At 65.8% G+C, this 110,113-nt stretch carries 115 protein-coding genes and 1 tRNA gene (2 of these 116 cut by a window edge); 43 read left to right on the plus strand and 73 right to left on the minus strand.

Annotated elements, in window-relative coordinates:
• Positions 1 to 25 carry the 3' end of an adenosylmethionine--8-amino-7-oxononanoate transaminase gene (locus JI59_RS08715; RefSeq protein ID WP_007013127.1) on the plus strand. Its footprint begins 1,229 nt before the window's first position, so 25 of the gene's 1,254 nt are visible here — the last part of the coding sequence; the start codon falls outside the window, past its left edge; the stop codon is at positions 23 to 25.
• Between the two features lie 9 nt (positions 26 to 34).
• On the opposite strand, the gene JI59_RS08720 is transcribed toward JI59_RS08715, so the two are convergent.
• From JI59_RS08720 to JI59_RS08730, 3 genes are all read right to left on the minus strand, one after another.
• Positions 35 to 850 (minus strand): glycosyl hydrolase, encoded by an 816-nt coding sequence (locus tag JI59_RS08720; RefSeq protein WP_239000607.1) that lies wholly within the window; start codon positions 848 to 850, stop codon positions 35 to 37.
• A gap of 103 nt (positions 851 to 953) precedes the next feature.
• A complete protein-coding gene (gene map, locus JI59_RS08725; RefSeq protein ID WP_007013125.1) occupies positions 954 to 1,784 on the minus strand; it encodes a type I methionyl aminopeptidase in 831 nt (276 codons plus the stop codon).
• Positions 1,785 to 1,839: 55 nt separating this feature from the next.
• A complete protein-coding gene (locus JI59_RS08730) occupies positions 1,840 to 2,688 on the minus strand; it encodes a DUF4163 domain-containing protein (RefSeq protein WP_232512713.1) in 849 nt (282 codons plus the stop codon).
• A gap of 66 nt (positions 2,689 to 2,754) precedes the next feature.
• On the opposite strand from JI59_RS08730, the gene JI59_RS08735 reads away from it, so the two are divergent.
• The 8 genes from JI59_RS08735 to JI59_RS08770 all read left to right on the plus strand — a co-directional run bounded on the left by JI59_RS08735 (position 2,755) and on the right by JI59_RS08770 (position 10,495).
• Entirely contained in the window at positions 2,755 to 4,140 is a 1,386-nt protein-coding gene (locus JI59_RS08735) for a leucyl aminopeptidase family protein (RefSeq protein WP_007013123.1), read from the plus strand.
• 64 nt (positions 4,141 to 4,204) lie between these two features.
• A complete protein-coding gene (locus JI59_RS08740) occupies positions 4,205 to 4,570 on the plus strand; it encodes an SH3 domain-containing protein (RefSeq protein WP_007013122.1) in 366 nt (121 codons plus the stop codon).
• Positions 4,567 to 5,490 (plus strand): N-acetyl-gamma-glutamyl-phosphate reductase, encoded by a 924-nt coding sequence (gene argC, locus JI59_RS08745; protein WP_007013121.1) that lies wholly within the window; start codon positions 4,567 to 4,569, stop codon positions 5,488 to 5,490. The genes JI59_RS08740 and argC overlap by 4 nt, the downstream gene beginning before the upstream one ends.
• Before the next feature lie 415 nt (positions 5,491 to 5,905).
• Positions 5,906 to 6,244, plus strand: a complete 339-nt coding sequence (locus JI59_RS08750; RefSeq protein ID WP_007013120.1) for a P-II family nitrogen regulator — start codon at positions 5,906 to 5,908, stop codon at positions 6,242 to 6,244.
• A gap of 138 nt (positions 6,245 to 6,382) precedes the next feature.
• Positions 6,383 to 7,792 carry a type I glutamate--ammonia ligase gene (gene glnA / locus JI59_RS08755; protein WP_007013119.1) on the plus strand — a complete coding sequence of 470 codons (1,410 nt, stop codon included), beginning with the start codon at positions 6,383 to 6,385 and terminating at the stop codon, positions 7,790 to 7,792.
• Between the two features lie 238 nt (positions 7,793 to 8,030).
• Positions 8,031 to 9,182, plus strand: a complete 1,152-nt coding sequence (locus JI59_RS08760) for a hypothetical protein (protein WP_238532519.1) — start codon at positions 8,031 to 8,033, stop codon at positions 9,180 to 9,182.
• 17 nt (positions 9,183 to 9,199) lie between these two features.
• Positions 9,200 to 9,766, plus strand: a complete 567-nt coding sequence (locus tag JI59_RS08765; RefSeq protein WP_007013117.1) for a fasciclin domain-containing protein — start codon at positions 9,200 to 9,202, stop codon at positions 9,764 to 9,766.
• 144 nt (positions 9,767 to 9,910) lie between these two features.
• Entirely contained in the window at positions 9,911 to 10,495 is a 585-nt protein-coding gene (locus tag JI59_RS08770) for a lysozyme (RefSeq protein ID WP_007013116.1), read from the plus strand.
• A gap of 24 nt (positions 10,496 to 10,519) precedes the next feature.
• Here the strand turns inward: JI59_RS08770 and JI59_RS08775 are convergent, their stop codons facing one another.
• The 3 genes from JI59_RS08775 to JI59_RS08785 all read right to left on the minus strand — a co-directional run bounded on the left by JI59_RS08775 (position 10,520) and on the right by JI59_RS08785 (position 13,710).
• Positions 10,520 to 11,359, minus strand: a complete 840-nt coding sequence (locus tag JI59_RS08775) for an arginyltransferase (RefSeq protein WP_013831955.1) — start codon at positions 11,357 to 11,359, stop codon at positions 10,520 to 10,522.
• Between the two features lie 215 nt (positions 11,360 to 11,574).
• Positions 11,575 to 12,360: an SDR family NAD(P)-dependent oxidoreductase gene (locus tag JI59_RS08780; protein WP_007013114.1), complete on the minus strand. Its 786-nt coding sequence runs from the start codon at positions 12,358 to 12,360 to the stop codon at positions 11,575 to 11,577.
• 96 nt (positions 12,361 to 12,456) lie between these two features.
• Positions 12,457 to 13,710, minus strand: coding sequence for a threonine ammonia-lyase (locus JI59_RS08785; protein WP_007013113.1), 1,254 nt, complete (start codon positions 13,708 to 13,710; stop codon positions 12,457 to 12,459).
• 99 nt (positions 13,711 to 13,809) lie between these two features.
• Between JI59_RS08785 and JI59_RS08790 the strand changes: the two genes are divergently transcribed.
• Both JI59_RS08790 and JI59_RS08795 read left to right on the plus strand, forming a co-directional pair.
• Positions 13,810 to 14,706, plus strand: coding sequence for an NAD(P)-dependent oxidoreductase (locus JI59_RS08790; RefSeq protein ID WP_007013112.1), 897 nt, complete (start codon positions 13,810 to 13,812; stop codon positions 14,704 to 14,706).
• The gene (locus JI59_RS08795; protein WP_007013111.1) at positions 14,703 to 16,409 is read left to right on the plus strand and encodes an amidohydrolase; all 1,707 of its coding nucleotides are present in this window, start codon (positions 14,703 to 14,705) and stop codon (positions 16,407 to 16,409) included. Before JI59_RS08790 ends, JI59_RS08795 begins: the two co-directional genes overlap by 4 nt.
• A 93-nt stretch (positions 16,410 to 16,502) precedes the next feature.
• Here JI59_RS08795 and tatC read toward each other — a convergent pair whose 3' ends face one another.
• The 9 genes from tatC to JI59_RS08840 form a co-directional block, all read right to left on the minus strand.
• Positions 16,503 to 17,324: a twin-arginine translocase subunit TatC gene (gene tatC, locus JI59_RS08800; RefSeq protein ID WP_007013110.1), complete on the minus strand. Its 822-nt coding sequence runs from the start codon at positions 17,322 to 17,324 to the stop codon at positions 16,503 to 16,505.
• 11 nt (positions 17,325 to 17,335) lie between these two features.
• Positions 17,336 to 17,785, minus strand: a complete 450-nt coding sequence (tatB, locus tag JI59_RS08805; RefSeq protein WP_007013109.1) for a Sec-independent protein translocase protein TatB — start codon at positions 17,783 to 17,785, stop codon at positions 17,336 to 17,338.
• Positions 17,786 to 17,810: 25 nt separating this feature from the next.
• Positions 17,811 to 18,050, minus strand: coding sequence for a twin-arginine translocase TatA/TatE family subunit (locus JI59_RS08810; RefSeq protein WP_007013108.1), 240 nt, complete (start codon positions 18,048 to 18,050; stop codon positions 17,811 to 17,813).
• Between the two features lie 97 nt (positions 18,051 to 18,147).
• Positions 18,148 to 18,825 (minus strand): SMC-Scp complex subunit ScpB, encoded by a 678-nt coding sequence (gene scpB, locus JI59_RS08815; RefSeq protein ID WP_052117961.1) that lies wholly within the window; start codon positions 18,823 to 18,825, stop codon positions 18,148 to 18,150.
• An 11-nt stretch (positions 18,826 to 18,836) separates the two neighbouring features.
• The gene (locus tag JI59_RS08820) at positions 18,837 to 19,652 is read right to left on the minus strand and encodes a segregation and condensation protein A (protein ID WP_007013106.1); all 816 of its coding nucleotides are present in this window, start codon (positions 19,650 to 19,652) and stop codon (positions 18,837 to 18,839) included.
• Between the two features lie 3 nt (positions 19,653 to 19,655).
• The gene (nagZ, locus tag JI59_RS08825) at positions 19,656 to 20,669 is read right to left on the minus strand and encodes a beta-N-acetylhexosaminidase (protein ID WP_007013105.1); all 1,014 of its coding nucleotides are present in this window, start codon (positions 20,667 to 20,669) and stop codon (positions 19,656 to 19,658) included.
• Positions 20,670 to 20,765: 96 nt separating this feature from the next.
• Positions 20,766 to 21,572 carry an SPOR domain-containing protein gene (locus JI59_RS08830; RefSeq protein WP_007013104.1) on the minus strand — a complete coding sequence of 269 codons (807 nt, stop codon included), beginning with the start codon at positions 21,570 to 21,572 and terminating at the stop codon, positions 20,766 to 20,768.
• 2 nt (positions 21,573 to 21,574) lie between these two features.
• A complete protein-coding gene (gene argS, locus JI59_RS08835; protein WP_038575862.1) occupies positions 21,575 to 23,332 on the minus strand; it encodes an arginine--tRNA ligase in 1,758 nt (585 codons plus the stop codon).
• 271 nt (positions 23,333 to 23,603) lie between these two features.
• Positions 23,604 to 24,482: an OmpA family protein gene (locus JI59_RS08840; RefSeq protein WP_007013102.1), complete on the minus strand. Its 879-nt coding sequence runs from the start codon at positions 24,480 to 24,482 to the stop codon at positions 23,604 to 23,606.
• Positions 24,483 to 24,932: 450 nt separating this feature from the next.
• Between JI59_RS08840 and miaB the strand changes: the two genes are divergently transcribed.
• Positions 24,933 to 26,267: a tRNA (N6-isopentenyl adenosine(37)-C2)-methylthiotransferase MiaB gene (gene miaB, locus JI59_RS08845; protein WP_038575864.1), complete on the plus strand. Its 1,335-nt coding sequence runs from the start codon at positions 24,933 to 24,935 to the stop codon at positions 26,265 to 26,267.
• Positions 26,264 to 26,977 carry an alpha/beta fold hydrolase gene (locus JI59_RS08850; RefSeq protein WP_007013099.1) on the plus strand — a complete coding sequence of 238 codons (714 nt, stop codon included), beginning with the start codon at positions 26,264 to 26,266 and terminating at the stop codon, positions 26,975 to 26,977. The genes miaB and JI59_RS08850 overlap by 4 nt, the downstream gene beginning before the upstream one ends.
• A gap of 36 nt (positions 26,978 to 27,013) precedes the next feature.
• Here the strand turns inward: JI59_RS08850 and JI59_RS08855 are convergent, their stop codons facing one another.
• Positions 27,014 to 27,595 (minus strand): hypothetical protein, encoded by a 582-nt coding sequence (locus tag JI59_RS08855; protein ID WP_013831930.1) that lies wholly within the window; start codon positions 27,593 to 27,595, stop codon positions 27,014 to 27,016.
• A 206-nt stretch (positions 27,596 to 27,801) separates the two neighbouring features.
• On the opposite strand from JI59_RS08855, the gene JI59_RS08860 reads away from it, so the two are divergent.
• From JI59_RS08860 to JI59_RS08875, 4 genes are all read left to right on the plus strand, one after another.
• Positions 27,802 to 28,839, plus strand: coding sequence for a PhoH family protein (locus JI59_RS08860; RefSeq protein ID WP_007013097.1), 1,038 nt, complete (start codon positions 27,802 to 27,804; stop codon positions 28,837 to 28,839).
• A gap of 223 nt (positions 28,840 to 29,062) precedes the next feature.
• Positions 29,063 to 29,548 carry an rRNA maturation RNase YbeY gene (gene ybeY, locus JI59_RS08865; RefSeq protein ID WP_007013096.1) on the plus strand — a complete coding sequence of 162 codons (486 nt, stop codon included), beginning with the start codon at positions 29,063 to 29,065 and terminating at the stop codon, positions 29,546 to 29,548.
• A gap of 28 nt (positions 29,549 to 29,576) precedes the next feature.
• Positions 29,577 to 30,500, plus strand: coding sequence for a hemolysin family protein (locus JI59_RS08870; RefSeq protein ID WP_007013095.1), 924 nt, complete (start codon positions 29,577 to 29,579; stop codon positions 30,498 to 30,500).
• 51 nt (positions 30,501 to 30,551) lie between these two features.
• Positions 30,552 to 31,436, plus strand: coding sequence for a LysR substrate-binding domain-containing protein (locus tag JI59_RS08875; protein WP_013831928.1), 885 nt, complete (start codon positions 30,552 to 30,554; stop codon positions 31,434 to 31,436).
• Between the two features lie 129 nt (positions 31,437 to 31,565).
• Here JI59_RS08875 and JI59_RS08880 read toward each other — a convergent pair whose 3' ends face one another.
• On the minus strand, positions 31,566 to 32,033 hold the full coding sequence (locus JI59_RS08880; protein WP_007013093.1) for a peptidylprolyl isomerase: 468 nt from the start codon (positions 32,031 to 32,033) through the stop codon (positions 31,566 to 31,568).
• Between the two features lie 169 nt (positions 32,034 to 32,202).
• On the opposite strand from JI59_RS08880, the gene mgtE reads away from it, so the two are divergent.
• Together mgtE and JI59_RS08890 are read left to right on the plus strand one after the other, a co-directional pair.
• A complete protein-coding gene (gene mgtE, locus JI59_RS08885; RefSeq protein WP_007013092.1) occupies positions 32,203 to 33,648 on the plus strand; it encodes a magnesium transporter in 1,446 nt (481 codons plus the stop codon).
• Between the two features lie 28 nt (positions 33,649 to 33,676).
• The gene (locus JI59_RS08890; protein WP_007013091.1) at positions 33,677 to 34,078 is read left to right on the plus strand and encodes a DUF1489 family protein; all 402 of its coding nucleotides are present in this window, start codon (positions 33,677 to 33,679) and stop codon (positions 34,076 to 34,078) included.
• 51 nt (positions 34,079 to 34,129) lie between these two features.
• Here the strand turns inward: JI59_RS08890 and nudC are convergent, their stop codons facing one another.
• Genes nudC through JI59_RS08905 form a run of 3 tightly spaced genes read right to left on the minus strand, consistent with a single transcriptional unit; the run spans position 34,130 to position 37,402 of the window.
• Positions 34,130 to 35,065, minus strand: coding sequence for an NAD(+) diphosphatase (gene nudC / locus JI59_RS08895; RefSeq protein WP_052117868.1), 936 nt, complete (start codon positions 35,063 to 35,065; stop codon positions 34,130 to 34,132).
• Complete coding sequence (locus JI59_RS08900) at positions 35,037 to 36,347, minus strand: serine hydrolase domain-containing protein (protein WP_007013089.1); 1,311 nt, start codon at positions 36,345 to 36,347, stop codon at positions 35,037 to 35,039. Before JI59_RS08900 ends, nudC begins: the two co-directional genes overlap by 29 nt.
• On the minus strand, positions 36,344 to 37,402 hold the full coding sequence (locus JI59_RS08905) for an A/G-specific adenine glycosylase (RefSeq protein ID WP_007013088.1): 1,059 nt from the start codon (positions 37,400 to 37,402) through the stop codon (positions 36,344 to 36,346). The genes JI59_RS08900 and JI59_RS08905 overlap by 4 nt, the downstream gene beginning before the upstream one ends.
• A gap of 29 nt (positions 37,403 to 37,431) precedes the next feature.
• On the opposite strand from JI59_RS08905, the gene JI59_RS08910 reads away from it, so the two are divergent.
• The 4 genes from JI59_RS08910 (at position 37,432) to smc (ending at position 43,124) form a co-directional block, all read left to right on the plus strand.
• A complete protein-coding gene (locus tag JI59_RS08910) occupies positions 37,432 to 37,986 on the plus strand; it encodes a DUF721 domain-containing protein (RefSeq protein WP_007013087.1) in 555 nt (184 codons plus the stop codon).
• Entirely contained in the window at positions 37,986 to 38,768 is a 783-nt protein-coding gene (locus JI59_RS08915) for a DsbA family protein (protein ID WP_038575866.1), read from the plus strand. The genes JI59_RS08910 and JI59_RS08915 overlap by 1 nt, the downstream gene beginning before the upstream one ends.
• Before the next feature lie 129 nt (positions 38,769 to 38,897).
• Positions 38,898 to 39,656, plus strand: a complete 759-nt coding sequence (locus JI59_RS08920; protein WP_038575868.1) for a DsbA family protein — start codon at positions 38,898 to 38,900, stop codon at positions 39,654 to 39,656.
• 33 nt (positions 39,657 to 39,689) lie between these two features.
• Entirely contained in the window at positions 39,690 to 43,124 is a 3,435-nt protein-coding gene (gene smc, locus JI59_RS08925) for a chromosome segregation protein SMC (RefSeq protein WP_038575871.1), read from the plus strand.
• On the opposite strand, the gene soxR is transcribed toward smc, so the two are convergent.
• Positions 43,125 to 43,577 (minus strand): redox-sensitive transcriptional activator SoxR, encoded by a 453-nt coding sequence (gene soxR, locus JI59_RS08930; RefSeq protein WP_007013083.1) that lies wholly within the window; start codon positions 43,575 to 43,577, stop codon positions 43,125 to 43,127.
• 110 nt (positions 43,578 to 43,687) lie between these two features.
• Here soxR and JI59_RS08935 point away from each other — a divergent pair, with 110 nt between their 5' ends.
• Positions 43,688 to 44,059, plus strand: coding sequence for a VOC family protein (locus tag JI59_RS08935; RefSeq protein WP_038577376.1), 372 nt, complete (start codon positions 43,688 to 43,690; stop codon positions 44,057 to 44,059).
• 8 nt (positions 44,060 to 44,067) lie between these two features.
• Here the strand turns inward: JI59_RS08935 and JI59_RS08940 are convergent, their stop codons facing one another.
• Both JI59_RS08940 and ubiA read right to left on the minus strand, forming a co-directional pair.
• On the minus strand, positions 44,068 to 44,712 hold the full coding sequence (locus JI59_RS08940; protein WP_007013081.1) for an SOS response-associated peptidase: 645 nt from the start codon (positions 44,710 to 44,712) through the stop codon (positions 44,068 to 44,070).
• A gap of 11 nt (positions 44,713 to 44,723) precedes the next feature.
• The gene (ubiA, locus tag JI59_RS08945) at positions 44,724 to 45,674 is read right to left on the minus strand and encodes a 4-hydroxybenzoate octaprenyltransferase (protein WP_052117869.1); all 951 of its coding nucleotides are present in this window, start codon (positions 45,672 to 45,674) and stop codon (positions 44,724 to 44,726) included.
• 109 nt (positions 45,675 to 45,783) lie between these two features.
• Here ubiA and JI59_RS08950 point away from each other — a divergent pair, with 109 nt between their 5' ends.
• The gene (locus JI59_RS08950; RefSeq protein ID WP_007013079.1) at positions 45,784 to 46,542 is read left to right on the plus strand and encodes a 16S rRNA (uracil(1498)-N(3))-methyltransferase; all 759 of its coding nucleotides are present in this window, start codon (positions 45,784 to 45,786) and stop codon (positions 46,540 to 46,542) included.
• 58 nt (positions 46,543 to 46,600) lie between these two features.
• Positions 46,601 to 47,989, plus strand: a complete 1,389-nt coding sequence (locus tag JI59_RS08955; RefSeq protein ID WP_007013078.1) for a glutamate--cysteine ligase — start codon at positions 46,601 to 46,603, stop codon at positions 47,987 to 47,989.
• A gap of 117 nt (positions 47,990 to 48,106) precedes the next feature.
• Here JI59_RS08955 and JI59_RS08960 read toward each other — a convergent pair whose 3' ends face one another.
• From JI59_RS08960 to JI59_RS08980, 5 genes are all read right to left on the minus strand, one after another.
• Positions 48,107 to 49,459 (minus strand): methyltransferase family protein, encoded by a 1,353-nt coding sequence (locus JI59_RS08960; RefSeq protein ID WP_007013077.1) that lies wholly within the window; start codon positions 49,457 to 49,459, stop codon positions 48,107 to 48,109.
• An 82-nt stretch (positions 49,460 to 49,541) separates the two neighbouring features.
• Positions 49,542 to 50,903 carry an outer membrane protein assembly factor BamB family protein gene (locus JI59_RS08965; RefSeq protein ID WP_013831912.1) on the minus strand — a complete coding sequence of 454 codons (1,362 nt, stop codon included), beginning with the start codon at positions 50,901 to 50,903 and terminating at the stop codon, positions 49,542 to 49,544.
• A gap of 23 nt (positions 50,904 to 50,926) precedes the next feature.
• A complete protein-coding gene (locus JI59_RS08970; RefSeq protein WP_007013075.1) occupies positions 50,927 to 51,751 on the minus strand; it encodes a tetratricopeptide repeat protein in 825 nt (274 codons plus the stop codon).
• A gap of 122 nt (positions 51,752 to 51,873) precedes the next feature.
• Entirely contained in the window at positions 51,874 to 53,019 is a 1,146-nt protein-coding gene (locus JI59_RS08975) for a glycosyltransferase family 4 protein (RefSeq protein WP_007013074.1), read from the minus strand.
• Positions 53,020 to 53,034: 15 nt separating this feature from the next.
• Entirely contained in the window at positions 53,035 to 53,907 is an 873-nt protein-coding gene (locus JI59_RS08980; protein ID WP_007013073.1) for an alpha/beta fold hydrolase, read from the minus strand.
• Between the two features lie 66 nt (positions 53,908 to 53,973).
• Here JI59_RS08980 and JI59_RS08985 point away from each other — a divergent pair, with 66 nt between their 5' ends.
• Both JI59_RS08985 and JI59_RS08990 read left to right on the plus strand, forming a co-directional pair.
• Positions 53,974 to 55,380, plus strand: a complete 1,407-nt coding sequence (locus tag JI59_RS08985) for a protein adenylyltransferase SelO family protein (RefSeq protein ID WP_007013072.1) — start codon at positions 53,974 to 53,976, stop codon at positions 55,378 to 55,380.
• Positions 55,381 to 55,467: 87 nt separating this feature from the next.
• Positions 55,468 to 56,937: a succinylglutamate-semialdehyde dehydrogenase gene (locus JI59_RS08990; protein WP_007013071.1), complete on the plus strand. Its 1,470-nt coding sequence runs from the start codon at positions 55,468 to 55,470 to the stop codon at positions 56,935 to 56,937.
• Positions 56,938 to 56,961: 24 nt separating this feature from the next.
• Here JI59_RS08990 and JI59_RS08995 read toward each other — a convergent pair whose 3' ends face one another.
• Together JI59_RS08995 and JI59_RS09000 are read right to left on the minus strand one after the other, a co-directional pair.
• Complete coding sequence (locus JI59_RS08995; protein WP_038575875.1) at positions 56,962 to 57,675, minus strand: hypothetical protein; 714 nt, start codon at positions 57,673 to 57,675, stop codon at positions 56,962 to 56,964.
• Between the two features lie 306 nt (positions 57,676 to 57,981).
• Positions 57,982 to 58,419, minus strand: coding sequence for a glycine zipper 2TM domain-containing protein (locus JI59_RS09000; protein WP_007013069.1), 438 nt, complete (start codon positions 58,417 to 58,419; stop codon positions 57,982 to 57,984).
• Between the two features lie 209 nt (positions 58,420 to 58,628).
• Between JI59_RS09000 and rarD the strand changes: the two genes are divergently transcribed.
• A complete protein-coding gene (gene rarD, locus JI59_RS09005) occupies positions 58,629 to 59,528 on the plus strand; it encodes an EamA family transporter RarD (protein ID WP_007013068.1) in 900 nt (299 codons plus the stop codon).
• 27 nt (positions 59,529 to 59,555) lie between these two features.
• Here rarD and JI59_RS09010 read toward each other — a convergent pair whose 3' ends face one another.
• From JI59_RS09010 to JI59_RS09025, 4 genes are all read right to left on the minus strand, one after another.
• On the minus strand, positions 59,556 to 60,881 hold the full coding sequence (locus JI59_RS09010) for a dihydroorotase (RefSeq protein WP_007013067.1): 1,326 nt from the start codon (positions 60,879 to 60,881) through the stop codon (positions 59,556 to 59,558).
• 124 nt (positions 60,882 to 61,005) lie between these two features.
• Positions 61,006 to 61,686 (minus strand): HPP family protein, encoded by a 681-nt coding sequence (locus tag JI59_RS09015; RefSeq protein ID WP_007013066.1) that lies wholly within the window; start codon positions 61,684 to 61,686, stop codon positions 61,006 to 61,008.
• 218 nt (positions 61,687 to 61,904) lie between these two features.
• A complete protein-coding gene (locus tag JI59_RS09020) occupies positions 61,905 to 62,483 on the minus strand; it encodes a nitroreductase family protein (protein WP_007013065.1) in 579 nt (192 codons plus the stop codon).
• Positions 62,484 to 62,526: 43 nt separating this feature from the next.
• Positions 62,527 to 63,225 carry a pirin family protein gene (locus tag JI59_RS09025; RefSeq protein ID WP_007013064.1) on the minus strand — a complete coding sequence of 233 codons (699 nt, stop codon included), beginning with the start codon at positions 63,223 to 63,225 and terminating at the stop codon, positions 62,527 to 62,529.
• Between the two features lie 149 nt (positions 63,226 to 63,374).
• Between JI59_RS09025 and JI59_RS09030 the strand changes: the two genes are divergently transcribed.
• The gene (locus JI59_RS09030; protein ID WP_007013063.1) at positions 63,375 to 64,280 is read left to right on the plus strand and encodes a LysR family transcriptional regulator; all 906 of its coding nucleotides are present in this window, start codon (positions 63,375 to 63,377) and stop codon (positions 64,278 to 64,280) included.
• Positions 64,281 to 64,331: 51 nt separating this feature from the next.
• A complete protein-coding gene (gene ygfZ / locus JI59_RS09035) occupies positions 64,332 to 65,078 on the plus strand; it encodes a CAF17-like 4Fe-4S cluster assembly/insertion protein YgfZ (protein WP_007013062.1) in 747 nt (248 codons plus the stop codon).
• Positions 65,079 to 65,119: 41 nt separating this feature from the next.
• Here ygfZ and JI59_RS09040 read toward each other — a convergent pair whose 3' ends face one another.
• The 4 genes from JI59_RS09040 to rplU form a co-directional block, all read right to left on the minus strand.
• A complete protein-coding gene (locus JI59_RS09040; RefSeq protein ID WP_038575879.1) occupies positions 65,120 to 65,671 on the minus strand; it encodes a GNAT family N-acetyltransferase in 552 nt (183 codons plus the stop codon).
• Positions 65,672 to 65,908: 237 nt separating this feature from the next.
• Positions 65,909 to 66,484, minus strand: coding sequence for a GNAT family N-acetyltransferase (locus tag JI59_RS09045; RefSeq protein ID WP_038577379.1), 576 nt, complete (start codon positions 66,482 to 66,484; stop codon positions 65,909 to 65,911).
• Between the two features lie 259 nt (positions 66,485 to 66,743).
• Positions 66,744 to 67,013: a 50S ribosomal protein L27 gene (gene rpmA, locus JI59_RS09050; RefSeq protein WP_038575881.1), complete on the minus strand. Its 270-nt coding sequence runs from the start codon at positions 67,011 to 67,013 to the stop codon at positions 66,744 to 66,746.
• Positions 67,014 to 67,039: 26 nt separating this feature from the next.
• Complete coding sequence (gene rplU, locus JI59_RS09055) at positions 67,040 to 67,336, minus strand: 50S ribosomal protein L21 (RefSeq protein ID WP_007013058.1); 297 nt, start codon at positions 67,334 to 67,336, stop codon at positions 67,040 to 67,042.
• A gap of 139 nt (positions 67,337 to 67,475) precedes the next feature.
• Between rplU and JI59_RS09060 the strand changes: the two genes are divergently transcribed.
• Positions 67,476 to 68,135: a hypothetical protein gene (locus JI59_RS09060; protein WP_238532518.1), complete on the plus strand. Its 660-nt coding sequence runs from the start codon at positions 67,476 to 67,478 to the stop codon at positions 68,133 to 68,135.
• A 92-nt stretch (positions 68,136 to 68,227) separates the two neighbouring features.
• On the opposite strand, the gene JI59_RS09065 is transcribed toward JI59_RS09060, so the two are convergent.
• The 16 genes from JI59_RS09065 to coxB all read right to left on the minus strand — a co-directional run bounded on the left by JI59_RS09065 (position 68,228) and on the right by coxB (position 80,052).
• Positions 68,228 to 68,647 carry a hypothetical protein gene (locus JI59_RS09065; protein WP_038577383.1) on the minus strand — a complete coding sequence of 140 codons (420 nt, stop codon included), beginning with the start codon at positions 68,645 to 68,647 and terminating at the stop codon, positions 68,228 to 68,230.
• Between the two features lie 126 nt (positions 68,648 to 68,773).
• Positions 68,774 to 69,232 carry a molybdenum cofactor biosynthesis protein MoaE gene (locus tag JI59_RS09070; RefSeq protein ID WP_007013055.1) on the minus strand — a complete coding sequence of 153 codons (459 nt, stop codon included), beginning with the start codon at positions 69,230 to 69,232 and terminating at the stop codon, positions 68,774 to 68,776.
• Between the two features lie 4 nt (positions 69,233 to 69,236).
• Complete coding sequence (locus JI59_RS09075; protein ID WP_007013054.1) at positions 69,237 to 69,479, minus strand: MoaD/ThiS family protein; 243 nt, start codon at positions 69,477 to 69,479, stop codon at positions 69,237 to 69,239.
• 5 nt (positions 69,480 to 69,484) lie between these two features.
• Positions 69,485 to 70,489 carry a GTP 3',8-cyclase MoaA gene (moaA, locus tag JI59_RS09080; RefSeq protein WP_007013053.1) on the minus strand — a complete coding sequence of 335 codons (1,005 nt, stop codon included), beginning with the start codon at positions 70,487 to 70,489 and terminating at the stop codon, positions 69,485 to 69,487.
• Positions 70,490 to 70,498: 9 nt separating this feature from the next.
• Positions 70,499 to 70,825, minus strand: coding sequence for a Rossmann fold domain-containing protein (locus JI59_RS09085; RefSeq protein ID WP_239000608.1), 327 nt, complete (start codon positions 70,823 to 70,825; stop codon positions 70,499 to 70,501).
• A gap of 10 nt (positions 70,826 to 70,835) precedes the next feature.
• Complete coding sequence (locus tag JI59_RS09090; protein ID WP_007013051.1) at positions 70,836 to 71,207, minus strand: dihydroneopterin aldolase; 372 nt, start codon at positions 71,205 to 71,207, stop codon at positions 70,836 to 70,838.
• An 8-nt stretch (positions 71,208 to 71,215) separates the two neighbouring features.
• Positions 71,216 to 72,106, minus strand: a complete 891-nt coding sequence (locus tag JI59_RS09095) for a class I SAM-dependent methyltransferase (RefSeq protein ID WP_007013050.1) — start codon at positions 72,104 to 72,106, stop codon at positions 71,216 to 71,218.
• Complete coding sequence (gene thrC / locus JI59_RS09100) at positions 72,106 to 73,509, minus strand: threonine synthase (RefSeq protein WP_007013049.1); 1,404 nt, start codon at positions 73,507 to 73,509, stop codon at positions 72,106 to 72,108. Before thrC ends, JI59_RS09095 begins: the two co-directional genes overlap by 1 nt.
• A 111-nt stretch (positions 73,510 to 73,620) precedes the next feature.
• Entirely contained in the window at positions 73,621 to 74,187 is a 567-nt protein-coding gene (locus tag JI59_RS09105; protein ID WP_007013048.1) for an SURF1 family protein, read from the minus strand.
• An 11-nt stretch (positions 74,188 to 74,198) separates the two neighbouring features.
• On the minus strand, positions 74,199 to 74,588 hold the full coding sequence (locus JI59_RS09110; RefSeq protein ID WP_007013047.1) for a DUF983 domain-containing protein: 390 nt from the start codon (positions 74,586 to 74,588) through the stop codon (positions 74,199 to 74,201).
• A gap of 2 nt (positions 74,589 to 74,590) precedes the next feature.
• Complete coding sequence (locus tag JI59_RS09115) at positions 74,591 to 75,412, minus strand: cytochrome c oxidase subunit 3 (RefSeq protein WP_038575883.1); 822 nt, start codon at positions 75,410 to 75,412, stop codon at positions 74,591 to 74,593.
• A 79-nt stretch (positions 75,413 to 75,491) separates the two neighbouring features.
• Positions 75,492 to 76,082, minus strand: coding sequence for a cytochrome c oxidase assembly protein (locus JI59_RS09120; protein ID WP_007013045.1), 591 nt, complete (start codon positions 76,080 to 76,082; stop codon positions 75,492 to 75,494).
• 5 nt (positions 76,083 to 76,087) lie between these two features.
• Entirely contained in the window at positions 76,088 to 76,216 is a 129-nt protein-coding gene (locus tag JI59_RS27985) for a hypothetical protein (protein ID WP_007013044.1), read from the minus strand.
• A gap of 11 nt (positions 76,217 to 76,227) precedes the next feature.
• On the minus strand, positions 76,228 to 77,142 hold the full coding sequence (locus JI59_RS09125; protein ID WP_038575886.1) for a heme o synthase: 915 nt from the start codon (positions 77,140 to 77,142) through the stop codon (positions 76,228 to 76,230).
• A gap of 129 nt (positions 77,143 to 77,271) precedes the next feature.
• Entirely contained in the window at positions 77,272 to 78,957 is a 1,686-nt protein-coding gene (ctaD, locus tag JI59_RS09130; RefSeq protein WP_007013041.1) for a cytochrome c oxidase subunit I, read from the minus strand.
• Between the two features lie 30 nt (positions 78,958 to 78,987).
• Positions 78,988 to 80,052: a cytochrome c oxidase subunit II gene (gene coxB, locus JI59_RS09135; protein WP_007013040.1), complete on the minus strand. Its 1,065-nt coding sequence runs from the start codon at positions 80,050 to 80,052 to the stop codon at positions 78,988 to 78,990.
• Positions 80,053 to 80,258: 206 nt separating this feature from the next.
• Between coxB and pyrE the strand changes: the two genes are divergently transcribed.
• The 6 genes from pyrE to ruvX all read left to right on the plus strand — a co-directional run bounded on the left by pyrE (position 80,259) and on the right by ruvX (position 84,731).
• A complete protein-coding gene (pyrE, locus tag JI59_RS09140) occupies positions 80,259 to 80,843 on the plus strand; it encodes an orotate phosphoribosyltransferase (protein ID WP_007013039.1) in 585 nt (194 codons plus the stop codon).
• A 35-nt stretch (positions 80,844 to 80,878) separates the two neighbouring features.
• Positions 80,879 to 81,619 (plus strand): pyridoxine 5'-phosphate synthase, encoded by a 741-nt coding sequence (locus tag JI59_RS09145; RefSeq protein WP_007013038.1) that lies wholly within the window; start codon positions 80,879 to 80,881, stop codon positions 81,617 to 81,619.
• Between the two features lie 72 nt (positions 81,620 to 81,691).
• Complete coding sequence (gene acpS / locus JI59_RS09150) at positions 81,692 to 82,120, plus strand: holo-ACP synthase (protein WP_007013037.1); 429 nt, start codon at positions 81,692 to 81,694, stop codon at positions 82,118 to 82,120.
• Between the two features lie 24 nt (positions 82,121 to 82,144).
• Positions 82,145 to 83,113, plus strand: coding sequence for a signal peptidase I (lepB, locus tag JI59_RS09155; RefSeq protein WP_007013036.1), 969 nt, complete (start codon positions 82,145 to 82,147; stop codon positions 83,111 to 83,113).
• Positions 83,113 to 84,270, plus strand: a complete 1,158-nt coding sequence (locus JI59_RS09160) for a DUF3089 domain-containing protein (protein WP_007013035.1) — start codon at positions 83,113 to 83,115, stop codon at positions 84,268 to 84,270. The genes lepB and JI59_RS09160 overlap by 1 nt, the downstream gene beginning before the upstream one ends.
• Entirely contained in the window at positions 84,249 to 84,731 is a 483-nt protein-coding gene (gene ruvX, locus JI59_RS09165) for a Holliday junction resolvase RuvX (RefSeq protein ID WP_007013034.1), read from the plus strand. Before JI59_RS09160 ends, ruvX begins: the two co-directional genes overlap by 22 nt.
• A 50-nt stretch (positions 84,732 to 84,781) precedes the next feature.
• Here the strand turns inward: ruvX and JI59_RS09170 are convergent, their stop codons facing one another.
• The 7 genes from JI59_RS09170 to argH all read right to left on the minus strand — a co-directional run bounded on the left by JI59_RS09170 (position 84,782) and on the right by argH (position 90,785).
• Complete coding sequence (locus tag JI59_RS09170) at positions 84,782 to 85,693, minus strand: hypothetical protein (RefSeq protein WP_007013033.1); 912 nt, start codon at positions 85,691 to 85,693, stop codon at positions 84,782 to 84,784.
• Positions 85,681 to 86,670, minus strand: a complete 990-nt coding sequence (locus tag JI59_RS09175; protein WP_007013032.1) for a hypothetical protein — start codon at positions 86,668 to 86,670, stop codon at positions 85,681 to 85,683. Before JI59_RS09175 ends, JI59_RS09170 begins: the two co-directional genes overlap by 13 nt.
• Before the next feature lie 11 nt (positions 86,671 to 86,681).
• Positions 86,682 to 86,855, minus strand: a complete 174-nt coding sequence (locus JI59_RS27080; protein WP_007013031.1) for a hypothetical protein — start codon at positions 86,853 to 86,855, stop codon at positions 86,682 to 86,684.
• Between the two features lie 207 nt (positions 86,856 to 87,062).
• On the minus strand, positions 87,063 to 87,860 hold the full coding sequence (locus tag JI59_RS09180; RefSeq protein ID WP_007013030.1) for a precorrin-2 dehydrogenase/sirohydrochlorin ferrochelatase family protein: 798 nt from the start codon (positions 87,858 to 87,860) through the stop codon (positions 87,063 to 87,065).
• Positions 87,861 to 87,880: 20 nt separating this feature from the next.
• Positions 87,881 to 89,146 (minus strand): diaminopimelate decarboxylase, encoded by a 1,266-nt coding sequence (lysA, locus tag JI59_RS09185; protein WP_007013029.1) that lies wholly within the window; start codon positions 89,144 to 89,146, stop codon positions 87,881 to 87,883.
• Positions 89,147 to 89,164: 18 nt separating this feature from the next.
• On the minus strand, positions 89,165 to 89,404 hold the full coding sequence (locus JI59_RS09190; RefSeq protein WP_007013028.1) for a hypothetical protein: 240 nt from the start codon (positions 89,402 to 89,404) through the stop codon (positions 89,165 to 89,167).
• 7 nt (positions 89,405 to 89,411) lie between these two features.
• Entirely contained in the window at positions 89,412 to 90,785 is a 1,374-nt protein-coding gene (gene argH / locus JI59_RS09195) for an argininosuccinate lyase (protein WP_007013027.1), read from the minus strand.
• Positions 90,786 to 90,804: 19 nt separating this feature from the next.
• Here argH and JI59_RS09200 point away from each other — a divergent pair, with 19 nt between their 5' ends.
• Complete coding sequence (locus JI59_RS09200) at positions 90,805 to 91,389, plus strand: TlpA family protein disulfide reductase (protein ID WP_007013026.1); 585 nt, start codon at positions 90,805 to 90,807, stop codon at positions 91,387 to 91,389.
• 133 nt (positions 91,390 to 91,522) lie between these two features.
• Here JI59_RS09200 and JI59_RS09205 read toward each other — a convergent pair.
• A tRNA-Val gene (locus JI59_RS09205) sits at positions 91,523 to 91,598 on the minus strand.
• A gap of 206 nt (positions 91,599 to 91,804) precedes the next feature.
• Between JI59_RS09205 and JI59_RS09210 the strand changes: the two genes are divergently transcribed.
• Positions 91,805 to 93,103 carry a sensor histidine kinase gene (locus tag JI59_RS09210; RefSeq protein WP_038575890.1) on the plus strand — a complete coding sequence of 433 codons (1,299 nt, stop codon included), beginning with the start codon at positions 91,805 to 91,807 and terminating at the stop codon, positions 93,101 to 93,103.
• 13 nt (positions 93,104 to 93,116) lie between these two features.
• On the opposite strand, the gene JI59_RS09215 is transcribed toward JI59_RS09210, so the two are convergent.
• From JI59_RS09215 to dcd, 6 genes are all read right to left on the minus strand, one after another.
• A complete protein-coding gene (locus tag JI59_RS09215) occupies positions 93,117 to 94,559 on the minus strand; it encodes an aspartate kinase (RefSeq protein WP_007013024.1) in 1,443 nt (480 codons plus the stop codon).
• Positions 94,556 to 95,470: an ectoine hydroxylase gene (thpD, locus tag JI59_RS09220; protein ID WP_007013023.1), complete on the minus strand. Its 915-nt coding sequence runs from the start codon at positions 95,468 to 95,470 to the stop codon at positions 94,556 to 94,558. Before thpD ends, JI59_RS09215 begins: the two co-directional genes overlap by 4 nt.
• A gap of 18 nt (positions 95,471 to 95,488) precedes the next feature.
• The gene (locus tag JI59_RS09225; protein WP_007013022.1) at positions 95,489 to 95,902 is read right to left on the minus strand and encodes an ectoine synthase; all 414 of its coding nucleotides are present in this window, start codon (positions 95,900 to 95,902) and stop codon (positions 95,489 to 95,491) included.
• A gap of 70 nt (positions 95,903 to 95,972) precedes the next feature.
• Positions 95,973 to 97,304: a diaminobutyrate--2-oxoglutarate transaminase gene (ectB, locus tag JI59_RS09230; protein WP_007013021.1), complete on the minus strand. Its 1,332-nt coding sequence runs from the start codon at positions 97,302 to 97,304 to the stop codon at positions 95,973 to 95,975.
• A gap of 17 nt (positions 97,305 to 97,321) precedes the next feature.
• A complete protein-coding gene (ectA, locus tag JI59_RS09235; RefSeq protein ID WP_007013020.1) occupies positions 97,322 to 97,810 on the minus strand; it encodes a diaminobutyrate acetyltransferase in 489 nt (162 codons plus the stop codon).
• A gap of 454 nt (positions 97,811 to 98,264) precedes the next feature.
• Positions 98,265 to 98,819 carry a dCTP deaminase gene (dcd, locus tag JI59_RS09240; RefSeq protein WP_007013018.1) on the minus strand — a complete coding sequence of 185 codons (555 nt, stop codon included), beginning with the start codon at positions 98,817 to 98,819 and terminating at the stop codon, positions 98,265 to 98,267.
• A 685-nt stretch (positions 98,820 to 99,504) separates the two neighbouring features.
• Here dcd and wecB point away from each other — a divergent pair.
• Both wecB and wecC read left to right on the plus strand, forming a co-directional pair.
• A complete protein-coding gene (gene wecB, locus JI59_RS09245) occupies positions 99,505 to 100,644 on the plus strand; it encodes a non-hydrolyzing UDP-N-acetylglucosamine 2-epimerase (protein ID WP_007013017.1) in 1,140 nt (379 codons plus the stop codon).
• Positions 100,622 to 101,923, plus strand: coding sequence for a UDP-N-acetyl-D-mannosamine dehydrogenase (gene wecC, locus JI59_RS09250; RefSeq protein WP_007013016.1), 1,302 nt, complete (start codon positions 100,622 to 100,624; stop codon positions 101,921 to 101,923). Before wecB ends, wecC begins: the two co-directional genes overlap by 23 nt.
• Positions 101,924 to 102,115: 192 nt before the next feature.
• Here wecC and JI59_RS09255 read toward each other — a convergent pair whose 3' ends face one another.
• The 5 genes from JI59_RS09255 to JI59_RS09275 all read right to left on the minus strand — a co-directional run bounded on the left by JI59_RS09255 (position 102,116) and on the right by JI59_RS09275 (position 107,337).
• Positions 102,116 to 103,624: an alanine/glycine:cation symporter family protein gene (locus tag JI59_RS09255; protein WP_007013015.1), complete on the minus strand. Its 1,509-nt coding sequence runs from the start codon at positions 103,622 to 103,624 to the stop codon at positions 102,116 to 102,118.
• Between the two features lie 158 nt (positions 103,625 to 103,782).
• Complete coding sequence (locus JI59_RS09260; protein ID WP_007013014.1) at positions 103,783 to 105,162, minus strand: L-serine ammonia-lyase; 1,380 nt, start codon at positions 105,160 to 105,162, stop codon at positions 103,783 to 103,785.
• 120 nt (positions 105,163 to 105,282) lie between these two features.
• Positions 105,283 to 106,050, minus strand: a complete 768-nt coding sequence (locus JI59_RS09265) for a molybdopterin-dependent oxidoreductase (protein WP_007013013.1) — start codon at positions 106,048 to 106,050, stop codon at positions 105,283 to 105,285.
• Positions 106,047 to 106,901 (minus strand): cytochrome b/b6 domain-containing protein, encoded by an 855-nt coding sequence (locus JI59_RS09270; protein WP_007013012.1) that lies wholly within the window; start codon positions 106,899 to 106,901, stop codon positions 106,047 to 106,049. Before JI59_RS09270 ends, JI59_RS09265 begins: the two co-directional genes overlap by 4 nt.
• A gap of 19 nt (positions 106,902 to 106,920) precedes the next feature.
• A complete protein-coding gene (locus JI59_RS09275) occupies positions 106,921 to 107,337 on the minus strand; it encodes a secondary thiamine-phosphate synthase enzyme YjbQ (RefSeq protein ID WP_007013011.1) in 417 nt (138 codons plus the stop codon).
• 322 nt (positions 107,338 to 107,659) lie between these two features.
• On the opposite strand from JI59_RS09275, the gene JI59_RS09280 reads away from it, so the two are divergent.
• Positions 107,660 to 110,113, plus strand: the 5' portion of a protein-coding gene (locus JI59_RS09280) for a TonB-dependent receptor (RefSeq protein ID WP_007013010.1). Its footprint extends 156 nt past the window's final position; 2,454 of the gene's 2,610 nt are visible here — the first part of the coding sequence; it begins with the start codon at positions 107,660 to 107,662; the stop codon falls past the right edge of the window.

The following is a 110,113-nucleotide window of genomic DNA, read 5'->3' on the forward strand; positions in this document are numbered from 1 at the left end:
CGGCGAAGCCGTGATCAGCTTCTGAGCGGCAGGGCTATTCCGGCTCGACCGGCGCCTGGTCACATGCGGCAAGATCGACGAAGGCCTTGCCCACTTCGGTAAGCCTGCCCCCTGCGACCAGCCCGGAATGCAGCTTCCAGCCGTCGAGCCCTTCGTAGAGACCGAACCATGCGTGCCGCTCGACATAGGGCAAGTCATCGAGCATCGCCGAGGCGCGGCGGAAGAACGCTGCCTGCTCGGCAAAGGAAAAGCGGCCCGGCCGCGACCAGTCCGCCAGCGCCCATTCGGTGACCCAGACGGGACGGCCGTAAGCCTCGTGGACCCGCTCGAGGTAGCCGCGGAAAGCGTCGATGTCCGGCGACTGCGTGTAATAATGGACGGCGATGAAATCGACGCGGTAGCCGCGCTCCGCTGCCCCTGCCATGAAGCGGCCAAGCCAGCTGCTTGGGCCCACTTCGTTGCCCGTACGCGTCGCCGGTGAACCGAGGCGCTTTCCGGTCGCCATCAGCGTCGGCCAGTAGGCCAGCGCCAGTTCGACGCTCATGTTCGCCTGCTTCGCTTCGTCCGGTTCATTGAAAGTCAGCAGGACCGGCGAAGGCGCGGCGAAGACTTGCGGCAGATCGCGGCCAGACCGGATCATCGGCACGAAGCCGGGATCGCGAAGATCCGTCCGGGCCTGCCAGGTATGGAACCACCCCCCGTGGAGCCGCTCCAGATCTGCTTCCAGTGAGCTATCGCCCTCAAGGGGCCAAGCGCCGATCCCGAGTTTCCCGGCATGGTCGACCGGGCATCGCCCCGCATGGGCCCCGCCCGGCACAGACAGGCTGAGGGCCACCGCGAGTAAGGGCAACAGGCGAATTGCGGGGATAGCGGCGCGGGCCATGGCAAGGGCTTCAACGCGCGGGGGAGGTGCGCGGTTGCGGCGGGGCCTTGCGTCCCCGCCATCGCTGCGATCAGGCGTAAGGCGGCTTGTGCTGGCCTGCCGGGCTGAGCGTGAAGATCTCGCAGCCGTCCTCGGTAATGCCGATCGAGTGTTCGAACTGGGCCGAAAGCGACTTGTCGCGCGTGACCGCGGTCCAGCCGTCGTTGAGAAGCTTCACCGGCGGCTTGCCGAGGTTGATCATCGGCTCGATGGTCATGAACATGCCCGGCTTCAGCATCGGCCCCGTGCCGGCGCGACCGGCGTGGACCACTTCGGGCGCATCGTGGAACAGGCGGCCGAGGCCATGGCCGCAGAATTCGCGCACGACGCCGTAGCGATGCGCTTCGGCATGGGCCTGGATGGCCGCGCCGATGTCACCCACGCGGTTGCCCGGCTTGGCCTGCTCGATGCCGATCATCAGGCACTCGTAAGTCACCTCCACCAGCTTGCGCGCCTTCAGCGAGGGCTCGCCCGCGAAATACATGCGGCTGGAATCGCCGTGCCAGCCGTCGAGCAGCGGGGTCACGTCGATGTTGAGGATATCGCCTTCCTTCAGCGTCTTTTCCGAAGGAATGCCGTGGCACACGACATGGTTGATCGAGATGCAGCACGAATGCGCATAGCCGCGATAGCCCAGCGTTGCCGGAACGGCGCCGCCATCGAGCGTCAGTTCGCGAACCTTGTCGTCGATTTCAGCCGTAGTGACGCCCGGCTCCACCATCGAGGCCACTTCATCGAGGATCGCTGCGGCAAGGCGTCCGGCCTTGCGCATGCCCTCGAAAGCCTCGGGTCCGTGCAGCTTGATGGTGCCGTCGCGCAGGACGGTTTCACTTCCGGGTTCGACAATCTGGTATTCGCTCATGGCCCCCACATAGCGATCTTGCTCGCCAAATGCGAGATGCTCGCAAGCGCGAAGATCAGCCGCCGCTCGAGAAGCTGTCCTTGTAGGCGGGCTTCACCGTGTCGAGCACGGCCGGAGTGACCGGCAGGGTGATCTCGTATGTGCCTTCGGCATAGGGCCCGGCCGCGTAGGGACCGACGAGGATTCCGAGGCGATCGAAAGTCTTGCCGTTCGACGAGCCGAGAATGACCGTACTTTCGAGCGGATCGATACAATCGCTGAACATGTCGTCACTGCCGCGGCGTACCGGCACCCCGCGCCGCTTCTCACGCTCCTTGTCGAGCGCATTGCAGAAAGGCCTGCGGATTGCCGAGCGCAGCGCCGATTCGCTGGTGAACAGGGCCTCGGGCTTGCGGGCCGCGTCGGCCTGCTTGTCCCAAAGCAGCGAATCGAAACCGCTCATGCCATGGGCACCGCCGGAAAAGACGTAGAACTCGGAGGACAGCGACAGCCAGCCCGGCAAGTCGGTCACCACCTTCCACGAGGTCTGGCTGCTATGCGCGTGATAGGGAAAGTCGTTCTTCTTCGCCTCGCGCCGGTCATCGCGCGATTCGGAGATGAGCGCCTTGCGGGTTTCGTCCAACTTGGCATCGAGCCTTGCGCGCAGCCCGGGGATTGCGCCGGCCTGGTCCGGGTACTCGTAGGCGAATTCGTAAAGATCGTTCGAGGCTTCTTCCTTGCGGCCCATGGGCGCGGCAGCTTGCGCAACCTGCGAAGCCCCGTCGCTGGCCGCCCCTTGCGAGGCCATGCCCGCTCCCGCAGGACCGGCACTGGCCTCGCTCGAGGCTGAAAGCGAAGGCTGATCCTCGGGGGCATCGGCCTGCTTGCCCGAACAGCCACCTGCCAGGAGAACGCTTGCCAACACCAATCCGCCAATTCGCATAATTTTCCTCTCGCACTCAGGCCTGAGCCAACGCTAGAGAAACTCTATATGAGCGACAAGAACCCATTGATTCAGCCGGACCGGGGCCAGAAGGCCGTGGCCATCCACCTCGTCGACAAGGACGGACTGGACGCCTTCCTCAAGGAACGCACCGCTGCCCAGCGCGCTGCGCTCGAAGCGCACAAGTTCTCCGCCGATGCAGGCGAACACGCGATCGTCCCCGATGGCGACGGCTGGATCGTGGTGGCAAGCGTTGCCCGGACCGGGGAACTGTCGAGCTGGTGCCTGGCCAAGCTCGCCGATGCCCTGCCCGCCGGCACCTATCGCTGCCATGGCGCCGAACCGGGCCGCGCCATGTTCGGCTGGATCACCGGGCAGTACAGCTTCGACCGTTATCGCTCCGATCCTTCCGAAGAAGGCCCCCGCGTACTGCTGACCGCCGAGGCGGGCAAGATCGACGCGATCACCGCCGAGGCCGAGGCCGTCGAACTGGTCCGCGACCTCGTCAATACCCCGGCCGAGGACATGGGCCCCGGCCAGCTCGAGGCAGAGGCCGAGAGCCTTGCCAAGGCCTATCGCGCCGAGATCCACGTGACCCGCACCGACATGCTCGAGCGCGAGTTCCCGATGGTCCATGCCGTGGGCCGCGCCGCCGGGCGCAGCCACGCCCCGCGCATGATCGAGCTGGAATGGGGCGATCCCAGGCATCCCAGGATCGCCATCGTCGGCAAGGGCGTCTGCTTCGATTCGGGCGGGCTCGACATCAAGCCGTCCTCGGGCATGCTGCTGATGAAGAAGGACATGGGCGGCGCGGCACATGCCCTGGCACTGGCGCGGCTGATCATGGACGCGAAGCTGCCGGTGCGCCTGCACCTGCTGGTCCCCGCCGTCGAAAACGCGGTTTCAGCCAACTCCTTCCGCCCGGGCGACGTCCTGCGCAGCCGCGCAGGCATCTCGGTGGAGATCGGCAATACCGATGCCGAAGGCCGCCTGATCCTCGGCGATGCCCTTGCCCGGGCCGGCGAGAAGGAGCCGGAGCTGATCATCGACTTCGCGACTCTCACCGGCGCGGCCCGGGTCGCGCTCGGCCCCGACCTGCCCGCACTGTTTGCGCGCGAGGATGCAACCGCGCAGGCCCTGCTCGACGGCGGCCTCGCCAGCGACGATCCGTGCTGGCGCCTGCCGCTGCACGAAGGCTACCGCGAAATGCTCAAGTCCGACGTGGCCGACATCAACAATGCAGGCACGGGCGGCTTTGCCGGCGCCTGCACCGCGGCGCTGTTCCTCGACCGTTTCGTGCCCAAGGGCGTCGACTGGGCCCACTTGGACACTTTCGCCTGGCGCCCCTCGGCCAAGCCGGGTCGTCCGAAAGGGGGAGACGCTTTGGGTCTGCGGGCGAGCTGGAATATGCTAAGACAGCGCTACGGCAAATGACTCGCCGAAACCTTGCTTCTTGGCCATGCCCCAGCTAAGCGCGCCCATCTTTGACTTTGGAGACATGACCGCGTTGGCCATCCAGGATTCCCATACCCGTCCCCCCCGGATCGACGGCATTCTTGCCATGACCGGGCCGAGCGTGACCGCGGATCCCGGCTGCCTTCCGGTTCGCGGAGACCTGGCGCACATCAAGCTCGCCGGTCTCTACTTCGTGCCGCACTACTCGGTGCCGATGCCGCACAAGGTGCTTCCGGGCGCCGTCCTGCGCAGCGCCGGGCGCGAGGATGCGGACGCGATCCGCGAACTGCCCGCGGGCGAAACCTTCAACGTGCTGGATATCGCCGGCAACTGGGCCTGGGGCCAGCTCGGCGAGGAAGGCCAGGTCGGCTACGTCGCGCTTTCCGGGATTGAGGTGATCGGGCAGTGAGCGCGACGGTCTTCATCGACGGCGCCGCCGGCACCACCGGGCTTGAAATTGCAGAGCGGCTCGGCAGCCGCAGCGAGTTCGACCTCATCGTTCTCGACGACGAACGCCGCAAGGACGCCTCAGCGCGCGCCGAAGCGCTGAACGACGCGGATTTCGTCGTGCTGTGCCTGCCCGACGACGCCGCCCGCGAAGCCGTGGGGATGATCCGCAACGACCGGACCCGGGTGATCGACGCATCGACCGCCTACCGCACCGCCGATGGCTGGACTTACGGCTTTCCCGAGCTGGTCGGCCGCGATGCGATTGCATCGGCCATGCGCGTCAGCAATCCGGGCTGCTATCCCACCGGCTTCCTCGCCCTCGTCGCGCCGCTCGTGGCCGCGGGGCTGCTGCCGGCCGACTGGCCCTATGTGTGCCACGCCGTTTCCGGTTACTCGGGCGGCGGCAAGGCGCTGATCGGCCGATTCGAGGAAGACCGCGACATCGCATTTCGCGCCTATGGCCTGACCATGGGCCACAAGCACGTGCCCGAAATGACGGTTCATGCTGGCCTTTCGATCCCGCCGATCTTCGCGCCCGCCGTCATCGCTGCGCATCGCGGCATGGTCGTCGAAGTGCCGCTGCACCTCGGCGCCATGAAGAACGCCGGCTCGCCCGAGGCCCTGCGCGGAAAGTTAAGCGAGACTTATACAGGCAGCCCAATCGTCTCGGTCGTCGACGACGAACCAGGTGAACTGCTGCTGCGCGCCTCGATGCAGCCGGTCGACACGTTGACCCTGCGCGTCTTCGGCTCTGCCGACGGCAGCCAGGCCCGCCTCGTCGCCATGCTCGACAATCTGGGTAAGGGCGCCAGCGGCGCCGCGGTCCAGAACCTCAACATCATGGCCGGCCTGCCGGAAACAGCAGGACTGCGTCTCTGACGAGCCGGGCTTGCGCACCGGTGCCGTTGCAGCGCCGATTGCCCCGCCAAACAGTGCTCCCGGGGTGGGAACGACCGGCAAGCCCTACCGGCTGCCCGTTGCCTTACCCGGTTTCCGAATCCAACCCACCGCGCCTCGTGTCGACGCCTTCTTGGGCGCACTGCACAATTTTGAGGCACGGCTTGCCTGAATATTGAACAGATGTTGTGCACTGCGTCTGTCGAACATTGCCGAAACACCCTATTCGATAGGGTAAATCGAGCGATTCCGGTCTTTTCGCGACTGCACACATGCCCTACCTAGTGGGCAACCGTATTGGCACGATTCTTGATGGGAGTCGCGCGCGAGGCATCTGGTTCCCGGACCGGAAAACCTCTTCGGAAATCCGGGATCAAGTGCAGGGGTCTAGACAGGCGTGAAAAAGATCGAAGCCATCATCAAGCCGTTCAAGCTCGATGAAGTGAAGGAAGCGCTTCACGAAGTGGGCGTTTCGGGCATCACCGTCACCGAAGCCAAGGGCTTCGGGCGTCAGAAGGGGCATACCGAGCTTTATCGTGGTGCCGAGTATGTCGTGGACTTTCTGCCCAAGGTGAAACTCGAGGTCGTTGTTGCCGACGCCCTGGCGGACCGCGTGGTCGAGGCGATTGCCGAAGCCGCACAGACCGGGCGCATCGGCGACGGCAAGATCTTCGTCATCCCGGTCGAGACTGCGGTGCGCATCCGTACCGGCGAGCGGGACGACGACGCCCTCTGATCCGAGGGCCATCTCAAATTCCGGCTTGAGCCGGACTGGGGAACAATCCGGCACGGGGGGCCGGTAAAATTCCTGGAGTGCCAATAACCCCTGATCCCCTGCCGCGCGGCGGCAGGGCAAGACTGGAGAACAACGCAAATGGCAAGTGCAAAGGACGTCCTCAAGCAAATCAAGGACGAGGAAATCGAGTGGGTTGACCTCCGCTTCACCGACCCCAAGGGCAAGTGGCAGCACCTGACGATGGTGTCCTCGGTTCTTGGTGAGGACGAACTGGAAGACGGCCTCATGTTCGACGGTTCGTCGATCGAGGGCTGGAAGGCCATCAACGAGTCGGACATGATCCTCAAGCCCGACCTCGACGCCGTCTATGTCGATCCGTTCTCGGCCACCCCGATGCTGATCCTGTTCTGCGACATCGTCGAGCCTTCGACCGGCGACCTCTACGGACGTGACCCGCGCTCGACCGCCAAGCGCGCCGAAGCCTTCGTCAAGGCTGCCGGTTTCGGCGACACCGTCTATGTCGGCCCCGAAGCCGAATTCTTCATGTTCGACGACGTGAAGTTCTATGACGGCTACGACGGCAACGGCTTCAAGCTCGACGACATCGAACTGCCCGGCAACTCGGACAAGTCGTACGACACCGGCAACCTTGCCCACCGTCCGCGCGCCAAGGGTGGCTACTTCCCGGTCGCTCCGGTCGACTCGGCTGTCGACATCCGCGCCGAGATGGTCTCGACCATGATCGAAATGGGCCTGCCCTGCGACAAGCACCACCACGAAGTGGCCGCCGCGCAGCACGAACTCGGCCTGACCTTCGGCACGCTGGTCACCACCGCCGACCGCATGCAGATCTACAAGTACGTCGTGCACATGGTCGCTCAGGCCTATGGCAAGACCGCCACGTTCATGCCCAAGCCGATCATGAAGGACAACGGATCGGGCATGCACACGCACATCTCGGTCTGGAACGAAGGCAAGAACACCTTCGCCGGCAACGGCTATGCCGGCCTGTCGGATACCTGCCTGTACTTCATCGGCGGCGTCATCAAGCACGCCAAGGCCCTCAACGCCTTCACCAACCCGACCACCAACAGCTACAAGCGCCTGGTGCCGGGCTACGAAGCCCCGGTCCTGCTCGCCTACTCGGCGCGCAACCGCTCGGCCTCGTGCCGCATCCCCTACGGTGCGGGCGACAAGGCGAAGCGCGTGGAATTCCGTTTCCCCGACGCGATGGCCAACCCCTACCTGTGCTACGCCGCGCTGCTCATGGCCGGCCTCGATGGCATCAAGAACAAGATCCATCCGGGCGACGCCATGGACAAGAACCTCTACGATCTGCCGCCGGCCGAACTCGCCGAAGTGCCGACCGTCTGCGGTTCGCTGCGTGAAGCTCTCGAGGCCCTGGCCGCTGACCACGAGTTCCTCATCGAGGGCGGCGTGTTCACTGCCGACCAGATCGAAGCTTACCTCGAACTGAAGTGGCCGGAAGTTCTGCGCTGGGAAACCACGCCGTCGGCCGTCGAGTTCGACATGTACTACAGCGCCTGATTTCGCTCCCTTTTCCGGAAGGGACAATCGGTTCGCCGAGTGGGGCGCCTGGAGCAATCCAGGCGCCCTTTTCCGTTTGCGCGCTCCTGCTGCCCCCTTGTGGTGGCAAATGCACACCGCAGTCAGCGCCGATTAATCGCAGCCGGTCCACCCCGTCGCTCGCCCGAGGCGGCGAAGAGTCCCCAAGGAACGAACTGTCGCCGATCCGCGTTGCAACTGCCAACCCAAGGAGATGCAAATGATGCAAAGGATCTTCATCGGCAGCGTGGCAAGCCTGGCCCTGATCGCCGGGGCCGCTTCCGCCGCGCCCGGCGGCAACGACCACGGCAGCGATCACGGTAGCGGCCACGGCAAGGCCCAGGGCGGCGGCAGGGAAACCGTGCAGGGCAATGCCAAGGGGCCGCAGAATGACCACAAGGGGCCGCCCGCATCAAGGCCCGACAACAAGCCCGACAAGCCGCAATCTGGCGGTAATGCCCATGTCCAGGCAAAGCAGGACAGAGCGGCAATGCAGGCTTCGCATCCGACCATGCGCTCGCCGGTCCACGACGCCCCGGCCAAGGCGGAAAAGCACCAGCAGGCCGGGAACGGGGCCCAGCACATGGCCGAGCGCAAAGTCGACAGGAAGGCCGACGACAACCATCCCGGCAACAAGGGCGCCAAGGCCGTTGCTGCCGGCCCGCGTCCGCCACAGCGCAAGGACGTCAAACGCGTCAGCTACAAGGGTCATGGCGGCAAGAAATTCATCGTTCCCACCAACGACCGGGTCCACGTGATCACCGATCGCCGCATTTTCGACTGGGCCTCGCTCGAGCGTCGCCATGCCTACGACGGTTGCCCGCCGGGCCTCGCCAAGAAATACAACGGTTGCACCCCTCCCGGCCTCGCCAGACCGCGCGACGTCAGCTGGGTCGATCCGGCCTGGTACTTCAGCGACTACGACCGGTCCTATCGCTACCGCTATGCCGACGGCTACATGCTGCGCCTGGGCGCTGGCGACAGCATCCTGAGCTACATTCCGCTGCTCGGCGGCGCGCTGGGTATCGGCCAGACCTGGCCCTCCGCCTATCAGCCGGTGACGCTGCCGTCATACTACGACAGCTACTACGATCTCGGCCCCGCCAGCGGCTATCGCTACTACGACGACACGATCTACCGCGTCGATCCGGATACGTCCTCGATCCGCTCGGTTGCAGCGCTGCTGACCGGCAACGACATCCGGATCGGCCAGCCGATGCCGATGGGCTACGATGTCTACAACGTGCCTTACGACTATCGCGACCAGTACTACGACGGGCCGGAGGCAATGTATCGCTATAGCGACGGCTACGTCTATCAGATCGATCCCACCACGCGGCTCGTGCAGGCCGCCATCGAACTGCTTGTCTGATCGGGAGGGAAACCAGGATGCGGATCAAACACCTCGCCATTGCGCTGCTTGGCGGCGCCAGCCTTGCCACCGCCGCCTGCTCGGGCGGAACGCCGGAGGACACCGGCACCGGAGCCGCCGAGCTTGCCACGCCCGAAACCGAATCGCTGCCTGCCCTGCTCGACGATGCGGATGGCCTGCAGACTGTGGCGGAAGCCATCAAGGAAACCGGCATCAGCGGCATTTTTGAAGGAAAGGGCAGCTATACGCTGCTTGCGCCCGAGGATGCCGCCTTTGCGGCCCTGGGCGATTCGGCCAAGGAGCTGACGGGCAGCGCAGACCATGCAGCGCTTGCGGCCTTGCTCAAGGATCACCTGATCCCCGGCTACCTGACCCCGCAGGACATTTCCGCGGCGATCGACGCCAGCAAGGATGGCGAAGTCTCGATGCCCACGGTGAGCGGGGAAGAGCTGATCTTCACCCGCAAGGGCGATGCGATCTCGGTCTCCGCGCCGGACGGATCGGAAGCGACGTTCGACGGCGAAGCGCTTGCCGGCGGCTCCAGCATCGCCATACCGCTGACCGGGATCCTCAAGAAGATCTGATCCCCTGCACCTGTCACGAAGGCCCGCTTCACTTCGCTGCGGCGGGCCTTTGCCTGCCGGGGTTCCAAAAACCATTTTCCTACAGACCCGCTTGCGGTTTACTTGGATCGCCTTTCCGCACCGAACCGGGGAGGTCCCTTCCAGATGAATCGCAAACCGATTTTCGATGTCGTGCGCCAATTGCTCGGCCGCGGCTTCCGGCCATCCGACATTGCGCTGCTCGACGCAGCCATCGACCGCGCCGACAACGACAGCCCCGTCCCTGCCGATCTTGCCCTCGGCGAGGCAGGTCGCGCCCTGATCCGCAAGTGGGAAGGCTGTGCCAGGCGCCGGTCGGACGGCCGCTTCGAAGCCTATCCCGATCCCGGCAGTGCCACGGGTGAGCCCTGGACGATCGGTTGGGGTTCAACCGGAGCGGACATAGGCAAGGGTCTGATCTGGACGCAGGCGCAATGCGACGCCCGCTTCGACAGGGACATCGCGCGCTACGTCAACGAGGTCCGCGATGCGGTAGGCGATGTGGCGACGACGCAGGGGCAGTTCGATGCCCTCGTCTCGTTCCACTACAACACGGGCGCCATCCGCAAGGCCACGCTCACCCGCCTGCACCGCGAGAGGCGCTTTGCCGAGGCGGCTCTGGAATTTGCGAAGTGGATCTACAACGACGGCAAGCCGCTATCCGGCCTCAAGAATCGACGCGCGGAAGAAGCAGCGCTCTACCGCGCCTGACCGAATGCGTGTCGCGCCGGATCGTCAGTTGGCGATGGAGGGTACGCCGTCCTTGCGCCCACCGGCACCGGCCTTGCCGTGTCCGTCCGGGTTCTTGACGACGGCAGCGATCAGCTTGTCCTGCTCTTCGGGCGAAAAGCGCTCCCAGCCGGAACGGCCAAGGCGTTCCATCGGCCGGTAACGCACCTTGTACTGCATGCGCGGCGAGCCTTCGACCCAGTAGCCGAGGTAGACGTAGGGCAGGCCCATTTCCTGCGCCTTATGGATATGGTCGAGGATGATATAGTTGCCCAGCCCTGCCCGCGATTCATGCTCCGGATCGTAGAAGCTGTAGATCATCGACAAGCCGTCGCACTGACGATCTGTAAGGCATGCGCCGACAAGGCGGCCCGGAGTCACGCCATCGGCCGAGGGTTCGCGATATTCGATGACGAAGCTGGTGACTGGCGTGTGCTCGACCATGTCGGCGAAGTCCACCTCGTCCATCGAGGTCATCCCGCCTTCGGGATGGCGCGCGCTAAGGTACTTCTGCAGGAGCTGGAATTGCTCACCGGTCGACCAGGGACGACATACGGTGGCGATCAGGTCTCCGTTGCGCTTCATCATGCGCTTCTGGGTTCCCGATGGCGTGAACTCGCTGGCGACGACACGCACCGAGACGCAGGCATTGCAGTCAAGGCAGGACGGGCGATAGGCGACGGTCTGGCTGCGGCGGAAACCGATCCGGCTGAGCGCATCGTTCAGGGAGTCCGCGTGTGGCCCCTTGAGTTCCGTGAACACCTTGCGTTCGCTCCGCCCAGGCAGATAGGGGCACGGCGCAGGGCTCGTTACAAAGAACCTCGGAAATCGAACGGGAGCCGTCACGGAGGCGCCTCTTCCTTTACTTGTTTGCGACCATAGGCCTTTCAGTTGCAGAGCGAATATGCATGCGCGGGCAGTTAGTTGAAAGTCTTTTAACTACAAAACTGCCCTCGAACCGGAGGTTTCGCCCCGGAGTACCCCTTGCGATATCAACTTGTCCCGGTTCGGGGCGTAAGTGAATCAGAACCTTAGCACTTCCATGACTGGTCCATTCCCGATCAGGCATCTTGCGCCACCTTGAGCGAAAGTCCCCCGTCAATCCTGACCGTAGCCCCGGTAATATAATCGGCTCGGTCGGAAAGCAGGTAGCCGACAAGCTCGGCGACTTCCTCCGGACGACCCGCCCGGCCCCAGGGAATCGCGTCGGCCTTGCGCGCCCGCACCTGCGGATCGTCCAGCGCGGCCTGGTTCATCGGCGTCAGGATCATGCCCGGCGCCACGCCGTTGACCGCGATTGCGCGCGGCGCCAGCTCCAGCGCGAGCGTCGCGGTCAACTGGGCCAGCCCGCCCTTGGCGCTGTCGTAGTCGACGGCTCCGGCCCGCGGCGCCGATTCGTGAATGGATGAGACATTGACGATCCGGCCCCCGCCCTGCCCCTCGAGGCCGCGGACGAAACGGCGACAGCTCAGGAACGGACCATAGAGGTCGGCACGCATGACGGCATCGAAATGCTCCAGCGTCATGTCCTGCACCGCCGTCCCGCTCATGTTGCGGCCTGCACTGTTCACCAGCAGGCGGACCGGACCGAAGGCGGATTCGGCAGCTGCGAAAAGTACCTCGACGTCTTGCTCGTCACCGACATCGGTATCGCAGGCGATAGCCCTCCCGCCGTTGGCGTGGATCCGGCCGATGACTTCGTCAGCCTCCTCCGGTGCATGAAAGTGCGTGATCGCGACCGCCAGCCCGCGTCCGGCCAGCGCCATCGCGCAGGACTTGCCGATCCCCGAGCTGCCGCCGGTCACGACCACGCAATCGCCGGTGAAGTCGAGATAATCGAGTGCCATGCCCCAGCAACGCGCGGCAACGCGTCCGGGTTTCAAGGGCCGGCCAGTTTCAGCCTCGTGCAGCCTATCCGGACGAAGCCGGACCAGGGCAGTTCGTCAGTCGGTCTCGACCTGGCGCACTTCATACCCCGCCGAACGCAGGGCGGAGACGAGCGTCTCGAGCTGCTCGCGGTCGCGCGCCTCGCACTCGATCTCGGTCAGCAGTCCCTTGGCAGGCAGGTTGGTGAAAATGCGGTGATGCAGCACCTCGACGATGTTCACATTGTGCTCGTGGAACACCTTGGCGACCTTGTAGAGCGCACCGGCACGGTCCTGCAGGCCGATCTTCAGGCGCGCGAGCCGGCCCGAGCGGGCAAGGTCGCGCAGCAGCACGTTGGCAAGCAGGCGCGTGTCGATATTGCCGCCCGACAGCACGATGCCGACCTTCTTGCCGGCAAACAGCTCGCGGTTGGCCATGACTGCGCCCAGGCCGGTCGCTCCCGCGCCCTCCACCAGGGTCTTTTCGATCTGCAGCAGGAGCGCCAGCGAGCTTTCGATGCGCGATTCGCTGACCAGCAGGAACTCGTCGAGCAGGCCGCGCAGCACCTTGGAAGTGAACTTGCCCGGCTCGAACACCGCGATGCCCTCGGCCAGCGTATCGCCGCCGACAGGCAGGTTGGTGCCCTTGAGCAGGTTGTACATCGAGGGGTAGAGCTGCGCCTCGACGCCGATCAGGCCGATGCCCGGCTTGATGGCGCGCGCCACCGTGCCCATGCCCGATGCCAGGCCGCCGCCGCCGATCGGCAGCACCAGCGTATCGATTTCGGGCACGTCCTCGAGCATTTCGAGCGCGACAGTCCCCTGCCCGGCCGCGACGTGCGGATCGTCGAAGGGATGGATGAAGGTAAGGCCGAGTTCGGCCTCCATCTTGCGCGCATGGGCATAGGCTTCGTCGAAACTTTCGCCTTCGAGCACGACCTTGCCGCCCACGCTTTCGGTCTGCATCACCTTCACCAGCGGAGTGGTGTTGGGCATGACGATGGTTACCGGCACGCCCAGCCGGGTGCCATGGTAGGAAAGCCCCTGCGCGTGATTGCCCGCCGAAGCGGCGATGACACCGCGCTGTTTCTGTTCTTCCGAAAGCAGCAGCAGGGCATTGAGCGCTCCGCGCTCCTTGTAGGCGGCGGTGAACTGCAGGTTTTCGAACTTGAGCCAGACGTCGGCACCGGTGATCGCACTCAGCGTATTGGAGTGCTGCGTCGGCGTGCGCACGACCTTGCCCGAAATTCGCGCCGCCGCCGCACGAACGTCGTCGGCAGTCAGCAGGGCACCATCGGTCCCCGGGGCGGTCTTGAGCGTTTGCTGGTCCATAGGGTGGCGCGGGTAAAGGAAACCGGGGCAAATTGAAAGCGTGGGCTTAGGCCCGGCTTAGATTGATAGCGTCACAGACCCTCGCTAGAAGACATCCCCATGACCGAACGACGCAAGGTTTCCTTCCTCGGCCTCGGCGTGATGGGCGGCGCTATCGCGCGGCACATCGCCAAGGCGGGCCATGAGCTCACCATCTACAACCGTTCGCCCGAACGCGCGCAGAAATGGGTGGAGGACAATCCCGGACTCGCCCATCGCATCGCCGCGAACCCGGCGCACGCGGCGCAGGACGCCGACGTGGTGATCACATGCGTGGGCAACGACGACGACCTCGCCGAAGTCGTGCTCGGCCCCAACGGCGTCTTCAAGATGCTCAAGAAGGGCGGCGTCTTCATCGACCACACGACCGTATCGGCGCGCATCGCCCGCCAGATCTCGGTGGAGGCGCGCGACCTGCAGGTCCATTGCATCGACGCGCCGATGACCGGTTCGCAGATCGGCGCGGAAAAAGGCACGCTCACATTGATGTGCGGCGGACGCAACGAAGCGGTGGAAGCCGCGCGTCCGGTGATGGAAGCCTATTCGCAGCGCATCGTCCACGTCGGCAAGGCCGGCTCGGGCCAGATCGCCAAGATGGCCAACCAGATCTGCATCGCAGGCAATGTCGCCGCGCTGGCCGAGGCGGTGCGCTTCGCGCAGGCCTCGCACCTCGACATGGACAAGGTCTACGAGGCGATTTCCGGCGGCGCCGCGCAGTCGTGGCAGATGGACAACCGCTGGCAGTCGATGGACGAGGACCGCTTCGACTTCGGCTTCGCGATCGACTGGATGCGCAAGGATCTCGGCCTCAGCCTCGACGAAGGGCGTGGCCTTGGCGTCTCGCTGCCGGTGGCCGCCCTCATCGACCAGTTCTTCGCCGAGATCCAGGCCATGGGCGGCGGCCGCCTCGACACCAGCGCGATCATCAAGCGACTGCCGAGGAAAGGCCGCAAGTGAAGCATTTCGCCGCGGCAGCGCTCGCGCTGCTGATCGTCACGCCCGCCCATGCGGACGTGCTTGTCGACAATGTCGAGGGCCTGACGCCGGACGGCAAGGGCGGGATAGAGCGCTTCGAGGGCTTCCTGATCGGCGAAGACGGCCGCGTGATCGAGGTCTACCGCCACGGCGACAAGCGCCCCAGGAAAGTCCAGTACCAGGTCGACGGCAAGCACCGCGTGGTCGTGCCCGGCATGATCGATGCACATGGCCATGTCATGCAGACCGGCTTTGCGAAGATGACGCTCGACCTCTCCGCGACGAAATCGCTGGACGAGGCGCTGTCCCGGATCGCGGCATGGGCCGCCGCCCATCCCGAAACGCCCTGGATCCTCGGCAGTGGCTGGAACCAGGTCAACTGGGGCATCGACCGGATGCCGACCGCGGCCGAGCTCGACAGCGTGACCGGCGGCAAGCCCGCGTGGCTTACCCGCGTCGACGGTCATGCCGGCTGGGCCAACAGCGCCGCGCTGGCTTCTGCCGGTATCACCGCCGCCACCACCGATCCGGCTGGCGGCCAGATCCTGCGCAAGGTGGGCAGCAAGGCCCCGGCCGGCGTGCTGGTCGATGCCGCCACCGCACTGGTTGAGGCCAGGGTACCGCGTCCCCGCCCCGAAGACCGCGATACCGCGCTGGGCGAAGCGCAACTGGCGCTGCTCGCCTCGGGCGTGACCGCAATTGCCGACATGGGCACGACGATCGAGGACTGGCAGGCCTATCGCCGCGCCGCCGACCTCGGCCATTTGCGCATCCGCATCGTCGCCTATGCCGCAGGCATCGACAACATGACGCTGATCGGCGGCCCCCGCCCGACACCGTGGCTCTATGGCGACCGGCTGAAGATGAACGGGGTGAAGCTCTACCTCGACGGCGCGCTCGGCTCGCGCGGGGCATGGCTAAAGGCGCCTTATGCCGACGCGCCCGAAACGAAGGGCCTGCCCCAGATCAGCGAAACCCAGTTGGGCAACCTGATGAGCCGGGCGGCGATAGACAACTTCCAGGTGGCCGTCCACGCCATCGGCGATGCCGCCAATGCCGCGGTGCTCAATTCCATCGACGAACTATCGCAGACCTACAAGGGCGACCGCCGCTGGCGCATCGAACATGCCCAGATCGTCGACCCCGCGGATATCGCGCGCTTCGGCGAACACGGCATCGTCGCCTCGATGCAGCCGCAGCACGAAGCCTCGGACCGGACGATGGCCGAAGCGCGGCTGGGACCCAGACGGCTGTCCGGCGCCTATGCGTGGAAGTCGATCGCCGCCACGGGCGCGCCGCTGGCCTTCGGATCGGACACCCCTGTCGAACCGGCCCACCCCTTCGAAGGGATCGCCGTCGCCGTTACGCGCCAGGGCGCGGACGGTCAGCCGACAGGTGGCTGGCAGCCGCAGGAGATCCTCTCGCGCGAGGCGGCCATCAACGCCTACACGACCGGCGCGGCCTACGCGATGTTCGCCGAGGACCGCCTTGGCCGCATCGCCAAAGGCTATGACGCGGACTTCCTCTTCGTCGATATCGATCCGATGGAAGCGACGCCCGAGCAGCTGCGCCAGATCAGGGTTCTCGAGACGTGGATCGGTGGCAAGCTCGCCTGGTCCAATGCCAAGGATCGGGTGTTGCCGACCAAGGGCGAAGGCGAAGTCTCTCCGATCGAGGGCCGCTGAACCGAGGATCGGGCGGCACTCACGCGGCGCTTTCGTGCGCCCGCCTCGCGACAGGCCCGGGGTAAGCGGACATAGCCAAGGCCCGCGTGAAGCTCAGTTGCTGGCAGGAGCCTCGGGCTCACCCGCGGGTTCCGCTGTGTCGGTCTTGGCCTTTTCGCGCGCATCGCGCTTTTCGGTGAACCACATCACGATCAGCGTGCCTTCGAACAGAAGCAGCAGCGGTATGGCCAGCAGGAGCTGCGAGATAACGTCGGGCGGCGTGGCCACGGCGGCGACGATGAAGATGCCGACGATGGCGTAACGACGCGCGCCTGCGGTCTGGGCGCGGGTGATGATGCCGGCGCGGTTCAGCAGCATCAGCAGTACCGGCATCAGGAAGCTGATCCCGAAAGCGAGGATGAACTGCATGACGAGCGCGAGGTAATCCCCTGTGCCCGGCAGCGCCTCCAGCTTAAGGCCGCCCTTGTCCCCCTGGAAACCCAGGAAAAAGTGGAAGGCGGTGGGCATGACGACGTAGTACGCCATCGCCGCGCCCATCGTGAACAGCACCGGGGTCGCGATCAGGAACGGCAGGAAGGCCTTCTTTTCCTTGGCGTAGAGGCCCGGCGCAACGAAGGCCCATATCTGGTTGGCAATCACCGGGAAGCTCACGAAGAAGGCCGCGAAGATCGCGATCTTCACTTCGACAAAGAAGGCCTCGTAGAGCTTGGTGTAGATCAGCCTGCCCTGCCCTGCCGGGAAGGCCTCGGTCAGCGGGCGAACGAGGAAGCTGAAGATGTCGTTCGAGAAATAGAAGCACACGCCGAAGGCGACCGCGAAGGCGGCGAAGGCGCGCATCAGGCGGCGGCGCAGTTCGATCAGGTGATCGAGCAGCGGCGCCTGCGTGTCGTCGATATCGGAAATCTTGAAAGCCATGGAGCGTTCGATCAGGGCGGCGGCGGCGGGAGATTCAGTTCGGCCTGCCGGCTTTGCTGTTCTTTCGCATCTCGCGGGGCTTCATCTTGAGCAGCGGACTGTTCGCCGCTCAGCGGCGCAGGGGTATCGGTTGCAGCAGCTTCAGGCGACTTCGCTTCGCCAACGGAACCCGCATCACCCTGACGCGAGGCGATCGGGGCCTGCATCTCTTCGGCACTGGGCAGCTGCGGCGTCGACTTCATGATCGCCTCGTTCTGCGCGCGCCACTGCTTTTCCATTTCCTCCAGCTCGGCCTCGCGCACCATCGCATCGACGCCGGCGCGGAAGTGGCCGGAGATCTTCCGCATCTTGCCGATCCATCGGCCAGCCGTGCGCATCGCCATCGGCATGTCCTTGGGGCCGATGACGACGACCGCCACGATGATTACCATCAGCAGTTCTGATGCGCCGATGTCGAACATCGTTTAAGTCGCTTTCTGCGCTGGCTTACGACTGCTCGGTCTTCTTCTCGCTGGCGCTCGGCGTGGCCGAGGGATCAGCGGGCTTCGACGAAATCTGAGCCGGCGGGGTGGAGGAATCTTCCGACTTCTCGTCGTTCATGCCTTCCTTGAAGCTCTTGATGCCCTTGCCGAAGTCTCCCATGATTTCAGAGACGCGACCGCGGCCAAACAGAACCAGTACGATCACGAGCACGACAAGCCAGTGCCAGATCGAAAAGCTACCCATAACTTCAACTCCAAACCGTGCGACCGATTCCGGTCGCCACGAGGCTCATCTAGGGATTTTCGGGGGAACTTGCCACCCTGTCATGAATTTGACCCGGTCAGGTCACGTCGTCGTCATCATCGCCATGTCCGTCCCGGTCGCCCGCCTCTTCCGGCGCATCGCGCTCCTGAGGAACGGGACCGGAAAGCGCCGCCTCGATCATGTCGTCATCCACAGGATCGAGCAGCCCTGCGGCCCGCAGCTCGTCGATCCCCGGCAGCTCCTTGAGCGAACGCAACCCGAAATGCGCGAGGAATTCGGGCGTGGTGGCGTAGATCACCGGCCGGCCCGGCACTTCGCGGCGCCCGGCCACGCGTACCCAGCCCGCTTCCATCAGCACGTCCAATGTGCCCTTGGCCGTCTGCACCCCGCGAATCGATTCGATTTCGGCGCGGCTGACCGGCTCGTGGTATGCGACGATCGCCAGCACCTCGGTCGCCGCGCGCGACAAGCGCCGCAGTTCTTCCTTTTCGCGGCGCAGGAGATGGGCAAGGTCCGGCGCGGTTTCGAAATGCCAACGCTTGCCGCGCTCCACCAGATGGATGCCGCGTCCCGCGTAGTGGCGCTGCAGCTCGGCCAGCGCCGGACGGATGTCGGCCTGCCCCAGGTGCGCGGAAAGCGCTTCGACGGTCATCGGCTCTTGGGAAGCGAACAGCGCCGCCTCGACCGCCCGGACGAGATCGTCGGGTGCCGTCTCGTTGGCCGCCGCAGCCTCTTCCAGTGCGTCTTCGGTCATCGCGTCTTCATTCATGGCTTCACCGCTTTCAGCCTTAGCGGCCCGAATGTTTCGTCCTGCGCGATCTCCGCCTTGCCGGTGCGCGCCAGTTCCAGTGCAGCGACGAAGCTGGATGCCAGCGCCGACTTGCGCAGCTGCGGATTGGCCCACGAATCGTGCGCAGGCGGCAGGAATTCACGCAGTTCCATCCAGTCGAGCGAAACGCCCAGCATCGAGGAGACGCGGGTAATCGCACTTTCGAGCGTCATCACCATGCGCTCGCGCACCATGTGGACCACCGGTTCGCTGCGGATCTTGATGTCGCCATAGGCGCGCACGAGGTCGAACCAGGTGCATTGCCAGGCATTGCGACGGGCCACCCGCAAGCCTTCGGGTGCGCCGCGCGGGAAGACGTCGCGGCCCAGCCTGTCGCGGCCCATGAGGCGCGCTGCCGCCTCGCGCATCGCGCCCAGCCGCTGCAGGCGCAGCTGCAGGCGCAGTGCCAGTTCCTCCGGGCTGGGATCGGCCTGTTCGTCCTTGGGCAGCAGCAGCGCCGACTTGAGGTAGGCGAGCCAGGCCGCCATCACCAGATAGTCCGCCGCCAGTTCCAGCCGCAGCGCTTCGGCCTGCTCGATATAGGTCAGATACTGGTCGACCAGTTCGAGGATCGAGATGCGCCGCAGGTCGACCTTCTGCCGACGGGCAAGGTCAAGCAGGAGGTCGAGCGGGCCTTCCCAGCCTTCGATCTCGAGGTAGAGCGCTTCCTTGTGCGCCTCGGCCGCCGCCACGCCGTCCCATTCCTGGTCCGCAGCTTCGAAGGAAAGACCGGATTCCGGCGGCAGGTCCATGGCTCAGGCCGCCACCTGCGCCAGCAGCGCATCGCGCCGGGCGATCAGTTCCGCTTGGTCTCCCGCGGTTCCGCTGTCGCCGACGGCGGTCAGCGCCCGCTTCAGGCGGAGCGCGGTCTCCTCGCTCATGCTTGGCAGGCGCTCGGCGATGCCGACCATGTCGTCCATCTTCGCCCAGCAATTGAGGGCGATATCGCAGCCCGCGGCGATGGCGCGCTCGGCGCGTTCCGGCACCGTGCCGGAAAGCGCCTCCATGTCGAGGTCGTCGGTCAGCAGCAGGCCGGCAAAGCCGACGCTCTTGCGGATCACCTCCCGCACCACGACGGGCGAAAGCGTGCCCGGGTTCTCCTTGTCCCACGCGGTATAGAGGACATGGGCGGTCATCCCGATCGGCGAATCGGACAGCGCGCGAAAAGGCTGCAGGTCCGTTTCGAGGTCTTCTGCGCTCGCATCGACCCGCGGCAGCTCCTTGTGGCTGTCGGCCATAGCCCGGCCGTGCCCGGGAATGTGCTTGATGCACCCGGCGACACCGGCCCGTGCCAGCCCGGCAAGGATCGCTCGGCCCAGTGCGGCAACGCGCATCGGATCGGTGCCGAGTGCGCGATCGCCGATAACGTCGTGCGCGCCGGTCTGGCGCACGTCGAGCGAGGGATGGCAATCGACCGTGATGCCGACTTCGGCAAGGTCCAGCCCGAGCGCCTCGGCGTTGGCCCGCGCCGCCTCGATCGCGGTGGCCGGGGCGATGTCGTAGAGCCGGTCGAAGGCTTCCCCGGGCGGATAGGCCGGCCAGACCGGCGGCTTCATCCGGGCAACGCGGCCGCCTTCCTGGTCAATGCAGATGAACAGGTTGTCGCGGCCATGGATCGCGCGCAGTTCGTCGGTAAGGGCGCGCATCTGCTCGCGGCTTTCGACGTTGCGCCCGAACAGGATGTACCCGGCGGGATCGGCATCCTTGAAGAACGCGCGCTCGTCCTGACCGAGAGTGAGTCCGGAAAGGCCGAAAATTGCAGGAACCATGGCGGATTCGTCGCAGAAATCCGCGCTCTTCGCAAGGAAGCGGCGTCCTTGAGGTGTGGAAATGCGCCAAGGCGGGCCGAGCCCGCCCGGCCGCGTTCAGTTCTTGACCTGGCAGCTCAGCCCGGCGTCCTTCATGCCATTGCACAGCGCCTTTGCGGCAGCGAGATCGCCCGGCACCGCCTGGAGGCGATAGACCGTACCGATGTCCGCCTGCCCTTCGAGCACGCGATGGTTCACGCCCGAAAGGTCGGGATACTGGGTCTTGAGCGTATTCCAGCCGGTTTCGGCCGCCTGCTTCGAAGTATAGGCGCCAACCTGCACGCCGACGCCGGAAACCGGTGCAGGCGCCTTTGCCGGAACCGAAGCCTTCTCGGCGGACTTGTCGGCAGGCTTGTCGACCGATTCGAAACCGGGCCCGGGCACTTCCTCCTGCTCGCCGATCCGCGGCTGGCGGGACTGGCCCTCGGCTACCGCGAAGCTGGTGTCGCCGGTCCCGGCCACGACTTCGCCGCCCGGGTTTTCGGGCTTGGTCTTGTAGGGCTCCTTGGGCGCGGCGATGACCCCGCCATCGGCGACGAGCGGCTTGTCGGAAGATCCCTTCATCGCCCAGAAGACGATCCCGACGATTACCGCGATGGCAAGCAGGCCGAAGATACCCAGCAGCAGGCCCTGGCTCATGCCCGAGCCGCGCTCGTCCTCGAATTCGTCGTCATCGCCCTCGAGCCAGGGCAGGCGCACGTCCTCGTCGCCCAGCTCGAGCTGCGGCGGCTCCTCGAACGAAGGCTGGCCTTCCGGCGCGACGCCTGCGAAACCGGCGCCTTCGAATTCGCCGTCGTCACCGTCGACCTTCGGACCCTGCGGATCTCCGCTCCGGTCCCCCTGACCCGTGTCCGAGAATGCCATCCTTACATTTCCTCTACAGCCTCTACGCCGAGCAATGCCAGGCCGTTACGGACAAGTTGCCCGATCTGCACAGCCAGGAAAAGCCTCGCAGCAGTAAGGTTAACATCGAGTAAGTTAATAAACCGCTTCTCGACGCGATCATTGCCGAGATTCCAGTATCCGTGGAACGCGGCGGCAAGGTCGCCAAGGAAGAAGGCGATACGGTGCGGCTCGCGCGCGGCTGCCGCCGCCTCGACGATGCGCGGGAACTGCGCGGCCAGCTTGACCAGCTCCAGCTCCTCCTCACCCAGCAGCTCGAGGTGATCGGCCGCAGGCGTCAGCCCTTCGGCCGCGGCCTTGCGCAACGTCGAATGGACGCGGGCATGGGCGTACTGGACATAGAATACCGGGTTGTCCTTCGAGGCTTCGACGACCTTGGCGAAGTCGAAGTCCATCTGCGCTTCGGGCTTGCGGGTCAGCATGGTGAAACGCACCACGTCCTTGCCCACTTCGCGCACGACGTCGGCCAGCGTGACGAACGTGCCTGCGCGCTTGGACATCTTCACCGGCTCGCCGTCGCGCAGCAGCTGGACCATCTGCACCAGCTTGATCTCGAACGGGGTCGGCTCCCCGTCCGCGCCGGTCATCGCGGCAACCGCGGCCTTGATCCGCTTGACCGTGCCGGCATGGTCGGCGCCCCAGATATCGACGAGCGCGTCGGCTTCCTGGGCCTTCTGGTAGTGATAGGCGAGGTCGGCGCCGAAATAGGTCCAGGTGCCGTCCGACTTCCTGATCGGGCGATCCTGATCGTCGCCGAACCGGGTCGACCTGAACAGCGGCAGCTCGACCGGTTCCCAGTCCTCGGGCGTCTTGCCCTTGGGCGCTTCGAGCACGCCGTCATAGACGAGCCCCTTGGAACGCAGCCAAGCTTCCGCCTCGTCGGGCTTGCCCGAGGCCTGCAGCTCTGCTTCGGACGAGAACACCTCGTGCTCGATGCCGAGCAGTGCGAGGTCGTCCTTGATCATCACCAGCATCGCGGCGACCGCCTTTTCGCGGAACAGTGCGAGCCATTCCGATTCGGGCGCATGAGCGTATTTGTCGCCGAATTCCTCGGCGAGCGCCTTGCCGACCGGGACGAGGTAGTCGCCCGGGTAGAGGCCTTCGGGGATGGCGCCCACGTCCTCGCCCAGCGCTTCGCGGTAGCGGATGTGGACCGAGCGGGCGAGCACCTGCACCTGCGCGCCGGCATCGTTGACGTAGTATTCCTTGACCACCTTGTGCCCGGCGAATTCGAGCAGGGTCGCCAGCGCATCGCCGACGACCGCGCCGCGGCAGTGGCCCATGTGCATCGGCCCGGTGGGGTTGGCCGAAACGTACTCGACGTTGACGGTCGACCCGCCGCCCATGGCCGAACGGCCGTAATCCGCGCCCAGATCGGCAATCGCGCGCAGCTCCGCGATCCAGGTCGCAGGCGCGAGGCGCAGGTTGATGAAGCCCGGCCCGGCGATTTCCGCCGAAGTCACGGCATCGAGCTTCGCCAGCTCGGAGACCAGCGCCTCGGCCAGGTCGCGCGGCTTCATGCCAGCGGGCTTGGCCAGCACCATCGCCGCATTGGTCGCAAGATCGCCGTGCGAGGGATCGCGCGGCGGCTCGACCGTGATCGCACCTCGCTTCAGCCCGCCCGGCAGCGTCCCCGCCGCTTCCAGCGCATCGAGCGCAGCGTTGAGGTGGCCCGTGAAGGCGGCGTACAGGGTCTGGTTGTCACGAGTTGCAGTGTTCATGGGCGCGCGGATAGCCGATGTGCGCGCAAAGGGGAACAGGCTGGCTCGCGCCAATCGTGAGTGACGGCTTCAGGCGCAGGCCGCTCCATGACGGACCGATGACGCGCCACGCCGGAGATGGATGTTCGATTCCTGCAAGACGGACTCCGAGTGCTGCCGAGGCAGTTCCTGCGGCTCCGCTCGCGCCCTGCGCGGCGATGGCGACTGTTTCACGCCATTGCCGCGCAGGGGCTGTGCGATTGCCGGCGGGCAAAGCCTGCCGGCTTGCAACTTAGAGGCCGTCGAGCCCCTTGCTGACCAGAATGTTCACCTCCACGCGGCGGTTCTGGGCCTTGCCCTCCGCGGTGTCGTTGCTCGCCAGCGGATCGGCTTCCGACATGCCGGTGGGCGTGAGCATGCGATAGGGCTTCCAGTGGCAGGCCTGCTGCAGGTAGTTCACGACACGTCCGGCACGCTTTTCACTGAGAACCTGGTTGTAATCCTCGTTACCGGTCGAATCCGTGTAACCGACGACCAGCAGCAGCGCATTGTCCATGCCCTCGGCCTGGGCGGCCGTGGCGCACAGGGCGTCCTTGGCCTGCGGCGAAAGCACCCACTTGCCCGTGTCGAAGTTCACGTTGGTCGTGCCCTTGATGTTGTACTTGTCGATATCGCCCATGCGGCTGCGCAGAGCGTCGGTGGCGGCAGTCTGCTCGGCAAAGCGCTGGTCGGTGCCGTTGTGGATCATCGCCGCGGTCTTGAGATCCTTGCTCTTCAGGTCGATCTTGCTGGCCACGAGACCGTAGCCCGACTGCAGGGTCTCCACGCTGACCGGCAGGCCGTTGACGAGCGAAGTCGCTGCCAGCTTGTCCTTGTCCAGACCCAGGAACCCGCCGCTGGCCTTGATGACGGTGGCATCGTTGATGACGACGACCGTCTTCGTACCGTCAGCCGAAGTGACCTGCATCTTGTCGCCGCTGCGCGCGGAGATGAAGCCCTCGACCTCCGGGCCCGCAGTCATCTGGGACGCATCTGCCGCACCCGTGTCATACGTGGTGGTCAGAACATCACCCTGTGAGGGATCCTGCGACTGGGCAAGGCTGCCGGTCGCGGGAAGGCTGATCATGGCCAGCATCAACAGGGCCTTCGGACTTTTCGAAACGACACTCATTACGTTACTCCTCGATTTTGCATCAGCCGGCCCTGCATTCGCGCGGCCCGATATGGTACCGCCCCCCGTGATGGCGTGACCGGCTGTCGGAACTGATCATTCACCTCGATTTGATGAGATGTGCGGCAGGGAAGCCGCCTGTGAACGTCGATCGTGCGTGTTCAGGTCGTCCTTTCTGGCAGATGAACGCGCCGGACGAGTCCGCCGTTTGTGCGGGTAATCGGACGCAATTGTGCGACGAGCCGATGCAGGCCGAACCGCGGACGCGTGCCTTCGTGCCTCGAAAAATTTACCATGTTCGGGCCTGAATGTCAGCGCCCTTGCTGCCAGCCCTTTGCCTGAACGGCGCCTTCGCATCGCCGATTCTCTGCTGACAGCCGTCCGGCCCCGCGCCCATGACCCTGCGCGGCGCCCCTTCAAAAGCCGTGCAAACGCGTGTATCGGGCCGCCATGCATCCTACCCAGACTCCCAAGACCTACCGGGTCAAGAGCTTCGGCTGCCAGATGAACGTCTATGACGGCGACCGCATGGCCGAACTGCTGGCCGAACAGGGCATCGCCCCCGCGCCCGAAGGCGAGGATGCCGACCTGGTCGTGCTCAACACCTGCCACATCCGCGAAAAGGCGGCCGAGAAGGTCTATTCCGACATCGGCCGCCTGAAGCGCGAGGACGGCTCTTCGCCGTTGATCGCCGTGGCGGGCTGCGTCGCGCAGGCCGAGGGCGAGGAGATCATGGCACGCGCGCCCAGCGTGAAGATGGTCGTGGGCCCGCAGGCCTACCACCGCCTGCCCGACATGATCCGCGAGGCCAGCGAGGGCCGCCGCGTCACCGATACCGACATGCCCGCAGAGACGAAGTTCGACGCGCTGCCGCGCCGTCGCCGCTCCGGGCCCACCGCCTTCCTCACCGTGCAGGAAGGCTGCGACAAGTTCTGCACCTACTGCGTGGTGCCCTATACCCGCGGCGCCGAAGTCTCGCGCCCGCATGGCGACCTGATCGAGGAGGCCAGGCGCCTCGTCGAAGCCGGCGCGCGCGAGATCACGCTGCTCGGCCAGAACGTCAATGCCTGGACCGGCGAGAACGCGAAGGGCCAGACGGTCGGCCTCGACGGCCTGATCCGGGAACTGGCGCAGATCGCGGACCTCGCCCGCATCCGCTATACCACCAGCCATCCCAACGACATGACGCCCGGCCTGATCGCGGCCCATGGTGAGATCGACAAGCTGATGCCCTTCCTTCACCTGCCGGTGCAGGCGGGCAACGACCGCGTGCTCAAGGCGATGAACCGCAGCCACTCGGCGGAAAGCTACCTGAAGATTCTCGAGCAGGTGCGCGCGGCGCGGCCCGACATTGCGCTTTCGGGCGATTTCATCGTCGGCTTCCCCGGCGAGACCGATGCCGAATTCGAGGACACGCTCAAGCTGGTCGACGCGGTCGGCTATGCCCAGTGCTTCAGCTTCAAGTACTCGCCACGCCCGGGCACGCCCGCCGCGACGATGGACGGGCAGGTCCCGCTGGCGGTTATGGATGAGCGCCTGCAGCGCCTTCAGGCCGCGCTCAACCGCGACCAGTACGCCTTCAATACCGCGACCGTGGGCAAGACCTGCTCCGTGCTGGTCGAGCGCAAGGGCAAGCACCCCGGCCAGTGGCTGGGCAAGTCGCCCTGGCTGCAGTCGGTCCACTTCGAGGCAGACGTACAGGTGGGCGACCTCGTCGAAGTCGAGATCACCAGCGCCGGGCCCAACAGCCTGGGCGCCGCCGCGCGGATGGTCGCCGCGGCGTGAGCGACGGCGTGGAGGGCCGCCAACCGCTCGTCCTGATCCCCGGCCTCGCCTGCGACGCCGCCTTGTGGGAAGCGCAGGTCTCCGGCTTGTGGGACATTGCCGAGTTCACCATCGGCGACACCTTGCGCGACGATTCGATCTCGGTCATGGCCAGCCGCATCCTCGCGAACGCGCCGGAGCGGTTTGCCGTCGCCGGCCTGTCGATGGGCGGCTACGTCGCGCTGGAGATCTGGCGGCAGGCCCCGGGCCGCGTCACTCGCCTTGCCCTGCTCGACACCAATGCCCGCGCCGACAATCGCCACACCTCCGCCATGCGCCGGGGCACGATCGCGGCGGCCGAGCAGCGCGGCTACGAAGCCGTGGCCCGCGAGGGGCTGGCGCGGCTGGTGCATCCCGAGGCGCCGGAAGACCTGCGCGAACAGGTCGTCGCCATGGCGCTGCGGACCGGCTTCGAGGTCTATGCCCGCCAGCAGAACGCGATCATCACCCGCCCCGATTCGCGCGACGACCTGCCGGCGATCAAGGTCCCCACCCTGGTCCTCGTCGGCGAGCAGGATGCGCTGACGCCGCCCGCGCTTTCGGAAGAGATCGCCGCCGCCATTCCCGGCGCCGTGCTGGAGCGAATAGCCGACAGCGGCCACCTTTCCGCCATGGAGCAGCCCGCAGCCGTGACCGCGGCGATGCGCCGCTGGCTCGCACGTCCCGCCTGAGAACGCACGTCCCGCCTGAGAACGTACGTGCGGTGCTTACGCGCCGGGCTTGAGCGGTTTGAGCGGTTTGTCCGCAATCAGTTCCTTGCCGATCGAATCGACCGGCTCCGCCGGGCTGACCGTCGGGTTGCGGGCATAGGCCTTGCCATCGAAGGGGACGCGCATGATGCCGCCCGGCCTGCCGCCGCCCGAAACCGAGACGGCGAGGTCCTTCCAGCCGTTCGTCTTGCTGGACAGCACGCCTACCGGAAGCTGGACCACCGAGAGGTCGCCGACCTGCCTGTAGCCTTCTCCATCGCGCTTGAGCACGACGAGATTGCAGCCGCCCGTCCCGCACATCATCGGGCCGCCGACATAGGCGAGCACTTCATCGACGCCGTCGCCGTCCAGATCGGCCTCGGCGCGGGCGTACTGCAGCGAATCGGTCTGACCGCCCAGATCCTTCGCGGCGCTTTCTTCAAGCCAGCTTTCGACCGTAACCGGCGTGACCGCGGCTTCGGAAGCCTCGCCGGTCGCGGTTGCGCTGGTCTCGGGAGCGGGTTCCTCGCCCTTGCACGAGGCGAGCAGCAGGGCCGGGACTGCCAAGAGGGCGAGCGGAAAAATGTGCTGGCGGTTCATGGGACATGGATAGCCTTGGTCCTTCGCCCCGGCAATGCGCCTTGCCTCGATCCGGCTTGCGGCGGGCCCATCCCGCAGGATCCGGGGAGGTTTATGGGTTATCCACCAGGAATCGATCTGCGCCATGTGCGCGAGAGCTTGCAAGCTGCCCGGAGCGGGACCATCTTCGCTTACAGAACAGCACACGTTTTGCCCGAAAGGAGCGCATGGCCCGCAAAGCAGCCCGTGCCGATGACCCGGCGCAGTTCAGGCCCGAAACCCACCGCCGGGCCCGTGTCGAAATACAGTTCGACGAACCCACGCTGCTAGGCGCCCTGTTCGGCCAGTTCGACGCCAATCTCGTACAGGTTGAGAACCGGCTCGGCGTTTACATCGCGGCGCGCGGCAATCGCATCCAGATCGAAGGTCCGGAAGATGCCGTGGCCAGGGCCCGCGAGACTCTCACCGGCATGTACCACCGCCTCGAACAAGGACAGGATCTCGATGCAGGCGCAGTCGAATCATTGATCACGATGTCGGCCGAACCCACGCTCGAAGGCATCATCTCCGGCGACCAGGGCGCGCCGCCGATCATGATCCGCACCCGCAGGAAAACGATCGTGCCGCGCTCGGCGACGCAAATCGACTACATGCGCGCGCTGGCCCGTTCGGACGTCATCTTCGCGCTCGGCCCGGCCGGCACCGGCAAGACCTACCTTGCCGTCGCACAGGCGGTCAGCCAGCTCATGACCGGTTCGGTGCAACGCCTGATCCTCTCGCGCCCGGCGGTCGAAGCCGGTGAGAAGCTGGGCTTCCTGCCCGGCGACATGAAGGACAAGGTCGATCCCTACCTGCGGCCCCTGTACGACGCGCTCTACGACTGCATGCCGCCCGAACAGGTGGAACGCCGCCTCGCCTCGGGAGAGATCGAGATCGCGCCGATCGCCTTCATGCGCGGCCGCACACTGGCCGATGCCTTCGTCATCCTCGACGAAGCGCAGAACACCACGCGCGAGCAGATGAAGATGTTCCTCACCCGCTTCGGCCAGAACAGCCGCATGGTCGTCTGCGGCGACCCCAGGCAGGTCGACATCCCAGGCGGCGACCGCATGAGCGGCCTGGCCGACGGCGTCCAGAAGCTGGAAGGGATCGACGGCATCAACGTCACCCGCTTCACCGCCGCCGACGTTGTGCGCCACCCGATCGTCGGGCGGATCGTCGAGGCTTACGAGGGACCTCTGTCGCAGTACGACGAGAGCAAGTAAGGCAGTCTCGGTTCGGCCCTGTCTGTGTAGTCGCTGGATCCCGCCTTCGCGGGGATGGCGGCTGAAGGCTGACGTGCGCGTCCTGCCCCAGCCAGTTGACCTCTCGTCATCCCCGCGTACTCCAGTCTTCCCCCCGCGCCCGTCATCCCCGCGCGCCCGTCATCCCCGCAAAGCCGGGGATCCAGCTTCCTTGCACCGCCGCAAACCGCTAGAGGCAGTAGCGATGAATCTCGAAATCGATATCGAAGAGCCCTGGCCGGAAAGCACCGATTGGGCAGAGCTGACCGAGAGCGCCTGCGCGGCTCTGGCACAGGTGGCGCCCGAACTCGCGAATCCGCGGCTCGTGACGAGCGTGCTGTTCACCTGCGACGCCGAAGTCCACGTCCTGAACCGCGAATGGCGCGAAAAGGACAAGCCGACCAATGTCCTTTCCTTTCCGATGCTTGAGCGCGATCAGGTACTCGAACTGGAAGCCGATGGCCCGCCCGAGATGCTCGGCGACATCGCTCTCGCCTTCGAGACCTGCGCCAGCGAAGCCGCGGAAAAGGGCATATCGGTCGAGGATCACGCCAGTCACCTCGTCGTTCACGGACTGCTCCACCTGGCCGGCCACGACCACGAGATTTCCGATGCCGATGCCGAAGCAATGGAAGCACTGGAGACGAAAGCACTTGCCCAATTGGGGATCGCCGACCCATATGACGACTGAATCAGGTTTGAAGGGGTAACCAGTCACGATGGCCGACAATGGCCGCCACACCGAGCCCGGCTCGGGAGATCCGGACAGTAGCGGCACGCTTTGGCGTGTCTTCCGGAGACTTTTTCACGCAGACGCAGATCAGTCGCTCAGGGCGCAGATCGAAGACGTCATCAACGAACACGAGGGCGACGCCGAACATGGGGCGCAGCCCAACGGCGACCTGTCGCAGCTCGAGCGGCAGATGCTGCGCAACCTCCTGCACTTCAGCGAGCACGATGCCGACGACGTCGCGGTGCCGCGCGGCGACATCATTGCCATCCCGGCCTCGGCATCGTGGGAAGAAGTGGTCGAGGCCTTTGCGGAACACGGTCACAGCCGCATGCCGGTTTACGGGGAATCGCTCGACGAGATCCGCGGGATGATCCACATCAAGGATATCTTCCCGATCCTCGCGCGTGGACTGCCGGCGCCGGCCGACTGGACCAGCCTGATGCGCCAGCCGCTCTACGTGCCGCAGGCGCGCGGGGCGCTGGACGTACTGGCCGACATGCGCGCACGCCGCACGCACCTGGCCGTCGTGATCGACGAGTACTCGGGGACCGACGGCATCATCACCATCGAGGATCTCGTCGAAGAAATCGTCGGCAGTATCGAAGACGAACACGACGATGCGCCCGAAGAACTTCTGCTGCCGCTGGAAGACGGCATGTGGGATGCCGACGCCCGCGTGGAACTCGATGAAGTTGCGGAACGAATCGATCCACGACTTGCCGAAGTTGAAGAAGCAGTAGATACACTGGGCGGCCTCGCATTCGTACTGGCTGAGCAGGTTCCACAGGTCGGAGCGATCCTGGAACACGACAGCGGCTGGCGAATCGAGGTAACCGAAGGAAATGAGCGACACGTCACCCGATTACGGTTGCATCCGCCGGTAGAGGAGCTCGAGAGCGCAACAGATTGAAGCCGTCATCTGCCCAGCAGTTGACTCGTGACCGGATGAAAAGACGAAACATTGCCCGTACGCCGCCTCCCCCCTCTGCGCGCACTTGAAGCCTTCGTGCGCGTCGTCCGCCTTGGTTCGGCCAAGGCGGCAGCCAGTGAACTTGCCCTGTCGCCCTCCGCCCTCTCCCGCCGCGTCGCCGCGCTGGAAGATTTCACAGGCAAGCGCCTGTTCACCCGCCAGCACCAGGCGATGAAGCTGACCGACGAAGGCCAGGCTTTCTACAACGTCGTCGGCCCCAAGCTGGAAGAACTGGCCGAAGCCGTCGAATCGCAGATCGACCGCGGACAGGTCCTGCGCCTGCACCTTGGCGTGCCGACCCTGTTCGGCGGCCAGCGCCTGTTCCCGCGCCTGCCCGAACTGCGCAAGCTGCATCCGCGCCTGCATATCGACATCGATACCGGCGCCCACCTCGAGGATCGCGTCGGCGACACCCTCGACGCGGCGATCATCCTGGCCAAGGAGCCCGATCCCAATTTCTACCGGATCCAGCTCGACCACAACAAGGTCTATGGAATCGTGTCCAGAGGACTTGCCGAGGAAATCGGTTCAGCACCCGATGTCGAGACGCTCTCGAAGCAGACCATCCTGATCCACAACGACCTGTTCGACAGCTTCGAGGCCTGGAAGACCGCAATCGGCATGCCGCAGCTCGAACCGGCATCGATCGACCGCTTCGACTCCGGCCAGCTCGTCCTCGAGGCAGCGGCGCAAGGGCTGGGCATCGCGATCATGCACGACGACCACTTCCGCCGCTCGCACGACAATCGCCTCGCCCGCCTGTTCGACATCGATGTCGAGAGCCCGTACCGCTACTGGTTCGTCTGCCGTCCCAAGGCGCTGGAAACCCGCCCGGTGCGCATCTTCCACGAGTGGCTGCTGCAGGCGGGGCTCTGAGCCGAGTAGCGCCGCAGGCCTTGACAGGCTCAGCTTGAACCTGCCGAAGGACGGGATTGCTGGCACCGAGCCAACGAAAAAGGGGCGCCCCGGCCGGGGCGCCCCTTCTTGCATTCGAACCGGTAGGGCTCAGCCTTCCGAGACCGTCGCCTTGACGATCTTGCCCGGCTCGCGCGGCGGCTCGCCCTTGGGCAGCGCGTCCACGTGTTCCATGCCTTCGACCACCTGACCCCAGACGGTGTACTGCTTGTCGAGGAAGGTTGCGTCGTCGAAGCAGATGAAGAACTGGCTGTTGGCCGAGTGCGGATAGCTGGTGCGGGCCATCGAGCAGACGCCGCGCACATGGGGCTCTGCATTGAATTCGGCCTGCAGGTCCGGCTTGTCCGAACCGCCCATGCCGGTGCCCTGGGGACAGCCGCCCTGCGCCATGAAACCGGGGATCACGCGGTGGAACTTCACGCCGTCGTAGAAGCCCTCGCCGGTCAGCTCCTTGATGCGCTCGACGTGGCCGGGGGCCAGGTCGGGGCGAAGCTTGATCTTGACGTCGCCACCGCCGCTGCCGGTGTCGAGAGTGAGCGTCAGGTATTCGTCGGCCATCTGTAATCTCCTGTTGTCCGCGTCGATGCGGATCCGGGCACCGGCCCGATATAGGCTGCGTCTCGCCAATGTCACGCGCGCCTGTCCGGAACAAGTATCCGAACAGCTATCTGCCGCGGCCCTTCCTTCGCCTGTTGCAATTGCGAAATTGGCGCTTAGACCGGCCCTTATGAGCGGCGCGGACCTCGACGACGAACTGAAGCAGGACGATGCCGTCGCTGCAGAGGCGGAAGCGGAATCGCCTGCGCCCGAGAGTGAGAGCCTCGACGAGGAGAACCGCCTCAAGCCCGAATTCGTGCGCAACGTCATGGATGCGCTCGACGAGGAAGACTCCGACCGCGTCTACGAGCTGGTCGAACCGCTCCACCCGGCCGACATCGCCGACCTTTTCGAGCTGGTCAACGAGGATGAGCGCCTCCAGCTCGCCCGCTCGATTCGCGACCTCATGGGCGTCGAGGTCATCGCCGAACTCAACGACTGGGTCCGCGAACTCCTGATCGAGGCGCTGCCGGCCGACGTCGTCGCCGAAATTGCCGAACAGCTCGACACCGACGACGCCGTCGCGATGATCGAGGACCTCGACCGCGAGGACCAGCAGGCGGTCCTTGCCGAACTCGATCCCGAAGACCGCGCCGCGATCGAGGCCGCGCTTTCCTATCCCGAGGAATCCGCCGGCCGTTTGATGAGCCGCGAGTTCGTCGCGGTGCCCGAGACGATGACGGTGGGCGATCTCATCGATTTCCTGCGCGAACACCGCGAACTGCCGACCGAGTTCTGGGAAGTCTTCATTGTCGACGCGATGCACCGCCCGGTCGGCACTTGCGCGCTGTCCTGGATTCTACGCTGCCCGCGCAACATTCCGCTCTACGACGTGATGTCGCGCGACCAGACGCTGATCCCGGTCGACATGGACCAGGAAGAAGTGGCTCTGCGCTTCCAGAAGTACGCGCTGATCTCCGCTGCGGTGACCGATTCCGCCGGGCGCCTGATCGGCCAGATCACCGTCGACGACATCGTCCACATTATCCAGGAAGAGGCGAGCGAGGACATCCTGCGCCTGTCCGGTGCCGGTGATGGCGACATCAACGAGCCGATCCTGATCACCGTGCGCGCGCGCCTGACCTGGCTGTGCGTCAACCTTGCCACTGCGATTCTGGCATCGTCCGTGGTCGGACTGTTCCAGGGCGCGATCACCCGTTTCGCGCTGCTTGCGGTGCTCATGCCGATCGTATCGGGGATGGGCGGCAATGCCGGGACGCAGACGCTGGCCGTGGTGGTGCGCGCCATCGCCACCAACCAGCTGACCGATTCCAATACCGTGCGCATGATCCTGCGCGAACTGCGCATCGCCACGGCCAACGGCGCTGCGCTCGGCCTGCTGATCGGCGGGGGCACCACGCTGTTGTTCTCCAACCCGCTGCTGGGTGCCGTCATCGGGGCGGCCATGGTGATCAACAACCTCGTCGCCGGTCTTGCCGGCATCCTCGTGCCGGTCACGCTCGACCGCTTCCGCATCGACCCGGCCGTATCGTCCGCGGTTTTCGTCACGACGGCCACCGACACCATGGGATTTTTCTCGTTCCTCGGCCTTGCCGTGCTGACCGGACTCGCCTGACCCACCGCGAATACCTATCTTCGTTCCCATGCCGCTGCACATGACCAAGATCGCCTATTCCGCCGAGAGCCCGGCGGACCTGCGCGCATGGCTGGAAAGCCACGCAGACATCGGCGAAGCGCGCCTGACGACGCGCTACCTGCCCAAGCGGCACGAGGAAATGGCGGGCGGTTCGCTTTACTGGATCTACGAACACGCCCTCATCGGCCGCTCCCCGATCCTCGGCTTCGAACAGCGCGAGGACGGCCGCTGGTGGATCCGCCTCGCCCCCAAGCTGATCCCGGTCGTGACCAAGCCCAAGCGCGCCCACCAGGGCTGGCGCTATCTCAAGGAAGAGGACGCCCCGCGCGACCTTGGCGACGGCGAAAGCTCGGGCGATATCATGCCGCCCAAGCTGGCCCGGGAACTGGCAAGGCTCGGCCTCGTCTGAAGGTTCGGCGCCAAGGGCCGGCTTCCTCCTTGCCGCGCCCTGAGCGGAGCCTCAGCCCCGATCGATCCACCAGCGCATGAGGACATGGGCAATCGCCGTCTTCGGCGGCGCACCGAAGGCCCGGCCCAGTTCGCCGCGGCCGATCGCCTCGAGGGCATCGACCACGTCCTCGCGGCTGAACCAGCGGGCATCGTCCAGTTCGGTTTCGTCGATGGTTATCTCGGTCGTCTCGGCATAGGCGTGGCAGCCGATCATCAGCGAGGACGGGAACGGCCAGGGCTGGCTGGCGATGTAGGTCACGTCGCGGACCCGGATCCCGGCTTCCTCCAGCACTTCGCGGGCAACCGCCTCCTCTATCGTCTCGCCCGGCTCGACGAAACCGGCCAGCGTCGAATAGCGCCGCTCGGGAAACCGCGGCTGGCGCCCCAGAAGCACCTTGCCCTCATGCTCGACCAGCATGATCGTGACCGGATCGACGCGCGGAAAGTGCTCCGCACCGCATGATTCGGAGGTGCAGGTGCGCTGCCAGCCGCCCTTGGCGAGCCGCGTGGGCTGCCCGCATACGGCGCAGAAGCGGTGACGCGCATGCCAGCCGACCAGCGAGCGGGCGCCGCCATAGGTCGCCAGTTCGCCCGCGCCCAGAACCGACATTGCATTCCAGCTAGCCGGTCCGGCATGGGGACTGCCCGAGGGATAGGACGATCGCACTTCGGCAAAGCAGCCGCGCTCGCCATCGAGGCCGAGGAACACCAGGTCGCTGTCGGGCGCGGCATCGGCAAGGCTGCCCCATTCCAGCGCGCCATCGGGCGTCAGCACCGGGTCGAGCCCATCCATGCGCAGCAGCCGCGCCTTCCACGTCATCAGGGCATCGAGCGCGGCAGGATCGCTGCGGACATGATCGGCGCGGTCGAGCTGCGATCCGGAGAAGGCAATCGGGGTAGAATCGAGGGCAATCACGTCAGCGTTTCTCCAGCAGGGCCATGACATCGGCTTTGAGTGCGGCCTGGAACTCGGGAAGCAGTCCCACCGCGTTGGGCGGCATGAACTGCACGAATATCTGCGAGCGCAGGGCATGGACCATATCGACCATGCCGACCGTGCCCGCCGCGCCCGACCAACCGTAGATCCCGGCCTCGCCGCCGCGCCCGACGCGCCCCCCGGCGCCGAAACCTGCCGCCCCCCCGAACGCGGCCGGGATCGTCACGCCTGCGGGCAGGAGATCGCTGGTGCCGGTGCGCACGGCCTGTGCAGCGAGCACGCGCTGACCGTCGATCGTGCCCGACTGGGCAAGCATGCGCAGGAACCGGTCGTAGTCGCGCGGCGAACTGACGAGGCCCGCCCCGCCGAAGGGGAACGGCGGCTTATCGAGAAAGATCGAATCCATCCCGCTATCGATTGGCACCAGCAACTTGCCGAGCGCGCCATAGTTGGTGGTCAGGCGGGCGGCATCGGACTGCGGCACCTGGAAGAAGGTGCTCGTCATCCCGGCGGGTTCGAAGATCGTTTCGCGCAGGTAATCGGCAAAGCTGCGCCCGCTGGCCACTTCGATCACCCGGCCCATCAGGTCGAGCCCCATGGAATAGCTCCAACGCGTGCCGGGGTCGGCCACCAGCGGCACTTCGGCAAGCCGGTCGGCAAAGCGATCGAGGCCATGGACCGGCTCGCCTTCGAACACGCCGGGAATCTTCATCCGGCTGATCTGGCCCGCGACCAGGCCCTTGCGCTCCATCAGGTCCTTGATCGGCCCTTTCTGGATGATCGTGTAGCCGATGCCCGAGGTGTGGGTGAGCAGGTGCCGGATCGTGATCGGCGAGCGGGCCGGGTGCAGCGCGGCAACCGATCCATCGTATGTGTCCTGCACCTGCATGTGCCGATACTGCGGCAGGATGTCGTAAAGCGGCTGGTCGAGACCGAGCCTGCCTTCGCTGACAAGCTGCATGGCGGCCATGCCGGTAATCGGCTTGGTCATCGAATAGATGCGGAACAGGCTGTCCGCCGTCACCGCATCGCCATCGGTGAAGCCTTCCGAACCGCGCGCGACATATTGCGCTTCACGCCCCGGGATACCGAGCGATGCGACCATGCCGGGAAACTTGCCCGGCCCCACCCAGCGCTCCACCACAGCGCGCACTTGCGGCAGCAGGTCCGGATCGGCAGCGGCGAGCGCAAGGCGCGGCATCAGCGCAGCGCCAATCCCGGCGCAGGCGCCCATGCGCAGCAGCGCGCGCCGGTCCATCGCGGCTTCGAGCTGGGCGAGAGTGCGAATCATACCCTTTCTCCCGTTCCGGCGAGCGCCAGATGCGCCGCCTTGGCGAAAAGCGTGGGCAGGCCGGCTTCCCCGATCCGGTCCAGCGGCCACCACTCGCCCTCTTCGGCGGGAAGACTATCGCATTGATTGCCGAGATAAACCGCAAGGCTCAGCTCTAGCGAGAAGTGCGTGAAGACGTGGCCGACCTTGCCGGCGCTTTCCCACGGTCCGTCCAGCGGCCCTTCACCGGTGCCGTCGCCGCGCGAATGCCAACCGTCGTCGGGCAGCGCCCGCATTCCGCCAAGCATCCCCTTGCCGGGACGGCGCACCAGCCAGACGCGTTCGTCGCGCTCGATCCAGAAGGCCCGGCAGCGGCGCGCCGGCTTGGCCTTTTTGGGCGCCTTGACCGGGAAGCGCTCCGGCTCGCCAAGTGCCCGCCCCTCGCACTCGGCCGAAAGCGGGCAGAGCAGGCAGCGCGGCGCCCGGCTGGTGCACACGGTCGCGCCCAGATCCATCATCGCCTGTGCGAAGTCTCCGCTGCGCCGCTCCGGCGTGATCGCATCGGCCTTCTCGCGGATTGCGGTCCGTCCACCCGGCAGCGGCGTATCGAGGGCGAAGAGCCGGGCGACGACGCGCTCGACATTGGCGTCGACCACCACCGCGCGGCGGCCGAAGGCGATGGCGGCAACCGCGGCGGCAGTATAGGCGCCCAGCCCCGGCAGCGCGCGCAGTTCCTCCTCGCTATCGGGAAAGCGCCCGCCGCGCGCCGCGACCTCGCGCGCGCAGGCCAGCAGGTTGCGGGCACGGGCGTAGTAGCCAAGCCCCGCCCAGGCGGCCATGACCTCCTCGTCCGGCGCGGCGGCCAGCGCGCTCACATCGGGCCAGCGCCTCGTGAATTCGGCGAAATAGTCCTTCACCGCGGCGACGGTAGTCTGCTGGAGCATGACTTCCGAGAGCCAGACGCGGTAGGGTTCCGGGGCCGGCGCACCGGGACGCGCACGCCACGGCAGGTCCCGCGCATGGGCGTCATACCAGTTGAGAAGCTTGCGCGAGATCGTATCGGAACTGGCTTCCATGGGCCCGCTATGGCATTGCAGCGCCGGTAATGGAACGGGATCGCGGCAAACAATCGAGCAAACCGGGCAAGACCTCGCCCGCCCTCAAGCGCTACGAGCGTCCGCGCGGCGGGCAGGCGCGCGCGATATCGGACCTGATGCCCGAAGTCGGGCGCACCGCCTTTCGCCGTTTCGGCTTTGTCCAGTCCAGTGTGGTGACCCGCTGGCCCGAGATCGTCGGTGCCCGCCATGCCCGGGTCTGCTCTCCCGAATCGATCCGCTTTCCGCCCGGCGAAAAAAGCGACGGCATTCTCCAGCTCGTCGTGCTGCCCGCCCATGCCCCGATTATCCAGCACGTCATTCCCGAGATCATCGACCGGGTGAACCGCTTCTTCGGCTACAATGCGGTGGCCAGGGCCAAGATCCGGCAAGGCGAGGTTAAGGCGCCGCCTGCTTCAGACCGCAGGTCTGCTCCGCCTTCGCTCAAACCGGTGCCGATGGAACTGGGAGAATCGCTGCGCGACATCGGCGACCCGGAACTTCGGGCCGTGCTGGAATCGCTGGCGCGGAGCATGGCTGCCAAGGAAGACCAGAAGGACAAGTGATGAAGCCGTCATTCGTGAAGTCCATTGCCCGTAACGCCGCCCGTACTATCGCCCTTGCCTCCTGCGCCGCGCTGAGCCTCGCCGCCAGCCCGCCCCAACCCGCACCTAAGCCCACGCCCACCGCAAAAGCGAGGCAGCAGCTTGCCGCCAAGGGCAACTGGAACGGCACGATGAGCGTGACGGCGGACGGCAGCCATACGCTGGGCAATCCCGACGCACCGATCAAGATGACCGAGTTCGTCAGCTACACCTGCCCGCACTGCGCCGTGTTCCACCGCGAAGCGGACCCGGTGCTGCGCACGACGCTGATCCCCAAGGGTCAGATCCAGGTCACCGTCACCAACCTGCTGCGCAACCCGATCGACCTGACGATCGCGATGCTGACCTCTTGCGGCGATCCGAACCGCTTCTGGGTGCGCCACAATGCGTTCTTCGCCTCGCAGGACCAGTGGCTCGCCGCCGCGCAGAAGTTGACGCCGGAACAGCTTGCGCGCTGGGGACAGGGTGAAATCCCGGCCCGCATGCGCGCCATCGCCGGCGACCTTGGCTTCTACGCCAAGATGCAGCAATGGGGCATCGACCGCGCCCGGGCGGACCGCTGCCTCAACGACGCCGCGATGCTCGACAAACTGCGCGCGCAGCAGTCGGCCGCCGGATCGCTGGGGCTGACCGGCACGCCCAGCTTCGTCATCAATGGCGAAGTGCAGCAGGTTCACGATTGGGAGCATCTCTCGAAACTGCTCAGCGACCGCGCCGCGGCGCTGCAGGCCGGCAGGATCTAGACCGCGAAATCGGCGCTTTCGCCGAATTGCGGGGGTTAGCTGTGGAGATGTCCCCTCCCGGCCCCCGCACGCCCTTGATCTGTCCGGACCATGGGTTAGCCATTTTCAATTCGCAAAGGATTCGCTTCGATGACCCGTTTTCGCTTCCGTAACGTCGCGCTGGGCCTGATTGCCGCTCCGCTCGCCCTCGGCCTGGCCGCCTGCGGCGACAAGAAGGACGAGGCCGCGCCGGTTTCGAACGAGCCGATCGCCCCGATCGCCGCTCCCGCCGGCAAGAGCTGGTCGGACATGGTCGCCAAGACGGACGAGGGCGGCTATCGCCTCGGCAATCCCGAGGCACCGATCAAGCTCGTCGAATATGGCGCGCTGAGCTGCTCGCACTGCGCCGAATTCGCCAAGGAAAGCTTCGCCAAGCTGCGCGACGACTATGTCGCCAGCGGCCGCGTCAGCTACGAACTGCGCTACTTCATGCTCAACCCCTACGACGTGCCGGCCTCGCTGCTGGCCACTTGCGGGTCGACCGAGGCGGTGATCCCGCTCAGCGAACAGTTCTGGGCCTGGCAACCCAACATGTTCCAGAACGTGCAGGCGCTGGGCGAGGACAAGCTCAAGGCCATCGGCGCAATGTCGCCGCCGCAGCAGATCCCGGCCATCGCGCAGGCATCGGGCATGACCGAATTCTTCGCCTCGCGCGGGATCGCACTCGACCAGGCCAAGTCCTGCCTTGCCGACACCGCCAAGGCCAAGACCCTTGCCGACCAGACCGAGAAGGCGACGAAGGAATTCAACGTCACCGGTACGCCCACGTTCATCATCAACGGCTCTTCGGTCGGTTCGATGGGCTGGGACGAGCTGGAAACCAAGCTGCAACAGGCCGGCGCGCGCTGATGCGCCGGTTCTGGCTTCGATAAGGGCGACGCGATGCGCATAAGGCGGCTCAAGCTCAGTGGATTCAAGAGCTTCGTAGAGCCTTCCGAACTGCGCATCGAGCCGGGGCTGACCGGCGTCGTCGGCCCCAACGGCTGCGGCAAGTCCAACCTTCTCGAAGCGATCCGCTGGGTCATGGGCGAAAGCTCGCCCAAGTCGATGCGCGGCGGCGGCATGGAAGACGTGATCTTCGCCGGCACCTCCAGCCGCCCCCCGCGCAGCTTCGCCGAAGTCGTCCTGACCGGCGAGACCACCCCCATCGACGGCAAGCGCGAAGAGCTTGAAGTCGTGCGCCGGATCGAGCGCGGGGCGGGCAGCGCCTATCGCGTCAACGGCCGCGACGTGCGCGCCAAGGACGTGGCGCTGATCTTCGCCGACGCCGCGACCGGCGCGCATTCGCCCGCGCTGGTCAGTCAGGGCAAGATCGCCGCAGTCATCGCCGCCAAACCGACCGAACGCCGCGCGATGCTGGAAGAAGCAGCTGGCATCGCCGGCCTCCACGTGCGCCGCAAGGACGCCGAGCAGAAGCTGCGCGCGACCGAAACCAACCTTGCCCGCCTCGAAGACATCATGGCCGGGCTCGACAAGCAGGTCGCCACGCTGCGCCGCCAGGCCCGGGCGGCCGAGAAGTACAAGGCCCTCACCGACGAAATCCGGCTGGCCGAGGCGCGCCTCGTCTATGCCCGCTGGCGCGATGCCGCCGCTGCCGCAGAGGCCGCGCGCAAGGAAGCCCAGGCCGCGGAGGCCCGCGTCAATGAGGCGCAGGAGGCCGCGAAGCTGGCGCAGAACGCCCAGGCCGCCGCTGCCGAAGCGCTGGTCGAAGCGCGTGACGAACTGGCCGACCGCCGCGACGATGCCAATGCGCAAGGCCACCGCATGGCAACGCTCACCAGCCAGCTCGAAGCGGCAGAACAGCGTCTGGCCGATCTCGAGAGGCAGAAGGCCCGGCTCGAGGAAGACCGCGGCGATGCCGACCGCGTGACCCGCGATGCGGCGCAGGCGCTTTCCCGCCTCGAACGCGAACTGGCCGAGAGCGAAAAGCAGCTTGCAGCCGACGAGGCGCACCGCCCCCGTCTGGCCAATGCCCTGGAAGGCGCCGAACGCGCCGCCCGCACCGCCGAACTCGAACTGGCGCAGGCGACCGCCCAGCAGGCCGGCGTCGAGGCCGAATGGCGCATTGCCGAGGCCGAACTGGCGCAGGCAAGGAACCGGCTTGCCCGCCTCGATTCCGAGGCAGAGCGCCTGCAGTCGCAGATCGGCGCGCTCGAGGCGGCGGGTGACCTCGACGCCGTCGTCGCCGCTGCACGAGCGAAAGCCGAAGCTGCCGGAAAGGCCCTTGCCGAGGCCCGCGAGGGACTTGAGGCACAGCAGGCCCGCAAGGCAGAGCTGCAGGCCCAGCGCGATGCCGCGGCCTCGGAACTCGCCGGCGCGCGTGCCGACCTCACCGGCATCGAACGCGAACACGGCGCCCTCGTTCGCGACCGCGAGGCCCGGGCCAAGGGCGCCAAGGCCGCACATGGCCTGCCCGTCGCAATCGACGCGGTGCGTGCCGCGCCGGGCTACGAACGCGCGCTGGCCGCCGTGCTGGGCCGCGACGCCAAGGCGCCGCTGGGCAAGGTCGAGGGCGCCGATGGCCGCTTCTGGACCGGCGCCGAGGCGCCCGCGCCAGTGGCCCAGAGCCTTGCCGCGCACGTCACGCAGTGCCCGCCCGAACTCGCGGCGCGCCTCGCGCTCGTCCATGTCGTGGACGAGGATGACGGCCGCGCCCTCAAGGCCGGCGAGTGGCTGGTCACGCGTTCGGGCGTGCTGCGCCGCTGGGACGGTTTCGTTGCGCGCGGCGAAGGCGCCGCCGAAGCCGCCCGGCTCGAGGCCGAAAACCGCTTTGCCGAACTCGACGCCCAGCTGCCGCCGCTGCGCGAAGCCGTGGCGGTTGCCGAAGCGCGCCAGACCGGGGTGCAGCAGGAACTCTCCGCGCTGCAGGCCGCGGTCATTGCCGCCGAACGCGCCATCGCGCAGGCCACCGATGCCGAACGCAGCGCCCTGCGCGCCGCCGACCAGGCCGAAGACCAGCGCCAGCGCCAGCGGGCCCGCCGCGCCGAACTCGATACGCAGGTCGGCGAACTGGCCGAGCAGCGCAAGACCGCCGCGCAGGACCTGTCCGCCGCCGAAGACAAGCGCAAGACACTGCCCGATCCTGAAACCGGTCGCGCCGCGCTGCAGGCCGCAAGGGAGAGGAACGAGACCGCCAAGAGCGGGCTGCAATCGGCGACGGCCGCACTTGCCGCGCACGATCAGGCGCTGGCGGTGGGGCGCGAACGCACCGCGTCGCAGCGCAGCGACATCCGCAACTGGCAGGGCCGTGCCGGCGACGCCACAAATCGCCTTGCACAGATGGCCGGCCGGCTCGAGGAAATCGAGGCCGAGCGCGCCGTGTTCGCCGCCAAACCTGCCTCGATCATGGCCGAGATCGAAGCCGGGGAAGTCGTGCGCAATCGCCTCTCCGATGAACTGGGCAAGGCCGAAGTGGCCGTCACTGCCGCGACCGAGGCCGCGCGCAAGGCCGATGCCGAACTGGCCAATGCGCAGGAAAAGCTCGCCAGCACGCGCGAGAACCGCGCCGGTGCCGTCGCCCGCGCCGAAAACGAGGACGAGCGCCGGGTCGAGATGACGCGGCTTTCGGGCGAGCGCTTCCAGTGCCCGCCTCCCGTCCTGCCGGAACGCTTCGCTTTCGATTCCTCGCAAGTCTCCGGCGCGCAGGCGGAAACCGCGACGATGGACAGGCTCGTCGCCGACCGCGAGCGCATTGGCCCGGTCAACCTCGTCGCTGCCGACGAGCTGGCCAAGGCGGAAGAAGAACTGGGCGTCAGCGTAACCGAGAAGGCCGAGCTGGCCGAAGCGGTCAACCGGCTGCGCGGTTCGATCGGCAACCTCAACCGCGAAGGGCGCGAACGCCTGCGCGCGGCTTTCGAGGCAGTCGATGCGCATTTCCGCCGCCTCTTCCAGCAGCTTTTCCAGGGCGGGCAGGCGCACCTGGCGCTGGTCGATTCCGACGATCCGCTCGAAGCCGGACTGGAAATCTTCGCCCAGCCGCCGGGCAAGCGCCTGCAATCGCTGACGCTGCTGTCGGGCGGCGAACAGGCGCTGACAGCCGTTGCCCTGATCTTCGCCCTGTTCCTCACCAACCCGGCCCCGATCTGCGTGCTGGACGAGGTCGACGCGCCGCTCGACGATGCCAATATCGAGCGGTTCTGCGACCTGCTCGAGGCGATGACCCGCGAGACCGACACGCGCTACCTGATCGTCACCCACAATGCCGTGACGATGAGCCGGATGCACCGCCTGTTCGGCGTGACCATGGTCGAAAAGGGCGTCTCGCGCCTCGTCAGCGTGGACCTCGGCGCGGCCGAGGAACTGCTGGCTGCCGAATAGCTATTTCAGCACGAAGCGCGGCCCGGGGCCTTCCGCCCCGGCTGCATCCTCGGCATTGTAGAGGCGGCATTTCGTCAGGCTCAGGCAGCCGCAGCCGATGCACTCGTCCAGCTTGCGCCGGGTAAGTTCGAGCAGCGCGATCTTCGCGTCGATCGCCTCGCGCATGGACAGGCTGATGCGCTCCCAGTCCTCGATCGTCGGCGTGCGCCCCTGCGGCAGCTGCGCCAGCTCGCGCTCGATCTCCGCGAGGCCCAGCCCCAGTTTCTGCGCGATCAGGATGAAGCTGACGCGGCGAATGTCCGAGCGCAGGAAACGCCGCTGGTTGCCCGAAGTGCGCAGCGAGACGAGCAGCCCCTTCTCTTCGTAGAAGCGGATCGCCGACACCGCGACGCCGGTCCGGCGCGAAAGATCGCCGATCGAGATGAAGCGGTCGGTCACGCCCTTGGCGGCCATCTCAATACCTCCAGTTTCCGTTTGACCTCAAGTTAACTTGAGGTTGCACCTTGGGCAAGCCGAGTGATTCGCCGCCGGTGCGGATCGCTGAAATCCAAGGAGAAATGCACATGCCCAAGGGAAGACTGGAACACGCCAACATCACCGTGAGCGACATCGAGCGCTCGTCCAGGCTGCTGCAGGACCTGCTCGGCTGGGAAGAACGCTGGCGCGGTCCGGCCCTTAACGGCGGCGAGACGATCCATGTCGGCGAGGAGTTCGGCTACATCGCCGTCTATACCGACCGCAAGGAACATGACCGCTTCGCCAAGGGGGCGCCGCTCAATCACTTGGGGATCGTCGTCGACGACCTCGACGCTGCCGAGAAGATCGTGGCCGATGCCGGTCTCGTCCCCTTCAACCATGCCGACTACGAACCGGGCCGCCGGTTCTATTTCCTGGACTGGGACGGCATCGAATTCGAACTGGTGAGTTATGAATGAGCCGCTGATCACAAGAGCCGGGGCGTGGTATTGCCACCGCCCCGAGCCGGCTGCCCGCCGCCGCTCCACAATTCGTCCGTCCGGTCCACCGTCAGGGGAAGGTCGGGCGTGCGACACAGGCGAAACGCCTCCTCCGTTGTGCCGCTGATCCATTGCTCCCACGCATCGCGGGGCAGGAGGACCGGCATGCGATCGTGCACATCGACCATCTGCGGGCAGGAATCGACCATCACCATGGTATAGGCCTGCCCCCATTCGCCGGTCGGCCGCCAGAGCCCGGCGACGGCGAAAGTCTCTTCCCCTTCCACGCCATACCAGGTGCGGGTCATCCGTCCCTTGCTGCCCTCGGCCTCGGCCCAGGCGGTGACGGGCACGAGGCAGCGGCGCTTCTCGAAGCTGTCGCGCCAGAACGCGGTGGAGAGCTTGTCGTCGCGGGCATTGGTGACGGGCTTGGGCTTGAGCGGCTGCCCCTGCTTGCCCTTGAGCACGAGCGGAAAGCCCCATGTCATCGCCTGTGCCCTGCCCTCGGCAACGACGAGGCCGGGATAGCCGGGATAGACTTCCTCGGCGAAATTGGCGCCGCGTTCGGGCAGGACTTCGAAGAGCCTGGCGACTTCTTCTACACCCTTGGTCATCCGGTAGAGGTTGCACATGGCAACCCGTCCTAGATCACGCCGGCGTTGCCCACCACCCAGCAGGCCAGTGCCATGACGAGGCCGGCATCGCGGTTGGAGCGGAAGCGGGCAAGCGCATTGTCGCCGTCATCGGTATCGAGGGTCACGACCTGGAAGCCGAGATGCGCAGCCACCGGGGCCAATGCGACGAGCGCAACCCAGTCGCCGCGCAGGGTCCAGAAGGCCAGCGCCCAGAATGCCACCGCAAGCGCATAGAACGCGGCGACACCGGCGCGCACGTGACGGCCCAGGCGCAGCGCTGCGGAGCGGATACCGACAAGGACGTCGTCCTCGCGGTCCTGCAGGGCGTAGATCGTGTCATAGCCGATGCACCAGAAGATGCAGCCGCCGTAAAGCGCGACGAGGACGTCGATATGGTCGCTGCGGATCTCCATCCAGCCGACCAGCGAACCCCAGGTGAAAACGAGGCCGAGCCAGACCTGTGGCCACCAGGTGATGCGCTTCATGAAGGGATAGGCGGCAACCAGGGCCAGGCTGCTCAGGGCCATGACCTGCGCCTGCCAGCGCAGCTGGAACAGCACCACCAGACCTGCCGCGCAGAGCGTGAAGAGCCAGATCGTCGCGGCCTGCCGGCTGACCCGACCGCTCGCGACCGGGCGGCTGGCCGTGCGCGCAACCCTGCGGTCCAGATCGGCATCGACGATGTCGTTCCACACGCAGCCCGCGCCGCGCATCGCCATCGAGCCGACGAGCATCCACAGCACGAGACCCCAGCGCGATTCGCCGCCCGCCAGCATCACGCCCCAGGCGCAGGGCCAGAACAGCAGCCACCAGCCGATGGGCCGGTCGAAACGCGCCAGCATGGCATAGTCGCGCAAGGACGGCGGCAGCATCGACACGAGGCTGCGGCTTTGCGTATCGGGCACAAATGCGGGTTCGGTCACGCGAAGGTACGTAGTCGATTGTAGCCCGTCTGTCATGACCGATCGCAAGCCGGCACACATGTCGGCATGCCTGGCCAGGGCACGGAGCAGTGGTTTACGCTCCTGCGCACGATTGCGAAGTAAGCCCAGCACAGTAAGAGAAAGCATGGTTGCAACCCCTGCCTGGCCGCCGCGCTCCGCGCCGCGCCTGTTCGTCCCCGGTCCGATCGCGCTGGCCGCGCATGTCGCGATCGAGGGCGCGCAGGCGCATTACCTGTCCAAGGTCATGCGCGTCTCGGCAGGAGACGCGGTAATCCTGTGCGATGACGAGACGGGCGAATGGGCCTGCGCCGTCGTTTCGGCGGGCAAGCGTGACGTTGTCCTCGAGGCGCGCGAAAGGCTGCGCCCGCGCGAGCAGGTGCCCGACTTCACGCTGTGCGCCGCACTACTCAAGAAGCCAAACTTCGACCTCGTGCTGGAAAAGGCGACCGAACTGGGCGTGCGGCGCATCCAGCCGGTGGTGACGCGCCGCTGCGTGGCGGACAAGCTCAACCCCGAGCGGGCGCGCACCATGGTGACCGAGGCGGCCGAGCAATGCGCCCGCACCGCGCTGCCCGAACTGGCCGAACCGCTCAAGCTCGAGGCGCTGCTGCGCGACTGGCCCGAAGATCGCGCGCTGTTCTTCGCCGACGAGCTGGGCGGTGAACCCGCCGCCGCGCAATTCGACGCGTACCGGGGCCCAGCCGCCCTGCTGGTCGGGCCCGAAGGCGGCTTCGACGAAGGGGAACGCGCGCTCATCCGCGCCCTGCCGCAGGCGCGCCCGATCACACTGGGCCCGCGCATCCTGCGCGGCGAGACCGCCAGCATCGCCGCCACCGCGCTCTGGATGGCCGTGGCAGGCGATTGGTTGCCTGCCGGAAATTGACTATCACCGCAGCAAATAGTGCTGGCGTCCGTGCCTTGCCGCCACTACTTCCCGGCGCATGAGCACCCGCGAGATATCGGATCGCGCCGATCCGCTGATCGAGAGCCTGGACCAACTCGCCGAGCCGATGGCTGCGGGCGAAAAGCCGCGCGCCGCGTGGCGGATCGGGACCGAGCACGAGAAGTTCGTCTACGACAAGACCGACCTTCACGCGCCGTCTTATGACGAACCCGGCGGCATCCGTGACCTGCTCATGGCGCTGACCGAATTCGGCTGGGAGCCGATCGTCGAAGGCGGCAACGTCATTGCCATGAAGGGCAGCGACGGCACTGTCAGCCTTGAGCCGGCGGGGCAGCTCGAACTGTCCGGCGCGCCGCTGGAAAGCCTGCATGAAACCTGTGCCGAAACCGGTCGGCACCTGGCGCAGGTCAAGACCATCGGCGACCGCATCGGCAAGGGTTTCCTCGGGCTCGGCATGTGGCCGGACAAGACCCGCGAAGAACTGCCGATCATGCCCAAGGGCCGCTACGACATCATGCTGCGGCACATGCCGCGCGTGGGCTCGATGGGGCTCGACATGATGCTGCGCACCTGCACCATCCAGGTCAATCTCGACTATTCCAGCGAAGCGGACATGGTGCAGAAGTTCCGCACCTCGCTGGCGTTGCAGCCGCTGGCGACCGCGCTCTTCGCCAATTCACCTTTCACCGAAGGCAAGCCCAACGGCTATCTTTCCTACCGCAGCCACATCTGGTCGGACACCGACCCGGCGCGCACGGGCATGCTGCCCTTCGTGTTCGAGCAGGGCTTCGGCTACCAGCGCTACGTCGACTACATGCTCGACGTGCCGATGTATTTCGTGTTCCGCGACGGCAAGTACATCGACGCCGCGGGCCAGTCGTTCCGCGACTTCCTCAAGGGCGAGCTGCCCGCGCTTCCCGGCGAACTGCCGCGCATGAGCGACTGGCAGGATCACCTGTCCACCGCCTTCCCCGAAGTGCGCCTGAAGTCCTTCCTGGAGATGCGCGGCGCCGACGGCGGACCGTGGAACCGCATCTGCGCCCTGCCCGCCCTGTGGGTCGGCCTGCTCTACGACCAGACCGCGCTCGATGCGGCCTGGGACCTGGTGAAGGACTGGGACATGGAAGGGCGCGAAGTGCTGCGCAGCTCCGTCCCCAGGCTCGGCCTCGACGCTCCGCTTCCTCAATCGGCGAAAGGGAGTGGCGGCACCTTGCGCGACATTGCCGGCGAAGTGCTCGACATCGCCCGGTCCGGCCTTGCCGCGCGCGGCAAGCTCAATGCCGGGGGCGACAACGAGACCGGTTACCTTGAACCGCTTGCCGAGATCGTGTCTTCGGGCAAGGTTCCGGCCCAGCGCCTGCTCGAACGCTTCCACGGCGAATGGGGCGGCAACCTGTGCGAGGTCTACAAGCAGAAGAGCTTCTGAACGGAAGCTCGCCTCGTTTCTCTCCTCGGATAATTCCCGTAGTCATCTCCGCGCGGGCGGGGGTCCCGGATCAAGCCGGAATGACAAAAGCCGGCGAGCCGAACCTGGTCCGCCCGCTTACTCCGCTGCCTGCAGCACCGGCCGACGCGGGAGCAGCTTGCCGAGAAGCCAGCCAAGGCTGCGCGTGATCGGCGCGTTCCGGGCCATCCAGGCGTGGTATTCGCGGTACTTGGCATCCTCGGCCAGCAAGTGCGCTTCCTCGGTCCTGGCGCGCCAGAAGTAGATCGTGCTGACCACGCCGAGCAACACGGTGTTGCGCACCACATCGCTCATCGCGTGACTGGTGACGAGAAACGGCAGGGTCGAGCACCACCAGAACAGGTTCTTCGACAGGTAGGCAGGATGGCGCGTGAAGCGGTAAGGCCCGCCCGTCAGAACCCCGCGATAGGTCAGGTTGGAAAAGCGCAGGCCGAAGGCAAAAGTCGCCCAGGCATAGATTGCGGTGAGGCTCACCAGCAGCGCGGCCCAGCACCACAGCAGCAGATCGTGGCCCTGCAGCCAGTAGGCCCAGCCGCCGGTATTGACCTCATAGCCCAGCACGTCGGCCCGGCCCATCGTGCCCCACACGAAGGGCGGATAGCAGATCAGCGCGGCGACCCAGCCGGCCAGCAGCGGGTTGCCGCTGCGGATATGCGCATCGAGCGGGCGGAAGGTGAACAGATAGCCGACCGTGCCGATCTGCACGTCGACAAGGAACAGCCCTTCGATCAGCATGGTGCCGAGCGCCACCGGATCGTGGGCTATGGCGCCGAAATCAGCCTCGACGATGCGGGCGAAGCCGCCGGGCAGGATCGAGATCATGAAGGCCCCGAAGAAGGCCTTGATCGCCCACGCGCGGCCATGCTTCCTGACTTCCTCAGCCGACCATGCCTCGCGCCCGATCAGCATGGCGCCGAAGTGCCAGGAATGGTCGCGCGGTTCGATCATGTAGCGGTCGAGCCAGAGCACATAGGGAACCGATAGCGCGAAAAGCGGCACCGCCGCCGTGCCGATCACTTCCATCGCAAAAAGGTACTGCCCGTCCCAGTACCAGCGGCCGATGCAGTAGAACGTGCCGATCGCCGCCCAGGTCGCCCAAAGCCCGGCCAGCTTGGTAATCGAGACGTCGAGCGATAGCGCCAGCGGGCGGGGCCTGCGCCAGTCCATCCCGGTGCTGGGGCGCAGATGGACCTTGTCGACCAGCACCGACCACAAGGTCATCGTCAGGCCAGTGACGAACAGCGTCAGGACTGCCGCGTAAGGCCCGCTGAGCGGTTCGCGGGGGCCGCCCAGGTTGAAGGCATCGGCGATGCCCGCCCAGTTGCGGCAGACCAGCAGCCAGGCGATCAGCGCGGCCAATCCGGCGAGGCCGACACCTGCCGAAACATCGCTGACCGGCCGGCGGGCGGTGAACGTGGGGGCATTGCTCATGCCCGCTTGCCTAAAGGCAAATGGTTAAGGCGTCCGAAACGGCATTCGCAGCGAATGCCGGTCGGGGCGCCCGCGTGCCGCATCAGCGATAGGCGGTGATACGGCCGGAATCGTCGAGGATGTAGAGCGTCTGGTTGGCCACGACCGGAGCCAGCGAGACCGCGTCGCCCAGCTTGGTGAAGGGCGTCCACTCTCCGCTGGCGGGATCGACCGAGCCGACTTCACCTTCGGAATTGGCGACCCACAGCTTGTTGCCGGCCAGAACCGGGCCGACCCAGAAGATCGGTCCCTTCTTCTTCTTCGCCTTGCGGTAGCGCTTCAGGTCGGTGAGCCACTTCACCTTGCCGGTATTGCGCTGGATGGCGAGGATTTCCGCGTGATCGTCCAGCGTGAAGATCCAGTCGCCGGCCACGGCCGGGGTCGAGATACCCGCCAGGTTGAGTTCCCAGATGCGCTGGCCGGTCACCAGTTCGTAGGCGGCCATGCGTCCGCCCTCACCCAGCGCGTAGACGCTGCCGCGATCGATGATCGGATCGGCATCGACGTCGGTCAGGCTGCCCACTTCGGTCGAGATCGAGGTGCGTGCAAGCGCGTCCGACCAGAGCTGGCGGCCGTTCTCGTAGCGATAGGCGACCAGTTCGCCCGAGGAGTAACCAGCGATGACGGTACCCTGGCCTGCAGCAGGAGCAGCGACGCCGAAGACGCCGGCCTGCGAGAGCGAGCCGGATTCGTTCCACGCCAGTTCGCCATCGGCCGCATTGAGCGCGATGATCTGGTTGTCCTGGGTCATCACGTAGACCGAGTTGAAGCCGACGGTGGGCGAACCGCGCAGCGGGCCTGCGGGCTTCTTGGTCCACAGCTGCTCGCCGGTAGCCGCGGTGAGTGCGGCCACTTCGCCAAGGCCCGTGGTGATGTAGACCTTGCCGCTGTCATAGCTGACGCCGCCGCCGAAGATCGCCTTGGAGCCGTCGCCCGAGACGGCGAAGCTCTTGGTCCAGACTTGCGCGCCGCTCTGCGCGTCGAAGGCGTGGACGACGCCCCTGGTGTCCATCACATAGAGGCGTCCGTCGCCGATCACCGGCGAGGCCGCGAGACGCTGGCGCTGGGAAGACCCTTCGACATTGGCGGTCCACACGCGCGAAGGCGTCGCCGAAAGCGAAAGGTGGCCGTAAGCCTTGCTCGCTGTGCCGCCGGCCTGCGCCCATTCGGCATTCACCGTTTCGGGCGGCAGGATCACCGAGACCGCGCCAAGCGTCGGGTCGACCTTTGCGCCGCTCTCGATCCGCGAGAGGATCGGCACGCGTTCGCCGACGGTCGGGGTCTTCGGGCCTTCCTTGCTTCCGAACAACTTGCAGCCCGAAAGGCCCATGACCAGGGCCAGGGCCATCATCGGCACGACCTTGCGGGCGTTGGACCGTCGGATATTCGGGGCAGTTGCCTTCATGCGCAGATCCTCAAGAAAATGGGTCATTCGCCGGCCCCCTGGGCGGCATCCTCGTCATTCGCCCCGGCATCCGCGGCGGTCTTTGCGCCGTCCTTGCCGATGGGCTCTCCCTTGTCATCAACAACGTCGTCCAGCGCGTCGACGCCCAGCACCGCCGCCAGTTGGCGGGCGCGGCTGCGCAGTGCTGCGCTGACGCCCTCGTCCTTAGCGATCGCACCGAACAGCGGACCGGCCTGGTCCTTCTTGTCCATCTTCAGGTAGGCCATCCCGACAAGTTCGCCAGCCACGCCGAACCACGGGTTGCCCGGGGCGGCATAGGGCTTGAGGCGATCGACCACGTCCTGCGGCTTCATCGCATCGAAGTTCGCGCCGACTTCGCGGATCGTGGCGAGGTCGCGCATCGGCTGCGGCGCCTTTTCGTCCCTGGCGACTTCGGCGTAGAGCTTGAGCGCGTCGTCCTTCTTGCCCTGATCGAGGGCGATCCCCGCCAGCATCAGCTTGGCCGCGGAGGCGCTGCCGTCGGAACCTTCACCGGCAAGCGTCTTGAGCTTGGCATCGGCATCGTCGAGCTTGCCCGCCTTCAGGCTGTCCAGCGCCTGCACGAAGGCCTCGGCGTTCCCTTCACGCTGCTGGGTCTGCTTGTGATCCCAGTAGAGGTAACCACCGAAGGCCGCGAGAGCGATGACGATCAGCGCAATCAGCGGCTTGCCATAGCGGGCAAAGAAGCTTTCGAGCTGATCCTGGCGCACGGCATCGTCAACCTCGCGCAGGAATACATCCTGCTGCGCGGCGAGTCGCTGTTCGGCCTTGTCGTTGGACGGAGTGTTTTGAGAAGGAGGCAGAGCCAATTTTCGGGCGCTTTCTGCGGAAATCAGGATGGTTGCGGGCTGTTTAGCGAATGGCTGGGGCTTTTCAACGGGGATGATCGCTGCACGTCCCGTGGTGAAGCACCGCTGAATGAGCGCGGGACCTAGATCGCGGACATCCGGCCCACCGCCTGTCCATAGACCGTGCGATACAGGGAAATCATTGTATTTTCGTCATAATGTGCATTGGCATGGGCGCGGTTGGCAATGCCGATGCGGGTCCGCAACTGCGCGTCGCAGGCCAGTTCGACCAGCGCGCGGGCCAGTTCCGCCTCGTCGCCGGGCCTGGTGATATGTCCCCGGTTTTCCTCGGAAACCATGGATGCGACATCTCCCACCGCCGGCGAAGCTACCGCAAGGCCCGCCGCCATCGCCTCGACGACCGATATCGGGAACTGCTCGCTATCGGAGGAAAGCGCGAAGAGATCGAACAGCCCCACCGCGTGCGAGGGATCGGCGACGAAGCCGGGCAGATGCACCCGATTCCCCACGCCGCTCGCCTCGGCCTGCGCGGCGATGGCACCGCGCTCGGGCCCTTCGCCGAGGATGACCAGCCGCCAGTCCTGCGGCATCTGCGCAAAGGCGCGCACCAGACGGGGCAGGTTCTTGACCGGGCGCAGCCCGGCCAGCGTGCCGACCCATTTCTCGCCCGGCTGCTTGACGAGGCCCGGCAGGATGTCCGGGCGCGGCTTGTCGACATAGGCCGCGCAGTTGATGCCGTTGACGATCAGCCTGACCTTGCCGCGCGGCTGCTTCCACGCGTCCAGCGCGATCGCCTCCAGCCGCTGCGAAGGCACGATCACCGCCGAAGCCCCGGTCAGGGCCACCCGGCGGAACCAGTTGCGCGCGGGCTTGAGCCGATTCGCCTCGTCCTCGTTGAAGCCGTCCTCGTGATGGACCAGCGGCGGCAGGCCGAGAGATCGCCTGAACAGGGCATGGGCCAGCACCGCGTCCATCGCCCCCCAGTTGTAGGTCAGGACGAGGTCGTGATCCCTGAGCGCCCGGGCAATGCCGAGGAGCCGACGCGGCAGGGGCCTGCCCTGAAGACTGGGAAAGTCTTCCGGATAAGTCACCGAAAGCGAGGGATCGACGGCAATGGCCGCGCCATAGGCACCCGGCTGGGCCGAGACGACCGTGTGCAGGACCTTCGGCCCGAAGGCATTCATCAGGCGCGCCGCGCGCAGTTCCTTGCCACCGGCGGAAAAGCTCGAATGGAGATGAAGCACCCGCAAGGGCCGCGAATCCAGCATGTGCCCCCCGCGCCCTCAATCGGCCCTGTCGAGCAGGCGATCGATCGCAGCCACCGCTTCGGGTTCGTCCAGCGTCGGCGCATGGCCGACATCTGAAAGCGTGACCGCCTCCGCTTCGGGCACCCGCACCAGCATTTCCTTCAGCGTCTGCGCGCTGAACAGGTCCGACAGGGCGCCGCGCACGACCAGCAGCGGTCTTCCCGCCAGCGCTTCCCAGGCGGGCCACAGCTCCGGCTGGTTTTCGACGTCCATAGTCGCCAGCGGTTCGGCGATCTTCATGTCGTAGTCGAAGACGATGCGCCCGTTGCTGCCCAGCGTCATCAGCCGCTTCGCCCGGCCGATCCAGAAATCGAGCGGCTGGCCGGGATGGGCATCGCCCTGCGTACCCTCGATCGCGCGGGCGGCATGTACCCAGGTGGCGAAATTGCGCCCCTGCCCGACATAATCGAGAATGCGCCGCAGACCGTCCGGCTCCAGCACCGGGCCAACATCGTTGAGCACGGCCGCGGCGATTCGATCGGGGATGGAGAGCGCCAGGCCCATGGTCATCATGCCGCCCAGCGAAGTGCCCACGGCCACGAACCGGTCGATACCTTCCTGTTCCAGCAGCACGAGCAGGTCCTCGCCGTACTGGACCGGATTGTAGCTGGCCGAATCCTTTGCATATTCGCTATCGCCGCGCCCGCGCATCTCCGGGCACAGCACACGCCGGGAGCGCGCCATGTGCGGCGCCAGCAACTCGAAATCGCGCGCATTGCGGGTCAGGCCGGGCAGACACACGACCGGCAGCCGCGGTGGACCTTCCGGTGCATCCGGCCCCGCGTAATCCCGAAAATGCAATTTGACCCCGTCGCGGCTCGTCCAGAACCGATCCTCGTAATCCGACATGCCTTAGTGGGGTCCTCCAAGCCTGCGCGCCTTGAACGACGCGCGTCATGCGCCCACTATCGCCTGATGCAGACAGAACCGCAAGCAAGTGCCTATAAACCCGAGCCCCGGATCGGGAAGATATCCTCATGGCTGGGCGACGAAGTGGACGCCGCCTCCTTCCCGCGGCACGAGCTGCGCTTCCGCAACGACCGCTGGGCCGCCGCCATCGGCCTTGCCGATCTCGACAATGCACAGTGGATCGAACATTTCGGACGCTTCGCGCCGCTGGCCAACAACCTCCCCCGGCCGCTGGCGCTGCGCTATCACGGCCACCAGTTTCGCCATTACAACCCCGACATCGGTGACGGACGCGGATTCCTATTCGCCCAGATGCGCGACGGCGAGGGGCGACTGCTCGACCTCGGCACCAAGGGCTCGGGCCAGACCCCGTACAGCCGCGACGGCGACGGCCGCCTGACGCTGAAAGGCGCGATGCGCGAGATCCTCGCCACCGAAATGCTCGAGGCGCTGGGCGTCTATACCTCCAAGACCTTCTCGGTGATCGAGACCGGCGAATCGCTGTGGCGCGGCGACGAGCCTTCGCCCACCCGCTCGGCCGTGCTGCTGCGCCTCAGCCACGGCCATATCCGCATCGGCACCTTCCAGCGCCTGCTCGCCTTCGAGGAGCGCGAGCACATGGAAGCGCTGGTCGCCTATTGCCTCGAGACATACCCCGGCAGCAATCCGCCCGAAGATGCGCCCGGGCGCGACGAGCCCGCGGTTATCCTGATGCACCAGGTGGTCGAACGGCTGGCCGACACCGCCGCTGCATGGATGGTCGCAGGCTTCGTCCACGGCGTGCTCAACACCGACAACATGAACATTTCGGGCGAGAGCTTCGACTACGGCCCGTGGCGCTGGCTGCCGCAGTGGAACCCGCGCTTTACCGCCGCCTACTTCGACCAGGGCGGGCTCTACGCCTTCGGCCGCCAGCCCGAGGCGGTGCTGTGGAACTGCGGCCAGCTGGCCGTGGCGCTGCGGATGCTGGCGGAAACCGAACCGCTGGTTGCCGCGCTCAATCGCTTCGCGCCGCTCTACCAGGAAGCGATGGCCCGCCGTTTCGCCTGGCGCCTGGGCGTCGAACCGCAAGGGCTGGAAGCGGATACCCGACTAATCCAGGCCGCCGAGAACCGCATGGTCGAAACCGGCCTGCCGCCCGAACAGCTGTTCTACGACCATCGCGGCGGCCGCGCCGCGGACGACAGCGACTTCGGCCGGATCCTCTCGGGATATACGCCGGCTGCGGGCACCGACGATCCGTTCTGGGCCCGCGGGACGCCGCCCAGCACACTGATCGACGAAGTCGAGCGCATCTGGTCGCACATCGACAGGGACGACGACTGGGGCCCGCTTCACGCCAGAATAGAAGAAATCCGGGAGTTGGGCCGCCAGCTCGGCACGCCTCCGATTCCCGCCGGACACGATGATTAACAACCCCTCGTTAGCACCCCGGTAGGAAAGCGAGTGTAAGGTGCAGCGGAACTTCGATTTATCTTGGATAACGGATCTATTGTCGTAATGACCGCGCAAGCGACACAAGAAGCTGCACTTTCAAGTGAGCGGAGACCGGGTACCGACGTGAGCAAGGCGGACATCATCTCCTTCGAGCCGGCTACCGGGGCCGAGATCTGGCGCGGCAAGCCCTGCGAGATCGACGAAGTCGTCACCCGCGCCCGGCAGGCATGGCCCGGCTGGGCCGCGCAGCCGCTGGCCAACCGCATGGAACTGGTCCGCCGCTTCGCCAACGAGGTGCGCAAGGAAGCCGATACGCTGGCGCGCACCATCGCCCGCGAAGTCGGCAAGCCCCTGTGGGAAGCCAACGCCGAAGTCGAGAGCGTGATCAACAAGGTCGAAGTCTCGATCCGCTCCTATGCCGAACGCACTTCGCAGCGCAAACTGGACAGTGCGTTGCAGGGGACGATGGCGGTACGCCACAAGCCGCATGGCGTGCTTGTCGTGCTCGGCCCCTACAACTACCCGGCCCACCTGCCGGGCGCCCACATCGTCCCGGCGCTGATCGCGGGCAACGTCGTTATCTTCAAGCCGAGCGAGAAGGCCCCGGCCTCGGGCGAGATCCTGATCCGCTGCTTCCACCGCGCCGGCATGTCCTCTTCGGTCGTGCAGCTTGCCGTGGGCGGCCCGGAAGAAGGCCAGGCCTTCGTTGCGCATGAAGGGGTCGACGGCATCCTGTTCACCGGCTCGGCCAACACCGGCCTTGCCATCAACCGCAGGCTCGCCACCCGGCCCGACAAGGTCGTGGCGCTGGAAATGGGCGGCAACAACCCGATCGTGGTCTGGGATACGCCCAAGCTGACCGACGCCGCCGCGATCGTCGTGCAATCCGCCTTCGCCACCGCCGGACAGCGCTGCACCGCGGCGCGGCGCCTGATCGTGCGCGATACGATCTATGATGCGCTGATGGCCGAAGTGAAGGCCCTCGCCGACCGCCTGATCGTCGGTGCACCGTTCGACGATCCGGCCCCCTTCATGGGCCCGGTGATCGACAATGCCGCGGCCGACGGCCTGACCGAGAGTTTCCTCTACCTGCTGAGCAACGGCGGACGGGCGATCAAGCACCTCGTGCGCCCGGACGAAACCCTGCCCTTCCTGAGCCCGGCGATCATCGACACGACGGCGATGGCCGACCGCCCCGACGTCGAACTGTTCGGCCCGATCCTCCAGGTCATCAAGGTGAGCGATTTCGACGGCGCGATTGCCGAGGCGAACAGGACCCGCTTCGGCCTTGCCGCATCGCTGGTGGGCGGCACGCCGCAGGAATACAACCGCTTCTGGGCCAACGTGCGCGCTGGTATCGTCAACTGGAACCGCCCGACCACGGGCCCGTCCCACGCCGCGCCGATGGGCGGCATCGGCCTGTCCGGCAACCATCGCCCGAGCGGCTACTACGCGGCCGACTACTGCGCCTATCCGGTCGCCTCGGGCGAAATGGAACAACCGCGCGCGATGATCGGCGTCGGACTGAAGTAAAGGCGGAGCCCTCGCCCCTGGCGCTTACTTCCCGCTGGTAACGAGATCGACCTCGGTCACGCCCGAGCCCAACTTGCGGGCATAGACGACATAGGCCTTGCCGCCCTTGCGCCCGCCGACGACGTGATCGTCGCCGTCGAGACGGTATTGCGCGCCGTAGCCGGCCTTGTTGGCCATCGTGTAGTAGAAGCTCACCACATCCTCGGGCGATACCGGCGTCGCGTAGTTGACCACGCGCAAGGCGCAGCCGTCGCTGTCGGTGCCGGCCGCTTCCTGCACCGCGCCGCGCGGATAGACCGGGATCTCGGCAGGGAGGCGGGCCGCCCAGGTGTTCGAGTACTGCACCTTGGCCGCGCAATCGGTGTGCGCGGTCCTGGCAGCGGCGGCCACTTGAGCCGCGGTTGCCGCGGTTTCGGTGAGCGCTGCGGCGCTGCCCTTGGTCGGCTGCGGAATGTCGGTCAGCTTGCCGCCGGCGACGTCCGCCGCATCGGCCTTGGCTGCCGCGATCGCTTCGGGCGAGCGTTCTGCAGGCGGAAGCGTGATCTGGCCGCCGTTCGCGCCCAGCGCCGCGCCATCCTGCCCGGTCATCTCCGGATCGACCATGATCTGGTCGCCCAGCGCGCCGCTCATGGCCGGATCGGTTTCGGCGCCCTCGGGCTGCTTCTTGTCCGAATTGCAACCGGCAAGCAGCAGCGAACCTGCAAGGCCCAACACCATGAAACGGGCGGAGTTCTTCATCTTCTTGTTCCTTCCTTGCCGCAAGCGGACAGGATGCCAGCGCCCGGGCATCGCGCCAAGTCGCCGTCTTTGGCCGTTCAATACGGTGAAAAGGAAGGAAAAACGAGGCTTGGGCCCCGCCAATCGCGGCGGCGTCCCATTCCGGGAAGGGTCGCTGGCCAAGTGTTTAGGACGCAAACTTCGAGGGCGCCCGCGGACAAGCCGCAGGCGCCCTCCCGCCCGGCAGAACGTGAAGCACAAGACCGGACGGTTCCCCCGCGCGTCGCCGTCCGCGCGGGGTGTCTCAATCGGCAGGGGGCGGCGCTATCAGCGGCAGCGGTTGCCGCCACGGTCGACTTCCCGGCCGATCAGGGCGCCCACGACGCCGCCGATCAGGGTGCCGGCGGTGCGGTCGTAACCGCCGTCGACTTCCCGGCCGAGCAGCGCGCCTGCCGCGCCGCCGATCAGCAGGCCGGTGGTGCCGTTCTGCTTGCGGCAGTAGTAGCGGCCATTGTCGCCGCGCCACACGCGGGTGTTGCGATAGACCGGCTCGCCGTAGTTGCGATAGCTGCGGTAGTCGCCGCGGTAGCCGCGACGATAATCCTCGCGCGAGTAGCGGCGGCTGTGCTCGTAAGTCTGCTCACCGGGCGCGCGGAAGTCCGAGGCCGAACTCGGCGCATAGCTGGGCGCGGCCATGGCCGGGACAGCGGTGGCGAGGCTGGCGGTCGCGGCAGCGAGGGCGGTTGCCTTGATGAATGCGTTCATGTCGTTTCTCCTGCGATGGCGGAGGGGCCGTGTTGGGAGGCGCGATCCGCGGTACGCATTCATCTTTAGAGTATTGAACCTGAACGGGCTGCAACACGGCTGTCAGATTTGGTAATATCGACGAGCCGAGGTCCTGGCCGCGACGAACCGCTTGCTGCGCGCATTTCCGGCATTTATGCAGCGCTGCCCCCCAACCGAGTTCCCCCGCGATGACCGTTTCCACTGTTCCGCCCGCGCCCCGTACCGGCGGCTTGCCCCAGGCGTTCGCCGCTTATGGCATCTGGTGCCTCTTCCCGCTGTACTTCGCGCTGCTCAAGGCGGTGTCCCCCTTCGAGGTGGTCGCCTGGCGCCTGCTGTTCACCCTGCCCTTCTGCGTGGTGGTGACGGTGCTGCTGCGCCAGGGCAAGCAGCTTCACGATGCACTGAGGCAACCCCGGATCCTCGGCGCGCTGACCGTGAGCGGGCTGCTGATCGGGACCAACTGGCTGGTTTACGTCATATCCGTACTCCACGGCCATGTGCTCGCCGCCAGCCTTGGATACTATATCAACCCGCTGCTCAACGTGCTGGCCGGAACGCTGTTCCTGCGCGAGAAGCTGTCACGCCTGCAGTGGGTGGCGGTGATCCTGGCTACCTGCGGCGTCGCCATCCTCTCGCTGGGGGCGCTGGATACCTTGTGGATCAGCCTCGTGCTGGCCATGAGCTTCTGCGGCTATGGCCTGACCCGCAAGCTGGCCCCGGTGGACGCCCTGCCCGGCCTGACCATCGAGACGCTGGTGCTGCTGCCGCCCGCGCTCGGCCTGTTGGCATGGCAGGCGTTGACGCCCGAGGGGCTGGCCATGGGCACGTCGCTCAAGCTCAACCTGCTGCTGCCACTGGCGGGAATCCTGACCGGCACACCGCTGCTGCTGTTCGCCTCGGCGGCGCGGCGGCTGGATTTCTCGACGCTCGGCTTCATCCAGTTCGTGACGCCGACCGGCCTGTTCCTGATCGGCCTGTTCGTTTTCCACGAACCGCTCAAGCCCGTGCAGATGGCCTGCTTCGTGCTGATCTGGGCCGCCATCGCGGCGTTCTGCTGGGACCTGCTGTCGAAGCGCGCGCCGGCCTGACCGCCGCCGCGCGCTTTCACCGATCGATCAGAGCGCGCCGGCGAAGCGCAGCGCTTCGCCGCGGGCGGCATTGGCAAGCTGGCCTTCCCACATTGCCGAATGGCCGCGGATGATCGTGCCGACGACTCGGCCCTGCAGTTCCATCCCGGTGAAGGGCGACCAGCCGCAGCGGCTTTCCACCCAGTCCTCGCTGATCGTGAAAGTGCCCTTGCGGTCGACCACGGTGAAGTCGGCGTCATAGCCGGTGGCGATACGGCCCTTGCCGACGAGCCCGAAGACCCGCTGCACCCCGCTGGAAGTCATGTCGATCAGGCGCTCCAGCGTCATGTTGCCCTTGGCGACATGATCCAGCATCAGCGGCAGCAGGGTCTGCACGCCGGGCATCCCCGAGGGGCTGTTCGGATAAGTCTTCGCCTTTTCTTCCTTGGTGTGCGGCGCGTGATCCGAACCGATGACGTCGGGCACGCCCTGGCGCAACCAGTGCCACAGGCCCGCGACATGTTCGGAAGAGCGGATCGGCGGGTTCATCTGGGCATAGGAGCCCAGGCGCGGGTAGGCGTCCTCGGCCGCCAGCGTGAGGTGCTGCGGCGTCACTTCGCAAGTCGCCACATCGCGGTGCTGGGCGATCAGCTCCAGTTCGGCCGGGGTGGTGACGTGCAGGATGTGAATCGGACGCTTCGCTTCGCGCGCCAAGCGCAGGATGCGCTTCGTCGCCAGCATCGCGCTCTCGTCGTCGCGCCACACCGGGTGGCTGGAGGGATCGCCCTCGACGCGCAAGTGCTTGCGCGCGTTCATGCGCTCCTCGTCCTCGGCATGGATGGCTACGCGGCGGCGGCCGTGGGCCAGCACGCGGGCAAGCTGCTCATCCTCGGCGACGAGCAGGCTGCCGGTCGAGGCGCCCATGAAGATCTTGACGCCGGCCGTGCCCGGTATGCGCTCCAGCTCGCCCAATTCCTCGGCATTTTCCGCCGTTGCGCCGACGTAGAAGGCGTGGTCGCAGTACATGCGGTGACGGGCGCGATCGAGCTTGTCGTGCACGCGCATCACGCTGTCGGTGTTGGGCGAGGTGTTGGGCATCTCGAAGACGGCGGTAATGCCGCCCATCACAGCGGCGCGGCTGCCGCTCTCGAGGTCTTCCTTGTGCTCGAGGCCCGGCTCGCGGAAGTGGACCTGGCTGTCGATCACGCCGGGCAGCACATCGAGCCCGGTGCAGTCGATCCGCCGCTCGGCATCGGGATAGCTGCCCACGCCGACGATCTTGCCGTCGCGCACCGCGACGTCGGCGACGCCGGAGCCGTTGGGCGTGTGGACCGTGCCGCCTGAAAGGACGAGTTCGGGTGCGCTGGCGGTCATGGGGGCCTCTTTACTGGTGACATGGACGGGCTCGGGTCGATTCCGGCGCAAGCACCGGTTCGGCCCACAGCCGGGAACTAGGCGTCCCGGGCCGCGTGCGCAAGGATGAGCAGGCGATTGACGCCTAGCCGCCCCGCCCCTTGCGCAGGAGCGCCTGGCAGAACGCATCGAGATCGTCGATGTCGACGTCGAGCACCTCGTTCCAGTCGGCCAGGACCGTTTCGATGTCGTCGCGGGTATAGGCGGGCGCAAGCGGCGGCGGGACGCGCACCGGAACGTGCGGCCAGGGATGCCCGGTCATATTGTTGTAGAGCCATCCGGTCGCCGCCAGCGCCGCGACATTGGCGGCGATGGAGCCGATCCAGGCCCATTGCCAATGCTCTGCGCCTGCCGCGCCCAGCGCATAAAGAAGCGCGCAGGCACCGCCCGGCGGATGCAGGCAGCGCAGCAGCGACATCAGCGCGATCGCGATGCCCAGTGCGATGCTCGCGGCCAGCCATGGTACGCCGACCGCATGGCCAACGGCCAGTCCTACCGCAGCGGAAACCAGGTCGCCGCCGATCACCGGCCACGGCTGTGCCAGCGGGCTGGCCGGAACGCAGAAGACAAGCACCGCCGAAGCCCCGAGCGGCGCGACGAGCAGCGGCAGCGGCAGGGGAAGTGCGCTGACACCCAGCAGCATGGCCGTCAGCCCGGCGGCCAGCGCAATCGCCAGCGCCGCCCCCAGCGCGCCGCGCAGCCAGCCAAGGTGACCGACCGCCGCCTGCGGTACCGGCGCGGCAAGGTTTCGGAGCCATCCAAGCATGGTGCGCCCTGTGCCCGCTGCGCCCCAAGGCGGCCAGCGAGATCTTCTTTGGTATGCCCAGCTGAGACTTTGACCCTTCGTCAAGACGCCGCCGTCCGTCGCCATCCCACGAAAAAGACCCGGCCTGCCGCGAGGCAGACCGGGTCGGTCGAAGCGTTCCGATGTGGGGGAGGGGAAGGGTCGGAACGCCTCTGAGGGGTAGGGTCAGCGCCTGAGGATCAGGCGAACTTGCCGGCGCGAACGATCTCGGAAACCGGCTTGCGGCCGACCGCGACTTCGCGCTCCTGCAGGAACTCGGGCAGTGCTTCCTTCGGGCCCTTGCGGCCGATGACGAATGCGGCTTCGAGGCGGTGATCCTCGGGGATGCCCAGCGCGGCTTCAGCCTCGCCGAACTTGATGCCGGTCATGCCGTGGGTGTGATAGCCCATGGCCTGTGCCTGGATGGCGGCCAGGGCCCAGGCAGCGCCTGCGTCGAAGCTGTGGCTGTGGTTGTCGGAGTTGCCCTTGTCCGAGCGCATGTACTTGTCGGAAACGACGAAGACGAGCGCCGAGGCTTCCTTCGCCCAGCCCTGGTTGAATTCGACGAGCTGCGAGAGCAGCAGGTCCCAGTTGGCGTCGCCCTTGCGGGCATAGAGGAAGGTCCAGGGCTGCACGTTGTAGGCCGAGGGAGCCCAGCCGGCAGCTTCGAGGATTACATCGAGGTCTTCCTGCGGAATCTCGCTGCCGTCGAACGCGCGGGGGGACCAGCGCTCGACAATCAGCTTTTCGATCTTCGGATGGGCAATGCGTCCGGTCATGTCTTGATCCTTCAAATGGAATTTGTTGGGAGAGTGGGAGGCTTCAGGCTGCATCGACGAGAACCAGTTCGGCATCCTCGAGTGCAGTTACGGTAATGGTATCGATTCCGGTCACGGCAACCCCGTCGCGGGCATTCGCCTCGACATCGCCGACGCGGATGCGGCCGGTAGCGGGCACGAGATAGGCATGGCGGCCCGCGGCCGTCGCGTAAGTCACGCTGTCGCCTGCCTTCACCGTCGCGCCCAGCACGCGGGCATCGGCGCGGATCGGCAGCGCGTCCTCGTCGCCGGCCTTGCCGCTGGCGAGCGTGACGAAGCGGCCGGCGCGGTCGTCCTTGGGGAAGGGACGTGCGCCCCAGTCCGGATCTCCGCCACGCTCGTCGGGCAGGATCCAGATCTGGAACACGGTCGTATCCTCGTCCTCGAGATTGAACTCGGAATGGACGATGCCCGAACCCGCGCTCATCACCTGGACGTCGCCGGCGCCGGTGCGGCCCTTGTTGCCGAGGCTGTCCTGGTGGGTGATCGCTCCGGTGCGGACATAAGTGACGATTTCCATGTCGCGATGCGGATGCGGCGGAAACCCGGACCGGGGAGCGATGGTATCGTCGTTCCAGACCCTGAGACGGCCCCAGTTGGTCCGCGCCGGATCGTGATAGTCGGCAAAGGAGAAGTGATGATGCGCATCGAGCCAGCCATGGTTGGCGGCCCCGATCGTGTCGAAGGGGCGGAGTTCAATCATCGCTTGCACTCCTTTCTCTGAAGGCGTTGACGGCCGCTGCACTTGCAGGTCCGGCCAGTGTTCGCGCCTCAGATAGGCCTTGCAGGCATCTCGGATAATTGTGATAAAATCGACTGAAATGTTCGAAAAAGTCGAACGAAAGAGGTTCCATGCCCGATATCGCCCCGCCCAGCCTCGATCACTTGCGCTGCTTCCTTGCCGTGGTCGACGAAGGCAGCTTCAACCGCGCCGCAAAGAAGCTCGGCCGGGCCATCTCGGTGGTCAGCTACGCCATCTCGCAACTCGAAAGCCAACTCGACGTGACGCTGTTCGACCGCGAGGGATCGCGCAAGCCGCAGTTGACAGAAGCCGGCAAGGCGCTGTTGACCGAGGCCATCGCCATTTCCGACGACGTCGATGCCCTCCTCGCCAAAGTGCGAAGCCTGCGCCAGGGGCTGGAACCGGAACTTTCGCTGGCAGTCGATGTCATGGTTCCCGGCCCCGTCCTCGCCTCGTTGCTTGGCGCCTTCCAGGTAATGTTCCCGAGTGTGCCCCTGCGCCTGCATGTCGAGGCGCTGGGCGCGGTCGCAAGCCTCATTCTCGATGGCAAGGCAACCCTCGCCATCGCCGGACCGGACATCCAGGACCTGCCGGAACTGCAACGCGAAACCGTGGGCTCGGTGGAAATGGTCCCGGTTGCCGCGCCTTCCCATCCCCTCGCCCGTGCAGAGGCGATCGCACCGGGCGAATCGCGCAAACACCTGCAACTCGTCCTCACCGACCGCTCACCGCTGACCGCGGGGCGCGATTTTTCCGTGTTCAGCCCCCGCACCTGGCGGCTTGCCGATCTCGGAGCCAAGCACGTGCTGCTCAAGGAAGGGATCGGCTGGGGCTCGATGCCCCGCCATGCCGTGACGGCCGACCTCGAAAGCGGCGCGCTTGTCGAACTGCACCTGCCGGAGCGCCCCCCGCTCGACTATTCGCTGGTCGCCTTGTGGCGCAAGGACTGCCCGCCCGGCCCCGCTGCGCTCTGGGTCCTCGACGAGGTCCGCGAGAGGCTTTCCCCGGGCGTGTAAAAATGCCTGCAAGCCCTTGCCGACTTCGCAGAAATACTCATCTTGGGGGGCATGTCAGCGACACGTCTATTCGAGCGCGCCGTGCTGCGGCTCTCCCCCCGCGAAAATTCAGGCGAAGATGTCGCCGATTTCCTTCAGGGCCTCGTCACTTCCGATATCAAGGGCAAGCTCCCGGTGTGGGCGGGCCTGCTCTCTCCGCAGGGCAAGGTCCTGTTCGATTTCATCGTCTGGCCCTCGGGCAAGGACCTGCTGATCGATTGCGAGGCGGAATTCGCCGATGCCCTGGCCAGGCGCCTCTCGATGTATCGGCTGCGCCGCGCCATCGACATTGCCCGCGACGAGAAGCTGGCCGTACACTGGCGCCCCCATGTGGGCGACGGCGCCGCCCCCGACCCGCGCCTGGCGGCGCTGGGCGAGCGCTGGATTTCCTCCATCGACACGACCGACGAGCATGAGCTGGAAAGCGCCGACGAAGCGTGGCGCGCGCACCGCCTGCGTTTCGGGGTGACGGAAGGCCGGGCGGAACTGGGCGATGGCACGACGCTCTGGCTGGAATGCAACGCCGCCGAGCTGCACGGCGTGAGTTTCGCGAAGGGCTGTTACGTCGGTCAGGAAAACACCGCGCGCATGAACTGGCGCCAGAAGGTCAATCGCCGCCTGATCGTGCTGCCTCTGGCCGAATCGGACGAGAAGCGGCAGCGGATCGCCTATCCCGACCTCGGCCTTGCCGTGGACCATGCAAGGACGGACAGCATCGCGGCCGCCCGCTGGCCGGGCTGGCTCAAGCTCGAGGCATGACCCTGCGCGCGGCAACTGTCAGTCGCCGCAGGCCCCTCGCTTCAGAGTGACACCAGGGTCGGTTGGACGCACGGGCTCGTGCGGCGTTCGAGTTCTGCCACGTAGATCCGCGCGGTGGTTTCCATGCCCAACCCGGCGCGGTAGAGCGAATGGACCCGTCCGGTATCGTGGAATCCGGCAGATTCGAGTGCCTTGGCCGGCGCGCTGTTGTCCACGAAGTGATTCGCGTAAACCTTGCGATAGCCAAGCGTGCGGGCCTGGTTCAGGACTGCACGCACTGCTTCTGCCGCATAGCCGCGGCCGCGGAAGCGCGGGACGATCCAATAGCCCATCTCGATGCGGTCGCCTTCGCGGGCAAAGCCGATTCCGCCTACCAGTTCCGCACCCCTGGCGGATCGCAGGTACATGACGAAATGGGGCAAGCGCGGATCGCGAGGGCGCTCGAGAAACTCGCGCACTTCTCCGGCCGTGCGCGGCAAAGGCGCGAAGTAGGCGTCCGGCTGGACATCGTCATCCTCGAACACCTCGAGCAGATCCTCAAGGTCTTCAGGCCAACCGGGTCTTAAAAACAGTCTCTCCGTGCGGACGAACATTTCACGGTTCTCCGTAATTATATGTCCCGTGATTTCAGCTTTTCCTGATTGGCACGCAGCGGTACGCCCAATCGGGTTCAGGCCGAACTCTCTCCCTTTTTAACCCTGACCGCGCCACATTAAGAAATTATGGCAATCTGCCTCAGGGCATCCCCTTATCCAACATTCCAGCCGGAATTTCAGCAAAAATCTTGCGGGAACCGCGCCCCGGAGCGGGACGCGGCCGCGCAAGACCCGTCAGGCGGCACACTTTTGGTCTTCGTTTGCCGCCAAGCCATTCATTTCATCGTCAAAGCCGCCCGAGCCTGCCGGGGCCAGGACATATTCCCGGGCCGGGAAAACCCGCTTGTGCACAGCGCTGTAACGCTCGGCAACGCGTCCGGTTCGCCGGAAACCCGCACCGTGCAGGACACGGCCCGAAGCCGGACTGTCGACGAAATGGTTGGCGACGATTCGCGCATGGCCAAGCGACCATGCCAGTTCCACAACCGCCTTCACGGCTTCGCGGGCATAGCCCCGGCCACGCTGCTCGCGTGCAATCCAGTAATACAGCTCCACATCGTCGTCGCGGCGGGCGAGGCCGACGCAGCCAACAATCAGGGCACCGTCGGCACCGGGAACGGTGATGACGAACTGCGGCAGGGCGTGAGCCTGCTCATGCGTGACGAAGCGCAGGGCATCGTCGTGGGCGCACGGCCAGCACGTGCTGGCAAGATTGCATGCAGCGCTGTCGTGCGCGATCAATGTTTCCAGCTCCTGCAGGTCTTCCGGCCAGGCCGGGCGCAGGAACAGCCTATCGCTGCGAATGAACACTTCGGTCTCCACTCATCAGTCCCGGGCCCGCATAGCGCAGGCACGTGACATTGACGTTACGCCCGAGTCCTCAAGCACAAGGATGCCGCCGCGGATTGGACAATTGCGGAAAATGCATCCGCATCGGCTCGATACGGGCAACGGGAGAGGGAGATACGAAAAGAGGGAGACGGGCAGGGGCCCTCTCCCTCATTCTGCCGGACTTGTGCAGTCCGGCGGGGGCCATCCCGTCAGGATGGCCCTTTGCAAGACCATCCGATTATTCGGCGGCTTCAGCCATTACGTCTACGGAGACGTATTTGCGGCCCTGCTTGCCGTCGTGGAAGCGCACGCGACCTTCGGCGGTGGCGAACAGGGTGTGATCCTTGCCCATGCCTACGTTCACGCCCGGGTACACGCGGGTGCCGCGCTGACGCACGATGATGTTGCCGCCGATCACTTCCTGACCGCCGAACTTCTTCACGCCGAGGCGGCGACCTGCTGAGTCGCGACCGTTACGCGACGAGCCGCCTGCTTTCTTATGTGCCATTGCTCAGTTCCTTCCGAAGTCTGGGCTCAGCCGACCGACACGATGCGCAGCAGGGTCATCTGCTGGCGGTGGCCGTTCTTGCGACGGTAGTTGTGACGACGGCGCTTCTTGAACACCATGACCTTCTCGCTCTTGGCCTGAGCGATGATCTCGGCCGAAACCTTGATCTTCGAGGCGTCAGCAACTTCGCCGTCCTTGCCTGCGAGCAGAACGTCGCCCAGGGTAATGGTCTCACCGGCTTCACCAGCCAGCTTTTCGACCGCGATCTTGTCTCCGGCGGCAACCCGGTATTGCTTGCCGCCCGTGCGCACAACTGCGAACATGGTGCCCTTACCTAATCTCAAATTGCCCGAAAACGAGCCGAAACAACCTTGCCCCGGCCGCTCTGGTCCAGGAAGAACCGTGGAGCCTTGCGGGCGACGCGCCGGACACCCCACCTGATGCGGGGGCCGGAAAGAGTGCGTGCCGTTAGTCCAAGGCCTGAGTCGTGTCAACCAGAGTCTGGCGATTGAAGGCAATTGCCCTGCACCGACGACCTCGCGTTTCCCCCCTCGCGCGGGGGCCATCCCGTGCTATGGCAGGGCCATGATCCGCGCAACTGAACGCCTGTTCCTGTCCGCCGCCCTGCCCGCCGTGCTGGCGGCCTGTTCCACCACCAGCGGCTATCCCTCGCTCGCCCAGCGCGACGTCGAGCGAATCGGCGGCTCCGCCACGCCGATCGCCGGCGAGCAGACGCCCGAGGAGCCCGCCCTGCCCCCGGCCAGCGCAGACCTTGTCACCCGGCTCGACGGGCTGGTCGCCGCCGCGCAACAGACCGACGCGCAGTTCAAGGAGCAGCAGGGCCCTGCCGAGCGCGCCGTTGCTGGCGCCGCCGGCGCGGCCGTCACCAGCGACAGCTGGGCCACGGCGCAGATCGCCCTCGCCGCCCTCGAATCGCGCCGCGGGGCGACCGTGGCCCCGCTCGCCGAACTTGACACGCTCTATGCCGAGGCGCGCGATGCCGCCCCGCTCGAACCCTCGCCCAGCGCCCAGGCCATCGAGAAGTCCCGCACCCAGGTCAGCGACATCGTCGCGCGTCAGGACGGCGTGATCGAAAGCCTCGCCGCGCGCCTGCGCAGCTGAAGCAGCTTCCCGGACATGCGAAAACCCCTCCCTCTTGCGAGGGAGGGGTCTCCGAACGACCATCCGAAGATGGAACCTGAAAGCCCCCCGGCTCAGGTGATGGCCACGATGACCGCAACGGCCAGGCCCCAGCCCAGGATCAGCACGGGCAGCATGAGGACCTGTATCGCCGCCTCGCTTGCGGTCAGCCTTCCGCTCAGAGTATCGATACCGCGACTGCCGAACTGCCCCCATGTCAGCGGTGCGGTATCATTGTCGGGCTTCATCTTCGCCCAGTAGCCGGCAAGGCCGAAGGCAAAGACCACGAAGCCGGCAAAGATGACCATCGGGATGGCGAGTTCCGGATTGAGGAACAAGCTGGCCATGACCCCGATGAAGCCGAGATAGAGCGCCACTGTCGCAACATAGAGCCCGGTCGGCAGACCGAAATTGCGCTCCACCCTGGTGCGCGCCGGCGCGTCGGTGATTCGGGCAAGTTGCTGGAGTTGTTCATGGGACAAACGCTGCGACATGGTGCTGATCTCCTTCTTGGAGGCGACCATGCTTCGGCAGGCAGGCGATTTGTTTGACGGCGGTCAATTCGCGAAAGCGGCGTGAAACTTTTTTCGCGAAGGGCCTTTTCCAGCCGCGCGCTCCCGTCAGCCCCAGCGGGCGATATCTTCGAAGTCCTGCTCGCGCGGCTCGATCCAATGCCATTCGCTGCCGCGCTTTTCACGCTTCCAGAACCACGATTCGCTCTTGAGGTGATCCATCGCGTAGTCGGCCGCGGCGAAGGCATCGCGGCGATGACGGGAAGCGGCACCGACCAGCACGATCGGATCGCCCGGCGCCATGACGCCGCTGCGGTGGACGATCAGCAGACCGTCGAGTTCCCAGCGCCGATGCACGCGTTCGGCAAGCTTCTCCATCGCCGGCAGGGTCAGCGGATCGTAATGCTGCAATTCAAGCGCCTCGACGCCGTCGCCATCGCGCACCTGGCCGATGAAACTGACGACGCCGCCCGATTCGGGATGGCGCCCTGCGAACGCAGCGATCTCCTCCGCCGCAGCGAAGGGCGAGGCCAGCAGGCGAACGTCCGAACGATTCTCGCAGCCCATTGCTTCAGCCGCCCGATACCGGCGGCAGGAAAGCGATCTCATCGCCATCCTTGAGGACTGGCGCATCGGTATCCTGCACCAGGATCCCGTTGACCGCGAGCTTCACCCTGGGCGCCTTCAGCGCCTGGCCCAGTTGCGGATCGAGCGAATCGATCACGGCATCGATACAGGGCATCACCGGCACAGAAAGCTTTCCGCGACCGGCTACATCCTCAAGCCGGCCGAGGAAAACGAGATTGAGCGACATCGAAGTCAGCCTCCTGTCATGGACATATGACGGGAAAGTGCCGGGGCCGCGCCTGGTTCCTCAATTACGAAATGATGGCGAGCGGGCTTGATCCGCATCGCCACGTCGAGCGCTTCGGACAGCGCCGCCTCAGGGTCTTCGCTGCGCAGTGCCGCGCGCAGGTCGACCCGCTCGTTGCCACCGAGGCAGGCATAGAGCTGGCCGGTCGCGGTAACGCGGATCCGGTTGCACCCGTCGCAGAAATTGTTGGTGAGCGGCGTGATCAGGCCCAGCCTTCCGCCGGTCTCGGCAACGTCGAAATAGCGCGCCGGGCCCCCGCTGCGGTGATCGCTGGGACTGAGCGACCAGCGCTTCTCCAGCGAATCGCGCACGGCGACGAGCGGCAGGTAGTGGTCGAAGCGGTCTTCCTCGACCTCGCCCAGCGGCATCACCTCGATCAGCGTGGCATCGAAGCCCTGGCCGTGTGCCCATGCGACGACATCGGCGATGTGATCCTCGTTCACGCCCTTGAGCGCGACCGTGTTGAGCTTGACCTTGAGGCCCGCGGCCTTCGCCGCTGCCAGCCCTTCGAGCACCTGCGGCAGCGAATCGCGGCGCGCGAGCCTGGTGAAAGTCTCACGGTCGAGCGTGTCGAGCGAGACGTTGATGCGCCGCACACCGAATGCGAAAAGATCGTCGGCAAACTCGGAGAGACGGGTTCCATTGGTAGTGAGGGTCAATTCCTCGAGCCCGTCCCCGATCTTGCGGCCGAGTGCATGAACGAGTTCCATCATGTCGCGCCTCACCAGCGGCTCGCCCCCGGTGAGGCGCAGCTTGGTAATGCCCCGGTCGATGAAGCCGAGAGCGAGATCGTGCAGTTCCTCGAGACTGAGGACGTCCTTGCGCGGCAGGAAAGTCATTCGCTCGGGCATGCAATAGGCGCAGCGCAAATCGCAGCGGTCGGTCATCGACATGCGAAGATAGGTTATCCGCCGCTGGAACTGGTCAACAAGAGGCGCGAGCTTTGTCATTGTGAAGGGTTATAACACCGGACCCGCGCCAGTACCATCCAGTGTCAAGATTTGCCCGGTAACGCCTGCCGCATCCCCCAGCCAGTCGAGCGCGGCGGCGATCTCCGCCTCTCCGTCGCTCTCTACCGCATTGACCCGCGAAGGCGCGAAAGTGCGGGCGAGCGACTGGATCGCGGCGAGCCGCCAACCGCGATGTGCGTGGCCGGCAGGCAGGAAGACAATGGTCAGCGGATCGGCCCCGCCGCGCAGCGCCGCTTCGATCCCGGGCAGCAGCCGGGCATGGAAATCGGCTGCTGCGGCAAGCGGCTCCTCCGGGAGCGGTCCGACACGCAGCACGTCCTGCACCTCAGCGCCGCTCCCGGTGCAGGGTCATGCCGATCTTCTCGCCGGCCTCGCTGATCGCGAGCTTGACGATCTTGACCGTCACCGCCTCCACGCGCGCATCCTGCAGGAACAGGGTCTCGCAAACGTGATCGGCAACCGCCTCGATGAGCTTGAAGTGAACCCCCGACGGCAGCGCTTCGGACGCCGCGAACTTGAGGTCCATGTAGTTCTTGCTTTCGCTGAGCGGCGTGTCCGGCGTGTAGCGATCGGCCGGCTTCATCTGCACCATGATCGAGAAACGCAGCGGCTGCGGCTTGCCGGTCTCCTCCGAATAGATACCCGTCAGGACATCGACCTCGAAGTCATCGATCTGAAGTGTAAGCGAATCAGCCATGGCGTCCCTTAGCCGGGATTGGACCAGCGCGCGAATATGGCAGTGGGCAGCAATCGCCCATCCTGCCCGTCCTCGCGAACGGCCAGGTCGCCATGCTCGATCGAACCGGGAAGGTCGGCGAAAAGTTCGCCCATCAGCCCGGCAAGGGCGAGGGAGGACATGCGCACCGCATAGACGGTGAGAAAGAGAAACCGGCTTTCGCTGTCGAGCAGCTTGCGGCAATCGCCGAGCAGGCCTGGGAGGCCTTCCTCCAGGCGCCAGGTCTCGCCGCCCGGTCCGCGGCCGAACTTGGGCGGATCGAGGATGATCCCGTCGTAGCGCTTTTCGCGGCGCACCTCGCGCGCGGCGAACTTGGCGGCATCGTCGACCAGCCAGCGCACCGGACGATCCTCCAGCCCGGCGAGCGCGGCGTTCTCTCGCGCCTGGGCTACCGACTTCTTGGAGGCATCGACGTGCGTGACCTGCCCATGCGCGGAAAGCGCCAGCGTACCCACCCCGGTATAACCGAAGAGGTTGAGCGTGCTGGCATCCTCGCGTCCGGCCAGCATGGTGCGCATCCAGTCCCACACCGGCGCCATGTCGGGGAAAAATCCGAGATGGCGGAACGGCGTGCACTGTGCGGTGAACGAGACCTCATTCCAGGCGAGCGGCCACCCATCGCGCGGGACGGGCTTGTCGAACTGCCACCTGCCACCGCCGTCCTCGTCAGAGCCGGGCACGAATTCGCCGTGCGCGTCCCAGTTTGCGAGGCGCGGCGTCCACATCGCCTGCGGCTCGGGGCGGATGAAGCGGTAGTCGCCGTAGCGCTCGAGCTTGCGGCCCTGCCCCGAATCGACAAGGCCGTAGTCCTCCCAGCCTTCTCCCGAAAGGATCAGGGGTTGGGTGGCGATGTCTGCCATCAGACCTTGGGCGCGGCGTGCTGGGCGACGAATTCGGCAACCGCCTCGAACGAGCCGGGCAGCGACGTGGAGCGCTCCTCTCGCTCGAACAGGTCTCCCACGCGTTCGGGCAGACCCGGACGGTGGCCGGTAGCGCGCTCGACCGCTTCGGGGAACTTGGCCGGGTGCGCGGTCGCCAGCGTGACGACCGGGATCGAGGCGTCGATACCCGAGTGGCGTGCGGCGAAAAGGCCGCAGGCGGTGTGCGGATCGATCAGCTCGCCGCAATTCTCCCAGGCCCAGCGGATCGTCGAGGCCATCTCGTCGGCATCGGCACGCGCGGACTGGAACAGTGCCGCGGCGCCCTGGCGCTGCGCATTGGTCAGCTGCATCGCCTTGGTCGATTCGAAGCCGGCCATCTGCTCGGCCAGCGCCTTGCCGTCGCGTCCGCCCAGGTCGAACAGCAGGCGTTCGAAGTTCGACGAGACCTGGATGTCCATCGACGGCGCCGCAGTGGGCGTCACCGTGCCCTGCGAATAATCGCCATTGGCAAGCGCGCGGTGGAGAATGTCGTTCACGTTGGTGGCCACGATCAGCTTCTCGATCGGCAGGCCCATCTGCGCCGCGACATAGCCGGCGAAGACATCGCCGAAGTTGCCGGTCGGGACCGAGAAGGCGACCTTGCGGTGCGGCGCGCCGAGCTGCAGCCCGGCCGCGAAGTAATACACCACCTGCGCCATCAGGCGTGCCCAGTTGATCGAGTTGACAGCGCCGATGGCGAAGCGGTCGGTCATGCCCTTGTCGTTGAACATGCGCTTCACGATCGCCTGGGCATCGTCGAAGCTGGCATCTTCAAGCGCAAGGTTGTGGACGTTGGGCGCCAGCACCGTCGTCATCTGGCGGCGCTGCACGTCGGACACGCGGCCCTTGGGGTGCAGCATGAAGATGTCGACCTTGGCGCGGCCAGCGACGGCATCGATGGCGGCCGAGCCGGTGTCGCCCGAAGTCGCGCCGACGATCGTCAGGTTGCGCTCGGAACGCGAAAGGAACTCCTCGAAGAGCAGGCCGAGCAGTTGCAGCGCCACGTCCTTGAACGCGAGCGTCGGGCCGTGGAACAGTTCCAGCAGCCACTGCTGTTCGTCGAACTGCTTGAGCGGTGTCACCGCCTTGTGGGCAAAGCGGCCGTAGGCCTCGCTCGTCAGTTCGAGCAGGCGCTCATGGGTGAGGCTGCCCTCGACGAAGGGAAACATGATCTTCGCGGCCAGCTGCGCATAAGGCAGGCCCGCCATGGCGACGATCTCGTCGTGTGAGAAGCGCGGCCATTCGCGCGGCACGTAGAGGCCGCCGTCCGAAGCGAGACCGGCGAGCGTTGCGCCTTCGAAATCGAGCGCCGGAGCGCTGCCGCGAGTGCTGATGTAGTCCATGGGAATGCGCGGTTAGCGGGGGAGCGCGCCTTACGCAATCCTCGCATGAGATTGTCGCCGCGTTGGCCGCCTCCCGATCGGTCAAATCGAAAAGGCGATCTGGGCCCTTCCCTAACCCCGCGCGCGCTTCATCACTGCCAGCACGTAGATCACAAGGGCAGTCGCGGCGAAGAAGAACCACTGGATTGCGTAGGAGAAGTGGTTGTTCGGGATTTCCGAAGGATCGGGGATGGCATTGGCCTCCAGCCCGTCTAGCGGCGGATTGGCGACGAGGCGCGGCCCCGGCGCGATCACCCCGTGGACAATGCCGCCCTGCCAGTTGGCCGCGGCATTGGGCTGGCGCGACCAGCCCAGCACGACCAGTGCCTTGGCGCCGTCGGGCAGCATGCAACGCGCGGTCTGTGCCGCACCCGATTCGCCCGAGGCATTGCGCCCGGCCATGCTGGAATGCTCGGTCACGCCCTCGCAGGTCAGCCGGGCATGACGATAGAGCAGGTCGGTCTGCGCAGCCTCGTCGCGCGGCCAGAGGACTTCCTCGGCATTGCTGCGCGCCTGCGCGTAGTGCGCCAGCAGGGCTTCCTTCCGGTGCAGGCGCTGGAGCTGCCAGAGACCGAGGCTGACCATGATCGTGGCCGCCACCAGCACGACCAGCGTCGCGAGAATCGGAATTTTGCGCATGGGGGCTCCCGTCAGTCTTCCTTGAGCCGGCCTTCACCGGCGCGGCGGCGATACTCGGCGCCGAGCAGCCAGGCCTTGGCGATTCGCAGCCCGCCGATGACCAGTAACGTCGTCAGCGGAATCCACAGCAGGGCATGCACCCAGAACGGCGGATCGAACGAGAGCTGCAGCCAGATCGCAAGAACGGCGATCATCGCGCCCACGATCAGGGTGAGAAAGGCAGCCGGCCCGTCACCGACGTTGAACTGCGCGTAATCAAGCCCGCAAGCGCGGCACCGCGGGGCGAACGAGGCCATCCCTGCGAACAGGGATCGCGCGCCGCACTTGGGGCAAAGACCGAAAAGGGCAGCCGAAGCGATCTCCGGCTGCCCTCCAGTGTTCGATTCGTGGCCGTCAGCCATGATCAGTGCGTCGGGTAGCCCCAGCCGCCCCAGATGTAGACTGCGACGAAGAGGAACAGCCACACGACGTCGACGAAGTGCCAGTACCATGCCGCCGCTTCGAAGCCGAAGTGCTGGCGCGGGGTGAAGTCACCCTTGTGGGCGCGCACGAGGCACACGATCAGCATGATCGTGCCGATGATGACGTGGAAGCCGTGGAACCCGGTCGCCATATAAAAGGCAGAGCCGTAAGTGTTCTGGCCGAAGGGGAACGGGGCGTGGACGTACTCGTAGGCCTGGATCGAGGTGAACAGCAGGCCAAGCAGCACGGTTGCCCAGAGGCCCTTCTTCAGGCCGTCGCGGTCACCGTGGATCAGCGCGTGATGCGCCCAGGTGACGGTCGTGCCCGAGCAGAGCAGGATCAGGGTGTTGAGCAGCGGCAGGTCGAAGGGATCCATGACCGCTTCGATTGCCTTGGGCGGCCATTGCCCCGCCACCACCTCGGAAATCGTCGAGGGGAACAGCGAGAAGTCGAAAAAGGCCCAGAACCAGCCGACGAAGAACATCACTTCCGAAGCGATGAACAGGATCATGCCGTAGCGCTGGTGGAGCTGCACGACGGGCGTGTGATCGCCGGCATGCGCTTCCTTCACGATTTTCGAGAACCAGGCGAACATAGAGGCCAGCAGCAGCGCCATGCCGAGCCACGGCACGAAGTGGCCGCCCGGCATGTCGTGCATGAACAGAACCATGCCCGAGGTGAAGGTGAAGGCGCCGATTGTAGTCGCCAGCGGAACGATGTCCGGCGGAAGAATATGGTAATCGTGGTGCTTGGTACCGGCCATGGTGCCTTCGTCCCCGTTTATCGAATTTGTCACACGAGCGCATCCGGCGGGGCCGGCACGCAGGTTTCCCATGCGGCCCTTAACCGCCAGTTTGTTCGCGGTCCAGTGTCTTTGCATCCCCGATCGATGTGACGTGGAACGTATAGCTGAGCGTGATCAGCTCAACGTCCTTGTTGTCGGGATCGTCAAGAATGGCCGGATCTATGTAATAGAGCACCGGCATGCGCACTTCCTCGCCCGGTTTCAGGGTCTGTTCGGTGAAGCAGAAGCACTGGATCTTGTTGAAATATTTTGCAGCCTGCTCCGGCTCCACGTTAAAGCTGGCGGTGCCGGTCACGGTCTGGTCCGAATCGTTCTTCGCCCAGAAAAGCGCCATGTCGCGCGCACCGATGGAGACGGTGTCGGTGACCTGCAGCGGCTTGAATTGCCAGGGCATGTCCCGCGCGACATTGGCATCGAAGCGCACCGTGATCGTGCGGCCGCTATCCTTGATGGAAGCCGCCTGTGACGCATCGACCCGCTTGGTCGTGCCGCCGTAGCCGGTGACCTGGCAGAAGATCCGGTATAGCGGTACCGAGGCGTAACCCAGGCCGAGCATCCCCAGCGCGATCGCAAGTGCGATCAAGGCAGTCTTCTTGTTGCTGCGTTGCTGCTGGGTCGCGGCCGTCATCGCGTTCAGCTCATCTTGGCGATCGAGATGAAGAACACGAGAATGACGAAAGCGGCAAGACTGAGGGCAAGAACCTTGTTGCGGCTCTTGCGGATTTGCTCGGGCGTGCGCGGAGCGGGATCGTTATCGGCCATGGATGAGGTCCTCAGATGACCACGAAGCGGTCGACGACGAGCGCTGCGAAGAGTGCGAAGAGATAGATCACCGAATAGGCGAAGAGCTGCTTTTCCGGTTTCATCGTGTCTTCCGGCCCGTCCTTCTCGCGCAGGCCGACACGGACAGACAACGCAAGGAACAGCGTGGACAGGACGATGGCGCTGACGCCGTAGATCGCATGCGCGCCGCCGATCCACCAGGGCACGACGCTGAGCGGCAGGAGCAGGATTGCATAGGCGAGGATCTGCCGGCGGGTGGATTTCTCACCCGCGACGACCGGCATCATCGGAATGCCGATCTTGGCGTAGTCGCTCTTCACGAAGAGCGCGAGCGCCCAGAAGTGCGGCGGGGTCCACATGAAGATGATGGCAAAGAGCACGACCGGCATCAGGGTGATGTGCCCGGTGGCGGCAACCCAGCCGATCAGCGGCGGGAAGGCCCCTGCTCCGCCGCCGATGACGATGTTCTGCGGCGTACGCGGCTTGAGCCACATCGTGTAGATGACGGCGTAATAGAAGATCGAGAGCGCCAGGATCGCAGCAGCCAGCCAGCCGATCGCGAAGCCCATCAGGAAAACCGAGGCTGCGCACAGCATGCCGCCGAAGTCGCGCGCAGTCGTGCGGTCCAGCCGTCCTTGCGGCAGCGGCCGCATCGCGGTGCGCTTCATGCCGGCGTCGAGATCGGCTTCCCACCACTGGTTGAGCGCCGCGGCTCCGCCCGCGCCAAGCGCGATGCAAAGGATCGCGGTAAAGGCGAGGACCGGGTGAATCCGCTCGGGCGCGGCGAGCAGACCGCACAGTCCGGTGAAGATCACAAGGCTCATCACGCGCGGCTTGGTCAGCGCGAAGAGATCGCGCCAATCGGCCGGGAGCTGCTGCACGGAACTGGGACTCGTCACGGACATGGTCTTAGGATCTTACACTCACAAGGGACAACATTGCGAGGCGCCAATGCGCCGAAGCAATCCAGAGCGGCTCGCGAAGGAGGCTCTGGATTGCTTCGTTCATACCCGCAATGGCGCGCGGTTGCGTTCTCAGTGGTGATGCACTTCCTCGATAACCGGAAGCGTCTCGAACTGGTGGAACGGCGGCGGGCTCGAGAGCGTCCACTCGAGCGTGGTCGCGCCTTCGCCCCAGTAGTTGTCTTCCGCCTTCTTGCCGGCGACGAACGCGTAGGCAATGTTGGCGAACCAGATCACCAGCGAAGCAGCCATGATCATGTAGCCGTCGGTCGCGACCTGGTTCCAGTGCGCATAGGCCTCGGCGTAGTCGGGGTAGCGACGCGGCATGCCCTGCAGCCCGAGGAAGTGCATCGGGAAGAAGATCAGGTTCACGCCGATGAAGAACACCCAGAAGTGGACATGCGCCAGGAACTCGGAGTGCATGCGGCCGCTCATCTTCGGGAACCAGTAGTAGAACCCGGCGAAGAGCGCGGTCACTGCACCCAGCGAGAGCACGTAGTGGAAGTGCGCCACGACGTAGTAGGTGTCGTGCAGGTTGTCGTCGATGCCGCCGTTGGCGAGAACGACGCCGGTCACGCCGCCGACGGTAAACAGGAAGATGAAGCCGATCGCCCAGACCATCGGCGACTTGAAGGTGATCGAGCCACCCCACATCGTCGCGATCCACGAGAAGATCTTGATGCCGGTCGGAACTGCGATGACCATGGTCGCCGCGGTGAAGTACATCTTCGTGTTAACCGAAAGGCCGGTGGTGTACATGTGGTGCGCCCACACGATGAAACCGACCACGCCGATCGCGACCATGGCGTAGGCCATGCCGAGGTAGCCGAACACCGGCTTCTTCGAGAAGGTCGAGACGATCTGCGAGATGATGCCGAAGCCCGGCAGGATCATGATGTACACTTCGGGGTGGCCGAAGAACCAGAACAGGTGCTGGTACAGGACCGGATCGCCACCGCCCGAAGGATCGAAGAAGGTGGTGCCGAAGTTGCGGTCGGTCAGCAGCATGGTGATCGCGGCGGCGAGAACCGGCAGCGCGAGCAGCAGCAGGAAGGCCGTGACGAGCACCGACCACACGAACAGCGGCATCTTGTGCATGGTCATGCCAGGCGCACGCATGTTGAAGATGGTGGTGATGAAGTTGATCGCGCCCATGATCGAGCCGGCACCGGAAAGGTGCAGCGCGAAGATGCCGAAGTCGACGGCGGGTCCGGGCGAGCCGGTGGTCGACAGCGGAGCATAGACGGTCCAGCCGGTGCCGGCGCCCAGGCCCGTGCCGCCCGGCACGAAGGCGGAGCACAGCAGCGAGCAGAAGCCCGCGACGGTCAGCCAGAACGAGATGTTGTTCATGCGCGGGAAGGCCATGTCCGGCGCGCCGATCATGATCGGGACGAACCAGTTGCCGAAGCCGCCGATGATCGCGGGCATGACCATGAAGAAGACCATGATCAGGCCGTGCGCGGTGATCAGCACGTTCCAGACGTGCAGCGTCGAGTTGAAGTCCGGGTTAACCGCACCGAACCACTTTGCGAAAGTGTCCAGGTACTGGATGCCCGGCTGCGCCAGTTCGACGCGCATCATGCCGGAGAAGGCACCGCCCACGATCCCCGCGATGATCGCGAAGATCAGGTACATCGTGCCGATGTCCTTGTGGTTGGTGGACATGAACCAGCGGGCGAAGAAGCCCGGCTTGTGGTCATGGTCGTGCGCGTGATCGTCAGAGTGCGCCGGGAAATGTTCTGGGGCTGTGGTTGCCATGTTCTGGTGACCCTGTCCTTGAATGCGGGCTTATTCGGCGGCAGCAGTGGCTTCGGCGGCCGGAGCCTCCGACGCTTCGCCGGCGGGCTCTTCACCCGGCAGGTAATCGGTCTCGGATGCGGCGGTCGCCTGACCGTCGATCTTGCCGCCGGCATGCGTCAGCACCCAGGCGTCGTACTTGTCGCGCGGCAGAGCCTCGACCGCGATCGGCATGTAACCGTGCTTGGCGCCGCAAAGCTCGGAGCACTGGCCGTAATAGACGCCGGGCTTCTCGACGAAGAGGACCTTCTCGTTGATCCGGCCCGGAACCGCGTCCAGCTTGAACCAGAGCGAAGGCACGGCGAACGAGTGAATCACGTCGGACGCAGTGATCTGCAGACGGATCGGTTCACCGACGGGGACGACCATGCGGTTGTCGACCTCGAGGTGCGAAGGACCGTCCCAGGGCTCGGAACCGACTTCGCGCACGCCGTTGTTGATGGTCGGCTGGCCCGGGATGTTGAGCATGTTCGAGACGACCTCGAACTCGCCATTGTCGGGATAGCCGTAGGTCCAGAACCACTGGTTGCCGGTGACCTTGATGGTCAGCGCGCCCTTCGGGGCAGGCTTGTACTGCTTGGCCAGCAGGTCGATCGAGGGAACCGCGATGCCGATGAGGACCAGCACGGGGACCAGCGTCCAGACCACTTCGAGCAGCGTGTTGTGGCTGGTCTTCGAAGGTACCGGGTTGGCGCGGCGGTTGAAGCGCACGACGATGACGACGAGCAGCAGCAGCACAAAGACGGTGATCACGGCGATGATCGGCAGCAGCACCGAGTTGTGGATCCACTCGCCATATTCGCCGAGCTTGGAGAACTGCTGCTGGAAGCCGATGCCGCTGTCGACGGGCATGCCGATCCCCGGGGTCGGGGCCATCGGCGTGTAGCTGCCGGCAGAAGCGGCGGCGTCCGCAGTCGCGGCGGCGGCAGGTTCGGATGCCGCGGCGGCGAGAGCCGCCTGGGGTGCCATGACTCCGGCAGCCATGATGCTTCCAAGGGACAGGCCCAGAGCCTTTGCGGTATGGCTCGCGGCGCGTGCGGTTTTGCCCAAATTCATATTTTTTTGCGCTTCCGTTTTCCAAATCCGCGCACGCGAGTCGCCCCCGCATACGCGCGCCCTGATGCGGAGCCGGAGGCCCCCCTTCCGCGGGGCCTATACGCGCGCTTGCCGCGTGTCTCAAGCGCCTCTAGGGGAATTTTTGGCAAACGGCGTGTCGAAGGTGCGCCAGATCAATGAAATATGCATCGAAGGAATAGGTCGTAATGCAGGAAGAAGAAGTCCTCGCAGAGTTCCGCGCCAGCAAGGCATTGCTTGAGGGGCACTTCCTGCTCTCCTCCGGCCGCCACAGCGCACATTACCTGCAGTGCGCGCGCGTCCTGATGAATCCCGACCGCGCCGGACGACTCGCCGTCGCACTCGCCAGCAAGCTGCCGCACGACGTGCGCAAGCAGATCGACAAGGTCGTCTCGCCGGCCATGGGCGGCGTGATCATCGGCCAGGAGATGGGCCGCGCGCTGCAGGTCGACGCGATGTTCGTCGAACGCCCGGAAGGTACTTTCGAGCTGCGCCGTGGATTTGAACTGGATCCCGGCGACAGGGTGTTGATGGTCGAGGACGTGGTCACCACCGGCAAGTCCTCGCGCGAGGCGATCAAGGCGATCGAGGCGGCAGGCGGCCGGGTCATCGCGGCGGCCTCGCTGGTCGACCGTTCGGGCGGCGCCGTGGATCTGGGCGTACCTTACTTCCCGCTCGTCGAGATCAACTTCCCGACATACGCCGACGACGAACTGCCCCCCGAGCTGGCGGCGACCCCCGCGATCAAGCCGGGCAGCCGCGTCCAGCCCTGACCCTTCGACCCGCCGGAAAACCCCAGGATTATCGGATGAACGCCCTTACCCCCTCGCGCCTGCGCCTAGGCGTCAACATCGATCACGTCGCCACGATCCGCAATGCGCGCGGCGGCGAACATCCGGATCCGGCACGCGCGGCGCAGATCGTCGCGCAGGCCGGGGGTGACGGCATCACCGTGCACTTGCGCGAAGATCGCCGCCACATCCGCGACGAGGACCTGGTGCGCGTGCAGGCCGCCACCGGCCTGCCGCTCAACCTCGAAATGGCAGCGACCGACGAAATGCTGGAGATCGCACTGCGGCACAAGCCGCACGCAGCCTGCATCGTCCCGGAAAAACGTGAAGAACGCACGACCGAAGGCGGGCTCGACGCAGCCGGACTGCACAACCAGCTCGCCCCGATCGTCTCGCGCCTGTCGGACGCAGGCGTGCGGGTGAGCCTGTTCATCGCCCCGGATCCGCGGCAGATCGAAGCGGCGATGAAGCTGGGCGCGCCCATCGTCGAATTCCATACCGGCGAATATGCCCATGCAGAGGGCGAGCAGGTCGCGATCGAACTCAAGCGCATCGTCGACATGGCCGCGCTGGCTGCCAAGAACGGCATCGAGCCCCATGCCGGACACGGCCTCACTTACGAGAACGTCCAGCCGATCGCAGCCATTCCGCAGCTCGCGGAACTGAATATCGGACACTATCTCATCGGAGAGGCGATATTCTGCGGACTCGAGGCGAGCGTGACCAGGATGCGCGCGCTGATGGACGAAGTCCGGTGACTTGAAGCCCCCGATCCACCATCGGGGGAAGGAAGCCGGCTGCAATATCGGCCGCAGGACGGAGAGTGCGTCGTGATCATCGGAATGGGTTCCGACTTGTGCAACATCGAGCGTATCCAGGCTTCGCTGGACCGCTTCGGCGAGCGCTTCGAGAAGCGCGTCTTCACCGAAATCGAGCAGGCCAAGGCCAATCGCCGCCCGTTCACCAAGGCCGGGACCCTCGCCAAGCGATTCGCGGCCAAGGAAGCCTATTCGAAGGCGGTCGGCACCGGCTTCAAGGCCGGGGTGTTCATGAAGGACATCGGCGTCATCAATGCGAAATCGGGCGCCCCTACCCTTGCCCTCACCGGCGGCGCGAAGGCCCGGCTCGACCTGATGGTTCCCGCCGGTCACGAGGCCGTGGTTCACCTGACGCTCACCGACGATCATCCATGGGCCCAGGCATTCGTCGTGATCGAGGCCCGTCCGCTTGCGGCGGCTCCCGCCCCGTCCGGTTCCTAGACTTTTCCGAGCGCTCCACCGAGAATGACCGAACACACCGCCGATACCGCCGCCCCCCTTCGTGCGCAGGAGAGCACCGTCAGCAAGCCGGACAAACCCAGGGTCAACTGGTTCCACGAACTGCGCGGCCTGGCGCTGATGCTGCTGGGCGTGCTGGCGTTCCATTCGCTGATCGCCAAGCCCTTCTACATCCCGTCGATCTCGATGATGCCCAGCCTGCTGGTGGGCGATCGGCTCGTGGTTTCCAAGTACGCCTACGGCTGGAACTGGTCCTCGGTGAGCTTCCACATGCTGCCGCGCGCCAAGTGGCGGCTGTTCGGCTCGACGCCGGAGTACGGCGACATCGTCATCGTGGTGCCGGGCAACCGCAAGGCCGATCTGATCAAGCGCGTCGTCGCGCTTCCCGGCGACCGCATCGCCGTGGTCGACGGGCGCATCCGCCTCAACGGTCGATTCATTCCGCGCGAAGTCGAGCCGCCGGTCGAGATCGCCGCCGACGATGCCCTCCAATGCGAGGGCGATGCGCAACCGGGCCATTGCTACAAGGGCTTCGAGCTCTACCGCCGCCGCCTGCCCAGCGGGCGTGACGTCTATGACCTTCCCGCCTACCGCGAGACACTGCCCAACGGTGCGACCTACCAGGTGATCGACTATACGACGCAGGTCATGGACAATTATCCCGAGATCACCGTGCCTGAAGGCCATGTCTTCCTGATGGGCGACGACCGCGACCGTTCGGCCGACAGCCGCTTTCCCTTCGAGACGGACTACCAGGGCACGCCGGGCGGCGGCCTTGGCGGTCCGGTGCCGCTCTCCGACATCGGCGGGCGCGCCGAATTCATCACCTTCTCGCTCGACGGTACGCAATCCTGGAACCCGCTGAGCTGGTGGAGCGCCCTGCGCGATGGGCGCGCCTTCACCAGCCTGCGCCCGCGGATCGAAACGCGCCCGTCCGACAGCAGCACCGGCCAGCCCGGCGGGACGGCCACCTGATGGTCCGCAAGTTCCTCTATGCCGTCGCCGCCATCATCGTCCTGATCACGGTCGGGCGCATTGCCCTGCTGTTCTGGGCCGAAGACCTTACCGAAATGGCCTTCGTCCCCGACGTCACGTTCCAGCCGCAGCCGGCGATGGCGATGAACGCCTGGGACAAGTCGGACATGTGGATTGCGCGCCCCGGGATGCTGCCCAAGGCCGATCCCTCGCGCTACCTGCCGCAGGGTGCAAGCCTGCCGGCCGGAAAACCGCTATCCGCCGCGGTGTTCTTCGTCCATCCCACCAGCTACGTCGAGAAGAACGCGTGGAACGCCAGCCTGAACGACCAGGCCTCGCGCGATCTGGCCGGCCTTTACGTCAAGGGCATGGCGACGCCCTTCAACGCTGCCGACCAGCTGTGGGCCCCGCGCTACCGCCAGGCCGCCATCGGCGCCTTCCTGACCGACGACCCGCAGGCCGACAAGGCGATAGATCTGGCCTATGGCGACGTCCTTGCCGCCTTCGATGCCTTCATCAAGACGGTCCCGCAGGACCAGCCGATCGTGCTGGCAGGGCACAGCCAGGGCTCGTTCCTGCTACGCCGCCTGCTGCGCGACCGCGTGGCCGGCACCCCGCTGGCCGAGCGCATTGCCGCGGCATACATCGTGGGCTGGCCGGTCTCCATCGACCACGACCTGCCGGAAATGGGCCTCAAGCCCTGCGACAGGCCCGAACAGGCCGGTTGCGTAATGAGCTGGCTTACGGTGGCCGATCCCGCGGAGACTGCGCAGCTGGTCAAGGCTTACGTCCGCCGCCACGGACTGGACGGGCAGCCACTCACCCAAAAGACCGCGCAGGGAGTGGCAATCGACAGCCCGTTCCTGTGCAGCAATCCACTGACGGGGACGCGCAACGGCGTGGCCGACGCGCAGGCCAATCTCGGCACCCTGGTGCCCGATCCGGCAAGCTGGAACGGCGAACTGGTAAGGCAGATCGTGCCCGCGGCTTGCGAAAGCGACATGTTCCTGCACATCGGACCACCGCCCAAGCTCGACCTCGGCCCTTACGTGCTGCCGGGCAACAATTATCACGTCTATGACTACACCCTGTTCTGGGCGAACATCAGGGCCGACTTCGAACGGCGGATAGCGGCATGGCAGAAGCAGCACTCATAACCACCAGCGCGCTCGACTATCGCGATGCCTTGCCCGACGCCGGACCGCTGCTGGCGCTCGACCTCGGCACGCAGACCATCGGCACGGCTTTCTGCGACGCCGGCTGGCACTTCGCTTCGCCCGGAAAGACGCTCAAGCGCGGCAAGTTCGGTGCCGACAAGGCGCTTCTCGAGGGCCTGATCCGCGAACGCTCGATCAAGGGCATCGTCATCGGCCTGCCGCTCAACATGGACGGATCGGAAGGCCCGCGCTCGCAGTCGAGCCGCGCCTATGCCCGCAACCTTGCCGCGCTCGGCCTGCCGATCCTGCTGTGGGACGAACGCTGGTCGACGATGGGCGCCGAACGCGGCCTCATCGCCCAGGACATGAGCCGCGCCAAGCGCGCCGAACGCATCGATTCCGCCGCCGCCGCTGTAATCCTGCAAGGCGCAATCGATGCGCTGGCCGGGGGCGTACTCTAGCCGGGGGCGTACTCTGGCCGCGGGCCGAAGCCGCGCCATCTTCTTGCGGCTTATTCCGGAAGCTGCGCGCGCCTGCACTTCGCCACTTGCGCCACGAGCCGGCTTCCGCTCTCCTCGGCACTGCGCCAGACTTCGTCTCGCGCTTCCTCGCTTTGGGCGCAGGCAGCCAGCGCTTCCCATGCATTGAGGCGCATTCTTTCGCTGGGGTGACTGCGCCCGAAATCGTTAGCGAGATCCTTCGCCCTGTCACTGCCAAGCGCCACGGCGACACGCAGGAATGTTTCGCTCGGTCCATGGCCAAGGACGCGGGAAATGCGCGCCTCCCGGGTATCGAACTCGTAATGGTTGAGCCAACCCTGCACTGCCTGCGTATGGACCAGCTTGAGCGAGACCGAGAGCGCGCTGGGCGGGTTGAGCCGATGAATGTCGCGATGCGCCCGGTAGCGATACATCCTGCCCTTGCGCAGTCGCACCCGATTCAGTTTCTTGAGCGCGACTGCTTCCCCTTTCCGGCCGCTGACGCTGCGCCCGTCATATTCGAAGTTCTCGATCTCGCAGCCCGGGCCGAAATAGCCGAGCGTCAGGAAATCGTAGTTGTGATCGTGGGCGACACCATAGCCGAAAGCCCCTGCTCCGCTTGCCCGCATCGCATAGTCGTCTGCCGCTGGCCAGATATTGGCGCGAATGCAGAAATTGCCGCGTCCCGGCGTTGCCAGGACGATCGATTGCGGCCCGCCGCTGCTGATTGCATCGACCGCCCCCGGTGACGGCGCGAAACCGGCCAGCAGGTCGATCAGCAGGTCTCCGAGGAACCGGCGGTCATTGCCAAGGCGGCGCAACCAGTGTGCGGCGTGATCGACGCTTTCCTGCTCGCTCGGATCGAAGCCCCACATTGCCAGCGCCTCGATGCATTCGGACAGGGAAGCCGCAGAGGGCTCGCGGCTCTCGATCAGCTGCGCCATTGCGAGATCCTTTCCAGCTCCGGCCAGGTCTGCAGCAGCGAAAGCTGGGCTTCCTGCGCCAGCGCGGCCAGCGGATCGTCTTCTGATGCCGCGATCTGCCCGAGCAGGATCATCCCGGCGCGGGTATCGAGCGCAAGCAGTTCGCGCATGGCCTGCCAGCGCAGCCCCTCATGGCCCTCGCCGGTCACGATCCGCGAAATCACCGGAACCGCGTCACGCCGTTTCATGCGCGAGAGGACGGAAATTGCCAGCTCGCAGCGGCTGTCGTGCGCATTGGACGCCGCCTGGTGCACCAGGGTGCCGTCGGCCAGCGCGAATTCGCGCACCGGCTCGGTTCCGCCAAGAAAGCGCTGCAGGCGCAGCTTGACCAGGACCCCGCGCGTGCTGCGCATCTGGATCCGCTCGTTCCGGCCATCCCGGTATATGACGGAGCCCGGCTGCATCGTGACCGGCTCAATTTCCAGCCGGGCGGCTCCGCCCTGTTTCTCCTCGCAGCGGATTCGGTCGGCTTCCCCTGAACCTACCAGCACGCAGGACCAGCTTTCGACCGGAGTGAAGGCTGCCGTCCGCGCCTCGGCGCGTTCGGAAAGCCTTTCGCTCTCGTAGGAGACAAGCGCCAAAGTCGCGGCCCCCCAATGCGAAAGCAGCAGGGTCTGCCCGGTCTGGTTGACCCCATGGCGTAGCGGCAGGTGACCGAGGGGATGGGCGCGCAGTCCGTCCAATGCGACATCGACCATGCCCCCGACGAAATCCCGAGCCGCACCGCCGGTGCCTTCGAACAGAGCCGCGAGCGAAGGGCAGGCTTCCAGCGGCTTGCCCCTTCCGAAACGCTCGAAATCGTTGAATACAGGCCGGACGTCCGGGTTCGCGCGCCACCGGGTCAGGAGCAGCGCCAGTTCGCGCTGTCCCTTCGCCCAGACTTGGTCATTCGTGCGCAGCTCTGCCAGCGCCTGACCTTGCACTTTGCCATGAAACATAGGGTTTCTAATCAAGTGCCCGGGTGAAGTTCGTAAAGATAGGCTTCCAGCGAAGCCTCAGCCGCATCTTGCACCTGACGGCCCGCAGCATCGATATGGCTGCCAAACAGACCGGTCGGCTGCACCGGATCCGGCAGCGACGCAGGATCAATTTGCGGCAGCCGCAAAAGCCCGGTTTCAGTCATGTTGTGGTGTCCCTCATCTGGGTCAGGCAGAGCCTTGCGTCAGCCAAATTAGGCCTAGCGACCGCGTTGCGAGCAATTAAAATACTGTAACAATGACGGCGCAAAGCCCCAACTCAGGGAAACCGCCAAGTAGCATGTTTACGATCGGGTTACCGACTTCACCCACCTATCCGGCCCAGCGGCAATCGGGTCCCGGTGCAGGACGAATCAGTGCAGTCTCGCGGCCATGCGCAGGAGGATGGTGAGTCCTTCGCCCGGACGCGGGCTTTCCCCCGGGGCGACCATGACCCGCGCAGCATCGGCGCGGGCGCGGTCCAGCACCGCGCGGGGAACTTCGGCTTCGTAGGCGATCAGGTCGGCCGACCCCATGAGGCGCGCCTGGCGCAAGGTAAGGTCCTCGGGATCGTCGCTGTGCAGGACGATCTCCACCACGCCCACCCGCTCCTGACCGGCTGCCGAGAGCCAGTCGTCGATCCTGGCGGCACTGGTTTCGTCGAGGGGGTCCAGCGGTCCGCCCGAGCCGAGCGCGGCATCGAGCGCGCGGCGGCGATCTCCGGCATCGGGGAAGCGCCCGCGCAAGGCAGTCCGGGCAGCGCCCAGCGCCTTTGCAAGCGCTCCGAGCGACTGCGGCAACAGCACTTCCAGGCGCAGGCGTAGCTGCTTGGCGAGGCCCGCCGAAGCGCCGCCCGTCCCGATGGCGACGAGAACCGGCGTGCGATCGAGGATCGAGGGGACGGTAAAGTCGCACAGCGCCGGGCGATCGGTGGCATTCACCAGCAATCCCGCGCAGCGCGCTCGAACCGTGTCGCCTTCTGCCGCCGTCTCGTCCTCATGGGCGATGAAGGCGAGCCGCGCGCCCTTGTCGATCCCTTCCTGCAGGTCGTCGACAACGATGCCGCCCGCCCGCTCGACCAACCGCCGTTTCGCCTCGGCCGCTTCCCCCGCGCCCAGCACCACAACCGGCTGGCCGGCGATGCGGTGGAACAGGGGAAGGGTTTCGATCATCTTCGGATCACTCCGCGCAATTACGCCTGCTTCAGCCACTCCGGCACGCGTTCGGCGGCCAGGATGGTTTCAGGCTCGATGCGGTTGGCGACAAGGCCCCACTTCTCGCCGTCGACCATCACCTCGGGCACCAGCGCACGGCTGTTGTAGGTATTGGCCATCGTCGCGCCGTAGGCACCGGCAGTGCGGAACACGCCGAAATCGCCTGCCTTCACTGCATCGATCTCGCGCCCCATGGCGAAAGTGTCGGAGCTTTCGCAGATCGGGCCAACGATGTTCGCAACCATCGTCGCGCCGGTCGGGTTGACCGCCGCGAAATCGTGCCAGGCATCGTACATCGCCGGACGGGCGAGGTCGTTCATTGCCGCATCGACCACCACGAAGGGGTTCGACGCGCCCTGCTTCACCCGGATCACCTCGGTCACGAGCACACCGGAATTGCCGGTGATGACGCGGCCCGGTTCGAACATCAGGGTGACGCCCCAGTCCTTCGCCACATCGTGGACCATGCGCCCGTAGTCATCGGGCGTGGGCAGGCTTTCGCCCACCTTGTAGGGCACGCCCAGGCCGCCGCCGAGGTCCATGTGCGTGACTTCGTGGCCTTCGGCCCGGATCGTCTCCATCAGCGCGCCCATCTTGATGAAGGCCTGGCGCGAGGGCTCGAGGTCGCTGATCTGGCTGCCGATGTGCACGGCAAGGCCGCGCATCTGCAGGCCGGGCAATCCGGCGAGGCGGGCGTAGATGCCGGCGGCCACGTCATAGGCGACGCCGAACTTGTTCTCGGCCTTGCCGGTCGAGATCTTGGCGTGGGTCCTGGCATCGACATTGGGATTCACGCGCAGCGCGCAGGAGGCCCGCTTGCCCAGTACCGCGGCGATTTCCGCCAGCTCGACGCCTTCTTCCTCGCTCTCGAGGTTGAACTGCCCGATGCCCGCCTCGACCGCTGCCTTGAGCTCGCGCTTCGACTTGCCGACGCCGGAAAAGACAATGTCCCGGGCCGGGATGCCCGCGGCCAGGGCCCGGCGCATCTCGCCTTCCGACACCACGTCGGCACCGTAGCCTTCGCTGGCCAGCAGGTGCAGTACGGCCAGGTTGGGGTTGGATTTGACGGCAAAGGCGATGTGCACGCTGGGCAGGGCCGAAAGCGCCTCGCGGAAGACGCGGGCGTGGCGCGTCAGCGTGGCGCGCGAATAGACGTAGACCGGCGTGCCGACTTCGCGCGCGATCGTTTCGAGCGGCACGTCCTCGGCGTGAAGCGCGCCGTTCTTCAGTTCGAAATGGTCCATTGTTGTCCTGTCAGGGGCTTATTCGGGCGGCGGGAGATCGTAGGGATCGTCCTCGCGTTCCTCGGATCGGGTGCGCAGTTCGACGCTGCGCTCGGGGATCGCCAGGGTCGGCGGATTGAGCAGTTCGTCCGATGTCGGCTTTTCCGCACGGCCATAGGGCGCGGGCGGCAATTGCTGCCCTTCCCGCAGCGACAGCCCCTTGCGCTGGCCGCAGGCAACCAGCGCAAGAACGAGAACGAGCGGGATGAGCTTGCGCAAGGTAGACTTACTCCAGACCGAGCGCGGACCGGGCCTCGGCCACGCGCAGGCGAACCTGATCGGGCGCGGTGCCGCCGTGCGAATTGCGCGCGGCGACCGAAGCCTCGACCGAGAGCGCCTTGAATACGCGCTCGTCGATGCGGCTGTCGATCTCTTTCAGGTCGGAGAGCGGCAACTGGTCCAGCGCCAACCCGCGCGTTTCGGCGAGCTTGACCGCAGCGCCGGTTATGTGATGCGCCTCGCGGAAGGGAATGTTGCCCTCGCGCACCAGCCAGTCGGCAAGGTCGGTGGCCGTGGCAAAGCCCAGCTCGGCCGCGCCGCGCATGCGGTCGGTGCGGAATCTGGTGTCGGCGACCATCCCGGTCATCGCCGCGACCGACAGCGCCAGCAGGCTGGCGGCCTCGAAGACAGGCGGCTTGTCGTCCTGCATGTCCTTCGAATAGGCGAGCGGCAGGCCCTTCATCGTCATCATCAGCGCAGTCAGGCAGCCGGTGATGCGACCGGCATGGCCGCGCACCAGTTCGGCGGCGTCCGGGTTCTTCTTCTGCGGCATGATCGAGCTGCCGGTCGACAAGGCATCGGGCAGAGCCACGAAGCCGAAGGGCTGGCTCGCCCAGATGATGAATTCCTCCGCCAGACGCGAGAGGTGCAGCGAGCACTGCGAGGCCGCCATCAGGTAGTCGAGCGCAAAGTCGCGGTCGGACACCGAATCGAGACTGTTGTCGGTCGGCGCATCGAAGCCCAGCGCCTGCGCGGTCATCTTACGGTCGATCGGAAAGCCGGTCCCGGCCAGCGCCGCCGAGCCGAGCGGGCTGCGGTTCATCCGCTTGCGGGCATCGGCGAAGCGCGAACGATCGCGCGAGATCATCTCGTAATAGGCCATCAGGTGATGGCCCAGGGTAACCGGCTGCGCGGTCTGCAGGTGGGTGAAGCCGGGCATGATCGAATCGGCATGCTCACCGGCGCGGGTGACGAGCGCGACCTGCAGCGCCTCCAGACCGGCGTCGATCTGGTCGATGGAGTCGCGCACCCACAGGCGGAAATCGGTCGCCACCTGGTCGTTGCGCGAACGCGCCGTGTGCAGGCGACCCGCCGCCGGGCCGATCAACTCGGTGAGGCGCGATTCGGTCGTCATGTGGATGTCCTCGAGGTCCCAGTCCTCGGGCACGCCGTTCGCCTCGTACTCGGCCGCGACCTTGTCCAGCCCCTCGGAAATCAGCACCGCGTCCTCGCCCGCGACGATGCCGCAGGCACCCAGCATGGCGACGTGCGCCTTGCTGGCGGCGATATCCTGACGCCACAATGCCTTGTCGAAGGGGATCGAGGCATTTATCTCGCGCATGATTGCCGACGGTCCACCTTCGAACCGTCCGCCCCACATCTGGTTGGAGCCTCCCATCTTGCTGTCTTCCCGATCGCTCAAGTGTCTCGTCCTTACTGGCGCCCTGCTGGCCGCGGGCTGCGATAGGCAAAGCGAAGGGGAGTCGCAACCGCAGGCTTCGCAGGCGCCTGCCGAATCTGCCGCGCCGGCCCAGGCCGCCTCGAAGAAGCTGGATCGCTCGCACAAGGGCGATCCGATGCCGGTAATCACGCTGGTCGACAATACCGGCGAAACGCTCGACCTTGCCTCGTTCAGGGGCAAGCCGCTGCTGATCAACCTGTGGGCCACCTGGTGTGCGCCCTGCATCGAGGAAATGCCGACGCTGAACGCCCTGATCGCCCGCGAGGACGAGACCGGCGTCGCCGTCCTGCCGATCTCGCAGGACATGGGCCAATCGGACAAGGCCGTGGAAATCCTGCGCCGCCGCAAGCTGGACCACATCCAGCCATGGGTCGACGACAACGGCGACCTCGGCTTCCAGTACGGCGGCAACTTGCCGGTGACGGTGCTGTTCGACAGCAAGGGTAAGGAAGTCTGGCGCTACACCGGCGGCAACGACTGGACGAGCCCGGAGGCGCTCAAGCTGATCGCCGAGGCCAAGTAGGCTCTCGGCGGAGGGAGGAGAAGGCCCTGCGCAATCAGCCTTCCGGGCTGACCACCTCCTCCTGCCCCACCAAGACAAGCAGCATGGACAGCGTGCCAACGGCACCGCGCGATGAACTGAGACTTGAGGAAAATGGTGGGCGGTGAGGGGCTCGAACCCCCGACCCTCTCGGTGTAAACGAGATGCTCTACCAACTGAGCTAACCGCCCGGCCTGCCGGAGCCCCGGGCCTTTACGCGAAAATGACCGCTCGTCAACCGGAGGTTTCGTTTCCGGCGCGTCGGACGTTCGCCGGGTTTCAAATCGTTGCTGGCCGCGCTTGGCGATTGACCTGCATGGCGCGGGGTGGAAGCCAGCATACGACAAGCATCGGTAGCCGCGCAAAAGGCGGCCCGGCCGAGAGAGGATCGAGATCAGTGGCCCGCCCAGTCCCTACCCGTCTTGCAGCCTACGTGGCGGTCGTGTTCCTCGTCCTTGCACTGGTGCAGCTGGGCGCGAGCCTGCTGTTCTACAGCGCGATCGATCGCCAGACGCTTCGCGACGATCATGCGCGGCGCGTGGCCGAGCTGCTGGTGGTGAGCGACAGGGTGCATGCGCTCGATCCCTCGCGCCTTGCCGAGAGCATGACGACGCGGCACCTCTCCGCCCGGGTGGCAACGGCTCCGCTGGTCGCCGCGCCGACGGGCGATGCCGCGCTCATGGCGATTGCCGCACGCATCGTGGAATGGGAGCCCTCACTCGCCAATCGTTCGCTGAACCTTGCAACGACGCGCGCGTCCGGCGGCGGACGGGACCTGATCGGCTCGATCCGGCTGGGCGAGAAGGGCTGGCTCAACTTCCGCTCGCGCGACATCAGTTCGATGTGGCCGGTCGCCCTGCGCGCGACCGCGCTGACACTGGCAACGACGCTTGCCTGCCTGGCGCTGGGCCTGGGCGCGCTGCATCTGCTGACGCGCCCGCTGCGACGGCTGGCCGATGCCGCCGAAGCGATCGGTCAGGGACGGCAGGTGCCGATCCGCGAAGGCGGCCCCAAGGACTTGCGCAATCTGGGCCATGCCATGAATCTCATGCAGGCGCGCATCGAACGCCTGCTGCGCGACCAGGCGCTTTCCTTCGAGGCGATCAGCCACGATTTGCGCACACCGCTATCACGCCAGAAAGTCGCCAGCGACCTGATCGACGATCCGGAAATCGCCGCGCTGATGCGCGAGAGCGTCGATGAAATGGAGGACCTTCTGGCCTCGCTGCAGCGCTTCCTGCGCGCGCAGCACCTCTCCGCTGAGCCGGAGAGCATCGACCTTGCTTCGTATCTCGCCGACCTCCTCGCCGGGTTCGGCAACCGCGCGAGCCTGGAAGTGCACGGCCGCTCCACCGCGCGCACCTACCGCGAGCCGCTGGCGCTCGCCGTATGCGCCCTCGTCGAGAACGCCGTGCACTTCGGCGAGCGGGCCAGAGCTTCGCTGGTGGAAGAAAACGGACGTCACGCGGTGATTATCGAAGACGAAGGGCCGGGGATCCCGCCCGACTACTTCGAGGCGATCCTCGACCCCTTTTTCCGTCTCGACGAAGCCCGTCAGCGCGACACGAGGGGCTTCGGCCTGGGTATTCCCACGGCGCACCGGCTGATGATGCGCTTCCATGGCGGGCTCTCGTTCGCCGCTGCGCCGGGCGGCGGATTGATCGCCCGACTGGAAGTGCCCAGCCCGCCGCCCTGACAGGCAGAGCCCGTCAGGCTGCGGCGCGCTGGCCCAGTCGTCCGGCGTCCTCGACGAGCGCCCCGTGGAGAGCGCGGATCGCCGCGTCGAAATCGTGCGAGTGGATGATGAACTGCACGTCGACGTTGCGGATCTGGTGCTGCATCGCGAGCACGTCCACTTCGGCGTCCATCAACGCCGCAAGCGCGTGGGGGACGAGGCCCGGTTCGGACAGGTCGCTGCCGATCGCCGAAACCATCGCCACCGGCTGCGAAGTGATCACGGCACCCGGATAGGCACGCTCAAGGTCGGTAACGATACGCTCCATCTTCGCTGCGGCGATACCGCTCAGGTAATGGGTGATCGTGTTGGCGTTCGAGCTCTTGCTGACGATCCACGCCCCGTGCTTGGTGAGGGTTTCGAGTATCGCGGCGTCGTAGCCCTTCTCGCCGACCATGTCCTGCTCGAAGAACTGAAGGGCGTGGACGGTCTGGAGCCCGGTGACGATCTCGACGCGCGGCTTGTCGGACACATAGTTGCCGCGGATGAGCGTGCCTTCGTCCTCGCGGTCGAAGGTGTTGCGCACGCGCAGCGGGATTTCCGACTGGCGCAGGCCGCGGCCTGCGCGCGGGTGGATCGCTTCCATGCCCAGGTTCGCGAGCTGGTCGGCCACATCGTAGTTGGTGCGGCCGATCTTGCGGGCCTTGCCGGTGCCGACGAGCTTGGGGTCGGCGCTGGAAAGGTGGAACTCCTTGTGGATGATCGCCTCCCGCGCCTCGGTCAGTACCGCGATGCGCGAGAAGGTCATTTCCGAATAGCCGCGGGCATAGCGACGCACCATGCCGCCTTCGCAGCCGGCATAGCCGGTGACGATCGGCATCTGCGTCGCCAGGTCGATCGGCTCGAGCGCCTTGAGGATCTGGTCGTCGAGGCTGGCAAGCTCGTCATGGTTCCAGGTGGTGAGGTCGACGAAGACAGCGTTCACGCCCCGGTCGCGCAGCAGCAACGCAGTCGAGTGCGCGGAATGCGCTTCGCCGAGACCGGCAAGCATTTCGCGCACGGTGACCATCTGCTCCTTGAGGCAGAACCGGCCATGCGAGCGCAGGCGGTCGAGATCGTCGAGGCAGGCATCGAGCGCGGCGATGCGGTCGTCGACGAAGCGGTTCGCCTCGCGCAGGCTCTCCGGCCTGACGAACATCTGCGCATTGCGCTCATGCATGGCGTCACGCACGCGGGCGAGCGCATCCTGCCAGCCACCTTCGACATCGTTGGCCGAGAAGTGGGCATAGACGCCCGCCTCGCCCGACTTCTTGTGCTCGAGCAAGAGGTCGGTCATTCCGGCATAGGCCGAAACGACGAAGATGCGATTGTACAGCTCGGCGCCTTCGCGTCCCGCGATGAGGACATTGTCGAAGACGGTAGAGGTGGCGGCCATCGAGGTACCGCCGATTTTCTCGACGCTATGGGCTGCAGTCATGCGGCAACTCCCATGAGTTCGCCCGAGACCGGCCGGATCGGCGCGACCTTGCGGGCAGCAATGAAATCGGGGCGGGGCTTTTCCGCGCCGAAAGGAGCAACGAGGCGATTGCTCACCGCGTTGAATACGAAGAATGCATTGGAGCGGGGGAACGGCGTGATGTTGCCGTTCGAGCCATGCATGGTGTTGCAGTCGAACAGGATCACCGTGCCGGGCTTCCCGGTGGGTGCCGCGATGCCGTGCCTGTGGGCCAGTTCGGCCAGGCTGTACTCATCGGGCACGCCGAACTCCTGCTTGCGCAGCGAGTGCTTGTAGTGATCGTCGGGCGTCTCACCGACACAGCTGACGAAGACCCGCTGCGAACCCGGAATCAACATGAGCGGGCCGTTGTTGGCGTCGTTTTCAGCCAGCAGCACCGACATCGAGAGGCAGCGCATCGACGGCATGCCGTCCTCGGTGTGCCAGGTCTCGAAGTCCGAGTGCCAGAAGAATTCCTTGCCCTTGAAACCCGGCTTGTAGTTGAGGCGCGACTGGTGGACGTACACCTCGTCGTCGAGCAGGTAGCTGGCAACGCCCGCCAACCGCTCGTCGGCGGCCAGGCGCTCCATCATCCGGCTCTGTCCGTGGATGCGAAAGATCGAACGGACTTCGCGGCTGTCCGGCTCGGCAATGACGGTCTCGTCCTCCAGCCCGGCGGGATGGGAAAGAAGACGGCCGGTCTCGGCCTGGAGTGCGGCAATTTCAGCTTCGGAAAAGACGTTTTCCAGTACGAGATAACCGTCCCGGTCGAACCGCTCGATCTGCTCGGCGGTCAGCGGCGCGCCCGGTTCCCAGGCACGCCGCGCGACAGGTTCGTGACGCGCGAGCAGCTCGGGCTGCCCGGCGCATCGCGACGGATATTGGTCCTGCATTGCTACCCCCGTTTGCGTTCAGTCCGAAAGCGCGGGTTCGCGCTCTGCGTCGACATCGGCGGGGTAGGCACCGTTCTCGTCATGGACCTCGCGGCCGGTGACGGGCGGGTTGAACACGCAGGCACACAGGATCTCGGTCTCGGGACGGACGATGTGCTTGTCGTTGTTGTTGAGCGCATACATCACGCCCGGCTTCAGCTCGTGGGTCTCGCCGGTACCGAGGTCCTCGATCGTGCCGGTGCCCTTGAGGATCAGCACCGCCTCGAGGTGGTTCTGGTAATGCATGTGCAGTTCCGCGCCGGCGAACAGGGTCGTGACGTGGAACGAGAAGCCCATGCCGTCATCCTTGAGCAACAGGCGGTCGCTGGTCCAGCCTTCGGATTTGACGTGCTTGTCGCTCTTGCGAATGTCCTTGAGCTTGCGAACGATCATATTATTTTCCTTGGTTTCTTATGGGAAGCCGCGTGACGAGGGGCGGCCGCGCGGGGCCGCCTTCCAGGCCTCAGGCGGCGACGTTGAGCTTGCGCTCGGAGCGCGTGTCCGCATCATCGACGGGGGCGATCGCCTCGGCGATCGCTTCCTCGAGAATGTCGAGGCCGGCGTTGAAGGTCTCGTCGTCGATGACGAGCGGGGCGAGCACCTTGACGATCTCGTCATGGGCGCCGCTGGTCTCGATGATCAGGCCCTCATCGAAGCAGGCCCCGGTAATCTTGTCTGCCACTTCCCCGCTGCCGACATTGATGCCGCGCATCATGCCGCGCCCGCGGGTCGAAAGACCGTGGCGTCGGGCAATGCGTTCCAGTCGCTGCTCGAGAATGCCGCCGCGGCGGGCGATGTCGTCGGCAAAGGACGGATCGGCCCAGAATTCGCGCAGCGCCGCCGTCGCGGTGACGAAGGCGTGGTTGTTACCGCGGAAAGTGCCGTTGTGCTCGCCCGGGTTCCACACGTCGAGTTCGGGGCGGAACAGGGTCAGCGCGAAAGGCAGGCCCATGCCCGAGAGCGACTTGGCCAGGGTGACCACGTCGGGGGTGAAGCCCATGTCCTCGAAGCTGAAGAAGCCGCCGGTACGGCCGCAACCGGCCTGGATGTCGTCGACGATCATCAGCGCGCCGTGCTTCTTGGCGATTGCGGCGATCTTGCGCAGCCATTCCGGACGCGCTGCATTGAGGCCGCCTTCGCCCTGCACCGTCTCGACGAGGAATGCCGCCGGGGCATCGAGGCCGCTCGACGGGTCGGCAAGGCGCTGTTCGAGCAGGTCGGCGGTATCGACCTCGTCGCCGAAGTAGCCGTCGAACGGCTCATGGCTGACGTGGCTGAGCGGAACGCCGGCGCCGCCGCGCTTGCCGGCATTGCCGGTGCAGGCGAGCGCGCCCAGGGTCATGCCGTGGAAACCGTTGGTAAAGGCGATCACCATTTCGCGGCCGGTGACCTTGCGGGCCAGCTTGATCGCGGCCTCGACGGCGTTGGTGCCGGTCGGACCGGTGAACATGGCGCGATAGTCCAGGCCGCGCGGGCGCAGGATCACGTCCTCGAAGGTCTGCAGGAAATCGGTCTTGGCATCGGTGTGCAGGTCCAGCGCGTGGGTTACGCCATCGCTGGCGATGTAGTCCATCAGCGCCTGCTTGAGCACCGGGTGGTTGTGTCCGTAGTTGAGCGAGGAGCAGCCCGACAGGAAGTCGAGATAGCGTCCGCCCTCGCTGTCATGCATCCAGACGCCCTGCGCGCGGTTGAACTGACGCGGCATGGAACGGGAGTAGCTGCGCACCCCGGATTCACGGCGGTCATAAATGGCGGTGTCAGGCGTCTTGGCGCTCGGCTTGGGAGTCGTCATCATCTCAGGTGTTTCCCTGTTCAGTTGAATTGGGCGGACGGCAGCGGCGAAATGCTCGCCTGCCATTCCGTGTCGTGCGCACCTGCGAAGTGCGCCTCGCGCTCGAAGCGCGGTTGTTTGGTCAGCTCGGCGCCATGGCGGCGCGCGAAGGCCTGGAAGAGGCCCCATGAAGCATCGTTGGTTTCGGTCACGGTCGTCGTGAGCGTGGTCGCCCCCTTCACGGCGGGGCGCGCAATCAGTTCATCGAGCATGCGCCCGCCCAGACCCAGGCCACGCGCCGAAGCGTCGACGGCGACCTGCCAGACGAAGATTCGCTCGGGATGCGAAGGGGGCCGGTAGCCGGAAATCCATCCGACGATCTGGCCGTCCCTCTCGGCGACGACGCAGGTATCGGCGAAGTCGCTGCACTGCAGGAGGTTGCAGTAAGCGGAATTGGTATCGAGCGGCGGCGATGCTGCGATCAGCGCCGAGATCGCGGGCCCGTCTTCGGCCTGCGGACTTCTCAGCAACAGGCGGTCATCGCCGCTCGTTCGTTTAGGGCCCTCCGGATCGTCCCGGTGGCCCGGCTTACTCAAACTTTCTTCAAAAATTCCTTCACCCTCCAAAGCACATTTCAGTGCTTGGTTATCCTCGCTCTCACGCTTTGGACGGCTTCACATAGTTTTTCATGGGATTTTTGCAACAGCCAGCACGGCCGCGTTCGAGCAGATCCTTCACATTTCGAATGAGATAGTTAGGCCGAAAAAGCATCTGCCAACAGGCCGCAAAGCCCCGCAAACACTGGCGCTTGCGGGGGTCGGCGAAAGGCAGCCACCGGCCCCCTCGCTGCACTGCGAAAAAAATTATCCCCGAGAGCGCTTCACACGCGCTTCGAGCGGCGAATCAGCGAAAGGCCGGACGCAGGCACGCGCCGAGCGGACCAAAAGCGGCCCGACTTCGGACGGAAATTCGGAAAGGCGCGCCTTACAGGCGCGGCAGGGTCACACCGCGTTGACCCATGTACTTGCCAGCGCGGTCCGCATAGCTCGTCTCGCACGGCTCGTTCCCCTTCAGGAACAGGAACTGGCAGGCGCCCTCGTTGGCATAGATCTTGGCCGGCAGCGGCGTCGTGTTCGAGAACTCGAGAGTGACGTGCCCTTCCCAGCCGGGTTCGAGCGGGGTGACGTTCACGATGATGCCGCAGCGGGCATAAGTGGACTTGCCCAGGCAGATCACGAGGATATCCTTGGGCACGCGGAAATATTCCACCGTGCGGGCCAGAGCGAAGGAATTGGGCGGGATCACGCAGACGTCGGTTTCACGATCGACGAAGGAGTTCGCGGCGAAGTCCTTGGGATCGACCACGGCCGAATCGACATTGGTGAAGATCTTGAACTCCGGCGCGACGCGCGCGTCGTAGCCATAGGAAGACAGGCCATAGGAAATGCATCCGTCGCGGCGCTGCGCCTCGACGAAAGGCTCGATCATGCCGTTTTCCTGCGCCTGCTGGCGGATCCACTTGTCGCTCAGAATTGCCATGCCCGGTTGATTCCCCAAGGGCGCCGCCGGGGCAAGTGGCCAGCCCCGGTTGTCCACCGAGGCGAGAGGCACGAGCCACCACGGACATCGCCCCGCCAGTCGTCGTACGGGCGCGAGAGGCGCCCAGCGCGCGTGGGCGACAAGGGCCAAACCAGGCGATGCCACCTCCCGGCCGAATCGCCTGGAGCTGGCGATTCGGCTGGGAAGGCCTTGGGCACAGCGCCAATCACATCCGTAAAGCCATGGAAAACGGAGATAGTTTACGCCCAGCCCTTTGCGACTGGATCGAATCGGCCCCGTATGATCTACTTAGAGATGCGACCCGAAGGGCCTGTTTACACAGTAGGCTCTGAACAACTTGAACGGCGGCTTGTTTAAGCTGCCGTTTCTTTATGCGGCAGCACAGACGGACATAGCGACAGTCATCGCCAAGTAACATTGGCGCGCCATGACTATAACTTGATATGACCGCAATTTTCATCCTGCGAACTGACAGCACTATAGCGAAAGCAAGGACTTTGCGCACGTTCATTTCAGCCGAAATGGTACAGTAAGGCATTAAAATGTCGTCACCTTCCCGTATCGGCATGGCGCCTGCCGCAAATGCCGCGCAGGATGGTGTCCGATCCGGGCCGCGAGGCGAGCCTTAGATCAAGGTTAACCACAGGGTGCTATTTCCGGCGCGATGACCCAGACTTCCCGCATCCTCGTGATCTTCGGCACCCGCCCCGAGGCGATCAAGCTCTTCCCCGTCGTCCATGCGCTGAAAGCCGATCCGCGCTTCGAATGCATGGTCTGCGTCTCGGCGCAGCATCGCCAGATGCTCGACCAGGTGCTGGACATCGCGCGGATCGTGCCCGACCACGATCTCGACGTCATGCAGCCCGACCAGACGCTCGACGCGCTGACCGCCAACCTGCTGACCGGCATCGGCAAGGTCATGGACCAAGTGAAGCCGGACCGGGTCATCGTGCAGGGCGACACCGCCACAGCCATGGCGGGCGCGCTCGCCGCCTATTACCGCAAGGTGCCGGTCGACCATGTCGAGGCGGGCCTGCGCTCCTACAATATCTACCATCCCTGGCCCGAAGAGGTGAATCGCAAGATCATCGGCGCGATGGCCAGCCTGCACTTCGCGCCGACCGAGACCTCGGCCACGGCACTGGTCAAGGAAAACGTCGATCCCCAGCGCGTTCATGTCACCGGCAACACGGTGATCGATGCGCTGCACTGGGTCAGCGCCCTGATCGAGTCCCAGCCCCATCTTGCCGCCGGATTGGCAGACCTCGAATCGAAATTCGCCGGCAAGCGGATCATCGGCGTCACCAGCCACCGGCGCGAGAATTTCGGCGAGGGCATGGAGCAGATCGCCACGGCCATCCGCCGCATCGCCGAGCGTCCGGATACGGCGGTTATCTTCCCGGTCCACCTCAATCCCAACGTGCGGCGAGTGATGAACGATCGCCTGTCCGGACTGGACAACGTCGCCCTGATCGAGCCTCTCGACTATCCGCATTTCGCGCGCCTGATCAATATCGCGGAGATCATGCTGACCGACAGCGGCGGCGTGCAGGAGGAAGCCCCGGCGCTGGGCAAGCCGGTCCTCGTCATGCGCGAGACCACCGAACGCCCCGAAGGCGTGGAGGCGGGAACCGCGAAACTCGTCGGAACTTCAGCCGAGACGATCGTTACCGAAATATCAACCTTGCTCGACGATACCGTAGCCTACGAGGCCATGGCGCGCGCCCACAATCCCTTCGGGGACGGGCAATCCGCGCGCCGAATCGTGGAGCTGCTAGCGAATGAAATCGGACAAGAAGCCTGAGGTCTGCGTCGTCGGACTGGGCTATATCGGACTTCCCACTGCCGCCGTGATCGCCCGCGCCGGATGCCGGGTGCTGGGCCTCGACGTCTCTCAAAAGGTCGTCGACACGATCAATCGCGGCGAGATCCACATCGAGGAAGTCGATCTCGATGGACTCGTCCACGGCGTCGTTTCGCGCGGATTGCTGTCCGCCTCGACGCAAGTGGCGCCAGCCGATGTCTTCGTCATTGCCGTGCCCACGCCCTTCGACAAGGATCACGCCCCCGACATTTCCTATGTCCTGTCGGCCGGGCGCACGATCGCCCCGGTGCTCAAGCAGGGCGATGTCATCATCCTGGAATCGACTTCGCCGGTCGGCACGACCGAACAGCTGCGCGACCTGATCGCCGGGCTGCGCCCCGACCTCAAGATTCCCGGCCTCACCGGCGAGATACCCGACATCTCGATTTCCTACTGCCCCGAGCGCGTGCTGCCCGGCCGCATCCTGGAAGAACTGACCAACAACGACCGCTCGATCGGCGGCATCACCCCGCGCTGCGCGCGCAAGGCGCTGGCCTTCTACAAGCGCTTCGTGCGCGGCGAATGCGTCACCACCGATGCCCGCTCGGCCGAGATGACGAAGCTGGTCGAGAACGCCTATCGCGACGTCAACATCGCCTTCGCCAACGAGCTTTCCATCGTCGCCGACCGCATGGGGCTCGACGTGTGGGAAGTGATCCGCCTTGCCAACCGGCACCCGCGCGTGAACATCCTGTCACCCGGCCCCGGCGTGGGCGGCCACTGCATCGCCGTCGACCCCTGGTTCATCGTCCACGGCGCGCCGGAGGAGACCCCGCTGATCCGCACCGCGCGCGGCGTCAACGATGGCAAGATGCATCACGTGATCGCCAAGGCCGAGGCGCTGGTCGAAGCGCATCCCGGCGCGAAAGTCGCCTGCCTCGGCCTCGCTTTCAAGGCCAACATCGACGACTTCCGCGAGAGCCCGGCGCGTTTCGTCGCCAGCCGCCTCGCCCGCAAGTTCGGGGATCGCATCCACATTGTTGAGCCCTATGCCGCCGAATTGCCGATCGAGTTCACTGACACAGGCGCGCGCCAGATCGACATCGACGATGCCCTGGAAGCCTGCGACATCCTGATCGTGCTGGTCGACCACGATGTCTTCCGCGTCGTGCCGCTGGCCGAGCGTGCGGACAAGCTGGTCTACGATACCCGCGGCATCTGGCCCGACCAGCCCCGCGCAGTGCGCGAGGCGGAAACCGCCCTGCGACTGGTCGGCTGAGGGCCGCAAGCCCCCTTCGGCAGACTCCGGGCGTTTTGCGGGCGCCCTTCGGCAGGCTCCGGGCGCTTTGCGGGCGCCCTTCGGTAGGCTCCGGGCGAGCGGGCCACCGTGTGCCCGCGGCCTTTCGCTGCGCCATGGCCTTACCCCCGCCCATCCTGAGCTTGTCGAAGGATGAACGGGGGAGCCGTGGCCTTATTCCTCGCGCATCGCCACGTGATGATCGTGGCCCGCGTCCTTCTCGCCCCGAGCGAGCCTGAAGACCACGCCTGACAGCGCCGCCAGCGCAATCAGGTTGGGCACGGCCATCGTCGCATTGGCGATGTCGCCCAGACGCCACACCAGCTGCAACGGCTGGCTCGCGCCGATGAACACCGCAAAGCACCACAGCACGCGCCAGATGTAGTGCAGGATCTTCTCACCGCGCGCGCTGGCACCGGGCACCTTGTCGTAGAGGAAGGTGATCGCGCGCTCGCCGTAGTAGCTGAATGTCAGCAGGGTGGAGAAAACGAACAGGATCAGCGCCAGCGAGGCGATGATACTGCCAATCGCAAGCCCCCCGATCTGTACCGGGAAAGCCGCGGCGAAGGCCCCCGAAGTCATCGCGAAGCCGGTCAGGTCGGACTGCCATGCGTGCTTCACCGCATGTCCGCCACCGGTGAAGTTGCCCTCTACGGTAAGGATCACCAGCGCGGTCATGGTGCAGATGACGATGGTATCGATGAAAGTGCCCATCATCGCCATGCGGCCCTGCACTTCCGGGTCGTCGGTCTGGGCGACGGCGTGGGCCATCGGGGTCGTGCCCTGCCCGGCCTCGTTCGAAAACAGGCCGCGCGCGACGCCGGCGCGCAAGGCAAGCATGATCCCGGCGCCGACGAATCCGCCGACCGCCGACTGCCCCGAGAAGGCGCCGCCGAAGATGCGCCCGAAAGTCTCCGGAATGTCCTTGATGTCGAGCAGGATCGCGATGAGGGCCATGAGGATATAGGTGCCGGCCATGAACGGCACGATCTTCTCCGCGACGGCGCCGATGGACTTGATGCCGCCGATGATGACCACGAAGACGGCTATCGCGGCAATCAGGCCGCCGAGCCATTCGTCGATGCCGAACAGTTCGTTCATGCCGTCAGCCACCGCGTTCGCCTGGATGGCATTGCCGGTGATGATGGTCGAGATCAGCGTGCCGATGCAGAAGATGACCGCAAGCCAGGTCCACTTGGGGCCAAGGCCGCGCACGATGTAGGTCATCGGGCCGCCGCGCCAGTAGCCTTCCAGCGACTTCTCGCGGAAGCGGATCGCCAGCGAACCTTCGGCAAAGGCCAATGCCATGCCGATCAGGGCCGTGACCCACATCCAGAAGATCGCGCCCGGACCGCCCAGCGCAAGTGCGGTGGCGACGCCGGCCATGTTGCCGGTGCCGACCTGTCCGGACAGCGCAGTCGAAAGTGCGGCAAATGGACTGATTTCACCCGACCCGGCGCCCTTGCGTTCCCCGAAAAGGCCGGCAAAGGCATTGCCCAGCTTGCGCAGCGGATAGAAGCGCAGGCCGATCATCATGTACAGGCCGATGCCCAGCAGAACGATGACCATCGGCGGGAAAGGCAGGACGATCGCCCCGTCCCAGGTGCCGCCCCAGATGAAGTCCGAGATATTGGTGATACGGTCGATCAGGCTGGTATCCTGCTGCGCTGCAGCTGCCGCCATGTTCAAGATTGTCATTCGCTGGCTTTCCCCTGATTGCTGCCTTGCGAGGTTTTCTGCCCGTTCTGTGGATCGACGGGCTCAATTGCGGAATCGTGAACTAAAGTTGCGCGATGGGAAAGGTCCTATCCGCAACGGGTGAAGGGTCCACCGCTCAGCCATCAGCAGGCCACGACGTTGATCGCGAGGCCGCCCTGGCTGGTTTCCTTGTACTTGCTCGACATGTCGACGCCGGTCTGGCGCATCGTCTCTATCACCTGGTCGAGCGAAACGCGCGGCGTCTCGCCGGCATGGAGTGCGAGCTTGGCGGCGTTGACCGCCTTGACCGCGGCAATCGCATTGCGCTCTATGCACGGGATCTGGACGAGTCCGCCGACCGGATCGCACGTCAGCCCGAGGTTGTGCTCCATGCCGATCTCCGCAGCGGCCGTGACCTGCTCCGGCGTCCCGCCCCAGACCGCCGCGAGCCCCGCCGCCGCCATCGAGCAGGCGACGCCGACTTCGCCCTGGCAGCCCATCTCCGCACCCGAGATCGAGGCGCGCTGCTTGTAGAGCATGCCGATCCCGGCGGCCGTGAGCAGATAGCGGCGAGCCTTGACGGCAATCGCATTGTTACCCTCGCTGCAATACTGGCGCAGCAATGAAGGAATGATGCCCGCCGCGCCATTGGTGGGCGCGGTGACGACCCGGCCGCCCGACGCGTTCTCCTCGTTCACCGCCATGGCATAGAGGTTGAGCCAGTCCATCAGCGTCTCGGCCTGATTGTCCTGCGGCCGCGCAATCAGGTTCTGGTGAATGGCGCGAGCCCGGCGCCGCACCTTGAGTTCGCCGGGAAGATGCCCTTCGCGCGACAGGCCGCGGTCGATGCAGGCATTCATCGCCTGCGCTATCGCATCGAGGCCAGCCAACGTCTCCGCCTCGGGGCGCCAGGCCGCTTCGTTCGCAAGGACGACTTCGCAGATCGCCATGTCCTCGTGGGCGCAGATCTCGAGCAATTGCGCGCCGGAACCGAATGGCAGGCGTACTGGCGGACCGAAGATCAGCTGGTCGTTGCGTGCCGTCTGCTCAAGCTGCGCCCGGCTGGAAAAGAACCCGCCGCCGGTCGAGTAGAAATCCGCTTCGTCGATCCGTGCGCCGGCAGCGTCGTAAGCGGATAGCACCATGCCGTTGGGATGCAGGTCGGGCATGGAGGCGAAGTCGAGGACAAGGTCCGTTTGCGGATCGAAACCGATCTCGCGCTCGCCCAGCAGCGTGACGCGGCCCGTTGCGCGCACGTCAGCCACGGCTGCGTAGGCTTCCTGGGGATCGACGGTTTCCGGGCGGTAGCCGCACAGGCCGATGATGCAGGCATCCGGCGTACCGTGCCCTTCCCCCGTCAGCGCCAGCGATCCCTGCAGGCCAATGCGCACCCGCGCTACCTCGCCCAGCCTGCCGCGTTCACGCAGTTCGACGAGGAACGCAGTGACAATGCGCATCGGGCCGACGGTGTGGGAGCTCGAAGGACCAAGGCCGATGCGAAACAGGTCGAGAGCGGAAATCACTGCTGGGGACTACTCCTGCGTAGGGCTGAGGTCATGCCCGGAGCCTTGCGGCCTCGAGGGGACACTAAGTAGGAAGACGCAGGAATAGGCCCGCACCTCATTAGGTCACGGGCCAAGGCGTCAAATTCCGGCATACCAGGCGTAGGCGCCCTGGTCCTCCCAATAGCCGCCCCTGCCTCCGTAGAGCCCATCGAGCGACGCGCGCGCCTCGATGCGGGTCACGAACTTGGCGTGCTTGTAGCCTAGCTGCTTTTCGACGCGCAGGCGCAGCGGCGCACCGTGCTGCTGCTCAAGCGGCCTGCCATTCATCTGCCAGGCCAGGATCGTCTGGGGATGGAATGCATCGACGAGATCGATGGATTCGTAGTAGGGCCGCCCGCGATAGAGATCGGCGCAGTGGAAGACGATGTACTGCGCCTCGGGCTTGAGCCGCGCGAGATCGAGGACTTGGGCGAGGCGCGGCCCCTGCCACTGGCCGATCGCGCTCCAGCCTTCGACGCAGTCGTGCCGGGTGATCTGCTTGCGCTGGGGCAATTGCCTCAGCGCGGTGAGCGGGATCGCCAGCGGCCGTTCGACCAGCCCGTCCACCTTGAGCGACCAGTTCGCAAATCCCTGCGCAAGGTGGCGGCGATATTCCTCGCCTGCGCCTTCGCGGCTGCCGTTGGCGCGGAACACCGGCGACATGTCGCCGGCGGAGAACTCACGCGCAAGGGCATTGCGGCCCAGCGCGCGCTGGCTGGCCTTGTGCAGGTCTTCCCCGCTTTCGAGCGCGGAGCGGAAGGCGGGATTCTCGAAGAGCTTGTCGCAGCCCGACAGGAGCAGGCCGCCGGTCCCGACCACCCCGGTACGGATCAGGGTGCGGCGCGAAAGGATCAACTGGCGGCTCATTGGCCTTTCTCCTTCGGCAGCCGGTACCTGCCGGTAATCATCGAGCGCACTTCGTTGATGGGCCCGGCCAGCACGACCATGACAATGTGCACGACGAAGAAGGCCACGAGCAGGAAGGCGCAGATGAAATGGACCGAGCGCGCCGATTGCCGCCCGCCGAACAGTTCGGTGACGATGGGCGCCCACGCATCGGTGCCCGGCGACATGGCAAGGCCGGTGACGATCATCAAGGGCAGCAACCCGAACAGGACACCGGCATAGGCGAGCTTCTGCAAGGCATTGTAGCGCAGCGCCGCCGAGCCTTTCGGGAAACGCAGGCGCGCGTGCTGCTTCACGTCATGCCACAGGTGCCGCGGGCTCCATTCCCTGCGGGTGATATGGATGTCGCGCCGCAAGTGCCCGTTGACCAGCGACCAGAGCAGGTACGCCAGCAACCCGAGAGCCAGCACCCATGCGAAGGCAAGGTGCCAGATACGCGCGCCGGCCAGGCTGTAACGCGAAGGGATCGTCACCCAGGACGGGAAGGCATAGCGTTGCTGGCGCCCGTCGCCGTCCTCCCACAGGCCGAGGACGCCGGTGGTGTCGACCCGCGCGTCGCCTACCTGCAGAAACCCGCTGTACTCGCCGGTCCGGGTATTCTGCAGGGTGCCGATCTTGAGCCAGGGCCGGTCGAAGTTCGCCCCGTATTCGCCCCAGTAGAGCCGCGGGTGGGCATTGAAGATCATCAGACCGCTCATCAGCATCACGAGCAAGGTGACGGCATTGATCCAGTGCCAGAGGCGGGTCGAAAGGCGATGGCGGCGCACGAGGTCTCCGCCTTGCGCGCGCTCGGGTGATTCCTGTTTTCCCATCCCTGCCGGCTCCTTTCGACTATTGACCCAGAAGGTGGATCGCCACCTGCCGGCGATGCGGCATGCGGCGGTGCTCGGCAAGGTAGATGCCCTGCCAGGTGCCCAGCGCCATCCTCCCGCCGATCACCGGGATCGACAGGTTCACGCCGGTCAGCGTCGCGCGCAGGTGCGCGGGCATGTCGTCGGGCCCCTCATCGTCATGCGCGTAGTGATCGCCTTCAGGCGCAAGGCGCTCCAGCCAGTCGAGCAGGTCGCTGCGCACTTCGCGCGCGGCGTTCTCCTGGATCAGTAGCGACGCCGAGGTATGACGGCAAAGCAGGGTCAGCAGCCCTTCATCCACGCCTTGTGCGGCAAGCCATTCGGCAACTGCGCGCGTGATCTCGGTCAGGCCCCGTCCGGGCGTGTCGATGGAAAGGAGTGTGGTGGCTTGCTGCATGGAGAGCGCGATACTGCGCCGGGTCAGGCGGGCTTTCAACCTGTTCCGTTCGAAAGGAGACGGAAGGCATCCATTCACCGCAACGGATATAACTTTCATGCAATCATGATTCGCCAAAGGCGGCTTCCCCAGCTTCCGACTCCAAATCAACCACCTGTTAACAGGGGTCAAAAGCCTCTCTAGGGGCGATAGCAAGATATAGATTTGTCACGAGACTATAATAATTTTGAAAGCGAACTGTCGCCGAACTGTTCGACGCTCGTAACAAACCGTTCCTAGTCGGCGCCCCCGAAGACAGATCACTTCAGGGGAAATCTTCGAGATGACACATATTTCGTACCGCGCGGCGGGCCTCGCCAGCGCGCTGGCCATTGCAGTATCCGGCGCCGGGATGGCGCGGGCTGCGGAATCCGGAGCTTCCGACCTTGCCGCCGCCGAAGCGGGCGTTGCACCGCAGGACGACATGATCCCGGGCGGAGAAATCGGTAACACCATCATCGTCACCGGCACCATCCTCGCCTCGCAGCAGGCCTCGGTCGAAGCCAAGCGCAAGGCCGACAACCTCAGCGACATCGCCGCAGCCGACGCCGTTGGCCGCTTCCCGGACCAGAACGCCGCGGCCGCGCTGGCGCGCCTGCCCGCCGTCGCCGTGCAGCGCGACCAGGGACAGGAGCGCTACATCCAGGTGCGCGGCGCGCCCAACCGCTGGACCTCGGTTTCCATCGACGGTATCCCGATGGTCGGTGTCGACGAAGGCGGCGACACCCGCGCCTACCGCTTCGACGCGATCCCGGCGGTGATGCTCTCGGAAATGGTGGTCAACAAGTCGCTGACCTCGGACATGCAGGCCGATGCGATCGTCGCGACGATCGACCTGCGCACCTATTCGCCGATGGAACAGCGCGGCCTGCACGTCTCGGGCGATCTGGGCTACGGGTTCATGGGCCTGGGCGGCGGCGAACAGCGCCAGGGCTCGCTGCGCCTGTCATGGTCCAACGACAATTTCGGCTTCGTGCTGGGCGGTTCGCACTATCGCCGCAAGCAGCTTACCGACAACCGCGAGGTGGGTGCCTACGACGCCAATGGCCCGACCGAATTCGACATTCGCCAGTATGAACTCGAACGCTGGAACAACGGCCTGTTCGGCGCCGTGGAATACAGCCCGGAAGCCGGCCAGCGCATTTATGCCAAGGCCATCTTCTCGGAGTTCAACGACGACGAACAGCGCAACCAGTACGAACTGCGGCTCGACAAGGCGGCGGGCGGCACCCGCGGCTTCTCTTCGGGCGACCTGACCGGCGTGCCGATGCGCGGCAGCTTCAACTACGGCGAATACCGCAATCGCAACTACATCGGCACGATCGGCGGCGAGTACGACGACCTGGACGGTTTCACGGCCGCGGTGAAACTCAACTACACCCGCACCGAAAACAGCAGCTACCTGCCGCTCGTCCAGTCATCGACCAGCGGGGCCGACAACCTCTCGTTCTCCTACGATGCCAGCAATCCGAACTTCCCGATCGTCTCGCTGACCAGCGGCGCGTTCAACCAGGCGAGCCTCTCGGTCGCCGGTACTTACATGATCGGCGCCAGACAGGAGACGGTCTCGGACAGCTACACCGCCAAGGTCGACTTTTCGAAGGAGATGGGCGACCTGACCCTTTCGGGCGGCGGGCTCTATGCCGACCGCGACATAGCCGGGAACAACTTCTCGTTCTCCAACCTGACGTTCCTCGGCGCGCTCGGCTCGGTGGTCGGCCAGCCGTTCGACGTGAACAGCTACGTCACCGACAAGGCCTGGGACACCGACTTCCCGCTCGGCCTGCAGTTCAACTACGTCGACAATGTCGCCATGCGCCGCGATATCGACAGCCTGCTCGCGAGGCTGGAAACCGCAGGGCTCTACGATCCCGCGGCCGACATTCCGGCCAGCGACCGCTACGCCCAGCGCGAGAAGACGCTCGCGGGCTATGTCTCGGCCAAGCTCGAAACCGGTGCGCTGACCGCGATTGCCGGCCTGCGCGTCGAGAACTACGTGCTCGACAATTCCGGCTCGGTCCTTTCGGACGGCGCCTACACGCCGCTCACCTTCCACAAGAGCCGGACCGACTTCTTCCCGAGCCTCAACCTCAAGTACGAGGCCAGTAACGACGTGGTCCTGCGCCTTGCCGGGCAACGCGGCGTATCGCGCCCGGCCTACGGCGCGATCCGCGTCGGCGCCTCGATCAACGATACGGCATCGCCTGGCGAAATCACCGGCGGCAACCCGCTGCTCAAGCCAGAGTACACCTGGGGCCTCGACGCCAGCGTCGAATACTACCTGCCGGGCAACGGCCTGCTCTCGGTTGCAGGTTTCTCCCGCTGGGTCGACAACGTGCTGTACTCCAGCCAGCAGCCGGTCGGCTCCGACTTCTACAGCTTCGGCGGCGTCGACCGTTCGGGCTACCTGCTCAGCGGCACCTTCAACGGCAAGCACGGCAAGCTCTACGGCGTCGAGTTCAACGCGCAGAAGCAGTTCGACTTCCTGCCCGCACCGCTCGACGGCTTCGGCTTCCAGGGCAACCTGACCCTGCTCGACGGCGACTTCGATACCCCCACGCAGGAGGGCATCCCCTTCCAGGGCATGTCGAAGACGATCGCCAATGCCTCGCTGTTCTATGAAAAGTACGGCTTCTCCGGCCGCGTCAGCTACCAGTGGCGTTCGCACTGGCTGGATACGCTGGGCGGACTTGGCAGCGGCGAATACCGCCAGGGCTACGAGAACCTCGACGTTTCG

The sequence above is a fragment of the Novosphingobium pentaromativorans US6-1 genome (assembly GCF_000767465.1).
In the GTDB taxonomy this organism is placed as follows: Bacteria; Pseudomonadota; Alphaproteobacteria; order Sphingomonadales; family Sphingomonadaceae; genus Novosphingobium; species Novosphingobium pentaromativorans.

What these genes read in the sequence shown, in the direction of transcription:
- map (WP_007013125.1), bottom strand. Translation starts at nt 1,784, where the DNA reads ATGAGCGAATACCAGATTGTCGAACCCGGAAGTGAAACCGTCCTGCGC.
- JI59_RS08735 (WP_007013123.1), top strand. Translation starts at nt 2,755, where the DNA reads ATGAGCGACAAGAACCCATTGATTCAGCCGGACCGGGGCCAGAAGGCC.
- JI59_RS08740 (WP_007013122.1), top strand. Translation starts at nt 4,205, where the DNA reads ATGACCGCGTTGGCCATCCAGGATTCCCATACCCGTCCCCCCCGGATC.
- glnA (WP_007013119.1), top strand. Translation starts at nt 6,383, where the DNA reads ATGGCAAGTGCAAAGGACGTCCTCAAGCAAATCAAGGACGAGGAAATC.
- JI59_RS08760 (WP_238532519.1), top strand. Translation starts at nt 8,031, where the DNA reads ATGATGCAAAGGATCTTCATCGGCAGCGTGGCAAGCCTGGCCCTGATC.
- JI59_RS08765 (WP_007013117.1), top strand. Translation starts at nt 9,200, where the DNA reads ATGCGGATCAAACACCTCGCCATTGCGCTGCTTGGCGGCGCCAGCCTT.
- JI59_RS08770 (WP_007013116.1), top strand. Translation starts at nt 9,911, where the DNA reads ATGAATCGCAAACCGATTTTCGATGTCGTGCGCCAATTGCTCGGCCGC.
- JI59_RS08780 (WP_007013114.1), bottom strand. Translation starts at nt 12,360, where the DNA reads ATGGCACTCGATTATCTCGACTTCACCGGCGATTGCGTGGTCGTGACC.
- JI59_RS08785 (WP_007013113.1), bottom strand. Translation starts at nt 13,710, where the DNA reads ATGGACCAGCAAACGCTCAAGACCGCCCCGGGGACCGATGGTGCCCTG.
- JI59_RS08790 (WP_007013112.1), top strand. Translation starts at nt 13,810, where the DNA reads ATGACCGAACGACGCAAGGTTTCCTTCCTCGGCCTCGGCGTGATGGGC.
- tatC (WP_007013110.1), bottom strand. Translation starts at nt 17,324, where the DNA reads ATGGCTTTCAAGATTTCCGATATCGACGACACGCAGGCGCCGCTGCTC.
- tatB (WP_007013109.1), bottom strand. Translation starts at nt 17,785, where the DNA reads ATGTTCGACATCGGCGCATCAGAACTGCTGATGGTAATCATCGTGGCG.
- JI59_RS08810 (WP_007013108.1), bottom strand. Translation starts at nt 18,050, where the DNA reads ATGGGTAGCTTTTCGATCTGGCACTGGCTTGTCGTGCTCGTGATCGTA.
- scpB (WP_052117961.1), bottom strand. Translation starts at nt 18,825, where the DNA reads ATGACCGAAGACGCACTGGAAGAGGCTGCGGCGGCCAACGAGACGGCA.
- JI59_RS08820 (WP_007013106.1), bottom strand. Translation starts at nt 19,652, where the DNA reads ATGGACCTGCCGCCGGAATCCGGTCTTTCCTTCGAAGCTGCGGACCAG.
- nagZ (WP_007013105.1), bottom strand. Translation starts at nt 20,669, where the DNA reads ATGGTTCCTGCAATTTTCGGCCTTTCCGGACTCACTCTCGGTCAGGAC.
- JI59_RS08830 (WP_007013104.1), bottom strand. Translation starts at nt 21,572, where the DNA reads ATGGCATTCTCGGACACGGGTCAGGGGGACCGGAGCGGAGATCCGCAG.
- argS (WP_038575862.1), bottom strand. Translation starts at nt 23,332, where the DNA reads ATGAACACTGCAACTCGTGACAACCAGACCCTGTACGCCGCCTTCACG.
- JI59_RS08840 (WP_007013102.1), bottom strand. Translation starts at nt 24,482, where the DNA reads ATGAGTGTCGTTTCGAAAAGTCCGAAGGCCCTGTTGATGCTGGCCATG.
- miaB (WP_038575864.1), top strand. Translation starts at nt 24,933, where the DNA reads ATGCATCCTACCCAGACTCCCAAGACCTACCGGGTCAAGAGCTTCGGC.
- JI59_RS08855 (WP_013831930.1), bottom strand. Translation starts at nt 27,595, where the DNA reads ATGAACCGCCAGCACATTTTTCCGCTCGCCCTCTTGGCAGTCCCGGCC.
- JI59_RS08860 (WP_007013097.1), top strand. Translation starts at nt 27,802, where the DNA reads ATGGCCCGCAAAGCAGCCCGTGCCGATGACCCGGCGCAGTTCAGGCCC.
- ybeY (WP_007013096.1), top strand. Translation starts at nt 29,063, where the DNA reads ATGAATCTCGAAATCGATATCGAAGAGCCCTGGCCGGAAAGCACCGAT.
- JI59_RS08870 (WP_007013095.1), top strand. Translation starts at nt 29,577, where the DNA reads ATGGCCGACAATGGCCGCCACACCGAGCCCGGCTCGGGAGATCCGGAC.
- JI59_RS08880 (WP_007013093.1), bottom strand. Translation starts at nt 32,033, where the DNA reads ATGGCCGACGAATACCTGACGCTCACTCTCGACACCGGCAGCGGCGGT.
- mgtE (WP_007013092.1), top strand. Translation starts at nt 32,203, where the DNA reads ATGAGCGGCGCGGACCTCGACGACGAACTGAAGCAGGACGATGCCGTC.
- JI59_RS08890 (WP_007013091.1), top strand. Translation starts at nt 33,677, where the DNA reads ATGCCGCTGCACATGACCAAGATCGCCTATTCCGCCGAGAGCCCGGCG.
- nudC (WP_052117868.1), bottom strand. Translation starts at nt 35,065, where the DNA reads ATGTCATGGCCCTGCTGGAGAAACGCTGACGTGATTGCCCTCGATTCT.
- JI59_RS08900 (WP_007013089.1), bottom strand. Translation starts at nt 36,347, where the DNA reads ATGATTCGCACTCTCGCCCAGCTCGAAGCCGCGATGGACCGGCGCGCG.
- JI59_RS08905 (WP_007013088.1), bottom strand. Translation starts at nt 37,402, where the DNA reads ATGGAAGCCAGTTCCGATACGATCTCGCGCAAGCTTCTCAACTGGTAT.
- JI59_RS08910 (WP_007013087.1), top strand. Translation starts at nt 37,432, where the DNA reads ATGGAACGGGATCGCGGCAAACAATCGAGCAAACCGGGCAAGACCTCG.
- JI59_RS08915 (WP_038575866.1), top strand. Translation starts at nt 37,986, where the DNA reads ATGAAGCCGTCATTCGTGAAGTCCATTGCCCGTAACGCCGCCCGTACT.
- JI59_RS08920 (WP_038575868.1), top strand. Translation starts at nt 38,898, where the DNA reads ATGACCCGTTTTCGCTTCCGTAACGTCGCGCTGGGCCTGATTGCCGCT.
- smc (WP_038575871.1), top strand. Translation starts at nt 39,690, where the DNA reads ATGCGCATAAGGCGGCTCAAGCTCAGTGGATTCAAGAGCTTCGTAGAG.
- soxR (WP_007013083.1), bottom strand. Translation starts at nt 43,577, where the DNA reads ATGGCCGCCAAGGGCGTGACCGACCGCTTCATCTCGATCGGCGATCTT.
- JI59_RS08935 (WP_038577376.1), top strand. Translation starts at nt 43,688, where the DNA reads ATGCCCAAGGGAAGACTGGAACACGCCAACATCACCGTGAGCGACATC.
- JI59_RS08940 (WP_007013081.1), bottom strand. Translation starts at nt 44,712, where the DNA reads ATGTGCAACCTCTACCGGATGACCAAGGGTGTAGAAGAAGTCGCCAGG.
- ubiA (WP_052117869.1), bottom strand. Translation starts at nt 45,674, where the DNA reads ATGACAGACGGGCTACAATCGACTACGTACCTTCGCGTGACCGAACCC.
- JI59_RS08950 (WP_007013079.1), top strand. Translation starts at nt 45,784, where the DNA reads ATGGTTGCAACCCCTGCCTGGCCGCCGCGCTCCGCGCCGCGCCTGTTC.
- JI59_RS08955 (WP_007013078.1), top strand. Translation starts at nt 46,601, where the DNA reads ATGAGCACCCGCGAGATATCGGATCGCGCCGATCCGCTGATCGAGAGC.
- JI59_RS08960 (WP_007013077.1), bottom strand. Translation starts at nt 49,459, where the DNA reads ATGAGCAATGCCCCCACGTTCACCGCCCGCCGGCCGGTCAGCGATGTT.
- JI59_RS08965 (WP_013831912.1), bottom strand. Translation starts at nt 50,903, where the DNA reads ATGAAGGCAACTGCCCCGAATATCCGACGGTCCAACGCCCGCAAGGTC.
- JI59_RS08975 (WP_007013074.1), bottom strand. Translation starts at nt 53,019, where the DNA reads ATGCTGGATTCGCGGCCCTTGCGGGTGCTTCATCTCCATTCGAGCTTT.
- JI59_RS08980 (WP_007013073.1), bottom strand. Translation starts at nt 53,907, where the DNA reads ATGTCGGATTACGAGGATCGGTTCTGGACGAGCCGCGACGGGGTCAAA.
- JI59_RS08985 (WP_007013072.1), top strand. Translation starts at nt 53,974, where the DNA reads ATGCAGACAGAACCGCAAGCAAGTGCCTATAAACCCGAGCCCCGGATC.
- JI59_RS08990 (WP_007013071.1), top strand. Translation starts at nt 55,468, where the DNA reads ATGACCGCGCAAGCGACACAAGAAGCTGCACTTTCAAGTGAGCGGAGA.
- JI59_RS08995 (WP_038575875.1), bottom strand. Translation starts at nt 57,675, where the DNA reads ATGAAGAACTCCGCCCGTTTCATGGTGTTGGGCCTTGCAGGTTCGCTG.
- JI59_RS09000 (WP_007013069.1), bottom strand. Translation starts at nt 58,419, where the DNA reads ATGAACGCATTCATCAAGGCAACCGCCCTCGCTGCCGCGACCGCCAGC.
- rarD (WP_007013068.1), top strand. Translation starts at nt 58,629, where the DNA reads ATGACCGTTTCCACTGTTCCGCCCGCGCCCCGTACCGGCGGCTTGCCC.
- JI59_RS09010 (WP_007013067.1), bottom strand. Translation starts at nt 60,881, where the DNA reads ATGACCGCCAGCGCACCCGAACTCGTCCTTTCAGGCGGCACGGTCCAC.
- JI59_RS09015 (WP_007013066.1), bottom strand. Translation starts at nt 61,686, where the DNA reads ATGCTTGGATGGCTCCGAAACCTTGCCGCGCCGGTACCGCAGGCGGCG.
- JI59_RS09020 (WP_007013065.1), bottom strand. Translation starts at nt 62,483, where the DNA reads ATGACCGGACGCATTGCCCATCCGAAGATCGAAAAGCTGATTGTCGAG.
- JI59_RS09025 (WP_007013064.1), bottom strand. Translation starts at nt 63,225, where the DNA reads ATGATTGAACTCCGCCCCTTCGACACGATCGGGGCCGCCAACCATGGC.
- JI59_RS09030 (WP_007013063.1), top strand. Translation starts at nt 63,375, where the DNA reads ATGCCCGATATCGCCCCGCCCAGCCTCGATCACTTGCGCTGCTTCCTT.
- ygfZ (WP_007013062.1), top strand. Translation starts at nt 64,332, where the DNA reads ATGTCAGCGACACGTCTATTCGAGCGCGCCGTGCTGCGGCTCTCCCCC.
- JI59_RS09040 (WP_038575879.1), bottom strand. Translation starts at nt 65,671, where the DNA reads ATGTTCGTCCGCACGGAGAGACTGTTTTTAAGACCCGGTTGGCCTGAA.
- rpmA (WP_038575881.1), bottom strand. Translation starts at nt 67,013, where the DNA reads ATGGCACATAAGAAAGCAGGCGGCTCGTCGCGTAACGGTCGCGACTCA.
- rplU (WP_007013058.1), bottom strand. Translation starts at nt 67,336, where the DNA reads ATGTTCGCAGTTGTGCGCACGGGCGGCAAGCAATACCGGGTTGCCGCC.
- JI59_RS09065 (WP_038577383.1), bottom strand. Translation starts at nt 68,647, where the DNA reads ATGTCGCAGCGTTTGTCCCATGAACAACTCCAGCAACTTGCCCGAATC.
- JI59_RS09070 (WP_007013055.1), bottom strand. Translation starts at nt 69,232, where the DNA reads ATGGGCTGCGAGAATCGTTCGGACGTTCGCCTGCTGGCCTCGCCCTTC.
- JI59_RS09075 (WP_007013054.1), bottom strand. Translation starts at nt 69,479, where the DNA reads ATGTCGCTCAATCTCGTTTTCCTCGGCCGGCTTGAGGATGTAGCCGGT.
- moaA (WP_007013053.1), bottom strand. Translation starts at nt 70,489, where the DNA reads ATGACAAAGCTCGCGCCTCTTGTTGACCAGTTCCAGCGGCGGATAACC.
- JI59_RS09090 (WP_007013051.1), bottom strand. Translation starts at nt 71,207, where the DNA reads ATGGCTGATTCGCTTACACTTCAGATCGATGACTTCGAGGTCGATGTC.
- JI59_RS09095 (WP_007013050.1), bottom strand. Translation starts at nt 72,106, where the DNA reads ATGGCAGACATCGCCACCCAACCCCTGATCCTTTCGGGAGAAGGCTGG.
- thrC (WP_007013049.1), bottom strand. Translation starts at nt 73,509, where the DNA reads ATGGACTACATCAGCACTCGCGGCAGCGCTCCGGCGCTCGATTTCGAA.
- JI59_RS09105 (WP_007013048.1), bottom strand. Translation starts at nt 74,187, where the DNA reads ATGCGCAAAATTCCGATTCTCGCGACGCTGGTCGTGCTGGTGGCGGCC.
- JI59_RS09110 (WP_007013047.1), bottom strand. Translation starts at nt 74,588, where the DNA reads ATGGCTGACGGCCACGAATCGAACACTGGAGGGCAGCCGGAGATCGCT.
- JI59_RS09115 (WP_038575883.1), bottom strand. Translation starts at nt 75,412, where the DNA reads ATGGCCGGTACCAAGCACCACGATTACCATATTCTTCCGCCGGACATC.
- JI59_RS09120 (WP_007013045.1), bottom strand. Translation starts at nt 76,082, where the DNA reads ATGACGGCCGCGACCCAGCAGCAACGCAGCAACAAGAAGACTGCCTTG.
- JI59_RS27985 (WP_007013044.1), bottom strand. Translation starts at nt 76,216, where the DNA reads ATGGCCGATAACGATCCCGCTCCGCGCACGCCCGAGCAAATCCGCAAG.
- JI59_RS09125 (WP_038575886.1), bottom strand. Translation starts at nt 77,142, where the DNA reads ATGTCCGTGACGAGTCCCAGTTCCGTGCAGCAGCTCCCGGCCGATTGG.
- ctaD (WP_007013041.1), bottom strand. Translation starts at nt 78,957, where the DNA reads ATGGCAACCACAGCCCCAGAACATTTCCCGGCGCACTCTGACGATCAC.
- coxB (WP_007013040.1), bottom strand. Translation starts at nt 80,052, where the DNA reads ATGAATTTGGGCAAAACCGCACGCGCCGCGAGCCATACCGCAAAGGCT.
- pyrE (WP_007013039.1), top strand. Translation starts at nt 80,259, where the DNA reads ATGCAGGAAGAAGAAGTCCTCGCAGAGTTCCGCGCCAGCAAGGCATTG.
- JI59_RS09145 (WP_007013038.1), top strand. Translation starts at nt 80,879, where the DNA reads ATGAACGCCCTTACCCCCTCGCGCCTGCGCCTAGGCGTCAACATCGAT.
- lepB (WP_007013036.1), top strand. Translation starts at nt 82,145, where the DNA reads ATGACCGAACACACCGCCGATACCGCCGCCCCCCTTCGTGCGCAGGAG.
- JI59_RS09160 (WP_007013035.1), top strand. Translation starts at nt 83,113, where the DNA reads ATGGTCCGCAAGTTCCTCTATGCCGTCGCCGCCATCATCGTCCTGATC.
- ruvX (WP_007013034.1), top strand. Translation starts at nt 84,249, where the DNA reads ATGGCAGAAGCAGCACTCATAACCACCAGCGCGCTCGACTATCGCGAT.
- JI59_RS09170 (WP_007013033.1), bottom strand. Translation starts at nt 85,693, where the DNA reads ATGGCGCAGCTGATCGAGAGCCGCGAGCCCTCTGCGGCTTCCCTGTCC.
- JI59_RS09175 (WP_007013032.1), bottom strand. Translation starts at nt 86,670, where the DNA reads ATGTTTCATGGCAAAGTGCAAGGTCAGGCGCTGGCAGAGCTGCGCACG.
- JI59_RS27080 (WP_007013031.1), bottom strand. Translation starts at nt 86,855, where the DNA reads ATGACTGAAACCGGGCTTTTGCGGCTGCCGCAAATTGATCCTGCGTCG.
- JI59_RS09180 (WP_007013030.1), bottom strand. Translation starts at nt 87,860, where the DNA reads ATGATCGAAACCCTTCCCCTGTTCCACCGCATCGCCGGCCAGCCGGTT.
- lysA (WP_007013029.1), bottom strand. Translation starts at nt 89,146, where the DNA reads ATGGACCATTTCGAACTGAAGAACGGCGCGCTTCACGCCGAGGACGTG.
- argH (WP_007013027.1), bottom strand. Translation starts at nt 90,785, where the DNA reads ATGTGGGGCGGACGGTTCGAAGGTGGACCGTCGGCAATCATGCGCGAG.
- JI59_RS09215 (WP_007013024.1), bottom strand. Translation starts at nt 94,559, where the DNA reads ATGACTGCAGCCCATAGCGTCGAGAAAATCGGCGGTACCTCGATGGCC.
- thpD (WP_007013023.1), bottom strand. Translation starts at nt 95,470, where the DNA reads ATGCAGGACCAATATCCGTCGCGATGCGCCGGGCAGCCCGAGCTGCTC.
- JI59_RS09225 (WP_007013022.1), bottom strand. Translation starts at nt 95,902, where the DNA reads ATGATCGTTCGCAAGCTCAAGGACATTCGCAAGAGCGACAAGCACGTC.
- ectB (WP_007013021.1), bottom strand. Translation starts at nt 97,304, where the DNA reads ATGATGACGACTCCCAAGCCGAGCGCCAAGACGCCTGACACCGCCATT.
- dcd (WP_007013018.1), bottom strand. Translation starts at nt 98,819, where the DNA reads ATGGCAATTCTGAGCGACAAGTGGATCCGCCAGCAGGCGCAGGAAAAC.
- wecB (WP_007013017.1), top strand. Translation starts at nt 99,505, where the DNA reads ATGACCCAGACTTCCCGCATCCTCGTGATCTTCGGCACCCGCCCCGAG.
- wecC (WP_007013016.1), top strand. Translation starts at nt 100,622, where the DNA reads ATGAAATCGGACAAGAAGCCTGAGGTCTGCGTCGTCGGACTGGGCTAT.
- JI59_RS09255 (WP_007013015.1), bottom strand. Translation starts at nt 103,624, where the DNA reads ATGGCGGCAGCTGCAGCGCAGCAGGATACCAGCCTGATCGACCGTATC.
- JI59_RS09265 (WP_007013013.1), bottom strand. Translation starts at nt 106,050, where the DNA reads ATGAGCCGCCAGTTGATCCTTTCGCGCCGCACCCTGATCCGTACCGGG.
- JI59_RS09270 (WP_007013012.1), bottom strand. Translation starts at nt 106,901, where the DNA reads ATGGGAAAACAGGAATCACCCGAGCGCGCGCAAGGCGGAGACCTCGTG.
- JI59_RS09275 (WP_007013011.1), bottom strand. Translation starts at nt 107,337, where the DNA reads ATGCAGCAAGCCACCACACTCCTTTCCATCGACACGCCCGGACGGGGC.